95 protein-coding genes, 2 pseudogenes and 1 riboswitch (1 of these 98 only partly in view) are annotated in these 114747 nt (G+C 72.9%); of the genes and pseudogenes, 36 read left to right on the forward strand and 61 right to left on the reverse strand.

The window, feature by feature from the left end:
- Nucleotides 1-38 precede the first annotated feature (38 nt).
- Entirely contained in the window at nucleotides 39-692 is a 654-nt protein-coding gene (locus IF61_RS0124120) for a response regulator transcription factor (RefSeq protein ID WP_030368611.1), read from the reverse strand.
- Between the two features lie 360 nt (nucleotides 693-1052).
- Between IF61_RS0124120 and IF61_RS36360 the strand changes: the two genes are divergently transcribed.
- Entirely contained in the window at nucleotides 1053-1220 is a 168-nt protein-coding gene (locus IF61_RS36360) for a hypothetical protein (protein WP_169748842.1), read from the forward strand.
- Nucleotides 1221-1311: 91 nt separating this feature from the next.
- Here IF61_RS36360 and IF61_RS0124130 read toward each other — a convergent pair whose 3' ends face one another.
- Nucleotides 1312-2112, reverse strand: a complete 801-nt coding sequence (locus IF61_RS0124130; protein WP_030368612.1) for an inositol monophosphatase family protein — start codon at nucleotides 2110-2112, stop codon at nucleotides 1312-1314.
- 67 nt (nucleotides 2113-2179) lie between these two features.
- On the reverse strand, nucleotides 2180-3307 hold the full coding sequence (locus IF61_RS0124135) for a ferrochelatase (RefSeq protein WP_030368613.1): 1128 nt from the start codon (nucleotides 3305-3307) through the stop codon (nucleotides 2180-2182).
- Between the two features lie 142 nt (nucleotides 3308-3449).
- On the opposite strand from IF61_RS0124135, the gene IF61_RS0124140 reads away from it, so the two are divergent.
- Both IF61_RS0124140 and IF61_RS0124145 read left to right on the forward strand, forming a co-directional pair.
- On the forward strand, nucleotides 3450-4751 hold the full coding sequence (locus IF61_RS0124140) for an MFS transporter (protein ID WP_030368614.1): 1302 nt from the start codon (nucleotides 3450-3452) through the stop codon (nucleotides 4749-4751).
- Entirely contained in the window at nucleotides 4681-6057 is a 1377-nt protein-coding gene (locus tag IF61_RS0124145) for a D-arabinono-1,4-lactone oxidase (RefSeq protein WP_030368615.1), read from the forward strand. The genes IF61_RS0124140 and IF61_RS0124145 overlap by 71 nt, the downstream gene beginning before the upstream one ends.
- A 162-nt stretch (nucleotides 6058-6219) precedes the next feature.
- Here IF61_RS0124145 and IF61_RS32610 read toward each other — a convergent pair whose 3' ends face one another.
- Entirely contained in the window at nucleotides 6220-7350 is a 1131-nt protein-coding gene (locus IF61_RS32610; RefSeq protein ID WP_052392984.1) for a hypothetical protein, read from the reverse strand.
- Nucleotides 7351-7698: 348 nt separating this feature from the next.
- Between IF61_RS32610 and sepH the strand changes: the two genes are divergently transcribed.
- Entirely contained in the window at nucleotides 7699-8778 is a 1080-nt protein-coding gene (sepH, locus tag IF61_RS0124155) for a septation protein SepH (protein WP_030368617.1), read from the forward strand.
- A gap of 400 nt (nucleotides 8779-9178) precedes the next feature.
- Here the strand turns inward: sepH and IF61_RS0124160 are convergent.
- A pseudogene (locus IF61_RS0124160) lies at nucleotides 9179-9991 on the reverse strand (sulfurtransferase); the annotation flags it as partial.
- A gap of 293 nt (nucleotides 9992-10284) precedes the next feature.
- On the opposite strand from IF61_RS0124160, the gene IF61_RS0124165 reads away from it, so the two are divergent.
- Nucleotides 10285-11079 (forward strand): VOC family protein, encoded by a 795-nt coding sequence (locus IF61_RS0124165; RefSeq protein ID WP_030368619.1) that lies wholly within the window; start codon nucleotides 10285-10287, stop codon nucleotides 11077-11079.
- Here the strand turns inward: IF61_RS0124165 and IF61_RS0124170 are convergent.
- The 4 genes from IF61_RS0124170 to IF61_RS0124185 form a co-directional block, all read right to left on the reverse strand.
- Nucleotides 11054-11743, reverse strand: a complete 690-nt coding sequence (locus tag IF61_RS0124170; protein WP_030368620.1) for a thymidine kinase — start codon at nucleotides 11741-11743, stop codon at nucleotides 11054-11056. The genes IF61_RS0124165 and IF61_RS0124170 overlap by 26 nt on opposite strands.
- Nucleotides 11744-11804: 61 nt before the next feature.
- On the reverse strand, nucleotides 11805-12998 hold the full coding sequence (locus IF61_RS0124175; RefSeq protein ID WP_030368621.1) for an alkaline phosphatase family protein: 1194 nt from the start codon (nucleotides 12996-12998) through the stop codon (nucleotides 11805-11807).
- The gene (locus tag IF61_RS0124180; RefSeq protein ID WP_030368622.1) at nucleotides 12998-13594 is read right to left on the reverse strand and encodes a DUF5998 family protein; all 597 of its coding nucleotides are present in this window, start codon (nucleotides 13592-13594) and stop codon (nucleotides 12998-13000) included. The genes IF61_RS0124175 and IF61_RS0124180 overlap by 1 nt, the downstream gene beginning before the upstream one ends.
- A gap of 393 nt (nucleotides 13595-13987) precedes the next feature.
- Nucleotides 13988-16786 (reverse strand): bifunctional acetate--CoA ligase family protein/GNAT family N-acetyltransferase, encoded by a 2799-nt coding sequence (locus tag IF61_RS0124185; RefSeq protein ID WP_030368623.1) that lies wholly within the window; start codon nucleotides 16784-16786, stop codon nucleotides 13988-13990.
- A gap of 107 nt (nucleotides 16787-16893) precedes the next feature.
- Here IF61_RS0124185 and IF61_RS0124190 point away from each other — a divergent pair, with 107 nt between their 5' ends.
- A complete protein-coding gene (locus IF61_RS0124190) occupies nucleotides 16894-17175 on the forward strand; it encodes an HPr family phosphocarrier protein (RefSeq protein ID WP_030368624.1) in 282 nt (93 codons plus the stop codon).
- 204 nt (nucleotides 17176-17379) lie between these two features.
- Here the strand turns inward: IF61_RS0124190 and IF61_RS0124195 are convergent, their stop codons facing one another.
- The 4 genes from IF61_RS0124195 to IF61_RS0124210 form a co-directional block, all read right to left on the reverse strand.
- Nucleotides 17380-18108 (reverse strand): GntR family transcriptional regulator, encoded by a 729-nt coding sequence (locus tag IF61_RS0124195; RefSeq protein WP_052392985.1) that lies wholly within the window; start codon nucleotides 18106-18108, stop codon nucleotides 17380-17382.
- 250 nt (nucleotides 18109-18358) lie between these two features.
- Nucleotides 18359-19168: a M23 family metallopeptidase gene (locus IF61_RS0124200; protein WP_030368626.1), complete on the reverse strand. Its 810-nt coding sequence runs from the start codon at nucleotides 19166-19168 to the stop codon at nucleotides 18359-18361.
- A gap of 13 nt (nucleotides 19169-19181) precedes the next feature.
- Nucleotides 19182-19337: riboswitch (cyclic di-AMP (ydaO/yuaA leader) on the reverse strand.
- 215 nt (nucleotides 19338-19552) lie between these two features.
- Nucleotides 19553-20920 carry a M16 family metallopeptidase gene (locus tag IF61_RS0124205; RefSeq protein WP_043190514.1) on the reverse strand — a complete coding sequence of 456 codons (1368 nt, stop codon included), beginning with the start codon at nucleotides 20918-20920 and terminating at the stop codon, nucleotides 19553-19555.
- Between the two features lie 35 nt (nucleotides 20921-20955).
- Nucleotides 20956-22305 (reverse strand): M16 family metallopeptidase, encoded by a 1350-nt coding sequence (locus IF61_RS0124210; protein WP_043190482.1) that lies wholly within the window; start codon nucleotides 22303-22305, stop codon nucleotides 20956-20958.
- A gap of 237 nt (nucleotides 22306-22542) precedes the next feature.
- On the opposite strand from IF61_RS0124210, the gene IF61_RS0124215 reads away from it, so the two are divergent.
- Nucleotides 22543-24999 (forward strand): DNA gyrase/topoisomerase IV subunit A, encoded by a 2457-nt coding sequence (locus IF61_RS0124215; protein WP_030368629.1) that lies wholly within the window; start codon nucleotides 22543-22545, stop codon nucleotides 24997-24999.
- 82 nt (nucleotides 25000-25081) lie between these two features.
- Here IF61_RS0124215 and IF61_RS0124220 read toward each other — a convergent pair whose 3' ends face one another.
- Nucleotides 25082-26149, reverse strand: coding sequence for a CobW family GTP-binding protein (locus IF61_RS0124220; RefSeq protein ID WP_107043115.1), 1068 nt, complete (start codon nucleotides 26147-26149; stop codon nucleotides 25082-25084).
- A gap of 17 nt (nucleotides 26150-26166) precedes the next feature.
- The gene (locus tag IF61_RS0124225; protein WP_030368631.1) at nucleotides 26167-27315 is read right to left on the reverse strand and encodes a citrate synthase/methylcitrate synthase; all 1149 of its coding nucleotides are present in this window, start codon (nucleotides 27313-27315) and stop codon (nucleotides 26167-26169) included.
- 113 nt (nucleotides 27316-27428) lie between these two features.
- On the opposite strand from IF61_RS0124225, the gene IF61_RS0124230 reads away from it, so the two are divergent.
- Both IF61_RS0124230 and IF61_RS0124235 read left to right on the forward strand, forming a co-directional pair.
- The gene (locus tag IF61_RS0124230) at nucleotides 27429-28691 is read left to right on the forward strand and encodes a citrate synthase family protein (RefSeq protein WP_030368632.1); all 1263 of its coding nucleotides are present in this window, start codon (nucleotides 27429-27431) and stop codon (nucleotides 28689-28691) included.
- A 98-nt stretch (nucleotides 28692-28789) separates the two neighbouring features.
- Complete coding sequence (locus tag IF61_RS0124235) at nucleotides 28790-29761, forward strand: ferredoxin family protein (protein ID WP_078660450.1); 972 nt, start codon at nucleotides 28790-28792, stop codon at nucleotides 29759-29761.
- On the opposite strand, the gene IF61_RS0124240 is transcribed toward IF61_RS0124235, so the two are convergent.
- From IF61_RS0124240 to IF61_RS0124250, 3 genes are all read right to left on the reverse strand, one after another.
- Nucleotides 29745-30803, reverse strand: a complete 1059-nt coding sequence (locus IF61_RS0124240) for an ABC transporter substrate-binding protein (protein WP_030368634.1) — start codon at nucleotides 30801-30803, stop codon at nucleotides 29745-29747. The two genes, IF61_RS0124235 and IF61_RS0124240, sit on opposite strands and share 17 nt — an antisense overlap.
- Before the next feature lie 115 nt (nucleotides 30804-30918).
- On the reverse strand, nucleotides 30919-31797 hold the full coding sequence (locus IF61_RS0124245) for an ABC transporter permease (protein WP_030368635.1): 879 nt from the start codon (nucleotides 31795-31797) through the stop codon (nucleotides 30919-30921).
- A complete protein-coding gene (locus IF61_RS0124250; RefSeq protein ID WP_030368636.1) occupies nucleotides 31787-32626 on the reverse strand; it encodes an ABC transporter ATP-binding protein in 840 nt (279 codons plus the stop codon). The genes IF61_RS0124245 and IF61_RS0124250 overlap by 11 nt, the downstream gene beginning before the upstream one ends.
- 195 nt (nucleotides 32627-32821) lie before the next feature.
- On the opposite strand from IF61_RS0124250, the gene IF61_RS0124255 reads away from it, so the two are divergent.
- Both IF61_RS0124255 and IF61_RS0124260 read left to right on the forward strand, forming a co-directional pair.
- Complete coding sequence (locus IF61_RS0124255) at nucleotides 32822-34486, forward strand: sensor histidine kinase (protein WP_030368637.1); 1665 nt, start codon at nucleotides 32822-32824, stop codon at nucleotides 34484-34486.
- A complete protein-coding gene (locus IF61_RS0124260) occupies nucleotides 34483-35160 on the forward strand; it encodes a response regulator (RefSeq protein ID WP_030368638.1) in 678 nt (225 codons plus the stop codon). The genes IF61_RS0124255 and IF61_RS0124260 overlap by 4 nt, the downstream gene beginning before the upstream one ends.
- A 68-nt stretch (nucleotides 35161-35228) precedes the next feature.
- On the opposite strand, the gene IF61_RS0124265 is transcribed toward IF61_RS0124260, so the two are convergent.
- The 6 genes from IF61_RS0124265 to IF61_RS0124290 all read right to left on the reverse strand — a co-directional run bounded on the left by IF61_RS0124265 (nucleotide 35229) and on the right by IF61_RS0124290 (nucleotide 42182).
- On the reverse strand, nucleotides 35229-36821 hold the full coding sequence (locus tag IF61_RS0124265) for a solute symporter family protein (RefSeq protein ID WP_030368639.1): 1593 nt from the start codon (nucleotides 36819-36821) through the stop codon (nucleotides 35229-35231).
- Complete coding sequence (locus IF61_RS0124270; RefSeq protein WP_397945579.1) at nucleotides 36818-37345, reverse strand: DUF485 domain-containing protein; 528 nt, start codon at nucleotides 37343-37345, stop codon at nucleotides 36818-36820. The genes IF61_RS0124265 and IF61_RS0124270 overlap by 4 nt, the downstream gene beginning before the upstream one ends.
- 50 nt (nucleotides 37346-37395) lie before the next feature.
- Nucleotides 37396-38175 carry a response regulator transcription factor gene (locus IF61_RS0124275; protein ID WP_030368641.1) on the reverse strand — a complete coding sequence of 260 codons (780 nt, stop codon included), beginning with the start codon at nucleotides 38173-38175 and terminating at the stop codon, nucleotides 37396-37398.
- A 20-nt stretch (nucleotides 38176-38195) separates the two neighbouring features.
- The gene (locus IF61_RS0124280) at nucleotides 38196-39353 is read right to left on the reverse strand and encodes a sensor histidine kinase (RefSeq protein WP_030368642.1); all 1158 of its coding nucleotides are present in this window, start codon (nucleotides 39351-39353) and stop codon (nucleotides 38196-38198) included.
- 34 nt (nucleotides 39354-39387) lie between these two features.
- Nucleotides 39388-39876 carry a DUF1453 family protein gene (locus tag IF61_RS0124285; protein WP_030368643.1) on the reverse strand — a complete coding sequence of 163 codons (489 nt, stop codon included), beginning with the start codon at nucleotides 39874-39876 and terminating at the stop codon, nucleotides 39388-39390.
- Nucleotides 39877-40061: 185 nt separating this feature from the next.
- The gene (locus IF61_RS0124290) at nucleotides 40062-42182 is read right to left on the reverse strand and encodes a DNA gyrase/topoisomerase IV subunit B (protein ID WP_030368644.1); all 2121 of its coding nucleotides are present in this window, start codon (nucleotides 42180-42182) and stop codon (nucleotides 40062-40064) included.
- A gap of 441 nt (nucleotides 42183-42623) precedes the next feature.
- Here IF61_RS0124290 and IF61_RS0124295 point away from each other — a divergent pair, with 441 nt between their 5' ends.
- Nucleotides 42624-42854 carry a DUF7455 domain-containing protein gene (locus IF61_RS0124295; RefSeq protein ID WP_030368645.1) on the forward strand — a complete coding sequence of 77 codons (231 nt, stop codon included), beginning with the start codon at nucleotides 42624-42626 and terminating at the stop codon, nucleotides 42852-42854.
- Here IF61_RS0124295 and IF61_RS0124300 read toward each other — a convergent pair.
- The 7 genes from IF61_RS0124300 to IF61_RS35445 all read right to left on the reverse strand — a co-directional run bounded on the left by IF61_RS0124300 (nucleotide 42814) and on the right by IF61_RS35445 (nucleotide 53687).
- Nucleotides 42814-43914, reverse strand: a complete 1101-nt coding sequence (locus tag IF61_RS0124300) for a trypsin-like serine protease (RefSeq protein WP_078660452.1) — start codon at nucleotides 43912-43914, stop codon at nucleotides 42814-42816. The genes IF61_RS0124295 and IF61_RS0124300 overlap by 41 nt on opposite strands.
- Before the next feature lie 185 nt (nucleotides 43915-44099).
- Nucleotides 44100-45650, reverse strand: a complete 1551-nt coding sequence (locus IF61_RS0124305; protein WP_030368647.1) for an RNA polymerase sigma factor — start codon at nucleotides 45648-45650, stop codon at nucleotides 44100-44102.
- A gap of 434 nt (nucleotides 45651-46084) precedes the next feature.
- Nucleotides 46085-47023: a FadR/GntR family transcriptional regulator gene (locus tag IF61_RS0124310; RefSeq protein WP_078660453.1), complete on the reverse strand. Its 939-nt coding sequence runs from the start codon at nucleotides 47021-47023 to the stop codon at nucleotides 46085-46087.
- A 158-nt stretch (nucleotides 47024-47181) separates the two neighbouring features.
- Nucleotides 47182-48990 carry an ATP-binding cassette domain-containing protein gene (locus tag IF61_RS0124315; protein ID WP_030368649.1) on the reverse strand — a complete coding sequence of 603 codons (1809 nt, stop codon included), beginning with the start codon at nucleotides 48988-48990 and terminating at the stop codon, nucleotides 47182-47184.
- 247 nt (nucleotides 48991-49237) lie between these two features.
- Nucleotides 49238-49999 carry an NUDIX hydrolase gene (locus IF61_RS0124320; protein ID WP_030368650.1) on the reverse strand — a complete coding sequence of 254 codons (762 nt, stop codon included), beginning with the start codon at nucleotides 49997-49999 and terminating at the stop codon, nucleotides 49238-49240.
- 89 nt (nucleotides 50000-50088) lie between these two features.
- Entirely contained in the window at nucleotides 50089-51975 is a 1887-nt protein-coding gene (locus tag IF61_RS0124325; RefSeq protein WP_425428236.1) for a glycogen debranching N-terminal domain-containing protein, read from the reverse strand.
- 281 nt (nucleotides 51976-52256) lie between these two features.
- On the reverse strand, nucleotides 52257-53687 hold the full coding sequence (locus tag IF61_RS35445; RefSeq protein ID WP_030368652.1) for a DUF4192 domain-containing protein: 1431 nt from the start codon (nucleotides 53685-53687) through the stop codon (nucleotides 52257-52259).
- Nucleotides 53688-53834: 147 nt separating this feature from the next.
- Between IF61_RS35445 and IF61_RS0124335 the strand changes: the two genes are divergently transcribed.
- Entirely contained in the window at nucleotides 53835-56000 is a 2166-nt protein-coding gene (locus tag IF61_RS0124335) for a RecQ family ATP-dependent DNA helicase (protein ID WP_030368653.1), read from the forward strand.
- Nucleotides 56001-56218: 218 nt separating this feature from the next.
- A complete protein-coding gene (locus tag IF61_RS0124340; protein ID WP_030368654.1) occupies nucleotides 56219-56797 on the forward strand; it encodes a hypothetical protein in 579 nt (192 codons plus the stop codon).
- Nucleotides 56798-56903: 106 nt separating this feature from the next.
- On the opposite strand, the gene IF61_RS0124345 is transcribed toward IF61_RS0124340, so the two are convergent.
- The 5 genes from IF61_RS0124345 to abc-f all read right to left on the reverse strand — a co-directional run bounded on the left by IF61_RS0124345 (nucleotide 56904) and on the right by abc-f (nucleotide 61667).
- Nucleotides 56904-57485 (reverse strand): hypothetical protein, encoded by a 582-nt coding sequence (locus tag IF61_RS0124345; protein WP_030368655.1) that lies wholly within the window; start codon nucleotides 57483-57485, stop codon nucleotides 56904-56906.
- 59 nt (nucleotides 57486-57544) lie between these two features.
- Complete coding sequence (locus tag IF61_RS0124350) at nucleotides 57545-58246, reverse strand: ribonuclease HII (protein WP_030368656.1); 702 nt, start codon at nucleotides 58244-58246, stop codon at nucleotides 57545-57547.
- Nucleotides 58247-58396: 150 nt separating this feature from the next.
- Nucleotides 58397-59293 carry an ADP-ribosylglycohydrolase family protein gene (locus IF61_RS0124355; RefSeq protein WP_030368657.1) on the reverse strand — a complete coding sequence of 299 codons (897 nt, stop codon included), beginning with the start codon at nucleotides 59291-59293 and terminating at the stop codon, nucleotides 58397-58399.
- A 41-nt stretch (nucleotides 59294-59334) separates the two neighbouring features.
- Nucleotides 59335-59994 carry a histidine phosphatase family protein gene (locus IF61_RS0124360; protein ID WP_030368658.1) on the reverse strand — a complete coding sequence of 220 codons (660 nt, stop codon included), beginning with the start codon at nucleotides 59992-59994 and terminating at the stop codon, nucleotides 59335-59337.
- Nucleotides 59995-60032: 38 nt separating this feature from the next.
- Nucleotides 60033-61667, reverse strand: a complete 1635-nt coding sequence (gene abc-f, locus IF61_RS0124365) for a ribosomal protection-like ABC-F family protein (RefSeq protein ID WP_043190489.1) — start codon at nucleotides 61665-61667, stop codon at nucleotides 60033-60035.
- Between the two features lie 83 nt (nucleotides 61668-61750).
- Between abc-f and IF61_RS0124370 the strand changes: the two genes are divergently transcribed.
- The gene (locus IF61_RS0124370; protein WP_030368660.1) at nucleotides 61751-62431 is read left to right on the forward strand and encodes a TetR/AcrR family transcriptional regulator; all 681 of its coding nucleotides are present in this window, start codon (nucleotides 61751-61753) and stop codon (nucleotides 62429-62431) included.
- 50 nt (nucleotides 62432-62481) lie between these two features.
- Here the strand turns inward: IF61_RS0124370 and IF61_RS0124375 are convergent, their stop codons facing one another.
- The 3 genes from IF61_RS0124375 to IF61_RS0124385 form a co-directional block, all read right to left on the reverse strand.
- On the reverse strand, nucleotides 62482-63087 hold the full coding sequence (locus IF61_RS0124375; RefSeq protein ID WP_078660455.1) for a YdbC family protein: 606 nt from the start codon (nucleotides 63085-63087) through the stop codon (nucleotides 62482-62484).
- Between the two features lie 34 nt (nucleotides 63088-63121).
- Nucleotides 63122-63799 carry an arylamine N-acetyltransferase family protein gene (locus tag IF61_RS0124380; protein WP_052392988.1) on the reverse strand — a complete coding sequence of 226 codons (678 nt, stop codon included), beginning with the start codon at nucleotides 63797-63799 and terminating at the stop codon, nucleotides 63122-63124.
- A 67-nt stretch (nucleotides 63800-63866) separates the two neighbouring features.
- Nucleotides 63867-64433: a TetR/AcrR family transcriptional regulator gene (locus IF61_RS0124385; protein ID WP_030368663.1), complete on the reverse strand. Its 567-nt coding sequence runs from the start codon at nucleotides 64431-64433 to the stop codon at nucleotides 63867-63869.
- Nucleotides 64434-64535: 102 nt separating this feature from the next.
- On the opposite strand from IF61_RS0124385, the gene IF61_RS0124390 reads away from it, so the two are divergent.
- Nucleotides 64536-64958: a nuclear transport factor 2 family protein gene (locus IF61_RS0124390; RefSeq protein WP_030368664.1), complete on the forward strand. Its 423-nt coding sequence runs from the start codon at nucleotides 64536-64538 to the stop codon at nucleotides 64956-64958.
- A 101-nt stretch (nucleotides 64959-65059) separates the two neighbouring features.
- On the opposite strand, the gene IF61_RS0124395 is transcribed toward IF61_RS0124390, so the two are convergent.
- Together IF61_RS0124395 and nrdR are read right to left on the reverse strand one after the other, a co-directional pair.
- The gene (locus IF61_RS0124395; protein WP_030368665.1) at nucleotides 65060-67924 is read right to left on the reverse strand and encodes a vitamin B12-dependent ribonucleotide reductase; all 2865 of its coding nucleotides are present in this window, start codon (nucleotides 67922-67924) and stop codon (nucleotides 65060-65062) included.
- Between the two features lie 112 nt (nucleotides 67925-68036).
- Nucleotides 68037-68549, reverse strand: coding sequence for a transcriptional regulator NrdR (gene nrdR, locus IF61_RS0124400; protein ID WP_030368666.1), 513 nt, complete (start codon nucleotides 68547-68549; stop codon nucleotides 68037-68039).
- A gap of 536 nt (nucleotides 68550-69085) precedes the next feature.
- Between nrdR and lexA the strand changes: the two genes are divergently transcribed.
- On the forward strand, nucleotides 69086-69871 hold the full coding sequence (gene lexA, locus IF61_RS0124405) for a transcriptional repressor LexA (protein ID WP_030368667.1): 786 nt from the start codon (nucleotides 69086-69088) through the stop codon (nucleotides 69869-69871).
- A 161-nt stretch (nucleotides 69872-70032) separates the two neighbouring features.
- On the opposite strand, the gene IF61_RS0124410 is transcribed toward lexA, so the two are convergent.
- The 5 genes from IF61_RS0124410 to IF61_RS0124430 all read right to left on the reverse strand — a co-directional run bounded on the left by IF61_RS0124410 (nucleotide 70033) and on the right by IF61_RS0124430 (nucleotide 78673).
- A complete protein-coding gene (locus IF61_RS0124410; protein ID WP_030368668.1) occupies nucleotides 70033-72012 on the reverse strand; it encodes an ATP-dependent DNA helicase in 1980 nt (659 codons plus the stop codon).
- Nucleotides 72013-72055: 43 nt separating this feature from the next.
- Nucleotides 72056-73804, reverse strand: a complete 1749-nt coding sequence (locus IF61_RS0124415) for an IucA/IucC family protein (protein ID WP_043190528.1) — start codon at nucleotides 73802-73804, stop codon at nucleotides 72056-72058.
- Nucleotides 73805-74063: 259 nt separating this feature from the next.
- Complete coding sequence (locus IF61_RS0124420; protein WP_078660456.1) at nucleotides 74064-74921, reverse strand: GNAT family N-acetyltransferase; 858 nt, start codon at nucleotides 74919-74921, stop codon at nucleotides 74064-74066.
- A 107-nt stretch (nucleotides 74922-75028) separates the two neighbouring features.
- A complete protein-coding gene (locus IF61_RS0124425) occupies nucleotides 75029-77077 on the reverse strand; it encodes an IucA/IucC family protein (protein WP_107043117.1) in 2049 nt (682 codons plus the stop codon).
- Between the two features lie 27 nt (nucleotides 77078-77104).
- Nucleotides 77105-78673 carry a diaminobutyrate--2-oxoglutarate transaminase family protein gene (locus IF61_RS0124430; RefSeq protein ID WP_052392989.1) on the reverse strand — a complete coding sequence of 523 codons (1569 nt, stop codon included), beginning with the start codon at nucleotides 78671-78673 and terminating at the stop codon, nucleotides 77105-77107.
- Nucleotides 78674-78938: 265 nt separating this feature from the next.
- Here IF61_RS0124430 and IF61_RS0124435 point away from each other — a divergent pair, with 265 nt between their 5' ends.
- Entirely contained in the window at nucleotides 78939-80129 is a 1191-nt protein-coding gene (locus tag IF61_RS0124435) for a trypsin-like serine peptidase (protein ID WP_030368673.1), read from the forward strand.
- 110 nt (nucleotides 80130-80239) lie between these two features.
- Here the strand turns inward: IF61_RS0124435 and hflX are convergent, their stop codons facing one another.
- The 6 genes from hflX to miaA all read right to left on the reverse strand — a co-directional run bounded on the left by hflX (nucleotide 80240) and on the right by miaA (nucleotide 88275).
- Nucleotides 80240-81733: a GTPase HflX gene (gene hflX, locus IF61_RS0124440; RefSeq protein WP_030368674.1), complete on the reverse strand. Its 1494-nt coding sequence runs from the start codon at nucleotides 81731-81733 to the stop codon at nucleotides 80240-80242.
- A 133-nt stretch (nucleotides 81734-81866) separates the two neighbouring features.
- Nucleotides 81867-83339, reverse strand: a complete 1473-nt coding sequence (locus IF61_RS0124445) for a M1 family metallopeptidase (RefSeq protein ID WP_211264930.1) — start codon at nucleotides 83337-83339, stop codon at nucleotides 81867-81869.
- Between the two features lie 165 nt (nucleotides 83340-83504).
- The gene (locus IF61_RS0124450) at nucleotides 83505-85631 is read right to left on the reverse strand and encodes a RelA/SpoT family protein (protein ID WP_030368676.1); all 2127 of its coding nucleotides are present in this window, start codon (nucleotides 85629-85631) and stop codon (nucleotides 83505-83507) included.
- Nucleotides 85632-85812: 181 nt separating this feature from the next.
- Nucleotides 85813-86703 (reverse strand): diaminopimelate epimerase, encoded by an 891-nt coding sequence (gene dapF / locus IF61_RS0124455; protein WP_030368677.1) that lies wholly within the window; start codon nucleotides 86701-86703, stop codon nucleotides 85813-85815.
- Between the two features lie 74 nt (nucleotides 86704-86777).
- The gene (locus IF61_RS0124460; RefSeq protein WP_030368678.1) at nucleotides 86778-87230 is read right to left on the reverse strand and encodes a hypothetical protein; all 453 of its coding nucleotides are present in this window, start codon (nucleotides 87228-87230) and stop codon (nucleotides 86778-86780) included.
- Between the two features lie 106 nt (nucleotides 87231-87336).
- A complete protein-coding gene (miaA, locus tag IF61_RS0124465) occupies nucleotides 87337-88275 on the reverse strand; it encodes a tRNA (adenosine(37)-N6)-dimethylallyltransferase MiaA (protein ID WP_030368679.1) in 939 nt (312 codons plus the stop codon).
- 205 nt (nucleotides 88276-88480) lie between these two features.
- Between miaA and IF61_RS0124470 the strand changes: the two genes are divergently transcribed.
- Both IF61_RS0124470 and IF61_RS0124475 read left to right on the forward strand, forming a co-directional pair.
- On the forward strand, nucleotides 88481-88720 hold the full coding sequence (locus tag IF61_RS0124470; protein ID WP_030368680.1) for a hypothetical protein: 240 nt from the start codon (nucleotides 88481-88483) through the stop codon (nucleotides 88718-88720).
- 31 nt (nucleotides 88721-88751) lie between these two features.
- Nucleotides 88752-89003: an antitoxin gene (locus IF61_RS0124475; RefSeq protein ID WP_030368681.1), complete on the forward strand. Its 252-nt coding sequence runs from the start codon at nucleotides 88752-88754 to the stop codon at nucleotides 89001-89003.
- Between the two features lie 258 nt (nucleotides 89004-89261).
- Here the strand turns inward: IF61_RS0124475 and IF61_RS0124480 are convergent, their stop codons facing one another.
- The 4 genes from IF61_RS0124480 to IF61_RS0124495 form a co-directional block, all read right to left on the reverse strand.
- Complete coding sequence (locus IF61_RS0124480) at nucleotides 89262-89972, reverse strand: class III extradiol dioxygenase subunit B-like domain-containing protein (protein ID WP_030368682.1); 711 nt, start codon at nucleotides 89970-89972, stop codon at nucleotides 89262-89264.
- 79 nt (nucleotides 89973-90051) lie between these two features.
- Nucleotides 90052-91593: a tRNA (N6-isopentenyl adenosine(37)-C2)-methylthiotransferase MiaB gene (gene miaB / locus IF61_RS0124485; protein ID WP_211264931.1), complete on the reverse strand. Its 1542-nt coding sequence runs from the start codon at nucleotides 91591-91593 to the stop codon at nucleotides 90052-90054.
- Nucleotides 91594-91691: 98 nt separating this feature from the next.
- Nucleotides 91692-92672 carry a quinone oxidoreductase family protein gene (locus IF61_RS0124490; RefSeq protein WP_030368684.1) on the reverse strand — a complete coding sequence of 327 codons (981 nt, stop codon included), beginning with the start codon at nucleotides 92670-92672 and terminating at the stop codon, nucleotides 91692-91694.
- Between the two features lie 61 nt (nucleotides 92673-92733).
- Nucleotides 92734-94170, reverse strand: a complete 1437-nt coding sequence (locus IF61_RS0124495; RefSeq protein WP_052392990.1) for an MFS transporter — start codon at nucleotides 94168-94170, stop codon at nucleotides 92734-92736.
- A gap of 175 nt (nucleotides 94171-94345) precedes the next feature.
- On the opposite strand from IF61_RS0124495, the gene IF61_RS32620 reads away from it, so the two are divergent.
- The 6 genes from IF61_RS32620 (at nucleotide 94346) to IF61_RS0124520 (ending at nucleotide 100981) form a co-directional block, all read left to right on the forward strand.
- Nucleotides 94346-94639 carry an ArsR/SmtB family transcription factor gene (locus IF61_RS32620; protein WP_043190492.1) on the forward strand — a complete coding sequence of 98 codons (294 nt, stop codon included), beginning with the start codon at nucleotides 94346-94348 and terminating at the stop codon, nucleotides 94637-94639.
- Between the two features lie 605 nt (nucleotides 94640-95244).
- On the forward strand, nucleotides 95245-95538 hold the full coding sequence (locus tag IF61_RS34490) for a response regulator transcription factor (protein WP_157848655.1): 294 nt from the start codon (nucleotides 95245-95247) through the stop codon (nucleotides 95536-95538).
- Between the two features lie 255 nt (nucleotides 95539-95793).
- Nucleotides 95794-96939, forward strand: a complete 1146-nt coding sequence (locus tag IF61_RS0124505) for a fatty acid desaturase family protein (protein WP_078660466.1) — start codon at nucleotides 95794-95796, stop codon at nucleotides 96937-96939.
- Nucleotides 96940-97082: 143 nt separating this feature from the next.
- A complete protein-coding gene (locus IF61_RS0124510; RefSeq protein ID WP_030368688.1) occupies nucleotides 97083-97529 on the forward strand; it encodes a cobalamin-dependent protein in 447 nt (148 codons plus the stop codon).
- On the forward strand, nucleotides 97526-98941 hold the full coding sequence (locus IF61_RS0124515) for a methylaspartate mutase (protein WP_052392991.1): 1416 nt from the start codon (nucleotides 97526-97528) through the stop codon (nucleotides 98939-98941). The genes IF61_RS0124510 and IF61_RS0124515 overlap by 4 nt, the downstream gene beginning before the upstream one ends.
- 69 nt (nucleotides 98942-99010) lie before the next feature.
- A complete protein-coding gene (locus IF61_RS0124520; protein ID WP_245684597.1) occupies nucleotides 99011-100981 on the forward strand; it encodes an FAD/NAD(P)-binding protein in 1971 nt (656 codons plus the stop codon).
- Nucleotides 100982-101093: 112 nt separating this feature from the next.
- Here the strand turns inward: IF61_RS0124520 and IF61_RS0124525 are convergent, their stop codons facing one another.
- From IF61_RS0124525 to IF61_RS0124535, 3 genes are read right to left on the reverse strand one after another with little or no spacing between them, the layout of a single operon-like run.
- A complete protein-coding gene (locus IF61_RS0124525; RefSeq protein ID WP_078660461.1) occupies nucleotides 101094-101570 on the reverse strand; it encodes a carboxymuconolactone decarboxylase family protein in 477 nt (158 codons plus the stop codon).
- An 11-nt stretch (nucleotides 101571-101581) separates the two neighbouring features.
- Entirely contained in the window at nucleotides 101582-101812 is a 231-nt protein-coding gene (locus IF61_RS32625) for a tautomerase family protein (RefSeq protein ID WP_043190495.1), read from the reverse strand.
- Nucleotides 101813-101860: 48 nt separating this feature from the next.
- Nucleotides 101861-102916, reverse strand: a complete 1056-nt coding sequence (locus tag IF61_RS0124535; protein WP_052392993.1) for a GlxA family transcriptional regulator — start codon at nucleotides 102914-102916, stop codon at nucleotides 101861-101863.
- 144 nt (nucleotides 102917-103060) lie between these two features.
- Between IF61_RS0124535 and IF61_RS0124540 the strand changes: the two genes are divergently transcribed.
- Nucleotides 103061-104479, forward strand: a complete 1419-nt coding sequence (locus IF61_RS0124540) for an MFS transporter (protein WP_052392994.1) — start codon at nucleotides 103061-103063, stop codon at nucleotides 104477-104479.
- Between the two features lie 298 nt (nucleotides 104480-104777).
- The gene (locus IF61_RS0124545) at nucleotides 104778-105776 is read left to right on the forward strand and encodes a TAXI family TRAP transporter solute-binding subunit (protein ID WP_030368695.1); all 999 of its coding nucleotides are present in this window, start codon (nucleotides 104778-104780) and stop codon (nucleotides 105774-105776) included.
- A 36-nt stretch (nucleotides 105777-105812) separates the two neighbouring features.
- Here the strand turns inward: IF61_RS0124545 and IF61_RS0124550 are convergent, their stop codons facing one another.
- Entirely contained in the window at nucleotides 105813-107255 is a 1443-nt protein-coding gene (locus tag IF61_RS0124550; protein WP_030368696.1) for a sensor histidine kinase, read from the reverse strand.
- A gap of 15 nt (nucleotides 107256-107270) precedes the next feature.
- Nucleotides 107271-107978 carry a response regulator transcription factor gene (locus IF61_RS0124555; RefSeq protein ID WP_030368697.1) on the reverse strand — a complete coding sequence of 236 codons (708 nt, stop codon included), beginning with the start codon at nucleotides 107976-107978 and terminating at the stop codon, nucleotides 107271-107273.
- 270 nt (nucleotides 107979-108248) lie between these two features.
- On the opposite strand from IF61_RS0124555, the pseudogene IF61_RS0124560 reads away from it, so the two are divergent.
- The 8 genes and pseudogenes from IF61_RS0124560 to IF61_RS0124590 form a co-directional block, all read left to right on the forward strand.
- Nucleotides 108249-108872, forward strand: a pseudogene (locus IF61_RS0124560) (amino acid ABC transporter ATP-binding protein); the annotation flags it as partial.
- A 266-nt stretch (nucleotides 108873-109138) separates the two neighbouring features.
- A complete protein-coding gene (locus IF61_RS0124565; protein ID WP_030368699.1) occupies nucleotides 109139-110062 on the forward strand; it encodes a glutamate ABC transporter substrate-binding protein in 924 nt (307 codons plus the stop codon).
- 173 nt (nucleotides 110063-110235) lie between these two features.
- Nucleotides 110236-110886, forward strand: coding sequence for an amino acid ABC transporter permease (locus tag IF61_RS0124570; protein ID WP_030368700.1), 651 nt, complete (start codon nucleotides 110236-110238; stop codon nucleotides 110884-110886).
- Nucleotides 110883-111791, forward strand: coding sequence for an amino acid ABC transporter permease (locus tag IF61_RS0124575; RefSeq protein WP_030368701.1), 909 nt, complete (start codon nucleotides 110883-110885; stop codon nucleotides 111789-111791). The genes IF61_RS0124570 and IF61_RS0124575 overlap by 4 nt, the downstream gene beginning before the upstream one ends.
- Before the next feature lie 234 nt (nucleotides 111792-112025).
- Nucleotides 112026-113819, forward strand: a complete 1794-nt coding sequence (locus IF61_RS0124580; protein ID WP_078660462.1) for an FAD-dependent monooxygenase — start codon at nucleotides 112026-112028, stop codon at nucleotides 113817-113819.
- 32 nt (nucleotides 113820-113851) lie between these two features.
- The gene (locus tag IF61_RS37610; RefSeq protein ID WP_342668021.1) at nucleotides 113852-113938 is read left to right on the forward strand and encodes a putative leader peptide; all 87 of its coding nucleotides are present in this window, start codon (nucleotides 113852-113854) and stop codon (nucleotides 113936-113938) included.
- 96 nt (nucleotides 113939-114034) lie between these two features.
- Nucleotides 114035-114577 carry a cupin domain-containing protein gene (locus tag IF61_RS0124585; protein ID WP_030368703.1) on the forward strand — a complete coding sequence of 181 codons (543 nt, stop codon included), beginning with the start codon at nucleotides 114035-114037 and terminating at the stop codon, nucleotides 114575-114577.
- On the forward strand, nucleotides 114574-114747 hold the 5' portion of the coding sequence (locus IF61_RS0124590) for a rhodanese-like domain-containing protein (protein ID WP_052392995.1). It continues 222 nt past the right edge of the window; only the first 174 of its 396 coding nucleotides appear in the window; it begins with the start codon at nucleotides 114574-114576; its stop codon lies beyond the right edge, outside the window. Before IF61_RS0124585 ends, IF61_RS0124590 begins: the two co-directional genes overlap by 4 nt.

Below are 114747 nucleotides of genomic sequence, written 5' to 3' on the forward strand. Positions count from 1 at the left end.
GGGTGCGGGCGCGGGGGTGGGGGTGGGGGACATCAGGGTCAGATCCGGTATCCGGAGCCCGGCACGGTGACGATCACCGGGGGCTCGCCGAGCTTGCGGCGCAGGGTCATCACGGTGACCCGGACCACGTTGGTGAAGGGGTCGGTGTTCTCGTCCCAGGCCTTCTCCAGGAGCTGCTCGGCCGAGACGACCGCGCCCTCGCTGCGCATGAGGACCTCCAGGACGGCGAACTCCTTGGGGGCGAGCTGGACCTCCCGGCCGTCGCGGAAGACCTCGCGGCGGTTGGGGTCGAGCTTGATGCCGGCGCGCTCCAGGACGGGCGGCAGGGCCACGGTCGTGCGGCGGCCGAGGGCCCGCACGCGGGCGGTGAGCTCGCTGAAGGCGAAGGGCTTGGGCAGGTAGTCGTCGGCACCGATCTCCAGGCCCTCCACGCGGTCGCTGACGTCGCCGGAGGCGGTGAGCATCAGGACTCGGGTGGGGATGCCGAGCTCGACGACCTTGCGGCAGACGTCGTCGCCGTGGACGAGGGGCAGGTCCCGGTCGAGGACGATCACGTCGTAGTCGTTGACGGCGATGCGCTCGAGGGCGGCGGCACCGTCGTACACGACGTCGACCGCCATGGCCTCCCGGCGCAGTCCGGTGGCGACGGCATCGGCGAGCAGTTGCTCGTCCTCGACGACGAGTACGCGCACGGCGTTGATCCTTCCCTTTGAGCCCGGGCGGGCAGGCTGGAGATACCCCTTGTGGGTGCCTCCATGTTGCCTCGAACCTCGGTAAACCGGCTGTAAGGGGCGCCGGGGGCGACCGGCCGGCCGGTCGTTCCGGATCGACGCCGGGCAGCGGCCCTGAGCGGTTTCCGGTCCGGTCGGGGATTGGTTCCGGACGGGAGGTTTCCCCGCGGACGGGGCTGGGGAAGACGTCTGCACACCCGCGATCACGCCCAGTGGCGGCACGCCACTACGGCACGCCCGCCCGCGCCAGGGCAGGGGCGCGATCGATTCGCCGTCGGCACACCCCCGTGCCATCGACCCACGACGAGGGGGCGCAGCACCATGGACGCGTTCACCGCTGGCATTCTGCAGCGCATAGAGACCACCCGCAGCGACCGGGACCATGCCCGCAGGCTGGGCGACGAGTACACGGCCGAGGTGGAGCAGTCCGCCCTGGACGACCTCCACCGCCTGGCCGCCGAGCACGGCGTCAAGGTCTCCGCTGCCTGATCCGGACCCGGCGGCGACGCCCCGGCACCCGCGAGGGGCCGGGGCGTCGTCATGCCCGCAGGAAGGCCGCTGAGGGCCGCGGTGGCGGTGCTCAGCCCTGCCAGGCTCCCAGCTCCTCCAGCCGCCCCTGCAGCCCCTCGAAGAGGGCGGGCGGGGCCGCCACCGTGAGCTCCGTGGAGGCGGGCTCGCCCGGGCGGCCGCCCGTCAGCGCCCCGGCCTCGCGGGCGATCAGCGCGCCCGCCGCGTAGTCCCAGGGGTTGAGGCCGCGCTCGTAGTAGCCGTCGAGCCGGCCGCAGGCCACGTCGCACAGGTCGATCGCGGCCGACCCGCCGCGCCGGATGTCGCGCACCTGCGGCAGCAGGGAGCGCAGGACCTCCGCCTGGGCGGCGCGGCGCGAGGCGAGGTAGCCGAAGCCGGTGCCGATCAGGGCCTGGTCGAGGCCGGGCGCCGGCCGTACGGCCAGCCGCCGCTCGCCCAGGTACGCGCCCTCGCCGAGCACGGCGTGATAGGTCTCGCCGCGCATCGGGGCGGCCACGACGCCGACGACGGCCTCGCCGTCGAGCTCGGCCGCTATCGACACGCACCAGGACGGCAGGCCGTAGAGGTAGTTCACGGTGCCGTCGATCGGGTCGATGACCCACCGGACGCCGGTGCTGCCCTCGCTGCTGGCGCCCTCCTCCCCCAGCAGGCCGTCGCCGGGGCGGCGCTCGGCGAGGAAGCCGGTGATCAGCTTCTCGGCGGCGATGTCCATCTCGGTGACGACGTCGATCGGGCTGGTCTTCGTCGCGGCGACCCCCAGGTCCGCCGGGCGCCCGTCGCGGAGCAGCGCCCCGGCGCGGTCGGCGGCCTCGAGGGCCACGGCCAGGAGTTCTGCCTTCAGAGTGTCGCTCACGATGCTGGTGCTCCTTGGACGGAATAGGACGGAACAGGTCTGAACCGGAGGGATCAGGGTGGAAGGGTCAGGCGTACGGGCTGTCGGCTCCGGCGGCGGCGGGGCGCGGGGCCCTGGCCGGGCAGCAGCCGACGGGGCAGAGGTCGTGCGAGGGGCCGAGGGCGCCCAGGGCGCACCGCTCGGGGTGCTCGCCGCGCTCGGTCGCGGCGCGCTCCAGGACGAGCTCGCGGACGGCGGCGGCGAAGCGGGGGTCGGCGCCGACGGTCGCCGCGCGGGCGACCGGCAGGCCGAGCTCCGCGGCCTTGGCGGCGGCCTCGGTGTCGAGGTCGTACTTGACCTCCATGTGGTCCGAGACGAAGCCGATGGGGACCATGACGACGGCGGGGACGCCGGCGGCGTGGGCGGCCTCCAGGTGGTCGCAGATGTCGGGTTCGAGCCAGGGGATGTGCGGGGCGCCGCTGCGGGACTGGTAGACGAGCTGCCAGGGGTGCTCCCGGCCGGTCTCCTCGCGGACCGCCTCCGCGATCGTGCGCGCCACGTCGAGGTGCTGGGCGACGTAGGCGCCGCCGTCGCCGTGGCCGTCCGCCGGGCCGGAGGCGTCCGCGGCGGCCGTGGGGATGGAGTGGGTGGTGAAGGCGAGGCGGGCGCCGTCGCGGACGGCCTCGGGCAGCTCGGCGAGGGCCGCGAGGACGGCGTCGGCCATGGGGCGGACGAAGCCCGGGTGGTTGAAGTAGTGCCGCAGCTTGTCGACGCGGGGCGGGGTGACGCCCTCGGCCTCCAGGGCGGCGAGCGCGTCGGCCAGGTTCTCGCGGTACTGGCGGCAGCCCGAGTACGAGGCGTAGGCGCTGGTGGCGAGGGTGAGCACGCGGCGCCGGCCGTCGGCGGCGATCTCGCGCAGGGTGTCGGTCAGGTACGGCGCCCAGTTGCGGTTGCCCCAGTAGACCGGGAGGTCGGTGCCGTGCTCGGCGAACTCCTTGCGCAGGGCGCCGAGCAGCGCCCTGTTCTGGTCATTGATCGGGCTGACGCCGCCGAAGAGGAAGTAGTGCTGCCCGACCTCCTTGAGGCGCTCGCGGGGGATGCCGCGCCCGCGCGTGACGTTCTCCAGGAAGGGGACGACGTCGTCCGGGCCCTCGGGGCCGCCGAAGGAGAGCAACAGCAGGGCGTCGTAGGGGGCGTGCGCTGGCTGATCCGACATGGGTCCGATCCTGCCACTCGTCACTGACAGGCAGGAAATGGCGGTGCGTCGCACGAACGTGCCCACGTAAGCTGTATCGGCCACGTACGTCCCTTACGGCACCCTCGATCCGTCCCGCACCCGACCTCCCTGGGAGCCGTCCTTGCCCAGTCCGTACCGCGCGATCTTCGCCGCCCCCGGCACCAAGAGCTTCTCGGCCGCCGGCCTGCTGGGCCGCATGCCGCTGTCCATGTTCGGCATCGGCGTGGTCACGATGGTCTCCCAGATCACCGGTCGCTACGGCCTGGCGGGCGCCCTCTCGGCGACCCTGGCCATCTCGGCCGCCGTGCTCGGACCGCAGATATCCAGGCTCGTCGACCGGCACGGGCAGCGCCGGGTGCTGCGCCCGGCGACGCTCCTGACCCTGGTCGCCGCCGCGGGGCTGCTGCTGAGCGCGCAGCAGCGCTGGCCGGACTGGACGCTGTTCGTCTTCTCGGCGTGCGCCGGGTGCGTGCCGAACGTGGGCTCCATGGTCCGGGCCCGCTGGGCGGCCATCTACGGCGGCAGCCCGCAGCTCCACACCGCGTACGCCTTCGAGTCCGTCGTCGACGAGGTGTGCTTCATCTTCGGCCCGATCCTGTCGATCGGGCTCTGCACGCAGTGGTTCCCCGAGGCGGGTCCGCTGCTGGCCTCCTGCTTCCTGGCGGCCGGGGTGTTCTGGCTGACCGCGCAGCACGGCACCGAGCCCGAGCCGCACCCGCAGGAGCAGCGGGCGCGCGGCGGGGCGCTGCGCTCGCGCGGCCTGCAGGTCCTCGTGGCCACGTTCGTCGCGACGGGCATGATCTTCGGCACCTGTGACGTGGTGACCGTCGCCTTCGCCGAGGAGCAGGGCCACAAGAGCATGGCGAGCCTGGTGCTCGCGACGTACGCGCTGGGCTCCTGCGCGGCGGGAGTGGTTTTCGGACTCCTGCCGCTCAAGGGGGAGATGGCCCGCCGCTGGCTCGTGGGCGTGTGTGCGATGGCCGTGAGTATGATCCCCCTCCAACTGGTCGGGAGCCTGCCGTTCCTGGCCGTGGCGCTCTTTGTCTCGGGGCTGTCGATCGCGCCGACCATGGTGACGACGATGGCCCTGGTCGAACAGCACGTACCGCGCGCGCAGCTGACCGAGGGCATGACCTGGACGAGCACGGGTCTCGCGGTCGGCGTGGCGCTGGGGTCGTCGGCCGCCGGCTGGGTGGTCGACGCCCGCGGCGCCGCCGCGGGGTACGCGGTGTCCGGGGTGGCGGGGGCGCTCGCAGCGGCGGTCGCGCTCCTGGGGTACCGCCGGCTCCGCACGCAGGCAGAGCAGCGGCCGGGGGCACCTGTGCCGCAGGCAAGGGGAGGGTCTGACGCGCATGACGGAGACGACCGGAACGACGGGCGGCACGAAGAGCGGGGCGGGCGCAGCAAGGGCGTCGTCGCCTAGGGCGACCGGGTCACCCGCCTGGCGCAACTGGGCGGGGAACGTCACCGCCCGCCCCGCGCGCACCGTGGCCCCGGCGACCGCGGGAGAGGTCGCGGCGGCGGTCGCCCGGGCCGCGTCGGACGGCCTCAAGGTGAAGGCGGCCGGCACCGGCCACTCCTTCACCGCCGCGGCCGCCACCGACGGTCTGCTGCTGCGCCCCGAGCGCCTGGCGGGCCTGCGCGCGATCGACCGCGCGGCGGGCACCGTGACGGTGGGGGCCGGCACCACGCTCCGGCAGCTGAACGAGACGCTGTCCGCGCACGGCCTGTCGCTGGCCAACATGGGCGACATCATGGAGCAGACCGTCTCCGGCGCCGTCAGCACCGGCACCCACGGCACCGGCCGCGCCTCGGCCTCCCTCTCGGCCCAGGTCCGCGGCCTGGAGCTGGTCACCGCGGACGGCTCGGTGCTGTCCTGCTCCGCGGACGAGAATCCGGAGGTCTTCGCCGCCGCCCGGCTCGGGCTCGGCGCGCTCGGCGTGATCACCGCGCTCACCTTCGCCGTCGAACCGGAGTTCCTGCTCCGGGCCCGCGAGGAGCCGATGCCGCTCGACCGGGTCACGGCAGAGTTCGACCAGCTGGTCGCCGAGAACGAGCACTTCGAGTTCTATTGGTTCCCGCACACCACCCGCTGCGTCACCAAGCGCAACAACCGCAGCGCGGGCCCCGCCGCCCCGCCCGGCCGGATCGGCGCCTTCGTCGAGGACGAGCTGCTGTCGAACGGCCTCTTCGGCGCCCTGTGCGCCGTGGGCAGCGCCGTCCCCGCCGCGATACCGGGCATCGCCCGCATCGCCGGACGCGCCCTGTCCGCCCGCGCCTACACGGACGTCCCGTACAAGGTCTTCACCAGCCCGCGCCGGGTCCGCTTCCTGGAGATGGAGTACGCGCTGCCGCGGGAGGCCGCGATCCCGGCGCTGCGCGAGCTGCGGGCCGCGATCGAGCGCTCGCGGCTGCGCGTGGCCTTCCCGGTCGAGGTCCGCACGGCCCCGGCCGACGACATACCCCTGTCCACGGCCTACGGCCGGGACACCGCCTATATAGCCGTACACATGTACAGGGGTGTCCCCTATCAGGCGTACTTCCGGGCCGCCGAGCAGATCATGACGGCCCACGGCGGACGCCCCCACTGGGGCAAGCTGCACAGCCGCGACGCGGGGCACCTCGCGGCGGCGTACCCGCGGTTCGAGGAATTCACCGCGATACGGGACCGGCTGGACCCGCAGCGCGTCTTCGGCAACGACTATCTGCGGCGGGTGCTGGGGGCGTAGGGGCCTGCGGCCGGCACGGGGTGCGTACTGGTGCAGATGCCGGTGCCGGTGCGCACCACGCCCCGTAAGGGGCGCGGGGCGGTATCGACCTGCGGCTCCGCCGCGCGGGCGCGACCAGCCGCGCACGGCCTGCAGCCGGGGAGCACCCGGCCGGGCCGTGCCCTACGAGACCGTGCCGGCCGAGGCCGGGCCGGCCGCCGCGTTCTGGCCCTGAGCCGGCGGCTTGGGCGTCGTCTGACCACCAGTGGTCCCGGCCCCGCTCGTACTGCCACCCTTGCCGTCGCCACCCGTACCGCCGTCCGGGGACGTGGACGGATTCGGCGAGGGATCCGGCTTGGTGGACGGCGTGGAGCCGCCCGAGGACGGGGACGTCGACGGCTCCGGCGACTGCTTGCCCGTATCGCCGCCGCCCTCGCGGGACGCGTCCGGGTCCGGCGTGGAGCCGGTGTCCCCGCCGGTGCGGTGCCGCTCGCTGCTGTCGCCGTCGTGGGAACGGCCGGGACCCGGGTTCCGCTCGGGCGCCGGATCCTGCTTCTTCCGGGACTTCCCGCCGTCGAAAATCTGACCGACCGTGGTCGAGCCGCCGCCGTCCGCGCTCGAACCCTTGACCAGCTCGACCGCGGTGACCGTGCCCATGGCGAGCACGAAGACCGCGCCGGCCGCGATCAGAGGGCGCTTCCAGCCGCGCACCCGGGTGCCGTGGGTCGTGGCCGGGGTGTATGGGTCGGTGTACGGGCCCGTGTGCGCGTCGGCGTGCGCGTCGCCGTACGCAAAGGGGTGTTCGTCAGCGCGCGCCCCAGGATGCGCGCCCGCGTACGCGCCGCCGGGCTCCGGCGTCTGTCGCACCGTGTGCACCAGCCGTGTCGCCGCGTCGCCGTCCGCGGCGGGCAGCAGCTGCGTCGCGTCGGCCTGCGGGAGCGCGCGGGTCGCGTCGTCGTCCGCGGCGCCCCGGCCGGCGGGCCCGGTACCCTGCGCGGCCGCGGCCGAAGCCGCACGGCTGACCGCACGGCCCGCGTCCCGCACGGGCACCTGCCGCATTTTCGGCTTCGCCGACTGCGCGGTCGCCTCGCGGAGCTGCTCCCCGGTCCGCTTGAACAAGTGCTGGAAGATCGTGCCACCGGAGGTGGCCACGACGCTCACGACACCGGCGCCGATGACCGTGCCGTACACCCCGAGCTTGCCCGCGAGCAGTGCGGCCACCACCGCCGCGAGGGCGCTGCCGGCGACCTGCGCGAGGCTCAGGTCCAGACGCTTGTTCTTCGTTTTTGCCTCGCTTTCGCCTTTGTCGTCCATCTCCTGCCTCTGTGTAGCCCTTGGGTCCGTCTTGCAGGTAGAAGAGACATTCGAGCGTAACGAACAGTTCCGATTCCGGCGATTGTGTGAACCTCGACACCCGCGCAACCGGCGCCGCGCCCGATAGGTACGATCAACTCCCTTCTCTCGCGTGAACTTCGATGGCGCGCCATTCCACCCCCAGTGGCCCGAATGGAGTACTGTGGCGAGCCCTGGCCCCGGTGTCCCGTCCGGCTGCCCGGACCCAACGGGCGGGGCCCCAGCGGCTCTCACCCCCGTCAACTCGGCAATGTTGTGGCAGGCTGCACCCGGGCAGGCCACACTCGACTAGCGGAAGCAGCGACGCACGTGACGTCGGCAGGCACCACCCGGGAGGTCCCCATGCCCGAACTGCGTGTCGTGGCCGTCTCCAACGACGGCACACGGCTGGTGCTCAAGGCTGCGGACAGCACGGAGTACACCCTTCCCATCGACGAACGGCTGCGCGCCGCGGTGCGCAACGACCGTGCTCGCCTGGGGCAGATCGAGATCGAGGTGGAGAGCCATCTCCGCCCCCGCGACATCCAGGCGCGGATACGTGCAGGGGCCTCCGCGGAGGAGGTGGCGCAGCTCGCGGGGATCCCCGTCGAGCGGGTGCGCAGGTTCGAGGGCCCGGTGCTGGCCGAGCGCGCGTTCATGGCCGAGCGCGCCCGCAAGACGGCCGTGCGCCGCCCCGGCGAGAACACCGGCCCGCTCCTCGGCGAGACGGTGGCCGAGCGGCTCATGCTGCGCGGGGCCGAGAAGGACACCGCGCAGTGGGACTCCTGGCGCCGGGACGACGGCACGTGGGAGGTCCTGCTCGTCTACCGGGCGGCAGGTGAGCCCCACGCGGCGAGCTGGTCGTACGACCCGCCGAGGCGGATCGTTCAAGCGATGGACGACGAGGCCCGCGCGCTCATCGGCGAGACCGACGACACGCCCGAGCCGAGCTTCCCGTTCGTGCCCCGGATCGCGCGGCTGCCCCGGGACCGGCCCCTCGACCGGTCGCTGGACCGGCAGCAGGCGTCGTCCGGCCCGCCGGCCCCGCCGGAGCCGGAGGCCGAGCCCGCAGAGGAGCCCGGAAAAGAGCGGGATTCGCTGACGAGCCTGCTCGAAGCGGTGCCCAGTTTCCGCGGTGACATGGTCGTGCCCGAAACGGCCTCGGCCGCGCAGGCCGCTGACGAACCGTCCGAGGTGCCGGAGGCCGTCGAGCCGCCGGCACCGGCCGCGAGTGCGGGTGCCGCGTACGCGGACGTCCTCATGCCGCGGTCCGTGGCCGGTCACCGCGACCGGCTGGTCGGCACGACGGACCGTCAGGCCGAGGCGGACGGGGTCCGGCCGGGCCGGCGTGCGGCGGTCCCCAGCTGGGACGAGATCGTCTTCGGCACCCGCCGCAAGAAACAGGAGTAATCGCTACGGCAGTGACTCCCCGTCAGGCTCCCGGGCCCGCCCGGGGGCGCCGACGGCAGCGCGCCCGAGCCGGAGCCCGGCCGGAAGACCGTACGCGCGGCCGGCTAGGCACCGCCGGTCCGCGCCACGGGGGTTCCTCGCCGTCGCGGCGGAAGAAAATCCGGGCGCCCGGCACCATGTCCCCGCCGCAACGGCACCGGGCCGCGATGGCGCCTGCGGCGCGGCCTTCCCACGCCGCAGGCCCTCCGAGCCACAGCACAGGGCGGATGCGGATAGATTCCTCACCACCGCCGCGGAAGGAAACCCGTGCGCCCGGCACCACGTCCCCGCCGCAACGGCACCGGGCCGCGATGGCGCCTGCGGCGCGGCCTTCCCACGCCGCAGGCCCTCCGAGCCACAGCACAGGGCGGATGCGGATAGACGACCACTCGCTCCACGAGCCGACGTACAGCGCCGCCGGAACACCCGCCACGGCCAGCGCCAGCAGCTCCTGCGCCGCGGAGACGCCCGAGCCGCAGTAGACGCCCACCTCGGTGCCCTCCACGGCCCCCAGCGCGGTGAAGCGGGCCGCCAGTTCGGCGGCGGGGCGCAGCCGCCCGTCGGCGGCCACGTTCTCCGCGGTGGGGGCGGAGACCGCGCCCGGAATGTGGCCCGCGACGGCGTCGATCGGCTCCACCTCGCCCCGGTAGCGCTCCCCCGCCCGGGCGTCCAGCAGCAGCCCGCGGCGGGCCAGCGCCGCCGCGCCGTCCGCGTCGAGCAGCGGCAGCGCCCCCGGCGCCGGGACGAAGTCGCCCTCGCGGACGGCCGTCCGCTCGTCCGTGACCGGCCCGCCCCGCGCCCGCCAGGCGGCGAGTCCGCCGTCGAGGACCCGTACGGACGGGTGCCCGGCCCAGCGCAGCATCCACCACGCCCGCGCGGCCGCCCAGCCCTGGCCCCCGTCGTAGACGACGACGTCGCCGCCGGATCCGACGCCGGCCGCGCGCATCGCCGCGCCGAAGACCGCGAGGTCCGGCAGCGGGTGCCGGCCCTCCTTCCCCGCGGGCCCGGCGAGCTCGCCCTCCAGGTCCACGTAGACCGCGCCGGGGATATGCCCCGCCTCGTACTCCGGCCGCCCGGGCGGGCCCCCGAGCTGATAGCGGACGTCCAGCAGGACCGGCGGCTGCCCGCTCGCCGAGGCGTCCATGAGTTCGACTGCGCTGATGATGGCATTCATGGACCCCATCCTGACGTAGTCGGACGTGCGGTCAACGGGCCTCTGGCGAGGTCGCGTACACCTGATCGATACTGGGCGCGCCTGCCCGCCGCGGCCCGTGCGGGCGCCGGAACGGTACTGCCCCGCGATTGCGGGCATTCTCCTGCGGGAACCCGGGAATCCCGGCGCGGCCGGGGGGCGCGTGACGGCAGGTGGTGCAACCATCTGGTCGTGCCCCGTCCCGTACCACCCCCGCGCGCCGCGAGCCCGGCGCGGGACGCGCGGCCACCACGATGGTCCGAGGAGAGAGTGACATGACCGAGGTTTGGGGCTCCCCCCGGCCAGGAGCACGTGAGGGCCGGCGCGCGCCGGGCACCCCGTGCTGGACGAGTCTCCTGGCGCACGACCTGGAGTCGATCCAGGACTTCTACGGTGGTCTGTTCGGCTGGTCCTTCTACAGCCCCGGACCGCGCCAGCTGGGGCCCTACGTCCGCGCCACGGTCGACGGCCGGGACGTGGCCGGCCTCGGGGAGCTCGCGCCCGGCGTGCGGCTGGCGACCGCCTGGACCACGTACCTCGCCAGCGACGACGCCGACGAGGCCGCGGAGTGGATCCGCTGTCTCGGCGGCACGGTCGGGGTGGGCCCGCTGTCCGCGGAGGACGCGGGGCGGCTGGTGCTCGCCAGCGACCCGGCGGGGGCGCCGTTCGGCGTGTGGCAGGGCCAGGAGCTGACCGGCGCGCAGCTGACGGGCGTGCCGGGCACGCCCGCGTGGCACGAGCTGGTGACCCGCCGGGCATCCGCCGTCGTCGGCTTCTACCGGGCCCTGTTCGGGTACGACGTCAAGCCGGCGGACGCGGAGACCAGCGACTATCTGACGCTGCAGCTCGGCGACCGGCCGGTCGCGGCGATCCGCGGGGCCGGGCCCCGTCTGCAGGGCCCGCACTGGATGACGTACTTCGAGGTCGCGGACACCGACGCCGCGGCGCTGCGCGTGGTGGAGCTGGGGGGTCAGGTGCTGCGGCCGCCGCACGAGGGGCCGGCCGGGCAGGTGGCCACGGTCGCCGACCCGGAAGGGGCGGTCTTCACTCTGCTGCGGACAGTCCGCTGACGGGGTCGCCCACGGAGTCGGGGTCCACGGGCAGCACGTCGGGCGAGAGCGCCGCGGCGCGGGCCGCGGCGGCCGTCAGCCTGCGGCGGTGGTGGCGCCGGCACAGCACTTCGTAACCGACCACGGTCTCGGGCTGGTTGACGTCGCCGACGACCACCTGCGCGCCCTCGACCACCATCTGGCCGCCCACCGTGCGGGCGTTGTGCGTGGCCCGCGCGCCGCACCAGCACAGCGCCTCGACCTGCAGCACCTCGATGCGGTCGGCGAGTTCGACCAGGCGCTGGGAGCCGGGGAAGAGCTTGGTGCGGAAGTCGGTGGTGATGCCGAAGGCGAAGACGTCGAGTTCGAGGTCGTCGACGATCCTCGCGAGCTGGTCGACCTGGCCGGGGTCGAGGAACTGCGCCTCGTCGGCTATGACGTAGTCGGCGCGGCCGCCCGCGGAGAGGTGGGCGACGATGTGCGCGTAGAAGTCGAACCCCTCGCCCGCCTCGACGGAGTCGGTGACCAGACCGAGCCGCGAGGACAGCTTGCCCGTGCCGGCGCGGTCGTTGCGGGTGTAGATCATCCCTTGCAGGCCGCGGGCCGAGCGGTTGTGCTCGATCTGCAGAGCGAGGGTGCTCTTTCCGCAGTCCATCGTTCCGGAGAAGAACACCAGCTCGGGCATGGGGAAGCCAATGCCTTTCATAGGTCGGGGCGTTGTGGGGGGTGGTGGGGCGTACGGACGTTCAGGGTCGCACTTCGAGGAGCGGCACGAGCTGCTCCACGGGCGTCATGGAGCCGTGCAGCCCCACCATCGCGGACTCGTTCGGCTCGGTCTCGGTGGCGACGATCGCGATGTCGTCGCGGGCGGCGGCGACCACGTCACCGATCCGGCCGTAGACGCGGTCGTCGACGCCCTCGCCGGGCCGGCCGAACCAGCCGGCCTCGATCGCCTCGTCGCGGCTCGCGATCCACATCTGCTCGCCCAGCACCTCCCGCCACACGGCGAGGACGTCGGCGGCGGCGCCGGGCACGGCGTAGACGTGGCGGGCGCGCGCCTCGCCGCCGAGCAGGGCGACGCCCGCGCGGAGCTCCCAGTCCTCGTCGAAGTCGATGCGCGACTCCGGGTCGAACGGGATGTCGATCATGCCGTGGTCGGCGGTGACGTACAGGGCGGAGCGGGGCGGCAGCTGCTCGGCGAGGCGCTGGGCGAGGCGGTCGACGTACATCAACTGGCCGCGCCACTCGTCGGAGTCGACGCCGAAGCGGTGCCCCTTGCCGTCGACGTCGCTGTAGTACGTGTAGACGAGCGAGCGGTCCGCGGCGCCGAGCCGGTCGGCGGCGAGGTCCATCCGCTCCTCCCCGGAGAGCCGGCCGTGGAAGGTGCCGCCGCTCAGCGCGATCTTCGTCAGCGGGGTGTGCTGGAAGTCCGGGGCGGAGACCTGGCAGGTGTGCACGCCGGCCGCGTCCGCGAGCTGGAAGACCGTGGGGTACGGCTGCCAGGCGTGCGGATCGGTCCAGGGGCGCCAGCGCAGCTGGTTCATCAGCTGCCCCGTGGCCGGGTCGGCCACCGTGTAGCCGGGCAGGCCGTGGGCGCCCGGCGGCAGGCCCGTGCCCACCGAGGCCAGGGAGGTGGCCGTGGTGGACGGGAAGCCCGCGGTCAGCGGGTTCGAGCCGGTCGTCAGCGAGTGCAGGAACGGCGCCTCGTCGGGATGGGCGCGCAGCAGCTCCCAGCCGAGACCGTCGATCAGGAACACGCACACGCGGTCGGCCGGGGTGAGCTCCAGGCCCGTGGAGAAGCCCGGGACCCCCATGCCCGCCACGGCGGCCGGCAGCAGATCGGCCAGCGAGCCCGTGCCGTAGCGGGGCAGCGGGGCCGAGCGGGGGTCGAGAGGGGCGGGCTCGTGCCAGGCGGAGCCCGCCGTCATCGGATGGGACATCAGCGGGCGGTCGCCGCGGTCGCCGCAGTGGCTTCGGAGAGCGCCTGGGCGAAGGCCAGGGTCTGGCGGACGGTGTCCGGGCCGTCGCCGGCCTCGCTGACGCGCAGGCTCAGGTCGTCGGCCGTGGAGGAGCCGGTGTAGCCGTGGTCGGCGTCGCAGTTGGGGTCGCCGCAGGCCGCGGGCTCCAGGTCGATCCGGGACACCGCGCCCCAGCCGATGTTCAGCACGACCTCGCGGGGCAGGGTGCCCGGCGTGTACGACTCGGGGTTGGCGACGACGCGGCTCAGCACGACCGAGGAGATCCGCTCCAGCTTCACGGACTCCGTGGAGGTGGTGGCGTACGGGGACGGCGACGTGCCGTCGGCGGCCTGCTCGTCGGTGTGGCTGACGATGAAGCGGGTGCCGGTGAGGACGAGGACCGTGACGTGGCGGCGCACCTCGTTGGAGTCGAACGTCGTCTCCTGGTGCACCAGGTACGACACGACCGGCTCCCCGCCCACTGCGGCCTCCACCGCCTCGGCCACGAGGGCCGGGTAGTAGCCGCTGCGCTCGATCGCCGCGCGCAGCCCTTGGGTCGTCGTACCGGTCTTCGCCATAAGCCCATCCTAAGGGGCCCACGGGCCCCGGCCGCCCGATGCGCCCGCCCCGGCCCCGGCCGCGCACCCCCGATGGGACAGGCATCACACGGAGCCCTCCGTTCCGCCCCGACCGGTCGCCTGAGAGCCCCGCCTCTCCCTCCCGCCGCCACGGCGAGAAACCCCCGCGGCGCGGACCGGCGGGGCCGAACCGACCGCGAGCGGGGCCGGGCCACCACACCGGAGGCGGGACGGCACCGCCGAATCGCGCCGTCGTGGCTGAGCACCACTGCGGCGGGGACGAGCGCCGCGGCCACTACAGACGGGGCTCGCCCCCACTCCCGCCGCCACGGCGAGGAACCCCCGCGGTGCCGGGCGCCGGCACGCCGGGTGCAGCCCGGTGGTCTGTTGCTGTCAGACCACCGGCAGGCTGCGCGGCCCCAGATCCGTGCGCGCCGGCGCCGGCGAGAGGCGGATCGTGGCGCCGAGGACGTGGACGCCATGAGGCGCGACGATCACCGGTTCCAGGTCGGCGCCGACGACCTCCGGGTGGTCGTCGACCAGCCGGGAGACCCGTAGCAGGAGCTCCTCCAGCGCCCGCGTGTCCACCGGAGTCGCCCCGCGCCAGCCGAACAGCAGCGGCGCGGTGCGGATCGAGCGGATCTGCTCGGCGGCGTCCCGGTCGGTCACGGGGACGAGCCGGTGCGCGGTGTCGCCGAGCAGCAGCGACGGCGCCCCCGCGAGCCCGAAGGAGAGGACCGCGCCCGCCGCCGGATCGATCGCCGCCCGGACGACCGTGTCGACGCCGCGCGGCGCCATGGACTGGACGACGAGCCGGGTCTCCTCGGGCTTGCCGAGGAGCTCGGACAACTCGGCGTACGCGCGGCGCAGTTCCGTCTCGCCGCCGAGGTCGAGCCGGACGCCTCCGAGGTCGGCGCGGTGGCGCAGGTGCGGGGCGGTGGGCTTGAGGGCGACGGGGAAGCCGAGCCGCCCGGCCGCGCGGACCGCGCTGTCGGGGTCGGGCGCCGGCAGGGCGGGCATCACGGCGATCCCGTACCGGGCGAGGAGCCGCTGCGTGTCGGGCGCGGAGAGGGTGACCGCACGGGGCCCCTCGGGCGGCGGTGCCAGGACGGCCCCGTGGGCCTCCAGGAGGACCTCGATGTCCGCGGCGGCGCCCGCCTCGTCGATGTCGTCGTACTCCGGCACCCGCCCCGGCTCGGCCGCCAGCCGCCGCCAGCGTGCGTACCGCGCGGCCTCGGCGAGGGCCCGGACGGCCCGCTCGGCGGCGGGGTATGCGGGGATCCGCACCGCCGCTCCCCCGGCGTCCGCATCCGCATCCGCGCCCGGCGCCGCCGCGAGGGCCTCCGCGAGCCCGGGGATCTCCAGGTGCACGACGGTGACCGGCTTCGCGGCGGGCGAGGCCGCGACGGCCTCCCGGAGCGCCCCGGCGAGGTCCGCCGCGGAGGCGTCCCCGACCCACGGGATGGCGGTGACGACGACGGCGTCGCACTCCTCGTCCGCGAGGGCCCCGGCGAGCGCCCGGCGGAAGTCGGCGGGCTGGGCGCCGGTGGTCAGGTCGTACGGCGGCTGGGGCCGCAGCCCGTCCGTGAGGCAGGCGTCGTAGGTGAGCAGGGCGAGGGACTCGGAGTTGCCGAGGATGGCGACGCGCGGGCCCGCGGGCAGCGGCTGGGAGGCGAGGAGCAGCCCCGTATCGGCGAGCTCGGTGACCGTGTCGACGCGGATGACGCCGGCCTGCCGGAGCAGGTCGGAGACGGTGGCGTCGGGGATCCGGGTGCTGGGGACGGCGTGCCCGGTGGGCGCGGCGCCGCCGTGCCGGGCGCCTTTGACGACGACGACCGGCTTGCGGGCGGCCGTGCGCCGCGCGAGCCGTGTGAACTTGCGGGGATTGCCGATGGACTCCAGGTACATGAGCACGAGGTCGGTGTCGGGGTCGTCGTGCCAGTACTGCAGGAAGTCGTTGCCGGAGACGTCCGCGCGGTTGCCGGCGGAGACGAAGGAGGAGATGCCGACGAGCCCGGCGGCGCGCCGGTGCAGCCCGGACAGCAGGGCGATGCCGATGGCTCCGGACTGGCTGAAGAGCCCTATGCGCCCGGCGGCGGGCAGCTCGGGCGACAGGGAGGCGTTCAGGCGGACGCCGGCGGCGGTGTTGATGAGCCCGAAGGCGTTGGGCCCGATGATGCGCATCCCGTACGAGCGGGCCTGGCGCACCAGCTCGCGCTGCCGGTGGCGCCCGTCGGCGCCGCTCTCGCCGTACCCGGCGGAGAGGACGACGAGCCCCTGGACGCCGTGCTCACCGCACTCGGCGACGACGGAGGGCACCTGCTCGGCGGGCACGGCGACGACGGCGAGGTCGACGGGCCCGGGGATGCCGAGGACGGAGCGGTGGGCCGGCACGCCCTCGGGTTCGAGCCGGGCGGCCTCCTCGGGGAAGGCGTGGTTGACCGCGTGCACCCGCCCGGTGAAGCCGCCGGCCAGAAGGTTGCGCAGGACGGTGCGCCCCATGCCGCCGGGGGCCCGGCCGGTGCCGATGACGGCGACGGAGCCGGGCGCGATCAGCCGCTGGACCGAGCGGGCCTCGGCGCGCTGCTCGCGGGCCCGCTGGACGGCGAGGGAACGGTCGGTGGGCTCCAGATCCAGCTGGAGGCGGACGACGCCGTCCTCGAAGCTGCGCTTCTGGGTGTAGCCCGCGTCCGTGAACACCTTGATCATCTTGGTGTTGGCGGGCAGCACCTCGGCGGTGAAGCGCCGGATGCCGCGCTCGCGGGCCACGGCCGCGATGTGCTCCAGAAGGGCGGAGGCGACGCCGCGGCCCTGGTGGGCGTCCTGCACGAGGAAGGCGACCTCGGCCTCGTCGGCGGGCCCGGACGCCGGCAGGCCGCGGCCGTCGACGCGGTCGTAGCGGACGGTGGCGATGAACTCGCCGCCGACGGTGGCGGCGAGGCCGACCCGGTCCACGTAGTCGTGATGGGTGAAGCGGTGCACGTCCCGGTCGGAGAGGCGGGGGTAGGGGGCGAAGAAGCGGTAGTACTTCGACTCGTCCGAGACCTGCTCGTAGAAGCTCACCAGCCGCTGCGCGTCGTCCGGTGCGATGGGGCGCAGGTGGGCGGTGCCGCCGTCGCGCAGGACGACGTCGGCTTCCCAGTGGGCGGGGTACGCGTGCTCGTGCCCGGACTGCGCCGGCGTCGTCTGCATGGGGCCAGCGTAAGGCCGGGCACCGACAACGAGGGCGCGGCGCCGGAGCACTCCCGGCACCGTGCGACACTGGTCTAGACAACCCCTACGACCTGAAGGGCAACACCATGGCTGAGCGCCGCGTCACCGTCGGCTGGGCCGAGGGCCTGCACGCCCGTCCCGCGTCGATCTTCGTCCGTGCGGCGACTGCCGCCGGCGTCCCCATGACGATCGCCAAGGCCGACGGCACCCCGGTCAACGCCGGCTCCATGCTGGCCGTGCTGGGCCTGGGCGCCCAGGGTGGCGAGGAGATCGTTCTGGCGAGCGACGCCGAGGGTGCCGAGGCCGCTCTGGACCGCCTGGCGAAGCTGGTCGCCGAGGGTCTCGAGGAGCTCCCGGAGACCGTCTGATCCGACGGAATCCCGCGCGGCGGGGCCGCGGCGGCCGATGGAGGCCGCCGCGGCCCCGTTATCGTTCCCGAGTGAAATCCATGGCATTCCTGCCGCGCCGGCATGCCATTCCATAGGCACGAGTTCAGCTGAAGAACATTTCCTTCGGTAACTCCGGAACTCCGGGCGCAAAATGCGCGGGCGCACTTCAAGAGCGGGCGCACTTCAAGAACCGGCGATCACTGTTCTCCCGGCGGACTCCCTATTCCGGGCGGTCCCCGTCCGCGCCGCCGGCACGGAGCGCCGCAGCCGGAATTCCCCCGGCGCCCGGTCCGCACGGGCCGCGGCGATCGCCCGGGCCCGCTCGGCGTCGCCGCGGGCCACAGCGTCCACGAGGGCGCCGAGCAGCTCCCACGTGTCGACGGGCCGCACCGGCGGCTCCGCCGCGTACACCCAGGCGATCTTGAGCCGCAGCTGGGTGAGCAGCCCCGCGATGCTGGGGCTGCCGGAGGCCTGGGCGAGCGTCTCGTCGAACCAGTCGCCCAGCGGCCGCAGCTCGCCCGTACGGCCGCCGCGGGCCCGCTCCTGGCCCAGCCTGACCAGCCCGCGCAGCACCTTCAGGTGCGCCTCCGTGCGGCGCTGAGCGGCGCGCGCGGCGCCCAGCGGCTCCAGCAGGGCGCGCACCTCCAGCAGATCCGCGGCCTCCTGCTCGGTGGGCTCGGCGACGCACGCGCCGGCGTGCCGCCGGGTGGTCACGAAGCCCTCCGAGGCGAGGGTGCGCAGCGCCTCGCGCACGGGCACGCGGGAGACCCCGTAGCGGCGCGCGAGGACCTCCTCGGTGAGCCGGCTGCCGGGCGGAAACGTGCCGGAAACAATGTCGTCACGAATCGCCGTGCACACGGCATGCGCGGAAATGCGACGGCTCTCCTGAGCCGCTGTCCCCTCACCGTTCACGTACGGCCCCGCATGGGTGAACCTCCGGATAACCCCCGCGAAACGCGGCCGATTGACGTTTGTTCAGCGACTCTATTGCAGCGGCCCGCGATTTCCGACGGCGCGCGGGAAGTCATCGATATGTTTTGGCCAACACGGGGCGGGTGACAGCCACGGCGCGGGGCGGTCCGGGCACGGCGAAGGCCCCGGCCGGTGGGCCGGGGCCTTCGTCAGACGATCGGGCGCGCGGGGCGCCGCTGTCCGCGGTGCGTCAGACCGAGACGCCGTGCTCGGCGAGGTACGCGACGGGGTCGATGTCGGTGCCGTAGACGGCGCCCGTGCGGGCCTCGAAGTGCAGGTGCGGGCCGGTGACGTTGCCCGTGGCGCCGGAGAGGCCGATCTGCTGGCCGGCGGTGACGCTCTGGCCGACGGAGACGTCGATGGAGGACAGGTGGCCGTACTGCGTGTACGTGCCGTCGTTGTGCTTGATGACGACGTTGTTGCCGTACGCGCCGCCCCAGCCGGCCTCGACGATGGTGCCGGCGCCCACGGCCTGGACCGAGGTGCCGGACTCGGCGTGGAAGTCGACGCCGGTGTGGCTGCCGGAGGACCACAGGCCGCTGGAGGCCTTGTAGGACGTGGAGACGTACGAGCCGGCGATCGGCGAGACGAAGGTGTTGAGGCGCTTGCGCTCCTGCTCGCGGGCGATGCGCTCCTGCTCCTTGCGCTCGGCCTCGGCCTTGCGCTTGGCCTCGTCGTCCGCCTTCTTGACGTCGGCGGCCTGCTGCTTGGCGGCGGTCTCGGCCTCGCGGACGGCGGAGGACTCGGCCGCGGAGCTGCTCTGGACCTGGGCCTGCTCGCCGATGCGGCCCGCGGTGTCCTCGCCGATGACGACAGCCTGGGTCAGGCCGGTGTCCTCGGTGGGACGGTGGACGTCGTCGGGGGTGGCGGCCAGCGCCGGGGCGGCGAAGCCCGCGACGACACCAGTGGCGGCGAGGGTGGCTATGCCTGCCGCGTTCGCGCTGACGCGAACGGCGCGGCTCGGCTTGCGGTGCTTCCCGGTGGCACGAGTGAACGCCATAGGTGAGGCTGGTCCTTTCCTTCCCTCTCGCCTACCGGGTTAGCTGACGGGTTCGGAGCAGGAAGGTCTCCTACGGATCCCTCCGGAAAGGGGCCCGATTCACCCCAGGGACACTTGGGTCCCCGGCTCCCCTGGCTCGCGCCGTACGGGGACTCGGCGATGTCTGCCCGGGCCGCGGATGCGACGCACATCTGACGGACAGACGCTTCGACGCTAGACGCCGTCACTTTCGATCGGCAAACAGAAGCAGTGTTTTGTGTCCCACGCCACAGTGCAGACGTGCAACCACTCCACTAAACCGGACATTTGGCAGGCACGCGCGCCGCTGGGGCGCGCGTGCCTGCCGGTTGACGGCGGGTCGGCGGAGCGGCCCGCCGCCGGGGCTCAGCCCGTGATCACCGTCACGTCGCCGATGCCGAGGGCCCGGACGGGCTCCTCGATCTGCGCGGCGTCACCGACGAGCACCGTCACCAGCCGGTCGACCGGGAAGGCGTTGACGACGGCGGCCGTGGCCTCCACCGTGCCCGTCCCGGCGAGGCGCTCGTACAGCCGCGCCTGGAAGTCGTCCGGGAGGTGCTGCTCGACCTGGTCGGCCAGCGTCCCGGCGACGGCCGCCGCCGTCTCGTACTTGAGCGGGGCGACGCCGACGAGGTTCTGCACGGCGGAGTCGCGCTCCTCGTCCGTCAGGCCCTCGGCGGCAAGGGTGCGCAGCACCGTCCACAGGTCCTGCAGCGCGGGGCCGGTGGAGGCGGTGTCCACCGAGCCGCTGATGGCCAGCATGGCCGCGCCGGTGCCCTCCGGGGAGGACAGCAGCACCTGGCCGAAGGCCCGGACGCCGTAGGTGTAGCCCTTCTCCTCGCGCAGGACGCGGTCCAGGCGGGAGGTGAGGGTGCCGCCGAGGCAGTACGTGCCGACGGACTGGGCGGGCCACACCGCGTCGTGCCGGTCGGCGCCGGTGCGGCCGATGAGGAGCTGCGTCTGGACCGCGCCGGGGCGGTCCACGATGACGACGCGGCCGGTGTCGTCGGCGGTGACCGGCGGGAGCGGGTGCGGCTCGGCCGGGGAGCCCGTCCAGGCGCCGAGCGAGTCGGCGAGGGCCGTGTCGAGGTCGATGCCGGTGAAGTCGCCGACGACCACGGCGGTCGTGGTGGCGGGCCGGACGTGGGCCTCGTAGAAGGCGCGGACGGAGGCGGCGTCGATGCGGGCGACGGTCTCCTCGGTGCCCTGGCGGGGGCGGGACATCCGCGAGCCGGCCGGGAAGAGCTCCTTGGAGAGCGCCATGGCGGCCCGGCGGGAGGGGTTGGCCAGCTCGTGCGGGATCTCGTCCAGGCGGTTGCCCACGAGGCGCTCGACCTCGTTGTCCGGGAAGGCCGGGGCGCGCAGGGCGTCGGCGACGAGGCCGAGGGCCTTGGCGAGCCGGGAGGCCGGCACCTCCAGAGAGAGGCGCACGCCGGGGTGGTCGGCGTGGGCGTCGAGGGTGGCGCCGCAGCGCTCCAGCTCGGCCGTGAACTCCTCGGCGGTGTGCTTGTCGGTGCCCTCGGACAGGGCGCGCGCCATGATGGTGGCGACGCCGTCGAGGCCCTCGGGCTCGGCGGTCAGGGGGGCCACGACGTTGATGTCCACGGCGACGACCTGCTGGCCGGGGCGGTGGCAGCGCAGCACCGTCAGGCCGTTGGGGAGCGTGCCGCGCTCGGGGGCGGGGAAGGCCCAGGGGGCCGCGGGCCCGGCCTGGGGCCGCGGGTGGAAGTCCATGGAGGGGTGGGCGGGGTCAGCGGCCACGGCGTCGCTCACTTGGCCGTCTCCTCTTCTGCGTCGGCGTTCTCGTCGGCGGGGGCTGCGCTCTCGGTGGGCTCGTACACCAGCACGGCGCGGTTGTCGGGGCGCAGGCGGGCCTGGGCCACCCGCTGCACCTCTTCGGGAGTGATGTCCAGGACGCGCTGCACGGCGGTGAGGGCGAGCTGGGGGTCGCCGAACAGCACCGCGAAGCGGCACAGTTCGTCGGCGCGGCCGCTGACCGTGGAGAGCCGGTCCAGCCACTCGCGCTCCAGCTGGGCCTGGGCGCGCTCCATCTCCGCGGGGGTCGGGCCCTCGGCGGCGAAGCGGGCCAGCTCCTCGTCGACCGCGACCTCGATGTCGGGGATCTCGGCGCCGCCGGAGGCCTTGACGTCCAGCCAGCCCAGCGAGGGGGCACCGGCGAGCCGCAGCAGGCCGAAGCCGGCGGCGACGGCGGTGCGGTCGTGGCGGACGAGGCGGTTGTGGAGCCGGGAGGACTCGCCGCCGCCGAGGACGGTGACGGCCAGGTCGGCGGCGTCGGCCTCGCGGGAGCCGTCCTGCGGGAGGCGGTAGGCGGCCATCATGGCGCGCGCCGGGACCTCTTCGCGGACGACCTGGCGGAGCTGCTCGCCGATGGTGTCGGGGAGGCCGCCGTCGCGCGGGGGCTGCTTGCCGTCGTGCGCGGGGATGGAGCCGAAGTACTTCTCGATCCAGGCGAGCGTCTGCTCGGGGTCGATGTCGCCGACGACCGACAGGACGGCGTTGCCCGGCGCGTAGTACGTGCGGAAGAAGGCGCGGGCGTCCTCCAGGGAGGCCGCGTCCAGGTCGGCCATGGAGCCGATCGGGGTGTGGTGGTACGGGTGGCCGTCGGGGAAGACCATGGCCGTCAGCCGCTCGAAGGCGGTGCCGTAGGGGACGTTGTCGTAGCGCTGGCGGCGCTCGTTCTTGACGACGTCGCGCTGGTTCTCCATCGACTCGTCGTCGAGGGCGGTGAGCAGGGAGCCCATCCGGTCTGCCTCGAGCCACAGGGCCAGCTCCAGCTGGTGGGCCGGCATGGTCTCGAAGTAGTTGGTGCGCTCGAAGCTGGTGGTGCCGTTGAGGGAGCCGCCGGCGCCCTGCACCAGCTCGAAATGGCCGTTCCCCTTGACCTGGGCCGAGCCCTGGAACATAAGGTGCTCAAAGAGGTGGGCGAGGCCCGTGCGGCCCTTGACCTCGTGGCGCGAGCCGACGTCGTACCAGAGGCAGACGGCGGCGACCGGGGTCAGGTGGTCTTCGGAGAGCACCACCCGCAGGCCGTTGGCCAGGCGGTGCTCGGTCGCTGTGAGGCCGCCGGTACCGGCCTGTTGCGTGGCCGTGTGACCCATGGGCATGTACGTCCCTTCGATCGCTTGAGATCTCGCGCCCGTGCGCGACGACTCGTGCGCGTTGGCTCGCGTGATGAACAGTGCTGTCACTGTATGCAAGCGCGCTGACATCCGGCGAAGTTCCCGGCGCGGTGCCCCCTTACGGACGGGTCGTGTCCGGTGTTGTCAGTGGCGCGGTCCACAATGGTCCGCGTCAGCACCCTGCCTCGGCAATCGATCGAAGGAGCCGCAGCCGCGATGGCCCGCCGCAGCACGAAGACCCCGCCGCCGGAGAACTTCGAGGAGCGCATCCTCGACATCGACGTCGTCGACGAGATGCAGGGTTCCTTCCTCGAGTACGCCTACTCCGTCATCTACTCCCGGGCCCTGCCCGACGCGCGCGACGGCCTCAAGCCGGTCCAGCGCCGCATCCTCTTCCAGATGAACGAGATGGGCCTGCGGCCCGACCGGGGCCACGTGAAGTGCGCCCGGGTCGTCGGCGAGGTGATGGGAAAGCTGCACCCGCACGGCGACGCCTCGATCTACGACGCCCTGGTGCGCATGGCGCAGCCGTTCTCCATGCGGCTGCCCCTGGTGGACGGCCACGGCAACTTCGGCTCGCTCGGCAATGACGACCCGCCCGCGGCCATGCGCTACACCGAGGCCCGGATGGCGGCGCCGACATCGCTGATGACGGAGTCCATCGACGAGGACACGGTCGATTTCACGCCGAACTACGACGGCAGCGAGCGGGAGCCCGTCAGCCTGCCCGCCGCCTATCCGAACCTGCTGGTCAACGGCTCGTCCGGGATCGCGGTCGGCATGGCGACGAACATGCCGCCGCACAACCTGGGCGAGGTCGTCGCCGCCGCCCGGCACCTGATCAAGCACCCGGGCGCCGATCTCGACACGCTGATGAAGTTCATCCCCGGCCCGGACCTGCCCACGGGCGGCCGGATCGTCGGCCTGAGCGGCGTCCGCGACGCCTACGAGAACGGCCGCGGCACCTTCAAGATCCGCGCCACCGTCTCCGTGGAGAACGTGACGGCCCGCCGCAAGGGCCTGGTGGTCACCGAGCTGCCCTTCACGGTCGGCCCCGAGAAGGTCATCTCCAAGATCAAGGACCTGGTCGGCTCGAAGAAGCTCCAGGGCATCGCCGACGTCAAGGACCTCACCGACCGCGCCCACGGCCTGCGCCTGGTCATCGAGGTGAAGAACGGCTTCAACCCCGAGGCCGTCCTGGAGCAGCTCTACAAGCTCACGCCGATGGAGGAGTCCTTCGGCATCAACAACGTGGCGCTGGTCGACGGCCAGCCGCTGACCCTGGGGCTCAAGGAGCTCCTGGAGGTCTACGTCGACCACCGCTTCGAGGTGGTGCGGCGGCGCAGCGAGTTCCGGCGCGGCAAGCGGCGCGACCGGCTGCACCTGGTCGAGGGCCTGCTGGTGGCGCTGCTCGACATCGACGAGGTCATCAGGATCATTCGATCGAGTGAGAACGCGGCGCAGGCCAAGCAGGCCCTGATCGCCCACTTCTCCCTCTCCGAGGTGCAGACGCAGTACATCCTCGACACCCCGCTGCGCCGGCTGACGAAGTTCGACCGCATCGAGCTGGAGTCCGAGCGCGACCGGCTGAACGAGGAGATCGAGCAGCTGACGCGGATCCTGGAGTCCGACGCGGAGCTGCGCAAGCTGGTCTCCGGCGAACTGGCCGAGGTAGCGAAGAAGTTCGGCACCGACCGCCGTACGGTCCTGCTGGAGTCGGCGGGCGCCCCGGCGTCGGCGGTGCCCCTGCAGGTCGCCGACGACCCGTGCCGCGTCCTGATGTCCTCCACCGGCCTGCTGGCCCGTACGGCCACGGGCGAGCCGTTCCCGCCGGCCGCGGGCGAGGCCAAGCGCGTCAAGCACGACGTGATCGTCTCGGCGGTGCCGGCGACGGCCATGGGCGAGGTGGGGGCGGTGACCTCGGCCGGGCGGCTGCTGCGGCTGCGGGTGATCGACCTTCCGCAGCTTCCGGAGACGGCGGCGGCGCCCAGCCTGTCGGGCGGCGCGCCGGTGCCGGAGTTCCTGCCGCTGGCGGACGGCGAGACGGTCGTCTGCCTCACCACGCTGGACGAGTCCTCGCCGGGGCTCGCGATCGGTACGGAGCAGGGCGTCGTCAAGCGCGTGGTCCCTGACTATCCGGCCAACAAGGACGAGCTGGAGGTCATCTCCCTCAAGGACGGCGACCGGATCGTCGGCGCGGCCGAGCTGCGAACGGGCGAGGAGGACCTGGTCTTCGTCACGGACGACGCCCAGCTGCTGCGCTACCAGGCCTCGCAGGTGCGTCCGCAGGGCCGCCCGGCGGGCGGCATGGCGGGCATCAAGCTGTCCGCGGGCGCGAAGGTGATCTCCTTCACAGCCATCGACCCGGCGGCGGACGCGGTGGTCTTCACCCGGGCCGGGGCGCGGGGCGGCATGGGCGGTGCCACGGAGGGCTCGGCGAAGCTGACGCCGTTCGACCAGTACCCGCGCAAGGGGCGGGCGACGGGCGGCGTGCGCTGCCAGCGCTTCCTCAAGGGCGAGGACTGCCTGGTCATGGCCTGGGCGGGAGCGGCCCCGGCGCGCGCCGCGGACGCGAAGGGCGCTCCGGTGGAGCTGCCGGAGACCGACCCGCGCCGTGACGGCTCGGGCACGCCCCTGGCGAAGCCGGTGAGCGTGATCGCGGGCCCGGTGTAAAAGCCGGTGTGAAAGTGGGCTGACGGGGGCGCGAATGGCGCCCCCGTCAGGCCTGTGCGTACCGTCAGGCCTGCGCGTACCGTCAGGCCTGCGCGTACCGCAGGACTCCCCACATGGTGTGCTCCTCGGCGAGGGGCTCTCCCTCTGTCACGCGGCAGCGCTCCAGGCCGGCCCGCAGTGCCCCGGCGTCGACTCCCCTGCCGATCAGTACGAGCTGGGTGAGCCGTTCCTCGGCGCGGGCCCAGGAGGAGCGGTAGAAGCGCAGGAAGTCGCCCACGGCGTGCACGGCGAACTTGTGCTTGTGCCCGGCTATGCCGAAGTACACGAAGCCCTTGATGCGGTACAGGCCCCCCGGCCGGCTGTCGAGGAACTCCATCAGCCGCCGCGGGTCTACGGGCTCCGGGGAGACGAACTCGACGCTCTCGTAGGCGGCGTGCAGGTGCCCGCTGTGGTTGCAGCCGTCGTGGCAGTCGTGGCCGTGGCCGTCGTCCTCGTCGCCGGCGTGCAGGTCCTCGAAGGACAGCTGCCGCACCGCCGCCGTGTCCTCCTCGCGCGGCTTGCGGTCGAAGAGCAGCTCCGGGTCGATGCGCCCGTAGGAGGCCGGTACGACGGGCGTGCCGGGGCTGAGCTCCGCCAGGACGCCCAGGAGGTCCCGGCGGGCCTCGTCGCCGATCCTGTCGGCCTTGTTGAGGACGACGAGGTCGGCGATCGCGACGTGCCGGTCGAGCTCGGGGTGCCGGGCGCGGGTGGCGGCGAACTCCGCCGCGTCGACGACCTCGACGAGCCCTCCGTAGACGATGTCCTTGTTGTCGCTGGCGAGGATCATCCGGATGAGCTCCTGCGGCTCGGCCAGTCCGCTCGCCTCGATCACGATGACGTCGATGCGGGCCGCGGGGCGGGAGAGCTTCTCCAGGAATCCGTCGAGCTCGCTGGTGTCGACGGCGCAGCACAGGCAGCCGTTGCCCAGCGACACCATCGAGTCGACCTGGCCGGCGACGCTCATGGCGTCGATCTCGATGCTGCCGAAGTCGTTGACGACGGCCCCGATGCGGGTGCCCCCGCTCCTCCCCAGGAGGTGGTTGAGGAGGGTGGTCTTGCCCGATCCCAGGAATCCTGCCAGCACGATGACCGGGATCTGTCGCTTGGCCACGGGGGGCGCCTCCATCATCAGTCGAGCGCGGCGGGGACCGGCTGGGGCGGGGGCGGGCCCGTGTACCGGGCCGCCGGGCGGATGATCTTCGAGTCGTCCGCCTGCTCCAGGATATTGGCGCTCCAGCCGACCACGCGGGCCGCGCAGAAGGTGGGGGTGAACATCTCGCGCGGCAGCCCGCACAGCTCCATGACGACGCCGGCGTAGAACTCGACGTTGGTGTGGAGCTCCCGGCCGGGCTTCAGTTCGGCGAGGATCTCCTCCACGCGCGCCTCGACCTCGACGGCGAAGTCCACGAGGCTGCCGCCGAACTCCTGGGCGATGCCGCGGAGCATCCGGGAGCGGGGGTCCTCGGTGCGGTAGACGGGGTGCCCGAAGCCCATGATCCGTTCCCCGGCGAGGACGCGGGCGCGGATCCACCCGTCGATGCGGTCCGGCGTGCCGATGGCGTCGAGGGTGTCCAGGGCCCGGCTCGGGGCGCCGCCGTGCAGGGGGCCGGACAGGGCGCCGATCGCGCCGCACAGGCAGGCGGCGAGGTCCGCGCCGGTGGAGGCGATGACGCGGGCGGTGAACGTCGAGGCGTTGAAGCCGTGGTCGATGGTGGAGACGAGGTACTGCTCGACGGCGCGGGCCCGCCGGGCACCGGGCTCGGTCCCGGTCAGCATGTAGAGGTAGTTGGCCGCGTGGGGCAGGTCGTCGCGCGGCTCCACGGGCTCCAGGCCCTGCCCGAGCCGGTACAGGGCGGTGAGCAGGGTGGGCACGGCGGCGCAGGCGGCGAGCGCGTCGGCCTCGCGCCGGGCGGGGGCGGTGTCGTAGAGGGGCCGGAGGCCGGCGGAGGCGCCGAGCAGGGACAGTGCGGTGCGCAGCCCGGCGAGGGGGCCCGAGCGGGCGCCGGCGCGGGCGATGCCCGGCAGGGCCTCGCGCACGTCCTGCGGCAGGTGGCGCAGGGCGGCGGTCTCGGCGGCGAAGCGGGCGCGCTGCTGCGCGTCCGGCAGGGTCCCGCGGACCATCAGGTGCCAGACGTCCTCGAAGGAGCGCTTCTGCGCGAGTTCGACGGCCGAGTACTGGCGGTAGTGGTAGAAGCCCTCCTGGCCTCGGACGTCACCGAGAGCGGTGTCGGTGACGACGACGCCGGCCAGTCCACGGGGCACATCAGTGATCGGCATGGCTGCCTCCTCAGCAGGCGATCGATCAAATCTTGATGCGACTGTCCATGTTTAACTCAATACTTGTCAATGTTGATTCGAATCAATGTAGAGGGGTGGATAGCGTGTGCCCCATGGCGGACCACAGAACGGACGGCGGCGAGACGCACGCCGGAGCGGAAGACCGGCGGCTGACCACGCGCGAGGTCGCCGAGCGGCTCGGCGTGAAGCCGGAGACGGTCTACGCGTACGTCAGCCGCGGCCAGCTCAGCAGCCGCCGCGGCCCCGGCGGGCGCAGCAGCACCTTCGACGCGCGCGAGGTGGACGCCCTCCTGCGGCGCAGCAGGCGCGAGACGGCGTTCGGCGGCGAGACGGCGATCCGTACGGGCATCACCCTCATCGACAAGGACCGGTACTACTACCGGGGGGTGGACGCCACCGCCCTGGCGGAGCGGTACACGTACGAAGAGGTCGCGGACTGGCTGTGGACGGGCCGGCTGCGGCGCGGCACGCGGTTCACCGCCCCGCACGACGCGCTGATCGCGGCGCTCCGCGCCGTGGGCTCCCTGCCCGCGCACGGCGGGCCCGCCGACCGGCTGCGGGTGGCCGCGATCGCGGCGGCCGCCGCCGACCCGCTGCGCTTCGACCTCTCGCCGCAGGCCGTGCTCGGCACCGCGCGCGGCCTGATCCCCACGCTGGTCGACGCCCTGCCGGCCGCCGGGCCGCTGCCCCGGGAGGACGGCGGCGGGCCGCTGCCCCGCCGGCTGTGGTCACGGCTGACCGCGCAGGCACCCGACGAGGCGTCACTGCGCGCCCTGGAGGCGGCTCTCGTGCTGCTCATCGACCACGACCTGGCCGCGTCCACGCTCGCGGTGCGGGTCGCCGCCTCGGCCCGTTCCCACCCCTACGCGGTCGTCACGGCCGGCCTCGGCGTCGTGGAGAGCCCGCTGCACGGCGCCGCGAGCGGGCTGGCGCACCGGATGCTGACGGAGGTGCTGGAGCGGGGCAGCGCGGGCGCGGTCGTGGCCGACCACCTGCGCGGCGGGCGCCGCGTGCCCGGCCTCGGCCACCGGCTCTACAAGGGGCCCGACCCCCGCGCCACGGCCCTCTTCGCCCGCCTGGAGGCCGTGCCGGCCGCAGCCGGAGCCCTCGCGGCGGCACGGGAGGTCGAGGCGACGACGGCCCGGCACGTACCCCTGCACGCCAACGTGGACCTCGCCCTGGCCGTGCTGTCCGTCTCCTCGCAGATGCCGCCCGAGGCCGGGGAGACCGTCTTCGCGGTGGCCCGTACGGCCGGCTGGATCGCGCACGCCCTGGAGGAGTACGCGGAGCGCCCCATGCGGATGCGGCCTTCGGGCGAGTACGCCGGCCCCACGCCGCCCCAGCCCCTGCCCTGACGCCTCCCCAAGGAACTCTTTCAGGCCACCCCACGGACTTCAGCCGTCCCGGCCGTCCCGTCACACGAACACCGGAAACTCAGGTTAGGCTTACCTTCGTGAGTACGTGCGCGACCGCCTCCCGCCAGCTCGCCGAGCCCCTGGCCGGCACCGCCGCCACCGCGCGGACGTGGCTGCTCGTCGAGCAGCCCGGGCCCTGGGGTGCGGACGCACTGACCGCGAGCCACCTCGACCCCGCCGTCGGGCAGGCGCTGGACGCGGCCGCGGAAGGCACAGGCGTCCGCATCGCGCTGATCCGCCGCCCCGGCCGGCACGCCGACTGCCACCAGCCCGGCACCCACCGGGTGTTCGCCGCCCACACCGCCCCGGGCCGCTCCTGGATCCGCACCGCCGCGATCCCCGACCCCGCGGAGCTGACCCGGCTGGACCTCGCCGCACTCGGCGCGGGCGAGCACGGCGGCCTGTGGGAGGCCTACGACGGCGACCCGCTGGTGTTCGTGTGCACCAACGGCAAGCGCGACCGCTGCTGCGCCCTGCTGGGCCGTCCCCTCGCCGCCGAGCTGGCCGCGTCCGGGGCGGAGGCGTGGGAGGTCACCCACATCGGCGGCCACCGCTTCTCCCCGACGCTCTTCGTCCTCCCGTACGGCTACGCGTACGGCCGGGTCACCGCCCACGGCGTCAAGGACGTCCTGGAGGCGGTGCGCGACCGCCGGATCGTCACCGGCGACTGCCGCGGCCGCTCGGCCTGGGAGCGCCCGGCCCAGGCGGCCGAGCTGGCGGTGCGCGAACTGACCGGCGAGGAGGACGCGGACGCCTTCGACGTGACGCGCACCGAGGGCGCGGCGCCGCACTGGTCGGTGACCGTCGCCCACACCGACGGCCGGGCCTGGCGGGTGGCCGTCGAACAGGGCGCCGCGGAGCCCGCCCGGCCGGAGAGCTGCGGACGTGCTCCCGGCACGCCCGCACGGATGGACGTCATATCCGTCACTCCCCTCCGTACGGACGTCCCCGCGGAGGCGCTGATCGGTCCGCGCCCTTCCCGCCCGGGTACCTTCAGCCCGCGTTCTTGACGAACTCCGTGGTGTAGGTCTTCTGCAGGTCCACCTTGGCGCCCTTGAGGTCGGGGTTGAACGACTTGAGCACCTCGTGGACCGTCCGGGGCCCGTCCTCGGGCATCACTCCGTCCTTGGTGAACATCGGCAGGGTGTTCTTGATCGCCTGGACGTAGAGGTCCTTGCCGGCCTTCGCGTAGTCGTCGGGCATCTTGGCCGCGATCTCCTCCGGGGTGTGCTCGGACATCCATCCGAGGGTCTTCACGAAGGCGTTGGCGAGCTTCTGCACCACCTCCTTGTGGTCGTTGACCCAGCTGGTGTTCATGTAGAGGCTGGACGCCGGGTAGAGGCCGCCGAGCGCCGCCCGCGACCCCTCGGGGGTGCGCATGTCGACGAGCACCTTGCCGGCGTCCTTGGCGAGGATCTGCGCGACCGTCGGGTCGGTGGTCATCCCGCCGTCGATGGAGCCCTGCTGGAGTGCGGAGATGAAGGTCTGCCCCGCGCCGACGGCCACCGGCGTGAAGTCGCTGACCTTCACTCCGTTCTTCACCGCCAGGTACTTCGTCAGGAAGTCGGTGGAGGAGCCGAGCCCGGTGACGCCGAGCTTCTTCCCCTTGAAGTCCTTGGGCGAGGCCAGTTCGCCCGCGGCCTTCTTCGAGACGACCTCGACCTCCCCCGGCGTCTGTGCGAGCTGGACCACGGACTCCACCTGCTTGCCCTTCACCTGCAGGTCGAGCGTGTGGTCGTAGAAGCCGACCACACCCTGGACCTCACCGGAGACGAGGGCGGTGGTGGCCTGGACGCCCGCGGGCTCGGTGAGCAGGTCGACGGTGACGCCCTCCTCCTGGAAGTAGCCGAGCCGCTGGGTGAGGACCGCCGGCAGGTAGATGACCTTGTCCAGGCCGCCGACCATGATCTTGACGATGTCACCCTTCGCCGCTTCGAGCGCCGGGTTCGGCTTGTTCGTCGACGACTCGTCGGCACACCCGGCCAGGGTCAGGCACATCACCGCCGCGACGGCGCCCACGCGGGCTCCGGCGGTCTTGCTGAACGTACGCATCGCTGTTCCTTACGGTCGGTGGTTCGCGGGGGACGAACAGGACGTGCAGGACGTGCTGGGGGGTGTGGGGATGCGGTGGGGGGGCAGTGGGGCGGGACGGGGCGGCGGCGTGCCGCTACTCCCCCGACCCGGAATCGCCCGGCTTCCAGCGGAAGAGCCGCTTCTCGGCGAAGGTCAGCAGCCCCTCCGCGAGCAGCGCGACGACGGCGAGGATGACCATGGCGGCGTACACGCCCGCCGTGTTGAACGTGTTCTGCGACATGGAGACCAGCAACCCGATCCCCTTCGCCGCACCGAGGTACTCGCCGACGATCGCGCCGATGAGCGCGAAGCCGAAGCTCACGTGCAGGCTGGTGAAGATCCAGGAAGTCGCCGAGGGGATGACGACCTGCAGCGTCACCCGGCGGTTGCTCGCGCCCAGGATGCGGGCGTTGGCCACCAGATTGCGGTCGACCTCGCGGGCGCCCTGGAAAGCGTTGAAGAACACGGGGAAGAAGACCAGGACGACCGCCGACGCGACCTTGGAGGCAGGCCCCAGCCCGAAGAGGATCAGGAAGATCGGCACGAGGGCGATCCTCGGCAGCGCGTTGAGGACCTTGATGTACGGACTGAAGACGTCGGCCAGGAAGCGCACCCGGCCGAGCCCGATCCCGAGCACCACGCCGCCGGCCACGCCGAACACCCAGCCGAGCAGGGCCTCGTAGAGCGTGTACCAGATCTGCTCGCCGAGCGAGCCCTGCGGAGTGCCGTGGAGCGTCCACTGGACGATCTGGTCCCAGATCCTCGTCGGCATCGAGAAGTAGAACGGATCGATGACGCCGTTGCGGGCCATCAGCTCCCACGCGACCAGCACGACGACGAGCACGAGCACCCGCGCCGCGTACACGGTGAGCCTGCGCTGACGCGCGGCCTTCGCGCGGGCCGAAGCCCGGCCGACGGCCGGAGCCGTGGGGGCGATGGGGGCGCCGACGGATTCGACGGACTCAAGCGACACGGGAGGCACCCCTCTCACGGGTGATGCGGACCTCTTCGCCGAGGGAGGACCAGATCTCGCGGTAGATCTCCACGAACTCGGGCTCCAGGCGGATGGCTTCGACCTTGCGCGGGCGCGGCAGCCGTACGGGGAAGACCTGCTTGACGGTCGCCGGTCCGGCGGTCATCACGACGACCTTGTCGGCGAGGGCGATCGCCTCCTCGAGGTCGTGGGTGACGAAGACGACGGAAGCGGCCGGTCCACCGTGGGAGCCGCCCCACAGCTCCAGCAGCTCGTCCGACATCAGGGCCCGCGTCTGTACGTCGAGCGCCGAGAAGGGCTCGTCCATCAGGAGGATCGCCGGGTCGCACACGAAGGTCTGGGCGAGCGCGACGCGCTTGCGCTGGCCGCCGGAGAGCTGGTGCGGATAGCGGTCGGCGAAGGACGCGAGCCCTACCCGGCCGAGCCAGTCGCGCGCCCGCTCCCGCGCCTCGGCCCTGGGCACGCCGCGGAAGCGCGGCCCGGCCGTCACGTTGGACAGCACCGTCCGCCAGGGGAAGACGGCGTCCTGCTGGAAGACGAAGCCGACTTCCGGCCGGATTCCGGTCACCGGCTCGCCGCCGACCAGCACCTCGCCCTCGGTCGGCTCCTCCAGGCCGCTGACCAGGGTGAGCGTGGTGGACTTCCCGCAGCCGGTCGGGCCGACGACCGCCACGAACTCGCCCTGCTCCACGGTCAGGCCGAGATCCCGTACGGCGGTGTGCGAGGCGCCCGACGGCGTACGGAACACCTTGCTCGCGCCGCGCAGCTCGATCGCCGGTACGTGGCCCGGCGGGGTGCCACTGATCATGCTTGCCGTCTCCTCCTGTGCAGGTTTCCGGCCAAGGGGGTGGCCGGTGCTGGAGGCTAGATGTGACGTGTGGCGCACAGACAGCCTTGTGAGCGCTGTGCGGCTTGAGTGCACGAACCCTGTTCTGCTCGTTTTGCGCGCGGTAGAACAACAAAGAGCGACGAAGGCGCCACGGAAGATGACGCCGGAGGCGCAATGAAGACCACGACGACCGGCAGGAGGGGGACCCGCATGCGCCCCCGCTGGCCGCGCCGTGTCTTCGCCCAAGTGCTGCTCGTCCAGCTGCTGATCATCACCGGGGTCACCGGGCTCGCCGCCGGCCTCTTCCTCGCGCCCCTGGCAGCCCAGCTCGACGACCAGGCCGAGCACCGGGCCCTGACCATCGCCCGGGCCACCGCGGCCCAGCCCGGCATCGCGCACAGCCTGCTGGCCGGGCCGCCCTCCCCCGGCGGGCCCGTGCAGGCCGACGCCGAGCGCATCCGGCTGGCCACCGGCGCGAGTTACGTCGTGGTCGTCGACACCCGCGGCATCCGCTACTCCCACACCGTCCCGGAGCGGATCGGGGAGCGCGTCAGCACCGACCCCGGCAGCGTCCTCGGCGGCCGGGAGTGGACGGGCATCGAGCGCGGCACCCTCGGCCGCTCCGCGCGCGGCAAGGTGCCCCTGCGCGACGGCGAGGGAGCCGTCGTCGGCGCCGTCTCCGTCGGCATCGCCTATGACGACGTGCACGCCCTGCTGCTGCGGGCCGTGCCGGACATCGTCACGTATGCCGGTGCGGCCCTCGGCGTGGGCGCGATCGCCGCGATCGCCGCCTCCCGCCGGCTGCGCAAGCGCACCCATGGCATCGAACTCACCGAGATCTCCGCCCTCCTGGACGAGCGCGAGGCCATGCTGCACGGCATCCGCGAGGGCGTGGTCGCCCTCGACCGGAACGGCCGCGTCCGCCTGGTCAACGACGCGGCCGCGCGGCTGCTGGGCATCGGCCGGGACGCCATCGGCCACCCCCTGGACGGCGTGCTGCCGCCCGGCCGCACCACGGACGTGCTGGCCGGCCGGGTGTCGGGCGCCGACCTGCTGACCGTCCGCGACGGGCGGGTGCTGGTCGTCAACCGCAGGGACACGGCCGGCGGCGGCACCGTGGCGACGCTGCGCGACCGCACCGAGCTGGAGCAGCTCCGCCGCGAACTCGACGGCACCCGCGGCCTGACGGACGCCCTGCGCGCCCAGGACCACGAGCACGCCAACCGCCTGCACACCATCGCCGGGCTCCTGGAGCTCGGCCTGTACGAGGAGGCAGCCGACTTCGTCGCCGAGGTCACCGGCGCGCACCGGGCGACGGCCGAGGAGGTCACCGAGCGGGTCCGCGACCCGCTGGTGGGTGCCCTGCTGGTCGGCAAGAGCGCGGTCGCGGCGGAGCGCGGCGTGGCCCTGCGGGTGAGCCCGGCGACCCGGCTGCCCGACCGGGTCGTGGACCCGCGCGACCTGGTCACCGTGCTCGGCAACCTCGTGGACAACGCCCTGGACGCGGCGGGGTCCCACCACGCGGCCGGTCCCCCGTTCGTGGAGGTGGAGCTGCGGGCCGTCGGGGAGACGCTCGTCGTCCGCGTGGCGGACAACGGCCCCGGGGTGCCGGCCGCGGTCCGCGAACTGGTCTTCACCGACGGCTGGTCCACCAAGGAGGCCGCCCCGCACCGCCGCCGCGGGCTCGGCCTCTCGCTCGTACGGCGGCTGGCCGAGCGGTACGGCGGCTCCGTGCGGGTGGGCGAACGGAAGGGCGGCGGCGCGGTGTTCACCGTGGAACTGCCCGAAGCGCTGCGTTCACCGCAGCCCAAGCAGCTCACTCGAAGGGGTGAACGATGATCGATGTCCTGGTCGTGGACGACGACTTCCGCGTCGCCGAGATCAACGCCGCGTACGTGGCGCGGGTCCCCGGCTTCCGCGTCGGCGCCAAGGCCCACAACGCGGCTCAGGCCATGGCCGTGCTGGAGAAGGGCGGCATCGACCTGGTGCTGCTGGACCACTTCCTCCCGGACGAGACCGGCCTGTGGCTCGTCCGCCGCCTGCGGCAGCTCGGCGACCTCACCGACGTGATCATGGTGACGGCGTCGCGCGACATCGCGACCGTCCAGGCGGCCATGCGCTACGGGGCCCTGCAGTACCTCGTCAAGCCGTTCACCTTCCCCGGGCTGCGGGTGAAGCTGGAGGCGTACGCGCAGTTGCGCCGTACCCTCGACGACGCGCAGGAAGCGGGGCAGGACCAGGTCGACCGGATCTTCGGCACGCTGCGCACGGCCGCCACCAGCACCCCGCTGCCGAAGGGCCATTCGGCGCCCACGGCCGAGCTGATACGGCAGGTGCTCTCGGACGCCGCGTCCCCGCTGTCCGCGCACGAGGTCGCCGCCCGGTCGGGGCTGAGCCGCTCCACGGCACAGCGCTACCTCAAGCGGCTGGAGGAGTCCGGGCGGCTGAGCCTGACCCTCAAGTACGGGGAGACGGGCCGCCCTGAGCACCGGTACGCGTGGACGGGGCGGTAGCTCCACGACCCGGCGGACCGCGGTGCCGCGACGCGGCTCCGGTGCCCTCACCGCCTCCGCCTGAGGCGTCACGCCGCGCCGGCGCCGGTCAGCGAGCGCACCTCCGTCTCGGCGTGCCCGGCGGCGTCGGCCGGTTCGGGCGAGGTCACCGTGCCGAGCCGGCCGGCGAGGAAGCCCAGCGGGACGGAGACGAGGCCGGGGTTCTCCAGCGGGAAGAACGCGAAGTCCAGGCCGGGGAAGATCGCGCCGGGGCCGCCGGAGACGATCGGTGACAGGACGACGAGCGCCACGGCCGGGACGAGCCCGCCGTAGACCGACCAGACCGCGCCCCGGGTGGTGAACCGCCGCCAGAAGAGCGAGTAGAGCAGCACGGGGAGGTTCGCGGAGGCGGCGACGGCGAAGGCGAGCCCCACCAGGGAGGCGACGTTGAGGTCCTGGGCGAGCAGGCCGAGCCCGATGGCCACCGCCCCGGTGCCGGCGGCCGCGGCCCTCGCGACCGCCACTTCGCTGCGGGGCGTACGGGCACGGCGGCCGAGTGTCCGGTACAGGTCGTGGGCCACCGAGGCGGAGGAGGCCAGTGTGACCCCCGCGACGACAGCGAGGATCGTGGCGAAGGCGACGGCCGCGACCACGGCGAACAGCACCGTGCCGCCGGTGGACCCGGGGCCGCCGCCCAGGTCGAGCGCGAGCAGCGGCACCGCGTTGTTCCCGCCGGCTCCCTCGGCCCGCACGGCGCCGGAGCCGAGCACGGCGGCGGCGCCGAAGCCGAGCACGACGGTCATGAGGTAGAAGGCGCCGATGAGCCCGATGGACCAGATCACCGAGCGGCGGGCGGCGCGGGCCGTGGGCACGGTGTAGAAGCGCGAGAGGATGTGCGGCAGCCCCGCGGTGCCGAGGACGAGGGCGAGGCCCAGGCTCACGAAGTCCAGCCGGGAGGTCCAGTCGCCGCCGTACTTCAGGCCGGGGGCGAGGAAGGCCCGGCCGTGGCCGCTGCGGCCGGCCGCGGTGGTGAGCAGGGCGGAGAGGTCGCCGTGGAAGCGCAGCAGGACGAGGACGGTGAGGACGATCGTGCCGCCGAGCAGCAGGACGGCCTTGACGATCTGGATCCAGGTGGCGGCCCGCATGCCGCCCAGGGTGATGTAGACGACCATCAGCACCCCGACGCCGACGACCGTCCAGGCGCGGGCCCACTCGCTCGTGCCGCCCAGCAGCAGCGTCATGAGGCTGCCCGCGCCGACCATCTGGGCGACGAGGTAGACCACGGAGACGGTGACGGAGGAGACCCCGGTCGCGATCCTGACCGGCCGCTCGCGCAGCCGGGTCACCAGGACGTCGGCGAGGGTGAACCGGCCGCAGTTGCGGACGAGTTCGGCGACGAGGAAGAGCACGACGAGCCAGGCGACGAGGAAGCCGACGGTGTAGAGGACGCCGTCGTAGCCGTAGAGGGCGATGAGGCCGGTGACGCCGAGGAAGGAGGCGGCGGACATGTAGTCGCCCGCGATGGCGAAACCGTTCTCCATGGGGGAGAAGAGCCGGCCGCCCGCGTAGAACTCCTCCGGGGAGCCGCGGCGGCCGCGGCCGACCCAGGTGGTGATGGCCAGCGTGACGAGGACGAAGCCGCTGAACAGGGCAAGGGCCAGGGCGTGGTGGGCGCCGGTCACCGGTGCTCACCCCGCGCGTGGCGGGCGGGGACGTCGGCCCGGCGGGCGGATGGGAGGCCGGGGACGGGGAAGGGGGCGGGGTCCTGGTCCTGGCGGGTCTCCAGGGTGACCGCCCAGCGCAGCTCCAGCGCCGCCGGGTCCCGGTGCAGCCGGGCGTGGCGGGCGTAGGCCCAGGTGAGCAGGAACGTCGTGGCGAACTGGGCGAGGCCGGCGACCATCGCGACGTTGAGCGCGCCCGCCACCTGGCGGGCCATCAGGCCGGGTGCGGCGATCGCCGTCACCACGTAGGCCAGGTACCAGAGCAGGAACGCGGCCGCCGCGGGGAAGGCGAACCGGCGGTAGCGGCGGCGCACTTCCCGGAAGGCGGCGCCGCGCTGGACCTCGCTGTAGATGTCCAGGGCGGTCGGCTGAATCGTTCCGGCACCGCTTCCTCCGGAACCGCGTCTGTCGTGCTTCTCCACCGAACTCTCCTTGGGTCGCCGGGCCCGGCCGACCGGTGCACCCGCCGTCAGGGACCCAAGGATGGGCGGAACGCTGATGCCCGGGCCGGGCCGTTGGCCCGACGTTCACCCCATCAGGTGATGGATGAGCCGGGAGGCCGCGCGATGCCGTACTGGAAGGCGTAGCGCATGGCCTGGGCGCGGTCGCGCACGCCCGTCTTGGCGAAGAGATTGTTGATGTGCGTCTTCACCGTCGCCGTGCTCACGTGCAGCCGCCGGGCGATCTCGGCGTTGGACAGGCCCTCGGCGACCAGCGACAGCACCTCCGCCTCACGCGCGGTGAGCCCGTCGGGCAGCTCCCGGCGGACCGGGGACGCGGCGGCCGGGAACGGTGCCGGTGCCGCACCGGCACCCCTGCCGGAGCCCGTACCGGCGGGCACGGCACCGCCGGCCGCGGCGGGATCCGAGAGCCGCTCCAGGAGCCGCCGCTGTACGTTCGGCGACAGCCCGGCCTCCCCCGACATCACGTGCCGCACGGCCCGGACGATCTCCTCGCCGCCGGCGTCCTTGGTGAGATAGCCGCGCGCCCCCGCCCGGAGCGCCGGGAACAGCGAATCGTCGTCCGCGTAGGTGGTGAGGACGACGACGTGGGTGGCCGGGTGCTCGGCACGGATGCGCCGCGTGGCCTCCACTCCGTCGCAGCGGGGCATCCGCAGGTCCATCAGCACCACGTCCGGAGCGTGCTCGGCGACGAGCCGCACCGCCTCCTCCCCGTCGGCCGCCGCACCGACGACCTCAATGCCGGGCAGCAGCCCCAGCAGCATCACGATGCCCTCGCGCACCACGGTCTGGTCGTCCGCGACGACGACCCTCGCGTTCTCGCCGGCATCGCCCGTACCACCGCCGGTGCCCACGGCACCGCCCCCGCCACCCGTCACGCGGGCACCCGCAGACGCACCACGAACCCCTCCTCCCCGGACCCTGCCGGTCCGGCATCCAGCGTGCCGCCCAGCAGCTCGGCCCGCTCCCTCATCCCCAGCAGACCGTACCCGGCGCCGGCGGCCCCCAGCTCTCCCGACGCTCCGCGCGCCCCCCGGTCACGGACCCACAGCTCGACCCACCCCTCCAGATAGGTGAACCGCATCTCCACCGGCGCACCCGGGGCGTGCTTGCGCACATTGGTCAGCGCCTCCTGCGCGACCCTGCGCACCGCCAGCCCGGCCTCGGCCGGCAGGGCCCGCCGCTCCCCCGTCACCTCCAGCCGCGCCCCCTCCCCCGCCGCGGACTCCCGCAGGAACTCCTCCACGGGGGTCAGCTCCCCGCGCAGCGCGGACAGGGCCTGCCGGGTCTCGGCCAGGCCCTCGCGCGCCATGCCCCGGGCCGCCACCACCCGCTCCAGCACCCGCTGCGGGTCCTCACCGCGCTCGATCAGCAGCCGGGCCGCCTCCAGGTGCACCATCTGCGCGGACAGACTGTGCGCGAGCACGTCATGGATCTCCCGGGCGATCCGGGCCCGCTCGGCCAGCGCCGCCGACTCCGCCTCCGCGCGCCGCGCCGCCCGCTCCTGGGCCAGCAGCCGGAACCCGGCCCCCCGCGCCTCCTCGTCCAGCCGGAGCGCGTAGCCGATGAAGGGCAGCGCCACCACCGTGCCCACGATCACCAGCGGCCGCTCGGTGCTCGCCAGGGCATAGACCCCCATGGCGACGGCCGAGACGCCCAGCGCGTGGAGGAGGGGCAGCCGCTCCACGGCGATCACGACGGTGCCGCCCCAGAGCACGGCGGCCGAGGTGTGCTCCCCCGCCAGCTGGGCGGCCGCCCCCACTCCCATCAGCACCCCGAGGAGCGCCAGGGAGAGCCCCGGCCGCCGCGCCAGGGTGGTGAGGAAATAGCCCCGCACCGCGGCGGCGCAGGCCAGGAAGCCCGCGGCGAGGGCCGCGTACCCCCAGCCGTGGAAGGAGCCGTTGCGCAGCGCCCCCCAGAGCACCAGGGCCGCCAGGACTCCCCTGACCCCCCACGTCATCACCTGCCGGCGCCTGGGCACCCCGACCCCGGAGAGGGCCTCGCGAGCGGGCCAGGCCGTCCAGTTCTCCATCGGCACGCGCGATCCTTCCACCCTGCAGCCGCTGTCAGCCGCCGGCCGTGACACGGTACGCCGGGCGTATGCCGTGGACGCGGTGGAGGACCACGGCGCTACGGGCCAGCAGCACGGCGGCGACGGTCACCATCGTCGCGGAGCTGCCCTGGTGGACGCCCGCCAGCGCGCCCAGGCCGTGCAGCCCCAGCCTCAGGGCGGCCCCGCCGAGCCATATCGCGGCCGTCGCCCTGCTGCCCTGCGCCCAGGTCTCGCCGGACTCGTCCGCCCAGACGCGGCTGCTCCACGCCCAGGCGGCCCCCGTGGCGAGCCCGGCCAGGACCCCGCCCGCCAGCAGTCCGGCGGACACGGCCCGGTGCGCGGGATCGATGAGCCCGGGCTCGCGCACGGCCAGGAAGACCAGCACGGCCGGCAGGGCCCACCAGCTTCTGGCGTCCGTGCTCACCCGCTGCGGCCGGACCTGCCGGACCAGCGTGAGCACGACAACGGCGATGATCACCAGACCATTGGCCATACCCGGCATGAGGAGCCTCCGCGGATCCCGGAAAAGCGCTGACGACGAACGCTTCCGAAACTACGGATCCGGCTCCGGGCGCGGATCGGAGCACGGGTGGGTGCCGGGTGGAGATGCACGACGGTGCTCTCTCCACCCAGGGGTGGAGAGAGCACCGAGGAGCTACCTGGGCGAGGAAGCCCGGGAGGGACGGGTCAGGCGTCGATGCGCGAGCGGTCGAGGGTGGCCGCGGAGTTGGTGATGAACTCCTTGCGCGGTGCCACCTCGTTGCCCATCAGCAGGTCGAAGGTGCGCTCCGCCGCTTCCAGGTCGCTGATGTTGATCCGCCGCAGGGTGCGGTGGCGCGGGTCCATCGTGGTCTCCGCGAGCTGGTCGGCATCCATCTCGCCGAGGCCCTTGTAACGCTGGATGGAGTCCTTGTAGCGCACGTTCTTCCGCTCCAGCTCCAGCAGCGTCTGCCGCAGCTCGTTGTCGGAGTACGTGTAGATGTACTTGTCCTGCCCCTTCTTGGGCTGGATGAGCTCCACCCGGTGCAGCGGGGGGACCGCGGAGAAGACCCGGCCCTCTTCGACCATGGGCCGCATGTAGCGCTGGAAGAGGGTCAGCAGCAGGATCCGGATGTGCGCGCCGTCCACATCGGCGTCGGCCAGGAAGATGACCTTGCCGTAGCGGGCCGCGTCGATGTCGAAGGTCCGGCCGGACCCGGCTCCTATCACCTGGATGATCGCGCCGCACTCGGCGTTCTTCAGCATGTCGGAGACCGACGCCTTCTGAACGTTGAGGATCTTGCCGCGGATCGGCAGCAGCGCCTGGAACTCGGAGTTCCGGGCCAGCTTCGCCGTACCGAGCGCCGAGTCGCCCTCGACGATGAACAACTCGCTGCGCTCGACGTCGTCGCTGCGGCAGTCGGCGAGCTTGGCCGGCAGCGAGGAGGACTCCAGGGCCGTCTTCCGGCGCTGGGCCTCCTTGTGCTGCCGGGCCGCGATACGGGTGCGGGCCGCGGCGACGACCTTCTCCAGCACGGCTCTGGCCTGCTGCTTGGCGTCGCGCTTGGTGGAGGTCAGGAACGTCTTGAGCTCCTTCGCGACCACATTGGCCACGATCCGGTTCGCGGCGGAGGTGCCGAGCACCTCCTTGGTCTGCCCCTCGAACTGCGGCTCGGCGAGGCGCACCGTCACGACGGCCGTGAGCCCCTCCATGGCGTCGTCCTTGACGACGTCGTCCTCGGCGACGCGCAGGAGCTTGGAGGAGCGCAGCACCTCGTTGACGGTCTTGGTGATCGAGCGCTCGAAGCCCGTCACGTGCGTGCCGCCCTTGGGCGTGGCGATGATGTTGACGAACGACCTGACCGTGCTGTCGTAGCCCGTGCCCCAGCGCAGGGCGATGTCCACGCCCAGCTCGCGGGTGACCTCGGTGGGAGTCATGTGGCCGCGGTCGTCCAGGACGGGCACGGTCTCCTTGAAGGTGCCCTGCCCGCTCAGCCGCAGCACGTCGCAGACGGCCTTGTCCTGCGCCAGGTACTCGCAGAACTCGCTGATGCCCCCGTCGTAGCGGAAGACCTCCTCGGTGCTGCCCGCGCCGTCGAGGCCGCGCTCGTCGCGGACGACGATCGTGAGGCCGGGCACCAGGAAGGCCGTCTGCCGGGCGCGCCCGTAGAGGGTCTCCAGGGAGAGCTTGGCGTCCTTGAGGAAGATCTGGCGGTCCGCCCAGTAGCGGACGCGGGTGCCGGTGCGCGCCTTGGGGATCTTCTTCCCCTTGAGCAGGCCGTTGGCCGGGTCGAAGGGGGCGTCCGGTCCGGACTCGGTGAAGATGCCGGGGACGCCGCGGCGGAAGCTGATGGAGTGGGTCCGGCTGTTGCGGTCGACCTCGACGTCCAGGCGGGCGGAGAGCGCGTTGACCACCGACGCGCCGACGCCGTGCAGACCGCCGGACGCCGCGTAGGAGCCGCCGCCGAACTTGCCGCCCGCGTGCAGCTTGGTCATGACGACCTCGACGCCGGACAGCCCGGTCTTGGGCTCGACGTCCACGGGGATGCCGCGGCCGTTGTCGCGCACCTCCACGGAGCCGTCGTCGTGGAGGACCACATCGATGCGGTCGCAGTAGCCGCCGAGGGCCTCGTCGACGGAATTGTCGATGATCTCCCAGAGGCAGTGCATCAGACCACGGCTGTCCGTCGAGCCGATATACATACCGGGTCGCTTGCGGACGGCTTCCAGGCCTTCGAGGACGAGCAGGTGCCGCGCGGTGTAGTTGGACCCGTCCCGGTCTGCCCCGGTGAGCAGCGCAGTGGACGGCACAGACGTTTCGGCGGTCACGCGGGTTCGCTCCTCGCTGAATTTCTTTTCGGCCCCGGTCGGGCGGACCGGCGGCCCGGTTGCCGTTCAGAGGGTACCGATGCCTGGTAGAGCCTTTGTGCAGCCACCCGTGGGAACGACCATGCTAGTCCAGCCGTCGATCACACGTTCGATGACACGATGGAGTGACGTGCACATCACGTTCCCTTGGAGGCATGAACCATTTAGGCTCCGGGCACGTCCTCAAGAACACCGGCAAGCCGGCCGGGAGGACGAAAGCCCCCAGCGATGTGAAACCGTAGGCCCAAGCAATACGGCTCATTCGCCGCCAACCGTCAAGATCTGGCCGATCGGAAGCGACTCGGAAGGAACTTTCGAGGAAAAGCCGTGAGCGGGAACGTTTTCGGCCTGGTTGGATGTTGACCCTGGTACGACAGCTCGTCGAGCTAGAGAAGAGGCGACGTGACTACTGTTCTGACCCCCGCGAGCCCGCTGACGGCCGCTGACCGCTGCGACCGGTGCGGCGCTCAGGCCTACCTGCGCGTCGTTCTCATGAGCGGCGGTGAACTGCTCTTCTGCGCCCACCATGGACGCAAGTTCGAGCCAGAACTCAAGAAGATCGCCGCGGAAATACAGGACGAGACGGAGCGGCTCACCGCCCCCCCGGCGTCTGCGCCCGACGAGGACCGCTGAGTCCGTAGCGGAACGCTGACACATCGCATCCGACGACGAGCGAGGTCCGGCCACCCTGTGCCGGACAGCCGCGGGCGGCTGCCCCCACTGCGGGGGAGGCCGCCCGCTCTCGTACGCCCTTGGGCCTGGGCTCGGCCTTGACTCCCTTGCCGCCCGGCTGCCTGTGCGGCTGCGCCGCGGGCGGCTGCCCGGGCGTCACGGCAGGCTGGGCAGCGGGCTGCTGGGCCGGAGCCTCCGGCGGCCGGGCCCCATCGGGGCTGTGCGCCGCCACGAGGCTCGTGTAGGCCGAGATCCGGGTGTACACGCCCGGATACAGGGGCTGGCCGCAGCCGGCCCCCCAGGACACCACGCCCACCACCTTGCCCTTGGCGACCAGCGGACCGCCGCTGTCGCCCTGACAGGCGTCCCGCCCGCCCAGCGGCACCCCGGCGCACAGCATGGACGCCCGGCGGTAGACCCCCTCCGCACTGCCCGGGTAGGCCCGCTCACACGCCGCGTCCTGCAGGACCCGCACCCGCGCCCCGCGCAGGATGTCCGAGTAGGTGCCGTTGCCCACGACGTCGCCCCAGCCGTAGACGGTCGCCTGCCCGCCCACCTGGTAGGCCGGGTCGCCCTGCTGCGCCATCGGGATCACGTAGCTCTCCGGCACCGCGTTCTTCAGAGCGAGGACGGCGATGTCCCCGGCGTTGCTGCCGGGGTCGAAGCCCGGATTGACCCAGGTCTCCTGCGGCTGCACCTCCGAGCCGCCGATGCCCCGCAGGTCGTCCCGGCCGATGATGACGCGCAGGTCGTCCGCGTCGGCCACGTCGACGCCGAGCACCTCGTGGCTCAGGCAGTGCGCGGCCGTGACGACCGTCCTGCGGCCCACGACGACGCCGCCGCAGAACTGCCCGGCCCTGGCGGCCCCGAACCGCTGCCGGCTCCCCAGAGCGACCGCCCAGGGCGCCTCGGAGCTCCTGACGGCCTGCCCTCCGACGACCGCACGGTCCGCCACCGCCGGAGCGGGGACCGCGACCAGTAGCGCGATCGTCCCGGCCAGCAGGCAACCCAGCGAACGCATACAGTCTCCTGACTCTGCGGAGTTCCTCGTACACCAAGAGTCAACCCGCAGGGCCTGCGGCGCATCCGGAACCTGGACGGCATGCCTCCGGATCCGTCGCACTGTCACCCGTACAGCCCGCAGGGCCCGGCGCCTCTTCACGAGGTGCCGGGCCCTGCGGGGACTGCTGCGTTCCGCTCGGGGGTCTAGTCCAGGTAGTCGCGGAGGACCTGGGAACGGGACGGGTGGCGCAGCTTGGACATCGTCTTCGACTCGATCTGACGGATGCGCTCGCGCGTCACCCCGTAGACCTTGCCGATCTCGTCGAGCGTCTTCGGCTGGCCGTCGGTGAGGCCGAAGCGCATGGAGACCACGCCTGCCTCACGCTCGCTGAGCGTGTCCAGGACGGAGTGCAGCTGCTCCTGGAGCAGGGTGAAGCTGACGGCGTCGGCCGGCACGACCGCCTCGGAGTCCTCGATGAGGTCACCGAACTCGCTGTCGCCGTCCTCACCCAGGGGGGTGTGGAGGGAGATCGGCTCGCGGCCGTACTTCTGGACCTCGATGACCTTCTCCGGGGTCATGTCGAGCTCCTTGGCCAGCTCCTCCGGGGTGGGCTCGCGGCCCAGGTCCTGGAGCATCTGGCGCTGGACGCGCGCGAGCTTGTTGATGACCTCGACCATGTGCACCGGAATGCGGATGGTGCGGGCCTGGTCGGCCATCGCGCGCGTGATGGCCTGGCGGATCCACCAGGTCGCGTACGTGGAGAACTTGTAGCCCTTGGTGTAGTCGAACTTCTCGACCGCACGGATCAGACCGAGGTTGCCCTCCTGGATCAGGTCCAGGAAGAGCATGCCGCGGCCGGTGTAGCGCTTGGCCAGGGAGACCACCAGGCGGAGGTTGGCCTCCAGGAGGTGGTTCTTGGCGCGGCGCCCGTCCTCGGCGATGATCTCCAGCTCGCGCTTGAGCTTGGGGGCGAGCTTGTCGGAGTTCGCCAGCTTGTCCTCGGCGAACAGGCCCGCCTCGATGCGCTTGGCGAGCTCCACCTCCTGCTCGGCATTGAGGAGGGGGACCTTGCCGATCTGCTTCAGGTAGTCCTTGACCGGGTCGGCGGTGGCACCGGCGACGGCGACCTGCTGCGCGGGAGCGTCGTCCTCGTCGTCGTCGGAGAGGACGAAGCCCTTGTTCTCGCCGGTCTCGTCCTCCTCCTCGCCCTTGCCCGGGGTCGGGGTCTCCTCGACGAGGTCCTCGTCGAGGAGCTCGTCGGCGTCCTTCTTCGCGGCGGTCTTCTTGGCCGCCGTCTTCTTGACGGCGGTCTTCTTCGCCACCGTCTTCTTCGCCGCCGCCTTCTTGGCGGCGGTCTTCTTGGCGGGCGCCTCCGCGCTCTCGTCGTCGCCGTACGCCGCGGAGGCGGACGTGGCGGACGCCGAGGACGCGGTCTGCCTGGCCGTGACCGTCTTGGAGGCGACGGCCTTGGTGGCGGTGCGCTTCGCCGGGCTCTTCGCTGCGACGCTCTTGCGGGTGCGCTTGGGCGCCTCTGCGGCACTGACCATCAGCGTCACACCCTCCTCGTCGAGGACCTGGTTGAGGCTGCGCAGAACGTTCTTCCACTGGGTTGGCGGAATCTGGTCAGCCTCGAAGGCCCGACGCACGTCGTCGCCGGCGATCTGCCCCTCGGCCTTTCCCTGCTCGATGAGCGCCATCAGAGACTCGGATTCGGCGATCTCCGGCGGGAGCGTACGGGATGTGCTGGCCGACACGAACAACCTCTCGGAACGATGGAAACGGCTTCCGGCCCCGGCCCGCCCTGATCGGGGAACCGGTTCCGACGACCGCCGGCTAAGGATGAACCGACGGCGCGCGGGTGATGGGATGCAGACGGAGACAGCGCCCCGGACGAGGCCGGTATTCCCTCCGCGTCCACCACCTCTTTAGTCATCGCACTGCCTCAAGGAGCGTTACGCCCAATCCTCGTGGCCCGAGTCACACCCCAAAACGGAATGAATGCCTGCTCAACTGGACAGAACACTCCACTTCCTGGCTTCCCGGTCCGAGTTCCGGGAGGGGCGCCGGCGCCACCGGACGGCTCACACGTGCGGCCGCGCATCCGGCCGCACGCGTGGACCCTGGCCCGGCCCTGCGCGTGCGGCCCTTCCGTACGACCCCACTCGTACCGTCCCGCTCCTCTTTGCGGTCAGTGCTCGCGCGGCGCGGGCACCACGCGCTCGACGTCCGGGTGGGCGATGAGCAGCTGCCGCATGGCGGCCTCGGCCCCGGCCCCGTCGCCCGAACCGACGGCGTCGACGATGCGGAGATGGTGCCCCACGCCGGCCTCGGTGGGGCGGTCGCAGCCGCCGGAGGGTGCGCCCGAGACGTGCAGGGCGGAGGAGACGATGCCGGCGAGGTGCTCCAGCATGCGGTTGCCGGCGACCTGCAGGAGCAGGGAGTGGAACTCGGCGTCGGCGCGGGTGAAGGTGAGCGAGTCACCCTGGGCCAGGGCATGGCCCATGATCTCGGCCATGTCGGCCAGGCGCTGCTGGACGTCCTCGCGGCCGTGCCCGGCGGCGAGGCGGGCGGCCAGCGGCTCGATGGTCCAGCGCAGCTCGCACAGCTCGCGGCGCTGGTCCTCCCGCTGCGGGCCGAAGGCCCGCCACTCGATGATGTCGGGGTCGAGGAGGTTCCAGTCGCTGACGGGGCGGACGCGCGTGCCGACGTTGGGGCGCGCGCTGACGAGGCCCTTGGCCTCCAGGACGCGCAGGGATTCGCGGACGACGGTCCTGGAGACCTCGAAGCGCTGCCCGATCTCCTCGGGGACGAGCGGGCGGTCCGCGCCCAGGTCGCCCGAGACGATCATCTGGCCGAGCTGCTGCACGAGCTGGCCGTGCAGGCCCCGGCCCCGGCTGCCGGCGGCCCTGCGGCCGGCGCGGCTCAGCTCCGCCTCGCCGTCCCAGGCGGGCGGTGCCCCGCGGTCGGCCCCCGGGGCCTCCGCGTAGGAGTAACGGTCAAGCTCGCCCGGGCCTGCGAGGCCGGAGTCGGCGGGGCGAGCCGCGGTCATCATGGTGTGCGCAAGGGTACTCACGCCTCCTTTGTCGGCGACACCTCGAGGTCCCTTGAGGTCTTTGGTGAAAAGCACACGAAAGGGTGATCGCCCATTACCTCACAATTGACGGCCAAACGGACAGAATCGGGCACTCTCCGAGATGGCTCATATGCGGAGCGTGACGACTGTGGCCCGGGAACTCCGCACGTGGGAAGGGGTGCCGGGGCCCCCGGCCGGCGCGGCGGCGGCCCTCACCGCGGCCTCCCGCGGAACACGGCGAGGACGTAGGCCCCGAGTAGCGCCCCGAGCGACAACGCGAGCGCCCAGCCGACCGGTTGGGAGACCAGCCGCAGCGCTGTCGAGACGCCCCGGTCGACGCCGGAGGGCCACTGCACGACGGCGGCGGAACGCAGCCGCTCCGGCAGCCCGACGAGCGAGCGGGCCGCGGGCTCGGCGAGCACGCTGCCGAGGACCGGCACCACGAGCGTCGGCACGGCGAGCACCGCGACCACTCCCAGCGCCGTCGACCGGAACAGCCCGGCGGCCAGCAGCCCCGCCCAGGCGCAGCCGAGAGTCAGCGCCGTCCAGCCCGCCAGCAGCACGGCCCAGTCGTGCGGGAGGGAGACGACGTCGTTGCCGAAGAGCAGTCCGAGGGCGCCGGCGTCGAGGAAGAGGGAAGCGAGGGCGAGCAGCACGGCCGCCACGGCGGTGACGGTGAGCTTGGCGAAGAGCAGGCCGAGGCGGCGTGGGACGGTGCCTTGGTCCGGAGCGAGCGCGGGATAGCGGAACTCCTGGCCGAAGGCGAGGGCGCCGATGAGGCCGGCCCCGAAGACGGCGGGGGGCAGCGGCAGCAGGGCCGGCCAGCCGGTGAGCACGCGCTGCTCGGGGGCGGTGCCGGACCTGGCGAGGAGGACGGCGACGAGCAGGGAGGCGGCGAGGGCAGCGGCCGCCACGATCCAGCCGGTCCGCACGCCGGTGGCGCGGCGCAGTTCGTACCGCAGCGGCCAGGCCGGGTCGGGCGCCGGGAGGCGGGGCTGGAGGCGCGGGAGCTGGACGGGGCCGGAGGCCGCGGCGTCCGGCTCCTCCGCGCGCACCCCCTCGGGCACATCCGCCGGAGGCGGCGCGGAGGGGGTGGGTCTGCGGCCGTCGGCCCGCAGCAGTGGGGGTACGGGGCCGGTGTCGCCGATCTCCTCGGTCAGCCGGTGGAGGAGGATGCCGTGCCGGTAGGCGGTCTCGCCGACGACGGCGCAGGTGCTGCCGTAGACCGACAGCTTGCTGCCGCCTTCCTGCACGACCTCCACGGCCTGCCCGGCCTCGGCGGCCTCCGCCTCGTCGGCCTCGGCGCTGAGGGCGTGGGCGAGGCGGCCGGCCAGCGGCGACTGGACGGCGACGCGCGGCCGCAGGCGGGTGCGGGAGAACTCGGCGGCCTCCTGGTCGGCGACGAGACGGCCCTCGTCGATGGTGACGACCCGGTCGGCGATGCGGGCCGCTTCCCTGGGATCGGGCGAGGTGACGAGGACGGCGCCGCCGTGGTCCGCGTACGCCCGCAACATGCCGTGCAGCCAGGCCGTCTCGCGGGGCGAGAGCTCGTGGGCGGGCTCGTCCAGGACGAGGGTGTGGGGGTCGCCGAGGAGGGCGGAGGCGAGGCCGAGGCGGCGGTCCATGCCCAGCGAGAAGTCACCGAGGCGCTGACCGGCCAGGCCGGTCAGGCCGACGACCTCCAGGACGTCGTCGGCGCGCTCGGCGGGGACGCCCGCGGCGGCGCTGAGCATGCGCAGGTGCCCCCGGGCGGTGCGGGCGGGGTGGCCGGGGACGTCGCCGAGGACGACGCCGATCTCGCGGGTGGGGTGCGGGACGCGGTCCAGGGGGCGGCCGCGGAAGAGGGCGACGCCGCGCCCGGGGTCGAGGCGCAGCAGGAGGCGCAGGGCACTGGTCTTGCCCGCGCCGGGGGCACCGAGCAGAACGGTGACCCGGCCGGGGCGGGCCTCGAAGGTGAGGTCGTCGACGGCGGGGAACCTGTTGCGCTGGGGGGCGCTGGTGAGTCCGATGGCCTGGATCATGGCTTCTCTCGCGGGGCGTGAGACGGCTCGGCGGCACCCCTCGGCCCGCTCGGTGACCGAGGCGGCCGAGGGCGCAGGGAATCGCTTGGACGTACGGCAGCACCGTAACCCGGTATGTCCGAATTGCCATGCAATGTAGGCAGTTGTAAGCGTGTCCCCTCATGGGCATGCGTTCCCGCGCATACCCGACCGCCGGGCGGCGCGCGGCTCTCCCGGCAGGGACGGTGAGCGCGAGGGCCGCTGAGACCTACGCCTCGGGGCGCAGCATGGGCGGGTTGAGGAGCGTGGCCCCGCCGGCCCGGAAGAGCTGGGCCGGACGGCCGCCCTGTCGCGTCGTCGTCCCGCCGGTAGGCACCAGGAAGCCGGGGGTGCCCGTCACCTTCCGGTGGAAGTTGCGGGGGTCGAGGGCTACGCCCCACACCGCCTCGTAGACCCGGCGCAACTCGCCGACCGTGAACTCCTGGGGGCAGAAGGCCGTGGCCAGCGAGGAATACTCGATCTTGGACCGGGCGCGCTCGACGCCGTCGGCGAGGATCTGCGCGTGGTCGAAGGCGAGGGGCGTCACCTGCTCGCCGTCGCGGCCGTAGCCGGCCTCCTGGTCCAGCAGCTCCTCCACCGGCGCCCAGCGCACGCTGCGCGCGTCTCCCCCGGGGCGCGGAGCGGGCAGGTCGGGCGCGAGCGCCAGGTGTGCGACGCTCACCACCCGCATGCGCGGGTCTCGCTTCGGATCGCCGTACGTGGCGAGCTGCTCCAGGTGAGCGGCGTTGGGCAGGACGGGGCCCGCGGGGTCGTGGGCGTTCAGCCCGGTCTCCTCGGCCAGCTCCCGCGCGGCGGCGGTCGTCAGGTCCTCGTCGCCCCGCACGAACCCGCCCGGCAACGCCCAGCGGCCCTGGTACGGCGGCTCGCCACGGCGCACGGCCAGCGCGCACAGCGCGTGCCTGCGCACGGTGAGCACGACCAGGTCGACGGTGACTGCGAAGGGCGGAAAGGCCGACGGGTCGTAGGGCATGACGCGATCATAGTCGTCTTCCTGACGATAAACAGGGTCTTGCGGAGGGCCGGGGAGCGACCCCTCCGCGAGCCTCGGAAGCACCCCGCTCACACCCCCAGCTGCAGGCCGTCGGCGGCTTCCTCGACCATGCCGAGGCCGAGCCTGCTGATCCGCATCGCGAAGGGCTGCTCGGCGATGCGCAGCCCCGTGAACCTGAGCGCCCCGAGCGGCGCGGTGTGCAGCGGCCGCACCGCGACACAGCCTGCCGGGGCGTCGGGCCGCAGACCGGCGAGCGCGGTCAGCAGGTGCACCGCGCCCGCGGCGGCAACGGCCGCGGGCCGGCAGGCGGCCGGGTGCGGCAGCGGCGCGCTCCCGGCCGTGCGCTGCTCTCCCGCATACATCTCCGGCAGCCGGTGCCCGAAGGCGGCCGCCGCGTCCAGGGTGCCGCGCAGCAGCGCGCCGGCCTCCTTCTCATATCCGGCGGAGGCCAGGCCCGCCACGGCCACGGCCGTCTCGTGGACCCTGACCGCGCCGCTGCGGTGGCCGAAGGGGTTGTGCCCCGGCTCCTTCGCCCCGAGGCTGCGCAGACCCCAGCCGGAGTCGAGCGCGGGCCCGCCGAGCAGCCGGGCGAGCTGTTCGGTCTGCACCTTGTCGAGCAGGCCCGGCGCCGGCATCCCCCCTCCCAGCAGGCCGGTGTCGAGGAGGTGGGCGGCGGCGCCGCCCAGGTGCGGTATCCGGCGTCCTTCGGGCGTACGGGCGGCGGCGGGGCGCCCGCCCCCCGGGTCCTCCACCCAGAACTCCTCGCGGAACCGCCCGCGCAGGCCGGCCGCCCAACTCCGCCAGTGCTCGGCCCCGGGGCGGCCGAAGGCTTCCAGGAGATCGGCCCCGAGCAGAGCCGCGCGGTGGGCGTGCGCCTGCGTCTCGCACCGGTACGGCCCGCCGGGCACCGGATCCGGGAGATAGCCGTCCTCACCCGTGGCGGTCTGCAACCAGGAGAGGCAGCGCTCGACGGCGGGCAGCAGCGCTTCCGTCTCCCGTTCCGGAAGCCCCCACCGGCGAGCCTCCGCCAGGACGACGGGGAACAGCAGTGTGGCCTCGATGCCGGTGCAGCCGGGCGGCAGGTGCGCCCCGGCGTGGCGCAGTGCGCCGGGGATCCGCCCGCCGTCGGGGCCCGGTCCCGCAAGCTGCGTACGGGCCAGGGTGCGCAGCGTCCCGGCGGCCAGCCGGACGCCGAGGGGCAGCGTCATCCGCGCCGCCCAGAGGGCCTCGGCGGGGGCGAGACCGCAGCGCCAGGGGACGCCGGCCGCCAGATGGACGTCCCCGGGGCTGCCCGGGTCTCGCACGAGCAGCGCACGGAGATCGTCGAGGGCGGCGGAGAGCAGGGCGCCGGCCCGCGGGTCGTCGCCCTCCGCCTGCGGGTCGCCCCAGGGCACGCTCGCCGCGCGGCCCGGGGGGACGGCCGCCTCGGGCTGCCGGACCCTGCCGGGCTGCTCGGGCAGGACGCGGAGCTCGATGCTGCGCGTGCCTCCCGGCGGCAGCTCGATCTCCCAGCACAGCAGCCCCGCCGAGGCCAGGGCGTCCCCCGGCGGGGGGTCAGCGGTGACCGCCGCCTGCGCCTCCGTCGTGGACCACCGCAGGCCGGAGGCGTGCACCCCGGCGGGGACCTCGGGCCCGGCCGCCCCCGTCGCGACCGCGCCCAGCTCCGCGAGGTCGGTGCCCAGCGACACCTCGACGGGCAGCCGCAGGGCACGGGCCGCGGTGCTGCGCAGGGCGATCCGCTCGACTCCCTCGGCCGAGCGCAGCCGCTCGACCGTGACGGCGGGGTCGGGCCCCGAATCCGCGGCCGTCCTCACGGCGCCGACGAAGCGGGCGCGGTCGGCGCCGAGCATCCGCCCCTGCACGGGCAACGGCTCGGCGCCGCCGACCTTCAGGCTGCAGCGGGCCAGCAGCCGGCGCCCACCGCGGTAGAAGCCGTCGAGCCCCTGCCCGGTCATCTGCCCGTGCTCCCCGGAGATCGCCAGGGCCGGCAGGGCGACGCAAATCATGGCCGTGTGCACGGACTGCGGAGCGGGCGGGCGCCCCGGGACGGGGCGCTGGGGCGGCGTATGACGGGGCCGGGGCGGCTGGCCATGGGGGACGATGCCTTGCACTTGACTGCGCTCCCCTGTGGGTGTCACGGACCGGGACGACGGACAACATTTGCGGGCCACACGGATGAACGGCGGCGGGCCCGCCGAGGTCACGGTGTGGAGGGCTGCCTGTGTGGGCCATGGGTTCACTGCGGCCGCTCCTCCCGGCTGCAGTCCCCCTTCCGGGGGCTCCTGCGCCGCGCGCGGGGCTTGCCGGCGGGCCCGGCCGGACCCCCGGGGCCGGTGCTGCCCGCGGGGCCTCCGGGCCGCGTCCGCCAGCGGGTGCTCCGTGTGCCGCCGGTGCCTTGCGCCTCCGGGACCGCCGACGTCGCCGAGGCTGCCAGTGCCGCTGCTTCCAGGCGCTCCACCTCGGCCCGGACCGCGTCCTGAAGGGCCCGGTCGGCCCGTTCCTGCCGCAGGCACTGGCGGAGCGGCTCCGGGTCCAGTCCTTCGTTGCAGGCGCGGTAGAGCAGCTGGGCGAAGACGTACTCGGGGTCGGCGGCGAGCGCCCGGCTCAGCGCGACCCGGGCCTCCGGCTGGTCGTCGGCGGCCCAGGACACCCAGCCGGCGAGGGTGACGGGAGCCGCCGCGTACTCCGCGTACGGATGCACGCAGCGGCGGGCCAGGGCGCGCCACACCCGCAGCACGGCAGCGGCCCGCGGGCCCTCCATCCATTCCGCGGCCCGGTCGCGTGTGAGGCGGTCCTGCAGACCCACGATGACCGTGGCGGCCTCCTCGTCGGTGAGGAGGGAGTCGTCGCCCGCGTCGGCCGCCGGCCGGCCGGGGAGCGGCGGCGTCCCGTCGAAGCGGTCGATCAGGGTCCGCGCGAGGGCGAGTGTCTCCTGCCGCACGGGCTCACAGCCGGCGCCGCCAAGGATGCGGGGCACCATCGCGAAGGCCGCGGCGTCGAGCGCCTTGCGCTGTTCCTCCGCCCGCTCCCCGGTGAGGGGTGCGTACCGGTCCTCCATCTCCCGCAGGGTGCCGCGCACCTCGATGCCGGCGTAGGTGGCGGCGGCCGCCATGACCGACGTGCCGGGCAGGGAGAGAGGGGTGCCCTCGGGCGGGCAGCAGCGAGGGTCCGGGCAGCAGTACGACCAGAACCGGCCGTCGGAGATGCACAGGGCCTCGTGCACGGGCATGTCCAGGCGGCCGCAGGCGCGGCGCAGGCTCTGGGCGAACGGGCGCAGCCGCTCCATGACCTGCTGCGGTGTCTGGCCACTGGCGGTGTCGGGGTCCTGGCAGAAGAAGATGACCACGCCCTCGGGGCGGTTGCCGCGCTTGCTGCTGCCGGTCAGGAGGGTCTCGGCGAGCTGGTCGCAGACCTCAGGCCATTCCTCGCCGCTGCGCGGGATGCCGAGCCGGAGCCGGCCCCCGAAGCGGCCCCGGTCACCGTGCAGCGCGACGAGGATCACGCTGTCCGTCGGATGGAAGCCGAGGAGGTACGGGAGGGCGTCGGCCAGCTCGGCCGGGGAGCGGAGGGTGACCTGCTGCCCGGGGCCCGCGCCCGGCGTGCCGGGCACGCCGGCGGACGGGGAGGAGGGGATGGAGGGACGGGAGGATTCGTTGTGCTGCGTCATGGCCCGAGAGTCCCGCGGGCCCGCCGGAGCCCGCCAGACCTGTGGATAACTCCGGGAATATGGTCCTACTAATGCTGTGGACAGTGGTTTTCCACAGCCGGCCGGGCCCATTCGCGCATTGTCAGTGCACTCGTGTTGCATGGGGGCATGACGAACGAAGACCTCCGCGCCTCGGCCGACACAGTCCTGGCCCGCCTCGTCGGTGACACCACGGGCAAGGCGAGACTGCGCGAGGACCAGTGGCTGGCGATCGAGGCGCTGGTCGCCCACCACCGCCGCGCCCTGGTCGTGCAGCGGACGGGCTGGGGCAAGTCGGCGGTGTACTTCGTCGCGACCGCCCTGCTGCGGGCCCGCGGCAGCGGACCCACGGTGATCGTCTCGCCTCTGCTGGCGCTGATGCGCAATCAGGTGGACGCCGCGGCGCGGGCGGGCATCCACGCGCGCACGATCAATTCCGCCAACGTCGAGGAGTGGGACACCGTCCAGGCCGAGGTGGCGGCGGGCGAGGTCGACGTGCTGCTCGTGTCGCCGGAGCGGCTGAACAACCCCGACTTCCGCGATCAGGTCCTGCCCAAGCTCGCCGCCGCGACCGGTCTTCTGGTCGTCGACGAGGCCCACTGCATCTCCGACTGGGGCCACGACTTCCGGCCCGACTACCGCCGGCTGCGCACCATGCTGGCCGACCTGCCGCCGGGCGTGCCCGTCCTCGCCACGACCGCCACCGCCAACGCCCGCGTCACCGCCGACGTCGCCGAGCAGCTGGGCACGGGCGAGGAGTCGACCCGGGCGCTGGTGCTGCGCGGCCCGCTGGACCGGGAGAGCCTGAGCCTCGGGGTGCTGCAGCTGCCCGACGCCGCGCACCGGCTGGCCTGGCTCGCCGACCACCTCGCCGAGCTCCCCGGTTCGGGCATCATCTACACCCTCACCGTCGCGGCCGCCGAGGAGGTCACCGCGTTCCTGCGCCGGTGCGGCCACACCGTCGCCCCGTACACGGGCAAGACGGAGAACGCGGACCGGCAGCAGGCCGAGGAGGATCTGCTCGCCAACCGCGTCAAAGCGCTCGTCGCCACCTCGGCGCTGGGCATGGGCTTCGACAAGCCCGACCTGGGCTTCGTGGTCCACCTGGGCTCCCCCTCCTCCCCCATCGCCTACTACCAGCAGGTCGGCCGCGCCGGCCGCGGCGTCGAGCACGCCGAGGTCCTCCTGCTCCCGGGCCGGGAGGACGAGGCGATCTGGAAGTACTTCGCGTCCCTCGCCTTCCCTCCGGAGGACCAGGTCCGCCGCACGCTGGAGGTGCTCGCCGCCTCGGACCGCCCCGTCTCCCTGCCGGCCCTCGAACCCCAGGTGGAGCTGCGGCGCTCCCGCCTGGAGACCATGCTCAAGGTCCTCGACGTCGACGGCGCGGTGCACCGGGTGAAGGGCGGCTGGACGGCGACGGGACGCCCCTGGGCGTACGACGCCGAGCGCTACGCCTGGGTCGAGCGGCAGCGCGGCGCGGAGCAGCAGGCGATGCGCGACTACGCCACCACGACGCAGTGCCGGATGGAGTTCCTGCGCCGCCAGCTGGACGACGAGCAGGCAGCGCCGTGCGGGCGCTGCGACAACTGCGCGGGCCCGCGCTTCACCGCGGACGTCTCCGCCGCGGCGCTCGACGCCTCGCGGGGCGAGCTGGGCCGGCCGGGCGTGGAGGTCGAGCCGCGCCGGATGTGGCCGACCGGCATGCCCTCGGTCGGTGTCGACCTCAAGGGCCGCATCCCGGCGGGCGAGCAGGCCGCGACCGGCCGCGCCCTGGGGCGGCTGTCCGATATCGGCTGGGGCAACCGGCTGCGTCCCCTCCTCGCCCCGCAGACACCCGACGGGCCTGTTCCGGATGATGTGGCGGACGCGGTGGTGACCGTGCTGGCCGACTGGGCCCGCGGTCCCGGCGGTTGGGCCTCCGGCGCCCCGGACGCCCCCGCACGCCCCGTGGGTGTCGTCGCCCTCGCCTCACGGACGCGGCCGCGCCTGATCCGGTCGCTCGGCGAGCGCATCGCCTCGGTCGGCCGGATGCCCCTGCTCGGCACGGTCGAGTACGGCGGCGCGGGCACCGACACCCGGGTGCCGCGCACCAACAGCGCCCAGCGGTTGCGGGCGCTGGACGGTGCGCTGACCGTACCGCCGGAGCTCGCGGCGGCGCTGGCCTCCGCAGGCGGGCCCGTCCTGCTCGTCGACGACTTCACCGACACCGGTTGGACGCTGGCCGTGGCCGCCCGGCTGCTGCGGCGGGCCGGGGCACCGGAGGTGTTCCCGATGGTGCTGGCGGTGCAAGGCTAGCCTCGCCCGGCCGGCGGGCCTGCGGGGGCGGCCAGGGCGCCAAGAGCCGCGCGCCGCCGGCCAATGGCGCCAATTGATCGTTGCCGCATGCTCCCGGCGCGGCGAGAATTGGACGCGATCCCGCTCTCGTCCGTCCACGGCCCGCCGGGACGGCCGTCGTGGCGCGCTCTCCTGCCCGCGGCCGCCCGGCCCGTGGCCACGCAGCCGAAGGGAGGGTCATGGCCTTCGACTTCGCAACGCCCCCGCCCGCCGAGCCCGGTCACCGGCTGAGCCGGATGCTCGAGCCCTCCGAGTGGGCCGCGGCCGGAATTCCCTTGCTGCGCAACCCGCGCGAGGTGATCAACGGTCTGCACGCCCGCCATCTGCCGGCGCCGTCGACCGCCGTCGTCGCCGTCCTCGACCACGACGAACGGCTCGCGGCAAGCGCCTCGTTCGTCCGCCGGCCCACCCCGCCCGACGGCTGGGAGCTGCGCAACGCGCTCCTCGCGCAGTTGCGCCGGGTGATCCCGCACGACCTGCGGCGGCGCACCCCGGTCCGGACGGCCGTACTGCTCTACTGCCGTTCGGGCGAGGCCCATTGGACCGAGGAGGACGGGGCGTGGATGTGGGGCCTGCGTGACGCCTGCACGCTGCACGGGCTGCGCTGCGGGGCGTACATCACGCTGACCGCGGGCGGCTGGCAGATTCTCGGCGAAGGCCGCAGCGGACGCCGGCCGCGTTCGCCGGAGCACCCGCCGGCGCCCGTGACATCAGGCGGCGGCGCGCCCAAGGCGGACCGCCACACGGCAGCCCGCTGACGGCCGCGGGGCCCCGGCGTCACACGCCCGGGGCATCACACGCCCGCATGCAGGACCGGACCGTGGCGGCCACCCCCGCGGAGGGAGTGGCCGCCACGGTCCGTCCTCAGACGCCCGCGGAGATCAGAGCGTTGACGCGCTGCGGGTCGCCGCAGACGATCAGCAGCGCACCGGCGCGGGCCATCGCCGCGGGCAGCGCGCCGGCGACCGCTTCGTCCGCGCCGCCGTTGACGGCGACGACCACGACGGGCCGGGCGCCGGCGCGGTCCGCGTCGGCGGTCGCGTAGAAGACGTCGTCACGGGCATCGTGCTGCGCCCAGTAGGACGCCTCACCGAAGGACAGCTCGTGCGCCGCCCAGGGGTGCGGGTCGCCGGTCGTGAGCACCAGGATCTCGCCGGGCGCGCGGCCGGTGTCGAGCAGCAGGTCGACGGCCTCGTCCGCGGCGTCCAGGGCACCCTGCACGGAGGCGGGGATCAGCTGGATCTGCGGACCGGCGGCGGCAGCGGCCGGCTGCGCCGCGGCGGGCCGGGCCGGCACCGGACCGCGCTGGGCGGCGGGGCCGGGCCGCGGGGCCGGGCGGGGGCCAGGGACAGGGCGGGGGGTCGGCGTCGTACGGCCGGGGGCCGGCACGGCGCGGGGACCCGGGACACTCTCGTGAATCTGAGGCTCCTCGGGGATGAGAGGCATGAGTTGATGTTTATCAAACGCCGGTGCGAGTCGCGTCGGCGGGTGGCGGTCAGGGCCGCTCAGAAGTCGAAACCGAGCTGGCCACCGGCCTCCAGTGAAGCTGTGTCGGGGACGCTGCGAACCCGCTTGAGGTGCTGCCACCTGGGCAGCGCGTCCAGATAGGACCAGGACAGCCGGTGGTGCGGGGTGGGGCCCAGCGCCTCGAGGGCGGCGCGGTGCACCGGCGAGGGATATCCGGCGTTGTCGCAGAAGCCGAAGTCTTCGTAGCCGGCGCCCAGTTCCGCCATCATCGCGTCGCGCCGGACCTTGGCGAGCACGGACGCCGCCGCGACGACCACGCAGGACTGGTCGCCCTTGATGACCGTACGGACCCGCCAGGGATCGCCGAGGTAGTCGTGCTTGCCGTCGAGGATCACCACCTCGGGCCGGACGGGCAGTGCCTCCAGGGCACGGTTCGCAGCCAGCCGAAGCGCCGCCGTCATACCCAGCTCGTCGATCTCCTGTGGGGAGGAGTGGCCGAGCGCATGGGCGGTGACCCAGCTCTCCAGCTGCCCGGCGAGGGTGGACCGCCGCTTGGGCGTCAGCAGCTTGGAGTCGGTGAGGCCTTCGGGAGCGCGGCGCAGCCCTGTGACGGCCGCACACACGGTGACCGGGCCGGCCCAGGCGCCCCGGCCGACCTCGTCGAGCCCGGCGACGACCTTGGCTCCGGTCGTTGCGCGCAAGGAGCGCTCGACGGTGTGGGTAGGCGGTTCGTACGGCATGGCGCCAGCAAGCGTACGCCCCTGCGGGTGGGCCGAATAGCCCCGCCCCCTCCCCTTTCTTTCGGCCGGTTCCATTCCGGTTCCCGGCGGGTACCCCGGCCGCCCGGTCACCCGGCCGCCGGGGCCGCCCCTTCGCCCCGGCCGGTGCGCCTAGCGGTGGCCCGCGCCAGCGGGAAGCCAGGCCGGCAGCTGCTCGGTGCGCCGCAGCCAGTCGGCGGGCGGCGTGCCCCGCTCGCCCGCGGCGACCACTCCGCCGACGATGGCGCAGTTGGTGTCCACGTCACCGCCGACCTGCGCGGTGGTCCAGAACGCGGACTCGTAGGACGTGAGGTTGCGCGCCGCGGACCACAGGGCGAAGGGCACGGTGTCGTGCGCGCTGGTGCGGCGGCCGCAGCCGAGGACGGCGGCGACGGTGGTCGGGTCTCCGTAGTCGAGCATGTCCCGCGCGCGGCGCAGCCCCGCCTGGACGGCACTGCGCGGCACGAGGGCGATGACGCCCTCCAGGAGGGCGTCCGGGGCGACGGGCCCCCGCCCCGCGGCGATGGCCGCTGCGGCGGCCACGGCCATGGTCCCGGCCACCGCCTCGCGGTGCTGGTGGGTGGTGTACGCGGAGATCTCGGCCTGGTGCGTGGCCTGTTCCGGGTCGTCCGCGTACCAGGCGCCGAGCGGGGCGATGCGCATGGCCGCGCCGTTGCCCCAGGAACCCTGCCCGTTGAAGAGGGCCGAGGCCAGCTCGCGCCAGTCGCCACCCTCCCTGACCAGGCGCAGCATGCGGCCCACGGCCGGCCCGTATCCCCGGTCGAAGTCGTGGTGCTCCGCGAAGGAGCGGGCGAGCGCGTCCTGGTCGATGCGCCCGTGGCCGGCGAGGACGGCCAGCACGGAGCAGGCCATCTCGGTGTCGTCGGTCCACTGCCAGGGGGACGGGGGCAGCTCGCGGCGCTTGAGGGACGGGTAGTTGCCGGGGACGAAGAACTGGGAGCCGAGGGCGTCGCCGAGGGCCAGCCCGCGCAGGCTCGCCAGTGCGCGGTGGAATCGGTCAGCGGTCATCGCAGCGAACTCTAATTCCTTTCCGGCGGCCACGGCGGTGTCTAGCCGGTGAAGCCGTACGGTTCAGGGGTGCACCAGCGCTCGAAGGGCCGGTCGAGGTGGTAGCGGCCGTCGGGCCCGAGGAGCAGTGCGCGGGTCTCGGCGTTGCCCGGGTTCGACAGGCACTCGAACTCGGCGACCGTCCAGTGGAACCAGCGCATGCAGAAGAGCCGCATGGTCAGGCCGTGGGTGACCAGCAGGACGTTCGGCGGGTGGCCGGGGTCTTCAAAGCTGCGCCACAGGCTCTCCAGGAAGGCGCCGACGCGGTCGTAGACGTCCGCCCCGGACTCGCCCTGGGCGAAGCGGTAGAAGAAGTGGCCGTAGGCGTCCCGGTACGCCTTCTGCTTGCGCACGTCGACCGGGTCCTGCCAGTTCCCCCAGTCCTGCTCGCGCAGCCGCGGCTCCTCGCGGACGCGCACGCGGCCCGGGTCGAGCCCCAGCGCGTGGAACGTCTGGTGGGTGCGCCGGTAGGGCGAGACGTAGGCCGAGACCCGCTCGTCGCCGAAGAGCTCGCGGAGCGGTCCTCCGGCGTCCCTGGCCTGCTTGCGGCCCTGTTCCGTCAGGCTGAGGGCGTGGTCGGGCTCCCGTTCGTAGACCGTGTCGTCGACGTTGCCCACCGACTCTCCGTGCCGGATGAGAACGATGCGCCGGGGCCGTGCCATGCCGCCCACCCTAGATCGGGTGCCGGCCGCCCGCCTCGTCAGCCCCCGATCAGCGCCCGGCCGCCCCGTATCTCGCACCTGCGGCCCTCGAAGCGGTCCCGCAGCAGCCGGTCGTGGGTGACCACGACCAGGGCGCCGGACCACTCGGCGAGCGCCTCTTCCAGCTGCTCCACCAGGCCGAGCGCGAGGTGGTTGGTCGGCTCGTCCAGCAGGAGGAGGTCGGCGGGCCGGGCGAGGAGGCGGGCGAGCCCCAGACGGCGGCGCTGCCCGGCCGAGAGCGCTCCGACGGGGACGTGGAGGTCGCGCTCCCGGAAGAGCCCGTAGGACAGCAGCAGGGCCCGACGCTCCTCCTCCGTGCCCGGCAGGCCGCGGGAGAAGGCGGCGAAGAGCCGCTCGGCGGGGCGGGTCAGGGGGATCTCCTGGGCGAGGTAGCCGGTGCGCCCTCGCCTGGTCACGGTGCCGGCGTCCGGTTCGGTGACGCCCGCGAGGAGGCGCAGCAGGGTGCTCTTGCCCGCTCCGTTGGCCCCGTGGACCAGCAGGCGCTCGCCCGCGCGGATCTCCATGCGGCCGACCGCCAGCCGCTCACCGGCCCGTACGCCGTCCAGGGCGACGAGGACGCCTTCGGTGGTGCCCGCGGCCGGGCGGGCGGCGAAGCGCAGCGGCTCCGGCGGGCGGGGCACCGGGTTCTCCCGGAGCCGGCGCAGCCGCTCCTGGGCGTTGCGCACCCTGCTGGAGACCGAGGCCTGGACGCGGCCCTTGTCGCGGTCGTAGGCCATCTTGTTGCCGTCCTTGGCGGCCCGGCCCGGGGCCACCCGCCGGGCGGCACCGGCGGCGGTCCCCTCCAGCGCCGCCGTCTCGGCCGTCCACTCCTCGTAGGCCTGCTCCCAGCGGCGGCGGGCCGCGGCCTGCTCCTCGACGAACCCCGCGTATCCCCCGCCGTAGCGGACGACGGTCCGGCGGTAGGCGTCGAGCTCCACCACCGTGGTGGCGACGCGCTCGAGGAAGACGCGGTCGTGGGAGACGGCGAGGACGGTGCCGGGGTGCGCCCGCAGGGTGTCCTCGAGCCAGGTCAGGGCTGAGCCGTCGAGGTGGTTGGTGGGCTCGTCGAGGAGCATGACCTCGGGGGCCGCCGCGATGAGGCAGGCGAGTCCGAGCCGTGCCTGCTCGCCGCCGGAGAGGCTGCCCAGCAGCCGCTCGCGTCCTATCCGGGCGAGACCCAGGGCGTGCAGGGCCTTGTCCACCCTGGCGTCGGCCTCGTAGCCGCCGCGCGCCTCGAAGGCGGTGAGCAGCTCGCCGTACTCCGCCAGGGCCTCGGGCCGGGCCTCCCCCAGAGAGGCCTCCAGCTCCCGCAGCCTGCGCTCCATGGAGCGCAGGTCGGCGAGGGCGTGGTCCACGGCGTCGCCCACCGTGCGGTCCGGCGGCAGTTCGGGCGTCTGCCCGAGCCGGCCGACGCCGCCTTCGGCGTCGGAGACGACGACTCCGTCGTCGGGAGCCTCGGCGCCGGAGAGGAGCCTGAGCAGCGTGGACTTCCCCGCGCCGTTCTCGCCGACGATGCCGATCCGCTCGCCCGGCCGTACCGAGAACGTGACGTCGTCGAGGAGCGGCCGGTCACCCCGGGACATGGACACACCACGCAAAGAAAGCTGGGTGGGCAAGCGAACCTCCGTCGGCATCAGCAGCGGGGCGGCACCAGGCCCCCGCGGTCAGGCATCGGACCGCGCACACCAAATGCGACCCGAGTTGCGTTACGCTCAGCATGACACGACCTGCCCAGCTAACACAACAGGAGTTGCATTTGCCTCCGAACTCTTCCCGGACCCCCTCCCCCGGCCCCCCGGCACCCGGCACGGCGCGCCCCGGCGGCCGGACCGCCCGCACGCGCGCCGCCGTACGCGACGCCGTCCTCTCCGGGCTGGTCGAGCACGGCTATCCGGGCCTCACCGTGGAGTACGTCGCCGAGCACTCCGGCGTCCACAAGACGACGCTCTACCGGCGCTGGAGCAGCGTCGAGGGGCTCATCGCCGACGCGCTGGACCTGGCCGGGGAAGACAGCTGGACTCCGCCCGACACCGGGACCCTCGGCGGCGATCTGCACGCCCTGGCACAGGAGGTCGCCGACACCTTCGGCGATCCGGCCGCCGGAGCGGCCCCCGCCGCCTTCATCGCCGCCGCGTTCCAGTCGGAGCAGGCGGCGGAGGCCCTGCGGGGCTTCTACGCCGAACGCTTCGGACGCTGCGCGCCGCTGGTCGAACGGGCCGTCGCCCGCGGCGAAGTGCCCGCCGGCACGGACCCCGGCGCCCTCGCCCGTGCCGTCTCGGCGCCGCTGTTCTTCCGGCTGTTCATCACCCGCGAGCCGCTCGACAGGGCGGTCGCCGGGCAGGCCGCGGACGCCGCCCTGGCGGCAGCCCGCGCCGGAGTCTTCGCGTCAACCGCCTGACCGGCGGGCGCCCGGCCGGCGGGCGCCCGGCCGGCGGGCGCCCCGGCGCGTCACACGGTCCAGGAGGGCTCCAGGGCGACGATGTCGCCGCCGATCTCCGCCACGTCGGCTTCGAGCTGCGTCCGCAGGGCGAGCCTCTCGACCCGCTCCGCGCGGTACTTCCCGTGCTCGGCCTCGGAGTTCCACACGGAGAGGACGATGAACTCCCGGCCGGGAGCCTCCCCGAAGACGCCGCGCAGCATTCCGGGGGACCCGGCCATGGCCGGGTTCCACACCTTCTCCTGCATCAGGGTGAAGTGCTCCACGCGGTCCGCCCGGACCCGGCAGTGGGCGATCCGCACCACGTCCGCATCCGCGAACTGCGGGCTGAAGCCCACCTTCACGTCGAGGCGGTGCTCGAACAGCCGCACTTGGAGGTTCTTGAAGGTCCCGGCCTGCGCGGCCGCCAGTCTGTCGTGGGACCGCGCCATGAAGGAGTCGTAGAACGCCCGGCTCTCCCAGAAGCCGAACAGGTGCACCACATGCGGGCGCCCTCTGCTCCAGCCCCCGCCCTGCCCCCGGAATCCGGGCTCGCCGGGCAGGCCCGCCCATTTGCGTTGCCCGCGTTCGAAGCCGCGGCGGTCGACCACGGTGCAGCGAGTCCACTTGACCAGCACCGCGCCATCGTACGGCCCGTACAGCGGACCGCAGTCACGTACCGGAGGACTGCACCCGTCCGAGGACCGCCGCGTCCGTCTCGGCGAGCTCGATCCGGAACTCTCGCGCCAGCAACTGCACCAACTCCGCCGCGCGCACCTCCCGTTGCCCCTCCGGGCCGTCCGGACGGGCGGTGACGAGCATGGAACCCACCAGACCCCGCCGTATGCCGGGCTCCGTCTGCTGTACCACCACGCGCGAGACGAAGGGTGAGTGCGGGTGCGTGGAGATGTAGTGGTTCATGACGGCGTAATCGACCGGGACGCGTTCCTCCGGGCCGAACGCATACAGGTCGAACCAGCCCTCCGGATGGAGCGAACGGAGCACCTGCACGCCCTCCGGCTCCCGCTCGATGCCGAACGTCCAGCCGCCCTGCTGCACCTGCACCCCGTCACGGAACGGCAGGGGCTCCAGCAGCCCCTCTCCGCCGAACCCGACGTCGCACAGCCACTGTTCGCCGCCGACTTCGGCCTTCAGCGCCATGTGGGTGACCGGGCGCAGCTTGTCGCTGTCCATCCTGATCCGCGCACCGATACCCGTGAAGGAGAATCCGATGCGCTCCAGGACCGCCGCGAAGAGCAGGTTCTGCTCGTAGCAGTAACCTCCGCGGCGCTGCGCCACCATCTTGTCCTGAAGTGCCTTGACGTCCAGGAGAATCGGCCAGCCCAGCAAGCCCTCTCCCCTCGGCCTGTCACCCGACAGTATTCACTCCCCGCGCGGGGCGGCCCGCCGGCTGCCGTCATGCGAAACCGGCCGCCTCCAGCACTGCCGAGGCGGCTTGCCGTGCGCTGCGCGCGGGTGCCGGAGTTCCGGTGATCGCCGACGTGGTGATCGCGCCGTCGGCCAGGACCGCCAGCTGTTCCGCCACGGGCCCGGGCTCCGCGGCTCCTGCGTCGCGCACCAGTCCGTGCAGATAGCGCAGCACTTCGGCTTTGTGGTCCCTCACGGCTTCGGCCACGGCCGGGGAGGCCGTACCGAGTTCGCCGTAGGCATTGATGAACGCACAGCCCCGGAAATCCGGTTGGCCGAACCATTCCTCCAGCCAGTCGAACACCGCGAGGGGGCGCTCCGCCGCCGACGGACGCGCGGCGACGTACTCGGCGAGCGCGCCGCGCCAGCGCCCGTCACGCCGCCGCAGATAGGCCTCCACCAGCACGTCCTTCGAGGGGAAGCGCTGGTAGAGGCGTTTGAGCGAGACCCCGGAGGCCGCCCGGATCCGGTCCATCCCGACCGTCTGGATGCCGTGCTCATAAAACAAGGCCTCCGCGGCGTCGAGCAGGCGTCCGTCGGCTTCGGTGATGTCCATTGCCCCTCCCGGGCTGGCGCGGAGAACGATCGTTCTCTAGGCTACACACGAAACAAGAGAACGACCGTTCTCCCCCATTCCTTATGCGCGGAAGGGCTCGCCATGACTCAGCGCCCACCCCTGCCCCCGTTCGACGAATCCTCCGCCCGCACCAAAGTGCAGGCCGCCGAGGACGCCTGGAACAGCCGCGATCCCGAACGGGTCGCCCTCGCCTACACCGAGGACTGCGTCTGGCGGAACCGGCACGAATTCATCACCGGCCGCAACGAGATACGGGCCTTCCTGCAACGGAAATGGGAGAAGGAGCTCGACTACCGGCTGCGCAAAGAGCTCTGGTCGTGGTCCGGCAACCGGATCTCGGTGTGCTTCCGATACGAGTGGCACGACGCCGGCGGCCAGTGGTGGCGCAGCTACGGGAACGAGCAGTGGGAATTCGCCCCGGACGGCCTGATGCGGCGCCGCGAGGCCAGCATCAACGACGTGCCGATCACCGAGGCGGAAAGGGAACTGGCTCCCCGAGCATGAAACCCGGACGCGGAAGCCCGGACGCGAAAAGCGGGGACCCGGGCACGGAAAAGGGCGGCGCCCCGGAGGAATCCATCCTCCGGGGCGCCGCCCTCGTCACATCAGCTGCAGCCGCTGGTCGAGCCGCAGCCCTCGCAGAGGTAGCAGCTGCCCGCGCGGCGCATCTTCGTGCCGCAGGAGAAGCACAGCGGGGCGTCCGCGTTCAGTCCCAGCTGCATCTCCACCAGCTCGGTGGAGTTGTGGGCCTGCTTCGGGGCCGGGACCGCGGCGGCCGGCTGCGCCGGCTTCGGGGCCTCGGTCTGGCGCGGCGCGGACTGGGCGAGGCCCTCCACGTCGACGTCCTCGTCGGTCGGCTCGTACGAGCCGGTGTCCAGGTGACGCTGACGCTCCTCGGCGGAGTGGATGCCGAGGGCCGAGCGGGTCTCGAAGGGCAGGAAGTCCAGCGCCAGGCGGCGGAAGATGTAGTCGACGATCGACTGCGCCATCCGCACGTCCGGGTCGTCCGTCATGCCGGCCGGCTCGAAGCGCATGTTGGTGAACTTCGAGACGTACGTCTCCAGCGGCACGCCGTACTGCAGACCGACCGAGACGGCGATGGAGAAGGCGTCCATCATGCCCGCGAGGGTCGAACCCTGCTTGGACATCTTCAGGAAGACCTCGCCGAGACCGTCGTCCGGGTAGGAGTTGGCGGTCATGTAGCCCTCGGCGCCGCCCACCGTGAAGGAGGTGGTGATGCCCGGGCGGCCCTTGGGGAGGCGCTTGCGGACGGGACGGTACTCGACGACCTTCTCCGCGGCGGGGGCGGCGGCCTCGGGGGCCTTGGCCTCCTCCTTCTTCTTGGCGGAGAGCGGCTGGCCGACCTTGCAGTTGTCGCGGTAGATCGCGAGGGCCTTCAGGCCGAGCTTCCAGCCCTCGTAGTAGACCTCCTCGACCTCCTCGACGGTGGCCGACTCCGGCAGGTTCACCGTCTTGGAGATCGCACCGGAGAGGAACGGCTGCGCGGCGGCCATCATGCGCACGTGGCCCATGGCGGAGATCGCGCGCTCGCCCATGGCGCAGTCGAAGACCTCGTAGTGCTCGGGCTTGAGGCCCGGGGCGTCGATCACATTGCCGTGCTCGCCGATGTGGGCGACGATCGCCTCGATCTGCTCCGGCTGGTAGCCCAGGCGCTTGAGCGCCTTCGGCACCGTGTTGTTGACGATCTGCATCGAGCCGCCGCCGACGAGCTTCTTGAACTTGACCAGGGCCAGGTCCGGCTCGACGCCCGTGGTGTCGCAGTCCATCATCAGGCCGATGGTGCCGGTGGGCGCCAGGACGGACGCCTGGGCGTTGCGGAAGCCGTTCTTCTCGCCGAGGCGGACGACGTCCTGCCAGGCCTCGGTCGCCGCGGCCCACACCGGGGTGTCCAGGTCGTCCATGCGCCGGGCGGCACCGTTGGCGTCGGCGTGCTGCTTCATGACGCGCTTGTGGGCGTCGGCGTTGCGGGCGTAGCCGTCGTACGGGCCGACGACCGCGGCCAGCTCGGCGGAGCGCTTGTAGGAGGTGCCGGTCATCAGGGAGGTGATGGCACCGGCGAGCGCGCGGCCGCCGTCGCTGTCGTAGGCGTGGCCGGTGGCCATCAGCAAGGCGCCGAGGTTGGCGTAGCCGATGCCCAGCTGGCGGAAGGCGCGGGTGGTCTCGCCGATCTTCTCGGTCGGGAAGTCGGCGAAGCAGATGGAGATGTCCATCGCCGTGATGACCAGCTCGACGACCTTGGCGAAGCGCTCGGCGTCGAACGACTGGTTGCCCTGGTCGTCGTCGCGGAGGAACTTCATGAGGTTGAGGGAGGCGAGGTTGCACGAGGAGTTGTCCAGGTGCATGTACTCGCTGCACGGGTTGGACGCGGTGATCCGGCCCGACTCCGGCGAGGTGTGCCAGTGGTTGATCGTGTCGTCGTACTGGATGCCCGGGTCGGCGCAGGCCCACGCGGCCTCGGCCATCTTGCGGAAGAGGCCCTTGGCGTCGATCTCCTCGATGACCTCACCGGTCATCCGGGCGCGCAGCCCGAACTTCGAGCCGGTCTCGACGGCCTTCATGAACTCGTCGTTGACGCGGACGGAGTTGTTGGCGTTCTGGTACTGGACGGAGGTGATGTCGTCGCCGCCCAGGTCCATGTCGAAGCCGGCGTCGCGCAGGGCGCGGACCTTCTCCTCCTCCTTCACCTTGGTCTCGATGAAGGCCTCGACGTCGGGGTGGTCGACGTCGAGGACGACCATCTTGGCCGCACGGCGCGTGGCGCCGCCGGACTTGATCGTTCCTGCGGAGGCGTCGGCGCCGCGCATGAAGGAGACCGGGCCGGAGGCGTTGCCGCCGGAGGAGAGCAGCTCCTTGGAGGAGCGGATGCGGGAGAGGTTCAGGCCGGCGCCGGAGCCGCCCTTGAAGATCATCCCCTCTTCCTTGTACCAGTCGAGGATCGACTCCATGGAGTCGTCGACGGAGAGGATGAAGCAGGCGGAGACCTGCTGCGGCTGCTTGGTGCCGACGTTGAACCAGACCGGGGAGTTGAAGCTGAAGACCTGGTGCAGCAGGGCGTAGGCCAGCTCGTGTTCGAAGATCTCGGCGTCCGCCGGGGAGGCGAAGTAGCCGTGCTCCTCGCCCGCCTTGCGGTAGGTCAGCACGACGCGGTCGATGAGCTGGCGGAGGCTGGACTCGCGCTCGGGCGAACCCGTCGCGCCGCGGAAGTACTTGCTCGTGACGATGTTGACCGCGTTCACCGACCAGAAGTCGGGGAACTCCACGCCGCGCTGCTCGAAGTTGATCGAGCCGTCGCGCCAGTTGGTCATGACGACGTCACGACGCTCCCACACGACCTCGTCGTACGGGTGGACACCGGGGGTGGTGTGGATGCGTTCGATGCGCAGACCCTTGCCGCCCTTGTTCCCCTTGGAGCGGGAACCTCGTGCCGGGCCGCTCGTCGTCTCGGTCATGCCGCCTCCCTCTACGGGCAAAACGCCCTAATGCGCCTATTTCTTCCGTGGCGCGCTATGTCTGTCTTCGCCCGGGCGCGCGGCGCACCGGGCAGGTCTGTGATGGCCGCGGCTACTCGGCGGCCGTGCTGGGCGCGGGGACCCTGGAGTCCTCGTCGCCGTCGCCGGCGGTCGCGGCGGACCGCTGCTCGCGGAGCTCCGCGACGGCGGCCTCGAAGTCCTCGAGCGAGTCGAACGCCTGGTACACGGACGCGAACCGCAGATACGCGACGAGGTCGAGATCCCGGAGGGGGCCGAGTATGGCGAGACCCACGTCATGCGTGGAGAGCTCGGCGCTGCCCGTGGCGCGCACCGCCTCCTCGACCCGCTGGCCGAGCTGGGCCAGGGCGTCCTCGGTGACCGGGCGGCCCTGGCACGCCTTGCGCACTCCGGAGATGACCTTGGTGCGGCTGAAGGGCTCGGTGACCCCGCTCCGCTTGATCACCATCAGCGAAGCGGTCTCCACGGTCGTGAAACGACGGGAGCAGTCGGGGCACTGGCGCCGGCGCCGGATCGAGCAGCCGTCGTCGGTGGTCCGGCTGTCGACGACGCGGCTGTCGGGGTGCCTGCAGAAGGGGCAGTGCATGGCTCTCCACCCTCCTCACCCTCGTAGGACTGTGCACGATCTTCAGCCTCTGCGGACCCTCGAACGGGGGCCTTGCGAAGCAGCCCCCAGCATAGGCGATAACGGCGCCCGCAAATGACCGGCGACACCCCTCGACCACAACCTGTGGGCGGCTCTCGCCAATCAAACCACTAGATCTGGTGCTGTGCGGTGAACCGTGCCGGACGCGTGTCGCGGCCGCGAAGACCGCTCACGAGCCTACGCGAGCCGCCCCGGCCGCAGGAGCACGGGGGCTTTGATGACAGACTGGAGCCACTCGCGGAGGGCTCCGGTCCGATTCGGCCGATCCTGCGCGGGGCCCGCAGGACCCCGGAACCCGCCCGGTGCGCTTCGCACCGAAGGGTACCGCAATAGACCGAATTGATCTTCAGCCGTACACCCCCGACCTTGATCACGTCAGGCAAACTTCGATATTTCACTCGAACGTGTGTTTGGCGCAACCTTTCGAAAGCAACTACCGTTGTCCAGCTAGGGAGAACATCTCGAGAGGGGCCGACGTGACCACCACCGCAGACAGCGCCACAATCACCGCCCAGGACCGCTCCCAGAACCGACTCGACCAGGCACACCCGATGAATGACGCAGCCATGAGCTCCGAGGGGCAGAAGCCCGCTCGGGCCCTCCCGGGCCGACCTCCAGGCATCCGGGCCGACAGCTCGGGCCTCACCGACCGCCAGCGGCGGGTCATCGAAGTGATCCGGGATTCCGTCCAGCGCCGGGGCTACCCACCCTCCATGCGGGAGATCGGCCAGGCGGTCGGGCTGTCGAGCACCTCCTCGGTGGCGCACCAGCTCATGGCGCTGGAGCGCAAGGGCTTCCTGCGCCGGGATCCGCACCGCCCCCGCGCCTACGAGGTGCGCGGCTCGGACCAGCCCAGCTCGCAGCCCACGGACACCACCGGCAAGCCGGCCGCGTCCTACGTACCGCTGGTCGGCCGGATCGCCGCGGGCGGTCCGATCCTGGCCGAGGAGTCCGTCGAGGACGTCTTCCCGCTCCCCCGCCAACTGGTGGGCGACGGCGAGCTGTTCGTCCTGAAGGTCGTCGGCGACTCCATGATCGAGGCCGCCATCTGCGACGGCGACTGGGTGACGGTCCGCCGTCAGCCCGTCGCGGAGAACGGCGACATCGTGGCCGCCATGCTCGACGGGGAAGCCACGGTCAAGCGCTTCAAGCGCGAGGACGGCCATGTGTGGCTGCTGCCGCACAACGCCGCCTACCAGCCGATCCCGGGCGACGAGGCCACCATCCTCGGCAAGGTCGTGGCGGTGCTGCGCCGCGTCTGAAGGCGCAGGCCGCAAGGCCTGGCCCCGGAACCGCCCTGCGCCGGTTCCGGGGCTCTTTGCCGTCGTCTTTCTGTCGTAGAGCCTTTGTGCGTGTTTCTGTCGTAAGGCCTTTGTGCGCGCTGGGCCCGGCGGCACCAGGCCCGCAGCGTCCAGCGACCCGTCTAGCGGCCCTCCGCCTTCGCCACCCCGTCGATCGCAGCCAGCGAGCGCCGCACCTGGTTACGGTCCGTGGTGTACCAGAAGTCCGGCAGTGACGAGCGCAGGAAGCCGCCGTAGCGGGCCGTGGCCAGCCGGGGGTCGAGCACGGCGACCACACCACGATCCCCCGAGGCCCGGACGAGCCGGCCGGCACCCTGGGCCATCAGCAGCGCGGCGTGTGTCGCCGCCACCGCCATGAAGCCGTTGCCGCCCGCCTCCTCGACGGCCTTCTGCCGGGCGCTCATCAGCGGATCGTCCGGGCGCGGGAAGGGCACGCGGTCCATCACCACCAGCTGGCAGCTCGGCCCCGGCACATCGACGCCCTGCCACAGCGACAGCGTGCCGAACAGGCACGTACGGGCGTCGGCGGCGAAATTCCTGATCAGCTCGCCGAGCGTCTCCTCGCCCTGGAGGAGGATCGGCACGTCGAGCCTCCCGCGCAGCGCCTCGGCCGCGGCCTGGGCGGCGCGCATCGAGGAGAACAGACCCAGGGTCCGGCCGCCGGCGGCCTCCACCAGCTCGGCCAGCTCGTCGAGCATGTCCGTACGGCTGCCCTCCCGGCCGGGCTGGGACAGATGCCGCGCGACGTAGAGGATGCCCTGCTTGGGATAGTCGAACGGCGAGCCGACGTCGACCCCCTTCCACTCCGGGCTGTCCGTGCCGCCGGTGCCCTCGGGCGCCAGGCCCAGGGACGCGCCGACGCCGTTGAAGTCCCCGCCGAGCTTGAGCGTGGCCGAGGTGAGCACCACGGACCGCTCGCTGAAGAGCTTCTCGCGCAGCAGCCCGGACACCGAGAGCGGGGCCACTCGGAGCGAGGCCCCGAAGCGGTCGTGCCGCTCGTACCACACGACGTCGTACTCGGAGCCCTCCACGATGCGCTCGGCGACCGCGTGGATGTTCTCCACGGAGGCCAGGGCCTGCTTACGGACCGCGTCCTCGTCCTGGACGGACTTGTCGCGGGTGTTGCCGATCGAGGAGATGACCGTACGGGCGGCGTCGCGCAGCGCCATCAGGGCGTACTCGAGATCGTCGGGGAGCTCTTCCAGCCGGCCCGGGAGCGCGAGCTCCATCAGGCGCTCGAAGCTCTCCGCGGCGGTCTGCAGGGCGTCCGCGGCCTTCTCGTCGACCAGCTTGGCGGCACGCCGCACGGCACGGTTGACCTGGCCGGGGGTGAGCTCGCCGGTAGCAACGCCGGTGACCCTGGAGACCAGCTCATGGGCTTCGTCGACGATCAGGACCTCATGGCTCGGCAGCACCGGGGCGCCCTCGATGGCGTCGATGGCCAGCAGGGCGTGGTTGGTGACCACCACGTCGGCGAGCTTGGCCCGCTCCCGGGCCGCCTCGGCGAAGCACTCGGCGCCGTACGCGCACTTCGAGGCGCCGAGGCACTCGCGGGACGTGACCGACACCTGGGACCAGGCGCGGTCGGAGACGCCGGGGGTGAGGTCGTCGCGATCACCGGTCTCCGTCTCGTCGGACCAGTCGCGCAGGCGCAGCAGGTCCTTGCCGAGCTTGCTGGAGGGCGCCGCCGCCTCGAAGGGGTCGAAGAGCCCCTCCTCCTCGTCCTGGGGCACCCCCTCGTGCAGCCGGTGCAGGCACAGGTAATTGGACCGGCCCTTGAGCATGGCGAACTGGGGGCGGCGGCGCAGCAGCGGCTGCAGGGCGTCCACCGTCCGCGGAAGATCGCGCTCCACGAGCTGGCGCTGGAGCGCGAGCGTCGCCGTGGCTACCACCACGCGCTCGCCGTGGGCCAGGGCCGGCACCAGATAGCCGAGGGACTTGCCGGTGCCGGTGCCGGCCTGGACGAGCAGGTGGGAATTGCCGTCGACGGCTTCGGCGACGGATTCGGCCATGGTGACCTGGCCGGGCCGCTCTGTGCCGCCGACGGCGGTGACGGCGGCGTGCAGCAGGTCGGCGAGGGAGGGCGAGGAGGAGGCAGTCATAGCTCTTCCAGCCTAAAGGGCGGCACTGACATCGGCGGCGGCGTCACGCGATGTGCAGCGGATTGGGCACGGTGCCGTGGACGGCCGCGTGCGGGCGCTCCGGGCGGTCGCGGTAGCCGTCGAGATGCAGCCGGTTGCGGTTGAGGCAGAGGCGCTCGATCCGCGGGGTGAGCAGGTCGAAGGCCTCGTAGCGGTCCTTCATCCGCGGGAAGCGCTCGTGGTGCCGCACGATCTCCGCCCGGACGAGCGACCAGAAGGCCGCTCCGGGCACGCCGAGTTGTTCCTCGCACAGCGGCGCGAGGTAGCGGAAGACGCCGACGAAGAGGCCGGAGTGGATGAACTGGGTGAGGAATCCTGGTGGTTCGGTGAGCAGCACCTCCCGTACGTCGCCGGGCATGGAGGCGTGCTCGGGCAGCGGTACGGCGCTGATGTTGATGTCGTCGACGAAGTCCTTGACGGCGAGGCGGGTGGGGACGTCGTTGTCGTCGAAGACGACGATGGCGTTCTCGCCGTGCGGGGAGAAGACGGTTCCGTAACGGTAGAGGAAGCGCAGCAGCGGCGGGAGCAGCGCGGCGAAGAGCCGGCGCAGCCAGTCGGCCGGGGCCAGGCCGGAGCGGCGGACGAGCTCGGCGGTGAAGGAGCGGCCGGCGGGGTCGGTGTGCAGCAGGGCCGCGAGGGTGCGGGCGCGCTCGCCGGGGGCGAGGGCGGGGCCGAGGGGCTCGCGCCAGATGCAGCCGAGCAGTTCCTTGTACTGGTACGGGACGCCTGGCAGCCGGTCGTAGAGGGGGTGCTCGACGGTCACGGAGGCGGTCTCGCCGAGGAGGATCACCCGGGTCTCGTCCCGGAGGAAGTCGTCCTCGTCCCGGAGGGCCTGGACCCAGGCGGTGACGGCGGGGGCGGCGAGGGTGCGCTCGGTCGGCAGGCCGCGCCAGACGAGGGTGTTAAGGATCGACAGCGGGAGCTTCACGGTCCGGGCGTCCGGGCGGCTGATGTTGAGGAAGGTGCGGACGGACTGCTGCGGGAGCCGGAGGTCGTTGTCAGTGGGCAGGAGGATGATGGATCCGTCGGCGAGGCTGGGCGCGAAGAGGGGGGCCACGGTCTCGTCCCACTGCCAGGGGTGGACGGGGAGCCAGAGGTAGCCGGCGGGGTCGCGCCCGTGGTCGGCGACGGTGCGGGCGAAGGCGGCCCGGGTGCCGGGGGCGAGCTCTTCGGCGTAGAGGCGATCGGGGGTGGCGAGTGCGGGGACGGCCCGGTAGTGCGCGAGGTCGCGGTGGACGGCGATCCAGGGCAGTCGGCGCGGGATGCGGGCCTCCGGGGCCCACAGGGCGGCGTCGGAGGCGGAGAAGCCGAGCCGGCCCTTGTTGGCGATGAGCCAGGGGTGGCCGGTCTGGTGGCCTTCCAGCGCGGCGTAGTCGAGGTCGGCGAGGTCCGCCGCGCTGAGGGCGCCCGCCTGGAGGCGGGTGTCGGCGGCGAGGGTGGCGAGGAGTTCCCTGAGCAGGTGGCCGGTGGTGTCGCCGGACAGGCCGAGCACGGTGTCGTGGGCGAGGGCGAGGAAGCGGAGGGGATCCTGGAAGGGGGTGAGGGAATCAGGGTCGACGCGCCAGTGACCGTATGCGCCCCGCCGGGCGCGGAAGCGGCAGGTCACGTCGTCCGTTAACGGCAGGCGGTAGGCAGCGGCGGGCTCCGGGGACGCCGGGGTGCCGTCCGGCCCGGGCGGCGTGTCTGCCTGCTCGGGCATCGTGTCGTCCGGCTCGGGGGTGAGCACGCCCTCGTAGCTGAGCTCGCCGAGCATCTTGGCGAGCAGGCGGGCGCCCGCGAGCGACCAGTCCGAGCCGTCGGGGCGGGCGGGGCGCGTGGGGCGGTCGGTGGTGTCCTCGGGATGGGAGTGGGCCGGGGTGTCCGCGCTGCCGGCGCGGGCTGTGCCGTCCGGGCCGGAGCGGGTGCCGAGGTGTTCGGACCGGGGTGAAGGAGACAAGGGGGCTCCTCGGAAAGGCCGGTGGGATGGGGGGTGGAGTGGAGTGAGCCGGGGTGAGGGGCGAGGCGCGTACGTACTACAGGAGTGTGCGCAGGGCACGGTCGCGGACCACGAGTGCCGCCCGCTTGTCCGGAAGGTCGACTTCCGCCATCAGCCGGAAGCCCGCGCTCAGGAAGGCGGAGACGCACGGGGTGTTGCGCAGGTCGGGTTCGGCGACGACGCGGCCGCAGGAGGGCCGGTGCTCCAGGACGAGGTCGGCGACGGTCCGCAGCAGGCGGGTGCCGAGGCCGCGGCCCCGGTCGGCGACCTTGCCGATCAGGAGGTGGATGCCGGTGTCGTGCGGGCGGGCCGGGTAGTGGCGCGCGATGGGGTCGAGGTCGGCGCGGTAGATCTCCCAGTAGCTCATCGGCACGCCTTCGAGCACCCCGAGACAGGGGATGCTGCGCCCGTCGCCGCCGGTCTGGACGCGCAGGTGGGCCTCGGTGACGCTCTCGGGGCCGCCCAGTTTCCAGAAGGCCGCGACGGCCGGGTCGTTCATCCAGCGGGTGATGAGCCGCAGATCGCGCTCCACGCGGACCGGTACGAGCTGGAAGGTGCCGGCGCCGGTGTCGGCGGGCCCCCAGTCGGGGAGCGAGTCGAGGAGGTCGGAGCCCGGGCCGATGGCCGCGGCGGGCCCGCGGCCCGCGGTGATCGCGGCAGGCTCCGGCGGGCCGTGGTCGAGGAGCTCGATGAACTCTTCGGACAGCTTCAGTTCGAGGGTGGTTTCGTTGTCGGTCGGGGGGCCGGCGCCGTCGCCGGCGCTCGCGCAGGCTCTGTCGTCGAGCCTGCCGCCGGGGCCCGGGACGGCGAGGCCGTCGGAGCTCGGGCCGGGGCCCGGGACGGCGCCGAGGCCGGGCCCGGCGTCCGGGCTCGTACTGGGGTCGGTGGGCGGCACGGAGACGCACTCCTCTCGGAGGATCCCCTCGGTTCAGGGATCCCGTGGGCCCTGCCGGGCCCGTGTCCTCAAGGGCCCCGTTCGCCCGGGGCCGGAGCTCGCGCCGGTCATCGGGCCGACGTGACCAGGGGGTTGGCGATGGTGACGTAGACGGACTGGGTGTCGACCGGGCCGACGAGCTCGTCGATCCCTCTCAGCCTGGTCAGCATGTTGGCCTTGCAGCGCAGGGTGGGCGCTTCGAGGAGGCGGGCGGGCAGGGACGAGCGGGTGGCGGCCGGGCCGGCGGCGGCTTCCCTGAGGAAGCGGCGCAGCGCTGCCAGCAGGAGCTGTTCGTCGGCCAGGCGCTGCGCGCCGAACGCCCCGATCAGGCCGAGGATGTTGTTGATGCCGAGGTAGTAGGTGAGCCTCTCGTCGGTGACCTCGTCGGACACGAAGGTGTCGCTCCCGGTGCCGATCCCGGGCAGCCGCCGGTCGAGGGCGTCCCGGTGGGAGGCGCGGAAGTAGTAACCCTGGTTGTCGCGGTAGCGGCCGCCCGCGGGCCAGCCGTCCCGGTCGAGGAGGACGAGGGTGTTCTGCTGGTGGGCCTCCAGAGCGACGCCCGCCTCCCCGTCCAGCCAGAGCACGGGGCGCACGACCGCTTCCAGATAGCGCAGGAACCACTCCGCGGAGACGGCGCCCGCGGGGCGGCCGGTCAGATGGGCGAGGCGGGCCACGATCCGGGCGAGGCGGGAGCGCATGGGGAGGGCTTCGGCGGGCTCTCCGGGGTTGTCGTGCGCGGTGGCGGGCCAGGGGCGGGGCGATACGAGCCCGGCGAGGCAGACGGCGTCGTCGCCGGGGCCGAAGGGGTTGTGCCGGATGACGGTGTCGAGGCCGCTCAGCGGCGTGCCGTCCGGGGCGTCGGCCGCGAGCCAGGCGGGGTCGCGGACGACGTCGAAGCCGAGGCCGCCGGGGCAGGCCGCGCGCCACTGCTCGGCGAGGCCGCTGCGCAGCAGGCGGTGCACCTCGACGCCGCGGTGCAGTTCCTTGCGGAGGTTCTCCCGGCGGGAGTTGGTGATCCGCAGGCCGAGGGAGAGCTTCAGCATCGCGGGCGCACCGGGCCGGTGCACGGTCCGTACGGAGGAAGTGGCGTACCAGGGCGCGCCGAGGGGGCCGAGGTCGTGGAGCAGGCCCGCGTCCAGGAGCGCTCGGACGTCGGGGCGGCTGCGGACGTCGTGGGCCTGCCAGGGATGCAGCGGCAGCGCCACGGTGTCCTGGGGCAGGCGCAGCTCCGGGCCGGCGAGCCGGGCGGCGAGGGTGGCGGCGTCGACGGGCCGGCCTCGCTCGGTCCACGCCGAGTCGGTGGCGAGGAGGGAGCGGTGGACGGCCAGCCAGTGCAGCGGGAAGGACCCGCGCAGCTCCGGGGAGTAGGCGCGGGCCTCGGTGTCGGAGAGGCCCGCGCGGCTCTTGGGCGTGGGGTGGAGGGGGTGGCCGAGGAGCAGGGACTGCTCGGCGTAGAGGAAGAGCTCGCCCGCGCCGGGGTCGGCGGGGCGGGCGCGCCGGTCGGCGAGGAAGACGGCGGTGCGGCGTGCGGAGTCCGCCACGCGGGAGGCGAGTTCGGCGGTCTCGCCCGTGGCGGGGCAGCCCGCGCGGGCGGCGCGGTGCGCCGCTTCCCGGCCGAGGAGTACGGCCAGGGTGACGGCGTCGACTGCAGGGGCGTCGTCGGGGGCGTCCGCCAGGGCCGGCCGGCCGAGGCGGTGCCAGCCGGCGGCCGACCAGTAGGTCACGGGCACCTGCAGGGCTGTTCCGCTCGCGGTGAGCGGCAGGCGCAGCACGGGCCCGGCCGGCCGCGGAACGCCGGTCTCGCGGATCCAGCAGCGCAGCAGGTTCTCCGCGGCGGCGGCATCTGCGGCGACCGCCGGGTCTGGGTGCTCCAGCGGGTCGGAGGCGCGCGGGGGGCCGGGGTCCGGGATCTCGCCGCGCGGGGCGCCGCCCTGGCGGGGGACGGCGGAGGCCACAGGCTGGGCGTGAGCGGAAGGCTCAGGCTCCTGGGCGGGCTCGCGCTCCCGGGCGGCCTCATGCGGCTGGGCGGACGGGGACGTGCACGGCACGGAGCCCTGGGCGGACGGTTCGCGTTCCTGGCCGGTGGTGGAAGCACCGGTCCCGGTGGATGCGTTCATACGGTGTACGGCGTGCACGTCACGGCGTCAGGCCGGGGATGCGGCGCCTGCCTCCTTCGGCGTGCTCGGGGCGGGGATACCGGGAATGCGCGAACCGGGCCGGCAGACCGCGGCGACGGCGTCGGCGAGCCGGTCGAGGACCGCCTCGGCCTGCTCGTCGGTGATGTTCAGGGGCGGCAGGAGGCGGACGACGCAGGAGTGGCGGCCGCCCAGTTCGACGATGAGGCCGCGGCGGAGGCACTCCTGCTGGACGGCCACGGCCCGCGCGGGCGAGGCGGGCAGCGGGCCGTCGGCACCGGGGCCGCGCCCTGTGCCCGGCTGCGCGCCGTCTGCCGGGCCGACCCGCGTGCCGGGAGCCGGTCCTCCGCCGCCTTCCGGTCCGGCCGCCGGGCGGGCCGTCGAACCGGCCTCGTCACCGGCCTCCGCAGCATCCTCGGCACGGGCTACGGAGCCGGCACCGTCCTCCCGCTCGACGAACTCGATGCCGATCATGAGCCCGGCCCCGCGCACCTCACCGATGCAGTCGTATTCCTCCGCCAGCCGCCTCAGCCGGTCCAGCATGCGCCCGCCGAGCGCGGCGGCGCGCCCGGCCAGGCCGTTCTCCCTCACGTACCGCAGCGTCGCCGCTCCGGCGGCCATCGCGAGCTGGTTGCCGCGGAACGTGCCGGCGTGGTCGCCCGGCTGCCAGGCGTCGAGGGCCTCGCGGTAGACGATGACGGCGAGCGGGAGGCTGCCGCCGATCGCCTTGGACAGGACCATCACGTCGGGCTCGATGCCACTGTGCCCGACGGCCCAGAACGCCCCCGTGCGGCCCACTCCGGTCTGCACCTCGTCGGCGATGAGCGGGATGGAGCGCGCCGCGGTCAGCTCGCGCATCCGGCGCAGCCAGCCGTCCGGCGCGGGGAGCACGCCGCCTTCACCCTGCACGGGTTCGACGATCATCCCGGCCGGCCGGCGCACGCCGCTCTTCGGGTCGTCCAGGAGGCTCTCGGTCCAGCGGGCGGCGAGCCGCGCGCCGTTCTCCCCGCCGACGCCGAACGGGCAGCGATAGTCCTGGGGATAGGGCAGCCGGGTCACCCGGTCGCCCGGCGCCCCGCCCGATGCGGCGAGCGCCCCTTCCGTCATGCCGTGGTAGGCGCCGGTGAAGGCCATCAGGCCGTCGCGGCCCGTCGCGGTGCGGACGAGCTTGAAGGCGGCCTCCACGGCGTCGGTGCCGGCCGGGCTGCAGAACTGGATCCGGCCCGCTGCGGCCAGCCCCCGCGGCAGCGTGGCGAACAGCTCGTCCGTGAAGGCGTCCTTGACCGGAGTGGCCAGGTCGAGCACGTGGAGGGGGGCGCCGGAGTCAAGGACGGAGCGGATGGCCTCCAGCACGACCGGGTGGTTGTGGCCCAGCGCCAGCGAGCCGGCCCCGGAGAGGCAGTCGAGATAGCGGCGGCCGTCGGCTCCCTCGATCGTCAGCCCCCGGGCACGCACCGGCACGATGGGCAGCGACCGGGCATACGTGCGCGCGGCCGATTCGCGGGACGACTGCCGCCGCAGAATGCCTTCGTACGCTGCGGCCGGCGACGCCGTCGGCGGTAGCTGGGTCAAGGCCACGGGCTCCGGCTCCTCCTGCTGCTGAACTCTGGGCTGAACGCTGGTCGGCACTCCCCCGTACGTACCAACGACGCCGCGCGCCACGGATCACGGCCCACCGTCAAGATCCTTGCGGCGCGGAACCGAGGACCCGCCCGAGCCCGTCTTCCACCTCACCGGCATAGTGGGGCCCTGCCTCCCCCGCTGGGGCGGTGCATGACAACTCCACACCGTGGCCGCGCATTGCGGACACGTCCGAACAGATCGATCAGGGGGAACCCACTCCATGCCATCCATCCGCAGGCCTGCGCTGGCCGCGGCCGCTCTGACGGCCGCGCTGGCGCTGACCGCCACCGCGTGCGGCCCGTCCGACGACGAGGCGGCGGGGAGCGACAAGCCCAGTGCGGCCGCCTCGCAGAAGGGCGACGAGGGCCTCGAGCTGCCCAAGAACCTTCCCAGTTCTCTGAAGGACCTGGAGAAGTGGAAGAACGGCGCCTGGAAGAACTGGGACAAGGAGCAGTGGCTGCGCGAGGCCCGCGACTTCGTCAACCCCATCATCAAGGACCACTGGAAGCCGGACTCCATGAAGGATGCCCGGCCGAGCGACAAGACGCTCTCCACGCAGGGCGCTCCAGGCACGGCGCCGGGCGCCTCCGGTGACCAGGGCGTGACCGACCCCGAGCCGCGGCCGGTGCAGGCGAAGTCGGTCGCCGTGCCCTACCACAACAACGCGGCCCCGGTCGGCAAGGTGTTCTTCGACAGCCCCGAGGGCCACATGGTCTGCTCGGCGACGGTCGTCAAGGACCCGGCTCACCCGGGCAAGTCCAACATGGTGTGGACCGCGGGCCACTGCGTGCACGCCGGCAAGAAGGGCGGCTGGTACCGCAACATCGCCTTCGTGCCGTCGTACAACGACAAGGGCCTTCCGGGCGCCCAGGTCAACAGCGCGCCGGTGCAGGACGTCGCCCCGTACGGCGTGTGGTGGGCGGACTGGGCGCAGACCTCCTCCCAGTGGATCGCGCAGGGCGCCGAGACCGGTGGCGCGGGCGCCCCGTACGACTTCTCCGTGCTGCACGTGAAGCCCGAGGCGGGCTCCGGCAAGTCCCTGGAGGAGACGGTCGGCAACGCCCTCACGGTCGACTTCAACGCCCCGCAGGTGAAGTCCATCCAGTCCATGGGCGCCTGGGGCTACCCGGCGGCCGCGCCCTTCGACGGCCAGAAGATGTACGACTGCGTCGACCGGCCGAGCCGGCTGACGATCGAGTCGTCCCAGCCGACGATGTACCGCATCGGCTGCACGATGACCGGTGGTTCGTCCGGTGGCGGCTGGTTCGCCAAGGGCCCCGACGGCAAGGTGGTGCTGGTCTCCAACACCTCGATCGGCCCGGCCAACAGCACCTGGCTGGCCGGCCCGCACCTGGGCCCGGAGGCGCAGGGCGTCTACAACGCCATCAGCCAGAAGTTCGCCAAGCGGTGACGTCGCGGTAGCAGCGCCGCCGTCACGGCCGAAGGCCCCGCTCCCCGGGATTCCGGGGAGCGGGGCCTTCGCACTTCAAGGGTGCTCCCCTCAGCTCGGGGCCGCTGTCCTCAGCTGCGGGCCGCGGGCACGTACCGCTGGAGCTCTGCGGCGAGCTCCTCGTGCACCCGCGCCTTCAGCAGCGTGCCCTCCGGGGTGTGCTCCTCGGAGATCACCTCGCCTTCGGCGTGCGCCCGCGCGACCAGCGAGCCGTGGGTGTACGGCACGAGCGCCTCGATCTCCACGGCGGGGCGCGGCAGCTCGCGGTCGATCAGGGCCAGGAGCTCGTCGATGCCCTCGCCGCTGCGCGCCGACACCGCGATCGAGTGCTTCTCGATGCGCAGCAGCCGCTGCAGGACCAGCGGGTCCGCGGCATCCGCCTTGTTGATCACGACGATCTCGGGCACGTTCGTCGCGCCGACGTCGCGGATCACCTCGCGCACGGCGGCCAGCTGCTCCTCGGGCGTCGGGTGCGCGCCGTCCACCACGTGCAGGATGAGGTCGGAGTCGCCGACCTCCTCCATGGTGGAGCGGAACGCCTCGACGAGGTGGTGCGGCAGGTGCCGGACGAAGCCGACGGTGTCGGCGAGGGTGTACACGCGGCCGGTGGGCGTCTCGGCCCGGCGCACCGTCGGGTCCAGGGTGGCGAACAGGGCGTTCTCCACCAGGACGCCCGCGCCGGTGAGCCGGTTGAGCAGGGAGGACTTGCCGGCGTTGGTGTAGCCCGCGATGGCGACCGATGGGACCTTGTTCCGCCGGCGCTCCTGGCGCTTGACGTCGCGGCCGGTCTTCATCTCCGCGATCTCCCGGCGCATCTTCGCCATCTTCTCGCGGATCCGCCGGCGGTCGGTCTCGATCTTGGTCTCACCGGGACCGCGGGTGGCCATGCCGCCTCCGGAGGAGCCGGAGCCGCCACCGCCCATCTGCCGGGACAGCGACTGGCCCCAGCCGCGCAGCCGCGGCAGCATGTACTGCATCTGGGCGAGCGAGACCTGCGCCTTGCCCTCTCGGGACTTGGCGTGCTGGGCGAAGATGTCGAGGATCAGGGCGGTGCGGTCGACCACCTTGACCTTGACGACGTCCTCCAGCTGGATGAGCTGGCCGGGGCTGAGCTCACCGTCGCAGACGACAGTGTCGGCGCCGGACTCCAGGACGATGTCCCGCAGCTCCTGGGCCTTGCCGGAGCCGATGTACGTAGCCGGGTCCGGCTTGTCGCGGCGCTGGGTGACGCCGTCGAGCACCAGGGCGCCCGCGGTCTCAGCGAGGGCGGCGAGCTCCGCGAGGGAGTTGTCCGCGTCCTGCACCGTGCCGGACGTCCAGACGCCGACCAGCACCACGCGCTCCAGGCGCAGCTGCCGGTACTCGACCTCGGTGACGTCCTCCAGCTCGGTGGAGAGGCCGACGACGCGCCGCAGGGCGGCCCGCTCGGAGCGGTCGTACTGCTCGCCGTCGCGCTCCCCGTCGATCTCGTGGCTCCAGGCGACGTCCTCTTCCATCAGGGCGTCGGCCCGAAGGCTCTCCGGGAGGCTCTGCCGGTCCTGGGGAAGGGAAGAAGAGGAGGTCATTTGATCCTTTGCATCGTTGGGAGGTGGCGGCCGTGCAGCGGCCGCACCGTCGACAACGCGTGAGCGGCCCCGGGGATTCCCGCGGCCGGCGGCCCCGCCGACGCGTCGATGGTCCCACGCCGCCGCCGGAGCGTCACGCGGGTTTCGCCGCGGCCTTCCAGTCGGGGTGGCCGGGCATGGGCGGGGTCTTCGGGCCGTACAGCCAGTCGTGCAGGAAGTCCTTCAGGTCCTGGCCGGAGACCTGGGCGGCGATGGCGGTGAAGTCGGACGTGGTGGCGCTCTCGTCCCGGTGGGCGTTGATCCACTCGCGCTCCAGGCGGTCGAAGGCCGCCGCTCCGATCTTCTGCCGCAGCGCGTAGAGGACGAGCGCGCCCCCGTCGTAGACGACCGGCCGGAAGATACTGATCCGCCTGCCGGGGTCGGGCGGCTTCGGCAGGGCGGGCGGCCCGCCGTCGGTGCGCCAGGCGTCGGAGTGCTCGTAGGCGGCGCGCATCCGGGCGTCGAGCGTGCGGCCGCCCTTGTGCTCGGCGTACAGCGCCTCGTACCAGGTGGCGTGCGCCTCGTTGAGCCAGAGGTCGGACCAGCTCGCCGGGCTGACGCTGTCGCCGAACCACTGGTGGGCGAGCTCGTGGACCATGATGGACTCGAGGTACCAGGCGGGCAGGTCGTCCCGGACGAACAGGCCGCGCTCGAAGAGGGACAGGGTCTGCGTCTCCAGCTCGAAGCCGGTCGACGCGTCGGCGATCAGCACGCCGTAATTCTCGAACGGGTAGCGGCCGGTCTTCCCCTCCATCCAGGCGATCTGCTCGGGCGTCTTGGACGCCCACTTCTCCACGCGCTGCCGGTCGGCCGCCGGGACGACGTCCCGTACGGGCAGGCCGTGCGGCCCCGTGCGGTGCACGACGGCGGAGCGGCCGATGGCGACCTGGGCGAGCTCGGTGGCCATGGGGTGCTCGCTGCGGTACGTCCAGGCGGTGTTCGCGCCCCGGGCCGCGCGTCCCTCCGGCCGGCCGTTGGCGACGACCGTCAGGTCGCTGGGGGCGGTGACGTGGAAGGTGAAGCGGGCCTTGTCGGAGGGGTGGTCGTTGCAGGGGAAGACCCGGTGCCCCGCGTCAGCCTGATTGGCCATGACCAGCCCGTCCTTCGTACGGACCCAGCCGCCGTCCTTGGGGTTGCGCGGATCGCTGGTGTGCCGGACGACGACGGTGAAGAGACCCTCAGCCGGCAGGGCGACGGACGGGGTGACGACGAGGTCCTCCTTGGCGGAGGCGAACTGGGCGGGCAGGCCGTTGACGGTCACCGAGCGGACCGTGCCGCCCGAGAAGTCGAGGTTGAAGTGGTCCAGGCCGGTGGTGGCCCGTGCCGCGATGGTGGTGACGGCGTCGAGCGGCCGGCTGTTGGTGTGGTAGTCAAACTTGATGTCGTAAGCGGCCACGTCGTAGCCGGGATTGCCCAGGTCCGGGAAGAGCCGGTCGCCGACGCCCTGAGGGGTCGCGGAGGGTGGAGCGGCGGCACCGACGAGGAGGGCCGTGACGGTGGCGAGGGCGGCGCGGCGGCGCACGGTCCGCCAGGGGATCAGGGCGGGTTTCCCGGGTGACTGCGGCATGCGTCCATCGCTATCAGCGCGGGGGCCCCGCGCAGTGGCGGCACGGCGCCGCCCCACCCGTACGAGCGTGCCCGGAAGGCTGTACGAGCGGCTCCCCGCCCAGGGGGCGAAAGTCGTCACTCCGGTCCCGGCGGCGGCCTCCCCCTGCCGGCCGTCCCGCCCCGGCTAGAGGCGCGCCGTGGCCACCGGCCGGCCGGCCCGCGCCACGTCGTAGACCCCCGGCACCCGCCGCATGGCGCGCATCAGCTCCGGCAGCCGGTCGGCGTCCGGCAGTTGGAGGGTGTAGGTGTGGCGCACGCGCTGCTCGTGGGGCGGCTCGACGGCAGCCGAGATGACCGCCGCCCCTTCGGCCGCGATGGCCTCCGTGAGGTCGGCCAGGAGGTGCGGCCTGCTGAACGATTCGGCGCGCAGGGTGACGCGGTAGTCGCAGGCACCGCCTCCCTCGGGGCTGCTCCAGCGGACGCCGACGGGCTCCCGGCCGGAGGTGACCATGCGGTGCACCGCCGGGCACTGAGCCCGGTGCACCGTGACCGCGCCGCCGCGTACGGCGAAGCCGGTGACCTCGTCGGGCGGCACGGGCGTACAGCAGCGCGCCAGCCGGACGCTCGCGGCCGCCAGGTCCGCCCCGTCGGCCGTGACGGCGACGGGCCACCGAGCGGCCGGCGCAGTGGCCCGGGGCGGCGGGCAGGGGCGGCCCGTGGCGAGGGGCACGGGCGGGGCGGCCTCGGCCGCGGGATGGGTCGCCAGCCAGCGCTCGATGGCGATCCGCGCGGCGGGCGTACGGGCGTGCTCCAGCCAATCCGGGGAGGGCCCGGAGGCGCTGTCGCGGGACATCAGCAGCTGCAGGGTGTCGCCGTCGCGCAGCACGGTGCTGAGGGTGACGAGGCGGCCGTTGACGCGGGCGCCGATGCAGCTGTGCCCGCCGTCCCCGTGCTGGGCGTAGGCGGCGTCGACGCAGCTCGAACCGGCGGGCAGGCCGATGGTGCCGCCGTCGGCGCGGAAGACGGTGATCTCGCGGTCCAGGGCGAGCTCGTGGCGGAGCGAGGTCCAGAAGGTGTCGGGGTCGGGCGTGGCCTGCTGCCACTGCAGGAGCCGGGAGAGCCAGCCGGGCCGGGTGGGGTCGACGCGCTCGCCGTCCGTGGCGTCGGGCGTCTCCGGGGCCGCGTACGGATTCCCCAGGGCGACGACGCCGGCCTCGGCGACCCTGTGCATCTGGTGGGTGCGGATGAGGACTTGCGCGGCCTCCCCGCCGGGGCACGCCACCGCCGTGTGCAGCGACTGATAGAGGTTGAACTTCGGGGTGGCGATGAAGTCCTTGAACTCCGAGATGAACGGAGTGAAGCAGGTGTGCAGCTCGCCGAGGACCCCGTAGCAGTCGGCGTCCTCCGCGACCAGGACGAGCAGCCTGCCGAGATCCGAGCCCGTCACCTCGGCCCGCTTGAGGCGCACCCGGTGCACGGAGACGAAGTGGCGCTGCTTGACGAGGACGTCGGCCGCGATGTCCGCCTCGCGCAGGACCGCCCGCACCCGCTCCGCCGTCGCCTCCAGGGTCGCGAGGCCGTCGGCGTGCCCGCGGACGAACTCGCGGGTGCGGGCGTACTCCTCGGGGTGGAGGATCGCGAAGACGAGGTCCTCCAGCTCCGTCTTGAGCGCCTGGACGCCCAGCCGTTCGGCGAGCGGGATCAGGACGTCCCGGGTGACCTTGGCGATGCGGACCTGTTTGTCGGGGCGCATCACGCCGAGCGTGCGCATGTTGTGCAGCCGGTCGGCGAGCTTGATGGACATGACGCGGACGTCGTTGCCGGTGGCCACGAGCATCTTGCGGAAGGTCTCCGGCTCGGCGGCCGCGCCGTAGTCGACCTTCTCCAGCTTGGTGACGCCGTCGACCAGGAAGCGGACCTCCTCGCCGAACTGCCCGCGGACCTGGTCCAGCGTCACCTCGGTGTCCTCGACGGTGTCGTGGAGGAGGGAGGCGGTCAGGGTGGTCGTCTCGGCGCCGAGCTCGGCCAGGATGAGAGTGACGGCGAGCGGGTGGGTGATGTACGGCTCGCCGCTCTTGCGGGTCTGGCCGCGGTGGGAGGACTCCGCGAGCAGATAGGCCCGCCGCAGGATGTCGAGGTCCGCGCCCGGGTGGTGGGCGCGGTGCACCTTGGCGACGTGGTCGATGGCGTCCGGCAGCCTGCCGCGCGAGCCCGACCCGCCGAGGGCCGCCCGCCCCAGCCGTCTCAGGTCGAGGCGGGCGCGGCCGCGCCAGCGGCCTGGAACACCTTCGGGCGTGGCGTCCGTGCTCATGGGGCACCTCCGGCAGCGTCGACCGGCGGTCGGCTGCGCGCCTCCGTACCGGTGCTTGATGCTACCGAGCCCATCACGCGCTGCTCACCCGCTCTCGCCCAGAGTGAAACGGATCACCCATTCGAGCGAGCCACGCCGCACGGAGTCCGGCGGGCGGAGCGGAAAAGAGGTAGTGGCGTCCTCAGGCGAGCGCCGCGGCCAGCCAGGACGGGTCGAAGACGCCCTCCGCGACGATCACGGCGGGGCCGGTCATCTCGACGGTGCCGTCCGGCGCCTCGCTGATCACCAGGCGTCCGCCGGGGATGTCCACGGTGTACGTGACGGGGAGGCCGGTGACGGCGGGGTCGAGGCCGTCCCGGCGGGCGGTCGCGACCATCACCGCGCAGGCGCCCGTGCCGCAGGAGCGGGTCTCGCCGGAGCCGCGCTCGTGGACGCGCATGGCGACGTGCCGCGGGCCGCGGTCGGCCACGAACTCGACGTTGGTGCCGTCCGGGTAGGTCTCGGCCGGGGCGACGCCCGGGGCGGTGTACAGGTCACCGGCGTCGTCGAGGTGGTCGACGAAGGTGACGGCGTGCGGGTTGCCCATGTTCACGTTGCGGGCGGGGCGGGTGCGGCCGCCGACGGTGACGGTCACCTCGCCCTCGGGGAGCACGGCCCGCCCCATGCCGACGGTGATCCCGCCGGGCGTGCCGTCGGGGCCGTCCTTGGCGATGTGGGCCTGCCGGATGCCCGCGCGGGTCGCGACGGCCAGGTCGCCGGCCTCGACGAGGCCCGCGTGGCGGAGGTAGCGGGCGAAGACCCGGACGCCGTTGCCGCACATCTCGGCGATGCTGCCGTCGCTGTTGCGGTAGTCCATGAACCACTCGGCCTCGCCGGCCATGGCGCGCGCCTCGGGGTGGGCCGCGGACCGGACGACGCGGAGCACTCCGTCGGCGCCGATGCCCGCGCGGCGGTCGCACAGACGGGCGACGGCGGCCGGCGACAGCTCGATGCGGCCGTCGTAATCCGGGATGATCACGAAGTCGTTCTCGGTGCCGTGGCCCTTGAGGAAGGCGATCTGTGTGGTGCTCACGGTTCGATGGTACGGGGACGGGCCCGCGGTCTCCCCGGCGAGGCCCCCGGCCTGCCTCACTGCTGCGGGCCCGCTCAGCGCAGCCGTGCCACGCGCCATACGGCGAGGACGACGACGAGGACGACGACGAGGACGTACGTGGCGGCGTACCGCCAGTCCGGGCGGCCTCCGGAGCCGGGGGCCGGCATGCCGGGCCAGGTGTAGCCGACCCGGCGGGCGGCCATCACTCCCCAGCCGGCGGCGCAGCAGCTGATGAGCAGGCCGAGCATGGCGACGACCGGTCCGCCGTCACCGAACTCGAAGGCGAGCGGGAAGGCGAACATCAGGGAGCCGACGGCGGCGAGCCCGACGATCGGGGCCAGCTGCCAGATGCGCAGCCTGCGCTGCGGGCGCAGTTCCCGGAACGACGCGGGCGCGGCGCTGCCGGCCTCGACGGCTCCCTCGGTGTCCTCGGGACCGTCCGGAGTCAGAGCCTCCGGCTCGCCCCGCGGCGGCTGTTGCGGTCTGTCGCGAGGGCCGGCCTCCATCGCCACGCGCCCTCCTACCCGGACTTCACGGCTCGATCGAAGCTTGATGATGGCACGCCCGCACAGGCCGGAATGGCGTGCGTAGCGTCCCGATGCCATCACGTGATCAGGCTGTGACCGCCCGTTCGAGCAACGCCAGCGCGAGGCCGGGCAGTTCCGCCCTGCGGTCGGCCGCCCCGCTCAGCCAGTGGACCCGGCTGTCCTTGCGGAACCACGAGTCCTGGCGGCGCGCGAACCGCTTGGTGGCCCGTACGGTCTCGGCGCGCGCCTCGTCCTCGGTGCACTCCCCCGCCAGGAAGGCGAGCACCTGCTGGTAGCCGAGGGCGCGGGAGGCGGTGCGGCCCTCGCGCAGGCCCTGCCGCTCCAGGTCGCGCACCTCGTCGACGAGCCCCGCCTCCCACATGCGGTCCACGCGCAGGGTGATCCGCTCGTCCAGCTCGGGGCGCTCGACGTCGACGCCGATCTGCAGGGCGTCGTAGACGGGCTCCTCGCCCGGCAGGTTCGCGGTGAAGGGCCGGCCGGTGATCTCGATGACCTCCAGGGCGCGCACGATGCGGCGGCCGTTGCCGGGCAGGATGGCGCGGGCGGCGGCCGGGTCGGCGGCGGCGAGGCGGGCGTGCAGGGCGCCGGGGCCGTGCTCGGCCAGCTCCTCCTCCAGGCGGGCCCGGACGGCCGGGTCGGTGCCGGGGAAGTCCAAGGCGTCGATCGTGCCCTTGATGTAGAGCCCGGAGCCGCCGACGAGCACGGGGGTGCGTCCCTCGGCCAGGAGCCGGTCGATCTCCGCGCGGGCCAGCCGCTGGTACTCGGCGACGCTCGCGGCCACGGTCACGTCCCAGATGTCGAGCAAGTGGTGCGGCACGCCCTGCCGCTCCTCCTGGGTCAGCTTGGCGGTGCCGATGTCCATGCCCCGGTACAGCTGCATGGAGTCGGCGTTGACGACCTCCCCGCCCAGATGCTGGGCGAGGGCGACGCCGAGGTCGGACTTGCCGGCCGCCGTGGGACCCACGACGGCGATGACCCGCGGGGCGGGAACTGCGTTTTTCACCGGGTTTTTCACCGGATCAGTCTCGCAAACCCGGGCGGCACCCCACGAACGAGCGACGTGACGCGGCGCTGCCGGGTTCGTTGCCTGTTGCGAGGTCCCGGCGGCCGGTTTCACGGGCCGGAGGCAGCTGGTCCACGGATCGGCGCCCCGGCGCGGACCGGGCGGCGCGGGGTTTCGCTCACACCAGTAAGGTAATGGAGTAGATATGGGCGTGTTTTCAAGGTTTCGCCGCAAGTCGTCCGAGGCGTCAACCGAAGAGGCGGCAACGGCCACTCTGACGGCGGAATCGGCCGACGCCGCCGCGACGGAGGCCGAGGCGGCCGGGTCGGAGGAGGCCGGCGAGGCCGAGGCCGAGGCTCAGGCCGGCGAGGGGGTCGAGATCCCCAAGCAGCAGTCGGCGGAGAAGGCCGCGGACAGCGAGGCCGGTGAGGGCGCCCGTAAGTAGCTCTTGAACCAGGAAGACGAGGGAAGGCGCCATGGGCCTGTTGGACACTCTCAAGGCCAAGCTCGCCCCAGCGAAGGACAAGATCGGCGACCTCGCGCAGCAGCATGGGGACAAGATCGAGCAGGGGCTGGAGAAGGCCGCCAAGGTGGTCGACGAGAAGACCAAGGGCAAGTACCACAGCCAGATCCGGACGGGCACCGGCAAGGCCAAGGACGCCATCGAGCGGCTCGCCGAGAAGGAGGGCGGCAAGGAAGGCGGCTCCCCGGGCGGTCAGGCCTCCTGAGGACCGCCGGGTGGTCCCGGCCCACTGACCTCGTCGGCGACGGGGCGCGGAGCATCGGCTCCGCGCCCCGTCGCTGTGTCCGGGGTACTACGCCGGGGACGTCCGCTCACGGACCGGGGCTGTCTGCTCACGAGGAATCCCTGAAGGGCCTGTACGGCCCGCTCGCCGCCGTTCGGCGCGAAGAGACCCCTGGGGGCCCGGGCTCCCTCACGGGCCCGTCAGGGCGGCCTGAAGCCGCTCAGAGGTGGCGCGCCGGGCCTACGACCACGTCGCCACGAAGTACCCCACCCCGTAGGGCGCCTCGTCGTACAGCAGCTGTCCCTTGAGCCCCGCGTCCTCGCCGGCTCCGGCGAGCACCTGCCACGGGGCGCGGCCCGCGGCCTTCAGCTCCTGGGCGAGGGCGACGTCGAGCGCGGTCAGGGCCGCGGTGTCGGCGGCGCCCAGCGCCCGTGCCGCCTCCGCGTCGAAGTCCGCGGCCCGCTCGTCGAGGTAGCCCGGCGCCTTGAGCGTCCGGCAGGCGCTGCCGTCGCCCATCACCAGCAGGGCGGTCCGGCCGTCGCCCCCGGCCAGCTCGCGGCCGGCCGCGAGGCAGCGCTCGGGATCCAGCGGCTCCCCGACGCCCAGGCCCTCGACGGGCGCGACCGCCCAGCGCGTACGGTCCAGCAGCCAGGCGGCGACCGCCAGGGACTGCGGGAGCTCGCGCCCGTCCGCGGGCGCGCCCTGGCCCAGACGGACGTCGAGGTCCACCCCGAGGCCGCGGAACGAGCCGCGCGCACCCTGCGGGTGCGGTCCCCGGCCGTCCAGGGGCGCGGGGCCGAGGACGACGAGGCGGTCGGGCCGGGCGGCGGCGAGGACGCCCACCGCGTCGAGACATGCGGCCCGCAGGTCGTCCAGCTCGGGTGCGGCCCCGGCGGCGACCTCCGGGACGAGCAGCGGCGGGCAGGGGCATACGGCAGCGGCGACGAGCATGGCGGGAACGATACGCCCGCCGTGCCGCCCCCGCAGTCGCGGCCCGGGTCGCCCGGGCCGCGTTCTGCAGACGGGTGCGTCAGCCGCAGCTGTCGCCGCAGCCGGCGGCGGTCGGCACCGGGCTCGGTGCCGGGGCGCCGATGGCCGGGATGCCCAGCATCACGCCGGCCGGCTTGGCAGCGGCAGCGGTGTTGCGCTTCTCCCACGCGTCGCCCGCGCGCGTGCGGCGCACGGCCTTGGCGGCTCCCTCGGCGAGGAGGTGGTGCGGGGCGGCGTAGGTGATCTCGACGGTCACCACGTCGCCCGGGCGGACGTCCTCGTCCGGCTTGGTGAAGTGCACCAGGCGGTTGTCGGGGGCGCGGCCCGAGAGGCGCTGCGTGGCGTCGTCCTTGCGGCCCTCGCCCTCGGCGACCATGACGTCCAGGACGCGGCCGACCTGCTTCTTGTTCTCCTCCCAGGAGATCTCCTCCTGGAGGGCGACCAGGCGCTCGTAGCGCGCCTGCACGACCTCCTTGGGGATCTGCCCGTCCATGGTGGCCGCCGGGGTGCCGGGGCGCTTGGAGTACTGGAAGGTGAAGGCGTTCGCGAAGCGGGCCTCGCGGACCACGTGCATCGTCTGCTCGAAGTCCTCCTCGGTCTCGCCGGGGAAGCCCACGATGATGTCGGTGGAGATGGCGGCGTCCGGCATGGCGGCGCGCACCTTCTCGATGATGCCCAGGAAGCGCTCCTGGCGGTACGAGCGGCGCATCGCCTTGAGGACGGTGTCCGAGCCGGACTGCAGCGGCATGTGGAGCTGGTGCATCACGTTCGGCGTCTCGGCCATGGCGGCGATCACGTCGTCGGTGAAGTCGCGCGGGTGCGGCGAGGTGAAGCGGACGCGCTCCAGGCCCTCGATCTTGCCGCAGGCGCGCAGCAGCTTGGAGAACGCCTCGCGGTCGCCGATGTCGGAGCCGTACGCGTTGACGTTCTGGCCGAGCAGGGTGATCTCGCTGACGCCCTCGGCGACGAGCGCCTCGATCTCGGCGAGGATGTCGCCCGTGCGGCGGTCCTTCTCCTTGCCGCGCAGCGCCGGGACGATGCAGAACGTGCAGGTGTTGTTGCAGCCGACGGAGATGGACACCCACGCCGCGTAGGCGCTCTCGCGCCGCGTCGGCAGCGTCGAGGGGAACGCCTCCAGGGACTCGGCGATCTCGACCTGGGCCTCTTCCTGGACGCGGGCGCGTTCGAGCAGCACCGGCAGCTTGCCGATGTTGTGCGTGCCGAAGACGACGTCGACCCAGGGGGCCCGCTTCACGATGGTGTCGCGGTCCTTCTGGGCGAGACAGCCGCCGACGGCGATCTGCATGCCCGGCCGCTTCGTCTTCATGGGAGCCAGCCGGCCGAGGTTGCCGTAGAGCTTGTTGTCGGCGTTCTCCCGCACCGCGCAGGTGTTGAAGACGACGACGTCGGCGTCGCCCTCGGCGGTGCCTTCGGGAGCGCGGACGTAGCCCGCGTCCTCCAGCAGGCCGGACAGCCGCTCGGAGTCATGGACGTTCATCTGGCACCCGTAGGTGCGGATCTCGTAGCTTCGAGTAACGCCCACTTCGTCCACTGCCCCGGTCCGGTCACTGCTGCTGGTCATCCCTCAAGGGTAAAGGGGGCCCGGCGAAGCTCCGGACCACCGCCCGCGAGGGCGTCTCACGGGACGCGGCGCGGCGCTCCCCGGCGCGCCCGGGGGCTTCAGGAGTCCCCGGGGCTGAGGAGGAGCTTGCCCGTGGAGCGGCGCTGCTGGAGATCGCGGTGGGCTCGGGCCGCGTCCTCCAGCCGGTAGGTCCCGCCGACGCAGGCGTCGATCTCACCGTCGCGCAGCCAGGCGAACAGCTCCGCCGAGCGCTCCAGGAGTTCGGCCGGGTCGGTCGCGTGGTCGTTGAGTGTCGGACGGGTGAGGAAGAGCGAGCCGTGGGAGGCGAGGAGGCGCGGGTCGAACGCGGGCACGGGGCCCGAGGCTTCGCCGAAGAGGACGAACGTGCCCCGTGGGCGGAGCGCTTTCAGCCCCGCCTCGAAGGTGTCGCGGCCCACGCCGTCGTAGACGACGTCGGCACCGCGTCCGCCGGTCAGCTCGCGCACCTGCCCGGCGATGTCGGTGCCGCCGGCGGTCACCAGGGTCTGCCAGGCGCCCAGCGCCCGGGCGGCCGCGGCCTTCGCCGGCGTGGAGACGGTGGCGATGACCTTGACGCCGTTGCGGGTGAGCAGCTGGGTCAGGAGGCGGCCGACGCCTCCGGCGGCCGCGTGGACCAGGGCCGTCCCGCCTTCGCGCGCGGGGCGGGTGGAAGTCGTGAGGTAGTGGGCGGTCAGGCCCTGGAGCAGCAGGGCCGCCGCGTCCTGGTCCGCGATGTCCGCCGGCAGGGGGACGGCGGCCCGCACGGGCACCACGACCTGCTCGGCGTAGCCGGCGGGGGCCGTGCACCAGGCGATGCGGTCGCCCGGCACGAGGGAGGTCACTCCTTCGCCCACGGCCGTCACCGTGCCCGCGCCCTCGGAGCCGGGTGTGAAGGGAGGGGACGGCTTCCCACGGCCTTCGCGCTCGTAGATGTCCTTGAAGTTGACGCCGATGGCCGAGGGGCGGGCCAGCACTTCTCCGGGCCCGGGCGTCGGGGCGGGCAGTTCGGCGACGGTGAGGACCTCGGGGCCTCCGTACTGGGTGACGACGATGGCGCGCATGGTTCCTTCCCGGGCGGTGTGCAGGGGGTGTGGAGGTCGCGGTGTGCAGGGGGTGCGGAGGTCAGGGACGGGTGGTGTGCGGGGCGCGGGCGCGGGAGGGCAGAGCCGCGGGTACGGCCATGACGACGACCAGGAAGCCGAGGGCGACGAGGGCCAGGCAGATCCGTAGCCCTGCCGGCCCGGGGGAGCCGTCGAGCAGGACGCCGAAGAGGGCGATCGCCACTGCTCCGCCGATCTGGCGCAGGGCGTTGAGCGCGCCGGAAGCCAGGCCCGACCGGTCGGCGGGCACTGCGCTCAGGACCACGGCGGGCAGGCTCGGCCCCATCAGCCCCGCGCCGAGCCCGAGCAGGGCACTGCCGCAGAAGAAGATCCACCAGCCGGGGTGCCCGCCGAGCGGCAAGAGCGCGCAGGCGCCGGCCGCGGCGGCCAGTGCACCGCCGATCAGCAGCGGGCGCGGGCCGGTGCGGGTGACCGCCCGGGCCAGGACGAAGGAGGCGAAGGCCCACAGTGCGGCGAAGGGCACGAAGGACAGTCCCGCTCCGAGCGCGTCGAGGCCCCAGGCGCTCTGCAGGCGCAGCGAGAGGGCGAACTGTGCGCCGTAGGCGCCGAACTGGAACAGCGCGCCGATGGCCAGGCCGCAGGCGAACCGTGGCCGGGCGAGCAGGCCGAGGGGCAGTACGGGTGCCGCCGCACGGCGCTCGACGGCGACGAACGCCACGGCCGAGGCGAGGGTGACCGCCAGCAGCGCCCACGTCACGATGTCGGTCCAGCCTTGGGCCCCGCCCTCGATGAGCGCGCCGATGCCGCAGCCGACGACCATGACGGCCAGTGTCTGCCCGGCGGGGTCGAGGGTCGCTTCGCGGGTGGCGGAAGGCGGAACCTGGAGCCTGGTCAGCCACCAGGCCAGCAGTCCGACGGGCACGTTGATCAGGAAGATCGAGCGCCATCCGACGGCCGTGGTCAGCACTCCGCCGAGCACGGGGCCGAACACGAGGGCGAGGGAGCTGACCCCGCCCCAGACGGTGAGTGCCCTGGCCCGCCGGGCGGGGTCCGGGTACATGTGGGCGATCACTGCCAGGGAGGCGGGGAGCAGGCCGCCGGCGGTGACGCCCTGAAGCACCCGGGCGGTGACCAGGAAGCCCAGGCCGGGGCTCGCCGCGCAGGCCGCCGAGGTCACGACGAACCCCAGCAAGGAGACTTCGAACACCCGCCGCGCGCCCCAGCGGTCGCTGACGGCCCCGCCGCTGAGCAGGAAGGCGGCCAGGGTGATGGTGTAGCCGTTGATGAGCCACTCCAGGCCGGCCAGGCTTCCGGCGAGGTCCTCCCGGACGGCGGGCAGCGCGACGTTGAGGGCGCTGCTGTCCATGAGGACCATGAAGAAGCCGAGACAGACGGCGAAGAGGGCGAGCGGACCGGTGGGCCGGGAGGCCGCATCCGCCGCGCCCGGGGGCACACTCCCGGCGGCCGCGTCCTGGCGGGATGGCGAGCGGCCGGGCATGACACACCACCGTGCTTCCTGGGACGACTAAAGTGTTCGACGGAGGTCGATCACCATGAATGTAAGACCCGAGTCGAACACTTCGTCAACCCCCCCGCCCCATCTGCCGGATGAAGGACACACCCAGTCGCAGTCACAGCGGGCCCGGAACCTCTCGCACGTCCATCCCGCCGATGTGACGCTGAGCGACGCGCTCACGGCCCTCGCCGATCCCGTGCGGCGCACCATCGTGAAGGAGCTGGCGGGCGGGCCCGACTGGACCCGGGCCTGCGGCACATTCGACCTGCCGGTCACCAAGGCGACGCGCAGCCACCACTTCGCGGTGCTGCGCCAGGCCGGCGTGATCGAGCAGCGGGACGCCGGCTCGCGCCGCCTGAACAGGCTGCGCAGGCCGGAGTTCGACGCGGCCTTCCCCGGCCTGCTGGATCTGGTCCTGAGCGAGCGCCGAGCGGACCCCGGCGAGTCCTGAGCGATGGGTTCCGAAGGCGGGTACGGCGGCGGGAAAAACGGAAGGCGATCCTTTTATAACCCGGATACGGTCCGGCCGTAAACACCGTTCCGGTTTACGAAAAACCCGACCACAAAGGCGCCCAGGTAACACCTGGCGAATAACCTCCGCACCATCGGCGCAGAGCGCCTGGAAGCATTGAGAAATCCACCGCCCATCCTCCGCTCCGACGGGCGAAGAAATCCATCCTGACGGCGTGGCGCCGGTCCTGCACCGGCGCCACGCCACAACTCCGGATCCCCCGTTTCGCCGTTGCCCTGCGTGCACATGCGCCGACCTGTCGTGAGCGGCCGCAAAACCGGCCGCCGGGCCGGTTGCGAGTCGATTGCCGACCCGGCCGAAAAGATAGAACTAAGGGTTAGTTTCAAACTTCCGCACTGGGGGAATCCGTAGATTTTTCAAAATCATTATGCCCCTCTACGCCCATCAATCAAATGAAATGTCCATGCATGGGACACATATTTTACGGAGCCTTGATGGCGGCACCGAGCGACCGAAGTGCAAGCTTGTTGTTCTTACCGTCCATACGTTTCCGTGGCACTGCGCTTAATGGGGGTGTTGTTGCAGTGGAGGGCACCATCGGCACTGAAACTGCTGAGCGAGAAATATGGCACGAACAACGCCGGCGTATCGGCCTGCTGACCGAGCGGGAATGCCAGGTATTCCTTCTGCTGGGGGCCGGATATTCGAACCGCAGCATTTCCACACGACTTCAGGTGACCGAAGGAACGGTCAAGGCGCACGTGGCACAGATTCTCGGCAAGCTCCGTGTCGAGTCCCGGCTCCAGGCAGGCCTGGTCTCCCTCACGCACCAGCTCTTCAACAAAAGTCCAATGGTTGCCGGCCGTGAGGTCCGATAGAAATCTTCAGGGCGGCGGCCGGACGTTCCATCCCGGCTCCCATCGAGACCGGGGGCCGGGATCAACCATGCTCCGCGACGTCGGTTCCCGCGGCCGTCGCCCCTGTTCGCCCTCCGGAAGGCACCGGAGGGCCGTTCCAGGAAAGTCCAGGAATGACAGACCCGGATCGATCCAGGAGAGCACGTGTCCGTTACCGATGCCCATCCGCGGCAGGCGGGCCCGGCCGCCGACGCGGCCCCCGACCCGAGGGAGACCATGAGGAGTCTGCCAGGGCCCCTCCAGTACCCCCTCACCGTCTTCACGGGCAAGCCCCTGGCCGGACAGGCCCCGTTCGGCTGGTCACCCACCTACCACCTGGCCGCCGCGGTCGCCGCGATGACCGTGGGAGCCGCCATCGGTGCGACCGGATGGGCGCTGGGGTCCTGGTTCCTGTTCCTGCTGCTGCCCGGCTGGGCCGTCACCCTGCACGGCATGCGCAACCTGCGCATGATGGTCTACCACCAGTGCTCCCACAAGAACATGTACCGCAAGCGCAAGCTCGACGCCGTCATCGGCCGGGCGACCTCCAGCCTGCTGATCATCCAGAACTTCGAGCGGTACAGCCGCGAGCACGTCAGCGACCACCACGCCGCTCACCACATGACCCTTCGGGACCCCACAGTCCAGGCGTTCCTCGTCAGCCTCGGCCTGCACCCCGGCATGACACGCCGCCGGATGTGGCGCCGTGTGCTGGCGAAGCTCGGCTCGCCGCGCTTCCACCTCGCGTTCGCCTTCGCCCGGACCCGCTCCTTCTGGAACAAGTCGGCCACGAGCGAGAAGGTCACCTCCGTGGTGCTCTACGGTGCCGCGGCCGCCGCCACGATCGCGACGGGCACATGGGACGCCCTGCTCGTCGTCTGGTTCGTCCCGCTGATCCCGCTGTTCCAGGTCAGCAACACCCTGCGCCTGTGCGTCAAGCACACCTTCCCCCCGGTCGGCACCGAAGTCCGGCGCGGCCGCGAGTACTTCGCTTCCCTGACCAACGCCATATTCATCGGCGAGCCGGCGCCCGACCGGGCCCTCCCCGCCGGACGGCGCACGCTGGCCTGGGCCCGCTGGACCCTGCGCATGCTGTGCGTCCACGCCCCTTCCCGCTACCTGGTTCTCACCGGCGACACCGTCGTCCACGACTACCACCACCGCGCGCCCTCCAGCCGCACCTGGGCCGATTACCTCTTCGCCCGGCAGCAGGACGTCGACGCGGGGCACCCCGGCTGGCCCCCGTACCACGAGGTGTGGGGCCTGGTCCCGGCCATCAACTACGTCTTCGACTCCCTCGCGGCCGCCGATGCCCAGGAGTACGACGTCGCCCGGCTGCGCTCGGTCAGCAAGCGCGAGCTCTTCGCCGCCTTCGACGACTGATCCCCGCCCGGACCGTAGCGCCGTCACCCGTCCGGACCGTAGCGCCGTCACTCCCGTCCGGGCCACGACGCCGTCACCCGTCCCGGCCACGGCGCAACCATCCCCGCCCGGCATCGTCACCCACCCGAAGGAGCAGCCTTCCCATGTCGCACAGCGAACGCCGCCTCGTCATCCTCGGAGTCGCCGCCAGCGACAGCCACGCCGTCGCCAATCACCTCATCGCCCACGCCTTGCGGGGCCTCGGCTTCGAGGTCGAGAACCTCGGCACCTGCACGCCCGTCGAGGAGTTCGCCCAGGCGTGCGAGCAGTACCCCGACGCGGAAGCCGTCATCATCGGCAGCCTCAACGGCCACGTCCACGAGGACCTGCGCGACCTGCCCGCCGCGCGCGAAGCCGGCCGCATCACCTGCCCCGTCATCGTCGGGGGCAACCTCTCCGTCGGCAGCAAGAAGGACCCCAGGGACCTGGAGCGCCTCAAGGCCCTGGGCGTCGACCGCATCCTCCAGGACCCGGCCCAGCTCCTTCCCGCGCTCGACGAGCTGCGGGCGAGCCGGACGGCGGACCGGCAGCGCCTGCCCGTGGCGTCATGACGAAGATCAGCTATCTGCCGGGGCACTCCGGGAGTCCCGGCACGGACGCCCTGCCGCCCCTCGCGGAGTCCGTCGACTACATCGCCTCCCTCGGCAAGCCCACGGCCGCCCGCGTCCTCATGGACGCCCGCGACGCGGGCCGGGTGGCCATACAGCCGCGCTGCGGCGTCGGCGGCCACGAGGAGATGAAGGCCCTCCTGCGCGAACTCGAGAACCAGGCGGCCCCCGACATCCTCACCCTCACCATCGACTCGCACACCCGCCTCAAACGCTTCGAGCAGGCCCTGCGCTCCCTCAACCGGGCGCCCGCCGACCTCAACGGCTACCCACTGGTCAGCCACGGCTACCTCCGCGGCCGGGAAGTCAACGAGTCCGTCACCGCCCCGCTGGAGATACGCCACGGCTCACCCGACGCCCGCATCCTCTTCGACGTCGCCGTCGCCTCCGGCATCACCTCCTTCGAGGGCGGTGGCATCTCCTACAACCTTCCGTACTCCAAGGCGGTCCCGCTCGCGGAGTCCCTCGCCGCGTGGAACGCCGTCGACGCGGTGTGCGGCGAACTCGCCGGCCTCGGGCTGATCGTCGACCGCGAACTCTTCGGCACCCTGACCGCCGTGCTCGTCCCGCCCTCGATCAGCCTCGCGATCAGCGTCCTCGAAGCGGTGCTCGCCGCCCGCGCCGGAGTGCGCTGCATCTCCGTCTCGTACCCGCAGAGCGGCCACCTCGTCCAGGACGTCGCCGCACTGCGGGCGATCCCCGTCCTGGCCCGCACCTACCTGCCCCCCGAGGTGGACGTGCACGCCGTCCTCCACGAATTCATGGGCGTCTTCCCCAAGAAGCGCGGCAACGCCGAGGACCTGATCTTCTACGGGGCCCTCGTCGCCCGGCTCGGCGGGGCCTCCAAACTCATCACCAAGACCTACCAGGAAGCGTTCGGCATCCCCGACACCCGCGCGAACGTCGAAGGGCTGCGGCTGGCCGACCGCGCCAACTCGCCGCTCCTGGACTTCGTCAAAGCCGACGAGGAACGCGTCGCCGACGAACTCTCCTGGATCGTCGACGAGGTCGCCGACATCGTCGAACCCGTCCTCGCCGCGCCCGACACCATGACCGCCGTGGTCGACGCCTTCGCGGCAGGCCGCCTGGACATTCCCTTCAGCGCCAGCCGCTACGCCAAGTCCGAGATCATCCCCAAGCGCGACGCCGAGGGCGCCATCCGCTATCTGTCCACGGGCTCCCTCCCGTTCGGCGACCGCACCCGGCGGCACAACAGCGACCTCCTCAAAGGCGCCGACAGTACGGGCGGCCCTGTCATCGGTTCCCTGCTGACCGGCCTCACCGACGACATCAACTACTTCCCCGCCCTCTTCCGGGAAATCCGGAAGGAAACGCAGGAAGAGGACGCCGAGTGACCGCGAGCTGAGCCGCGCCGACTTTTCACGATTCGCTTCGCTTCAGCCAGGAGAACTGATATGTCGACTATGTCAACGGACGCAGAACCCATACGCATCTGCATTGTCGGTGCCGGTCCGAGGGGGACCGTGGCGCTGGAGCGCGTCTGCGCCAATGCCCCTGAAATCGCGGGGGACAAACGGGTGGAAGTGCATGTCGTCGATCCCTATCCAGCGGGAGGCGGGCGGGTGTGGCAGCTCGGCCAGTCGCGCCGGCTGCTGATGAACACCGTCGCCGGGGACGTGACCGTGTTCACGGACGACACCGTTACCTGTGAGGGCCCGCTGACGTCCGGGCCCACCCAGTACCAGTGGGCGCGCATGGTCGCCGCGGGCGAGGTCACCGAGGTGACCGAGGAGGCGAAGGCCGAGGCCGCGGTGATGGAACCGTGGTCGTACGCCTCACGGGCGTTTCAGGGGGAATACCTCGGCTGGGCCTTCGCCCGCATCGTGCACAACGCGCCGTCCGGGGTCCGGATCCAGGTGCACCGGACGCGGGCGACTTCGCTCACCGAGTCCGCGGGCGGCGTGCAGCAGGTGTCGCTGGAAGGACGGGACCTGCCGCTGGCGGTCGACGCGGTGATCCTCGCGCAGGGTCACTACGACGTCGAGCCCACGGACAGGCAGCGTGATCTCGCCGGTTTCGCCTCCCGCCACGGTCTGCACTACGTGCCGCCGAGCAGCCCGGCGGAGGCGGACCTGGCGCCGATCGGCGCGGGTCAGCCCGTCGCCCTGCGGGGGCTCGGACTGAATTTCTACGACTACATGGCCTTGCTCACCGAGGGCAGGGGCGGGCGCTTCGTCCCCGGTTCCGACGGCCGGCTGACCTATCTGCCGAGCGGCAACGAGCCCGTGCTCCACGCCGGTTCGGGACGCGGCGTGCCGTACCGTGCGCGGGCGGAGATCCGTCAGGAGATCGTGCCCCGCTACCAGGCGACGTTCCTGTCGGCCGGCGAGATCGCCCGGCTGAGGGGCCCGGCGGGCACCGGCCGCACCGACTTCATGCGCGACCTGTTCCCCCTCGTGGCGAAGGAGGTTGCCTGGAACTACTACAAGGTGCTGCTGCAGGCCGACGACCCGGCCGGGCACGCCCGGCTGCTGGCCGAGTACCCGCGGCACGCCTGGGGGTCCCCCGGGATGGAGGCGCTCCTGAGCGACCTGGTGCCCGATCCGGAGCTGCGCTGGAACTGGGAGGCGCTCGACCGTCCGGCGGAGCGGAGGGAGTTCACCGGCTCCGCCGATTACCGCGCGTGGATCCTCGGCGTCCTCGATGAGGATCTGCGGCACTCGGACCTGGGCCCGGCCGTCAGCGCCGTCAAGGCCGCCGCCGCGGTCATGCGCGACCTGCGCGACGAGGTGCGGCAGGTCATCTCCCACCGGGGCCTGAGCGGTGCCTCCTACCGTGACCACATCGACCACTGGTTCAGCGGCTTGAACAACTACGCCGCCAGCGGGCCGCCGGCCGCGCGCGTCCGGCAGCTCCGCGCCCTGGTCGAGGCGGGGGTTGTCCAGGTGCTCGGCCCGCGCATGAGGGTGACGGCGGACGAGGAGTCCGGCGCCTTCCTCGTCGGCTCGCCCCGGGTGCCGGGCGCGCCGCTTCGCGTGACGGCGCTGGTCGAGGCTCACCTGCCGACGACCGACGTGCGCCGGGCCACCGACCCGCTGCTGGAGTCGCTGCTCTCCGCGGGCGGATGCCGGGCCCACTTCATCCCCGACGCGGCGGGCTCCGGCTACGAGACGGGTGGCCTGGACGTCACGGACGTGACCTTCCAGGTCATCGACGGCCGGGGCGTACCCCACGCGGCCCGTTTCTCCTACGGTCCTCCGGTGGAGTCGGTGCAGTGGGTCACCGCGATCGGTGCCCGGCCGCACGTCAACTCCCGCACGCTGCTCCAGGGCGACTCCATCGCCCGGTCCTGCCTCAAGCAGGGCATGAGCCGGCTAGCCGGGGCCGCGGGCTCTGCCGGGCGGGACGCGGAGCTGACGGCGCCCGTACGCTGACGAGGCCGCCGGACGGGTGGGCAAGAGGCCGGGGGCGGGCCCGGGGGAAGGTTCCCCGGGCCCGCCCCCGTTGCCGGCCGGTCAGTTCTGTTCGGGCCCGCTTTCGTGGGTCTCAGTCGTGAGTCTCAAGGGCGTCGCGGGCCTCGTGGACTTCACGGGCCTCGTGGACTTCACGGGCCTCGTGGGCCTCACGGCCCTCGTGGGCCTCACGGCCCTCGTGGGCCTCACGGGCCTCGTGGACCTCGTGGATCGCCTTCATTAGCGCGATGCCGGCCGGAGCACCGGCGTAAGCGGCGCATTGCAGGGCCACTTCGGCCATTTCCTCGACGGAACACCCGTTGCGCAGGGCGCCGTGGATATTGAGGCGCAGCTCTTCGGGCCGGTTCAAGGCGGTGAGAAGGGCGAGGTTGAGGAGGCTGCGTGTCCGGCGGTCCAGACCCTCGCGCGCCCAGACCGAGCCCCAGGGGTACGTCGTGATCAGGTCGAGCAGGGGTTTCGCCGGAGGCCAGTCGCTCAGCAGGGAGTTGACGTGCTCGTCGCCGAGCACTTCCCTGCGGATACGGTCGCCTTCCGCGTACCGTTCGGACATGGACGACCCGGTCAATCCGCTGCCGAAGGCGCGGGCTCGAGTGCGGGGGCGGGGGCGGGAAGGTTCGTGCACATCTCGCCGCCGATCGCCCAGTGCTCCTCAGGGACTTCACGGATGATGACGTAGATGCGTTCACGCTTGCTCCCGCAGGTGCGCTGGAAGGCGTCGGTGAGCTCACGCGCCAGGGCGGCCTTGGCCGCATCGGACCGGCCGTGCAATATGTCGACAGAGATGACGGGCATGCAAATCCCTTCCCAGGGAGGTTCTGACGAAGGCAATCACCTCCGTTTCTACCCTCGGGGCAGGGGGGCCGGATATCCGACTTTGGTGCAAGAACCGGCAGCAGAACCGGCGGAGCCATGTGCCCCGCTGTCCGCGGCACGGTACGCGCGGCGGTATTCGCTGGGGGGAATGCCGACGCTGCGGGCGAAGTGGAGCCGGAGGTTGCCGGCGCCGCCCAGGCCGCACTGCTCGGCGATCTTGTCCATCGGCTGGTCGGTGGTCTCCAGCAGCTCCTTGGCGCGCGAGATGCGCTGGGCCTGGAGCCACTGGAGGGGTGTGGTGCCCGTCGCCTGGTGGAAGCGCCGCACCAGCGTCCGTACGCTCGTGCCGGCCTCCCGGGCCAGCTGGGGAGCGGTGAGGGGCTGGTGGAGGCGCTCGGCGGCCCAGTGCAGCAACGGGGCCAGCCCGCTGTCGGTCTCCGTCGGCGGCACGGGCGTCTCGATGTACTGGGCCTGCCCGCCGGGCCGGTGGGCGGGGACGACCAGATGGCGGGCGACCGAGCCGGCCACCCGGGACCCCAGGTCCTTGCGCAGCACGTGCAGGCACAGATCGATGCCGGCGGTACTGCCGGCGCTGGTGAGGATGTCTCCGTCGTCGATGTAGAGGACGGTGGGGTCGACGTCCACCCCGGGGTAGCGCTCGGCCAGGAGCGGAGCGTGCTGCCAGTGTGTGGCGGCACGGCGCCCGTCGAGCAGCCCGGCCGCCGCCAGGACGAAGGCCCCCGAGCACAGGGAGACGATGCGCGCGCCGCGGTCGTGGGCTTCCGTGACGGCCTCCAGGAGCCGCGTCGGCGGGTCTCCGCGGACGTCCGCGCTGGCGGGGACGATGACGGTGTCCGCTTCGACCAGTTCGCGGTAGCCGTGCGGGGTGTGCGTGGTGAACCACTGCCGGGCTGGTACGGCTTCGCCCTCCGTGAGGTTGCAGAGCCGGAAGTCGTACCAGGGGACGCCGGGATCGGGATACGGCGTACCGAACACGTGGCAGGGAACTGCTAGTTCGAGGATCGGCATGCCGTCAGTGACCGCCACGGCCACGGAACCAGGACTGCCGGGCTGCTGAGTCATGGCAGCAATCTAACGACTCATGGCAGATCTGCCACTCGATGGGGCGGTCGTGGGCTCCGATAGTGGAAAGCACCTCAGTGGAAAGCGCCTCCTTTTCGCGCAACGGAGAGACGTTCACACAACGGAGAGACGACGGATACGTCCATGACCTCAACTCCCGAAACCAAGCCGGTGGGTGCGGCACCCGCCGCCGGTGCCGCACCGGCGGATCCCCGGCGCTGGCTGGTGCTGACCGTCGCCTCGGCCGCCCAGTTCCTCGCGATCCTCGACCTGTTCGCCGTCACCGTCGCCTTCCCCGCCCTGGAGAAGTCCTTCCCGCAGGCCTCGCTCGCCTCCATGTCGTGGGTGCTGAACGGCTACACGATCGTCCTCGCGGCGCTGCTCATCCCCGCCGGGCGCCTCGCGGACGAGACGAGCCGCAAGGGCAGCTTCCTGATCGGCATGGTCCTCTTCGGCCTCTCCTCGGTCGGCTGTGCCCTCGCCCCCGGCCTCACCGTGCTGATCATCGCCCGGGTGGTGCAGGCGGTGGCCGCCGCCGTCCTCGTGCCCACGTCTCTGGGGCTGACCCTGCCGGCCTTCCCCGAGCACGAGCGCTCCACGGCCATCGGCATCTGGACTGCGGTCGCGGCCGTCGCCGCGGGCAGCGGCCCGGTGCTGGGCGGCCTGCTGGTGGAGCTCAGCTGGCGGTGGATCTTCCTGATCAATATCCCCATCTGCGCCGTGGCCGTCCTGGCCGGCGCACGCCTGCTGCCCCGGGTGCCCCGCAAGGCGTCACAGGGTCTGGACCTCCTCGGATCGGCGCTCATCCTGCTCGCCTCCGGCGCGCTGACCATGGCCTTCGTCGAAGCGCCCGACTGGGGCTACACGTCGCCCGGCACCCTGGGCTGCTTCCTCGCGGCCGTGGTCCTGGTCCTCGCCTGCCTGCGCCACATCCGCCGCGCCTCCGACCCGATCATCAGCCCGACGCTGTTCGCGAGCCGGCTGTTCCGGGTCGGCACCATCGGGATCTTCCTCTACTACCTGGCGTTCGCCTCGATGCTCTTCGAGGCCGCCCTCTTCCTGACCGGCCAGTGGAACTACTCGGTCCTGCGCGCCGGCCTGGGCATCGCGCCCACTCCGGTCACCGTCATGATCCTCTCCGCTCTCTCGGGGAAGATCATCCGCCGTACCGGCGCCCGGGCCTCCGCGGTGAGCGGAGGCGTGGTGTTCGCCGTGGGCTGCGCCTGGTGGTTCGCCGCGGCCGGCCCCATGCCGCACTACGCGGCCGCCTACCTGCCCGGTGCGATTCTCGTCGGCGCGGGCAACGCCCTGATCCAGCCGGCCCTGTTCGGTGCGGCGAGCGGGCTGCCCGCCGAGCAGCTGTCGGTGGGCTCGGGCACGCTGATGATGTCCCGCCAGATCGGCTCCGCCCTGGGCGTCGCCCTGCTCACCGCGATCCTCGGCAGCTCGGAACACCCCACGATGGGCGCCTTCCGGCACGGCTGGATCTACATGATCGTCACCGCTCTGCTGGCCGCACTGGCCGGCCTGCGCTACCGCGCGAGCGTTCCCGCCAAGGCCTGAGCGCCTTCCCCGGACCCCGCCCGGCCTACCTGACTCCCCCGACAGGAAGGCCGGGCGGTTCTCTGCTTCATAAGCGCGTTCCGCATGAGGGCGTTCCGCCGCTCACGCCGTCGCCGCAGCCTCTCCGACCGGCGCGGACGACCGTGATCGGGACAGCGCAAGTGCCGGGCCCGGATGCGCACCTCGTACGTCTTCACGCTCGTCTCAACCGACCGGGGGTACGTGTCGCCCAGACGGCCCGCTCCCCCGTTTCGCCGCCCCTCTCCCGCAGCCCGCCCGGGCCTGGCAGGATCCGCCCATGCTTCCCCGATCCCTGCGCCCCGGCGGACGCCGTGCCGCCCGTGCCGCCGCTCTGAGCGCCGCGGTGCTCGCCCTGCTGGTGTGGTGGCTGGTGTCCGTGCACGGCGATACGTCGTCGGCCGGGCGGATGACGTTCGCGACCGGGGTGCCGACCGGCGTGTACGCGAAGTACGGGGACCTCCTGAAGGAGGACCTGGCGCAGGAGATGCCCTCTCTGGACGTACGGCTGCGACGCAGCCAGGGGTCGATCGACAACCTGCGGCAGCTCACGTCCGGCGAGGCGGACTTCACCCTGGCCACCGCCGACTCGGTGGCGACCTACCGCGACGAGGGGAAGCCGGGCGCCGGGAGCCTGCGCGCCTGCGCGCGGCTGTACGACGACTACATCCAGCTGGTGGTGGAGAAGGGCTCGCCCGTGCAGTCGGCCCGGGATCTGCGGGGCCTGCGGGTGGGGGTGGGCTCGGACGACTCGGGGGTGCAGCTGATCACTCGGCGGCTGCTGAAGGCGGCGGGGCTGGACTTCGACAAGGACATCACGCCGGTGCGGGTCGGGATCGACAAGATGCCGGGGCTGCTGGAGCGGGGGCGGCTGGACGCGTTCTTCTGGTCCGGCGGGCTGCCCACGAACGCCGTCCAGTCGCTCGGTCTGCGGCTGTCGATCCGCCTGGTGCAGCTGGGCGACCTGATCGAGCCGCTGCACGCGCAGGGGCCTCAGACGCGCTACTACAGGGCGGCGGTGATGCCCGTGGACGCGTACCCGGAGCTGCGCGCGTCCCAGGCGGTGAAGACGCTGGCGGTCGCGAACCTGCTCGTCACCATGGACGACGCGGACACGGAGCTGGCGGAGAGCGTCACGCGGTCGGTGATGAACAGCAGGGACCGCATAGGGAAGCAGGTGCACGCCGCGCAGAAGGTGGACCTCCGTACGGCGATCTTCACCGACCCCCTGCAGCTGCACGCGGGCGCGCGCCGCTACTACGCGTCGGTGAAGCCCTGAGGGCCGGTTGCGTGCCGGCGAGGCGCGAGGGGCGGTCTACGGGTGCGCCTCCACCGCCTGTGTGCGCCCCGTCCCGGCGTCCCCGCCGTGGCGCGGCACCTTGATCACGGCGCGCAGGCCGCGGGGCTCGTTCGGCGCGTAGGTGAGCGTGGCGCCGCCGGCCGCGAGGAGGGCCCGGGAGATGGACAGCCCCAGGCCCGAACCGGAGACGTTCTGGTGGCGGCTGCTGCGCCAGAAGCGGTCGCCGATGCGGGTGAGCTCCTCGTCCGTGAGGCCGGGGCCGCCGTCGGCGACCGTGATGCCCACGCAGTCGCCCTCCACCTCGACGCTGACGTGCACCGGGGAGCCCTCCGGCGTGAACTTGAGGGCGTTGTCCACCACGGCGTCCAGGGCGCTGGAGAGGGCGACCGGGTCGGCCCAGCCGGTCACCGCGGTCGGGCCGCTGTAGGAGAGCTCGACCCGCTCGCGGTCGGCGACCGGCGACCAGGCACCCACCCGGTCGATGACGATCTCCGCTATGTCGGTCAGCTGGAGGTCGGCCTCCGCGTGCTCGGCGAGCGCGAGGTCGAGGAGGTCGTCGAGCACGCGCGCGAGGCGCTTGCCCTCCGTCCGGACGGAGGAGACCTCCGCGTGCCCCGAGGGGAGGTCCAGCGCGAGCAGGTCGATGCGCAGCAGGAGCGCGGCGAGCGGGTTGCGCAGCTGGTGGGAGGCGTCGGCGACGAAGGCGCGCTGCTGCTCCAGGACGGACTCCACGTTGTCGGCCATCTCGTTGAAGGAGCGCGCCAGGCGGCGCAGTTCGGGCGGCCCGCTGTCGGCCGCGACGCGGGAGTTCAGCCGCCCCGTGGCGATGCCGTGCGCGGCGGCGTCGAGGGTCCGCACGGGGCGCATCACCCACCCCGTGAGGCGGAACGCGGCGGCGACGGCGACAAGCATGGCGGCGGTCTCGCCCGCCCCGAGCAGCAGCCAGGAGTGCAGGATGCGGGAGCGCAGCTGCCCCGTGGGCGAGTCGGTGACGACGACGGCGACGACGTCTCCGTCGCGGATGACCGGGGAGGCCACCGCGAGCCGGCTGTGCTGCAGCGGCCAGACCTGCCCCGGGTCGTGGCTGCGGCGCCCCGCCAGGGCCTCCTGGAAGGCCCGCTGGCCCTCGCCGTCGGCCGGCACCGTCCAGCGCCTGGGAGCGACCGCCATGGCCTGTCCGTCGCGGTAGAAGATGCCGACCCGGATGTCGTACAGCTCCTCGTAGCGCAGGAGCTCGGAGCGCAGGGTGTTGAGCCGTTCGTCGGTCCCCGCCTCCGGGTCGAACGGGCGGGTGGTGACGAACTGGGCGAGGGCGGCGAAGCGGGCCGTGTCGTCGATGCGGTCGACGACCACGCGCTGCTGCTCGGCCGCGGCGATGCTGCCGGCCAGCGGGAAGCCGAGGGCCAGCAGCACGCCCGCGAGCAGGACGATGAGGAGCGGGAGGAGTCGGGTGCGCACGGGTCAGGCCGGCCCTCACCGGGCCGGGACGACGATTTTGTAGCCGACCCCGCGGACCGTCTCGATGAGGGCGGGCAGGCGCAGCTTGGACCGCAGGGAGGCGATGTGCACCTCCAGGGTGCGGCCCGTACCCTCCCAACTGGTCTGCCACACCTCACTGATGATCTGTTCGCGGCGGAAGACGACGCCGGGCCGCTGGGCGAGCAGGGCCAGCAGGTCGAACTCCTTGCGGGTGAGGGCGACGGCCTGCCCCGCCACGGACACCTCGCGGTTGGGGAGTTCGATGACGAGGCTGCCCAGCCGCAGCGAGTGCGGGCCGGACGCCTCCTGCGCCTCCTCCGGGCCACCGCCCCCCGGGGGGTTGCGGCGGGCGACCGCGTGGATGCGGGCGAGGAGCTCGCCGGTGTCGTAGGGCTTGACCACGTAGTCGTCGGCGCCGAGGTTGAGGCCGTGGATCTTGGACCGGGTGTCGGAGCGGGCGGTGACCATGATGACGGGCGTCCCCGTGCGCTTGCGGATCCTGCCGCAGACCTCGAAGCCGTCCTGATCGGGCAGGCCGAGGTCGAGCAGGACGACGGCGAACGGCACGCCGGTGTCGGGCAGCAGGGCCCGCAGCGCCTCCTCGCCGCTCCGGGCGTGCGTGACGTCGAAGCCGTGCCGTGACAGCACCGCCACCAGGGCCGCGGCGACGTGGTCGTCGTCCTCCACGAGCAGCAGCCTCATCCAGGCCCCCTCCCTGTGACCGCAGCGTGGACACCCCCGCATCCACGCTGATGGACGCCCGGTCCGTCAAGGGGGTTGCGGGAGCGAAGGAGCTTCCGTTATCCACCCGGTACGCCCGCGCGACCGGCGTGCGCGCCGCGCGCCCCCTTCACGCGGAGTGTCCCTTTGCGGCCGGATCGTTATGCTCAATTTCAGCTCAGATGTAATGACGCTTGTCGTACCCGCTCATTAGGGTCCTCCCAATCGAGGAGGATGGAGCGAGGAACGCCGATGAGCGAAGAATCGGTGGCCGAAGAGGCCACGGCCGCCGCGGTCCCACTGGTCGTCCTGAAGAGCGTCAACAAGCACTTCGGCGCGCTGCATGTCCTCCAGGACATCGACCTGACCATCGCGCGCGGTGAAGTCGTCGTCGTGATCGGCCCGTCGGGGTCCGGCAAGTCGACGCTGTGCCGGACGATCAACCGCCTGGAGACCACGGACTCCGGATCGATCACCATCGACGGCAGGCCGCTGCCCCAGGAGGGCAAGGAGCTGGCGAAGCTGCGCGCCGACGTGGGCATGGTCTTCCAGTCGTTCAACCTCTTCGCGCACAAGACCGTCCTGGAGAACGTGACGCTCGGTCAGATCAAGGTGCGCAGGACGGACCGCCGCGAGGCCGAGCAGAAGGCCCGCGGCCTGCTCGACCGGGTCGGGGTCGGAGCCCAGGCGGACAAGTACCCGGCCCAGCTCTCCGGCGGCCAGCAGCAGCGCGTGGCCATCGCCCGCGCCCTGGCCATGGACCCCAAGGTGATGCTGTTCGACGAGCCGACGTCCGCGCTCGACCCGGAGATGATCAACGAGGTGCTGGAGGTCATGCAGCAGCTCGCGCGGGACGGCATGACGATGGTCGTCGTCAGATCCTGCACCACTGATCCGCACGACCGACCCGCATGATCCGCACAACTGATCCGCACAACTGATCCGCATCGCTGACCCGCATCGCTGACCCGCATTCCCGATGTGCATAACCGGGCCGCTCTCGTCCGGCCCACGGGTCCCGATCCGTACGCCGGAGCCCGCGCCGCCGGCCGCACCGGCCCCCTGCGCCCTTCTCGCCGCCCCTCCCACGTCACGGCGCCCCGACCGCTCCGCAACACCTGCTGACGCAAAGGATGTTCACCATGAAGCTCCGCAAGACCGTCGCAGCTGCCTCCGTGGCGCTGGCGCTCACCACGGCCGCCACCGCCTGCGGGAAGTCGGGCAGCCCCGACGACGACAAGGCCGGCAAGCCCAGCGACGGCAAGTCCGCGCCGGCCGTGCCGACCTACAAGGTGAACACCGCGGCCGATGTCAAGGGCTCGCCCGTCTTCGACCGGATCAAGGGCAAGACGATCACCATCGGCACCAAGGCCGACCAGCCGGGCATGGGCTACGAGAACCCCACCTCCAAGAAGCGCTCCGGCTACGACGTGGAGATCGCCCGGATGATCGCGGCCGACCTCGGCTTCGACGAGGCGCACATCAAGTTCAAGACGGTGCCGTCCGAGGCCCGCGAGACGCAGATCGCCAGTGGCGGGGTCGACCTCTACGTCGGCACGTACACGATCAACGACGAGCGCAAGAAGCAGATCGGCTTCGCCGGCCCGTACTACGTCGCCGGCCAGGACCTCCTGGTGAAGTCCGACAGCAGCATCAAGGGCCCGGACGACGTCAAGGGCAAGAAGGTCTGCTCGGCCACCGGCTCCACGCCGCTCAAGCGCATCAAGGAGCCCAAGTACGGAGTGGGCGAGGCCAAGGCCCAGCAGGGCTACCAGCTGTGCGTGCAGGAGCTCGTGTCCGGCACGGTCGACGCCGTGACGACCGACGACACGATCCTCAAGGGCTACGCAGCGGAGAACAAGGGCGCCCTGAAGGTCGTCGGGAACCCGTTCTCCGAGGAGCCGTACGGCGTCGGCCTGAAGAAGGACGACAAGGCGCTGCGGGAGGCCGTCAACGACGCCATCGAGGCGCACGAGAAGAACGGCGACTGGAAGAAGGCGTACGACGCCACCATCGGCCTCGCCGGCAACCCCGCGCCGAACCCGCCGGCGGTCGACCGCTACTGACGGCCGCGGCCGCCCCAAGCCCCGCGGCCCCAAGCCCCGCGGCCCCGAGCCCCGCCGCCGCGCCGCCGCAGCCGCCTCAAACCCGCGGCCCCGAGCCCCGCTGCTCACGCCGCCCCCGCACGCCCCACGCCCCGTCCGCCGCCGATCCGTAACGACCCGCCGGGAGAGCCTCCTTGAACGTTCTGTCGGACCACTTCGCGGAGTTCCGCGAAGGTTTCCTGGGCACCGTCGAGCTCACCGGGCTCAGCGGTCTGCTCGCCCTGGTGCTGGGCATACTGATGGCGGCGTTCCGGGTCTCCCCGGTGCCCGCCCTGCGAATATTCGGCACCGCCTGGGTGACCCTGCTGCGCAACACCCCCCTCGTGCTCCTGTTCCTCGCCGTCACCCTGGGGCTGCCCGCCCTCGGCCTCAAGGGCTGGGACTCCTTCTGGCTCGCCGTGCTGACGCTCGGGTGTTACACCTCGGCGTTCATCTGCGAGGCCGTCCGGTCCGGCATCAACTCCGTGCCGGTGGGCCAGGCGGAGGCGGCCCGCTCCATCGGGATGACCTTCAACCAGACCCTGGGGCAGGTCGTCCTGCCCCAGGCCACCCGCACCGCCGTGCCGCCGATCGGCAGCCTGATGATCGCCCTCACCAAGAACACGGCGATCGCCTCGGGGTTCAACGTGACCCAGCTCGGCTCGGTGCAGAAGTCCCTCAACGCCGACACCGGCTACAACATCTACGTGATCTTCCTGTGGATCGCGGTCTGCTACATCATCATCACTCTCGCGATCAGCGGTCTGTTCCGGCTGCTGGAGAACCGGCTGGCGGTGGCCCGATGAGCGCGAACGTCCTCTACGACGCCCCCGGCCCCCGCGCGCGGGCCCGCAACCGCCTCTACGGGGCGCTCTCCACCGTCGCGATCCTCGGCCTGGCGGCCTTCGTCTTCTACAAGCTGGACGACACCGGCCAGTTCCAGCCGGGCCTGTGGGACGACTACGAGTACACCGACACCCACCAGCGGATCGTCGACGGGCTGCTCACGACCCTCAAGACGTTCGCCATCGCGGCGGTCCTCTCGGTCGCGCTCGGCGCGGTGCTCGCGTCCGCCCGGCTGTCCGACCACCGGCCGGTGCGCTGGGCGGCCACGGTGGTGGTCGAGTTCTTCCGCGCCATGCCGCTGGTGATCATGATCTTCCTGCTGTTCGCAGGGGTGTTCACCTCCGACCCGATGTGGGCGCTGGTCCTGGGCCTCACGCTCTACAACGGCTCCGTGCAGGCGGAGATCTTCCGCTCCGGGGTCAACGCGGTGCCCCGCGGGCAGAGCGAGGCGGCCTACGCGCTCGGGCTGCGCAAGACGCAGGTGATGTCGAGCGTCCTGATCCCCCAGGCCGTGCGGACGATGCTGCCGTCGATCATCAGCCAGCTCGTGGTGACCCTCAAGGACACCTCGCTCGGATTCATCATCCTCTACGAGGAACTGCTGTTCGTCGGCAAGGCCTTCGCCGAGCAGACCAGGCCGGTGAACGGCGTCTACGCCTTCATCCCGATGGTGATCGTCTTCGGTTCGATCTACATCGTGCTCTGCCTCGCGCTGTCCTCGGTGGCCACCTGGGTCGAACGGCGCACGCAGCGCTCGCGCAAGGGAGCCCCGCCCGCGATGGCGATGGTCGGAGCCGCCGTCACGACCGACTCCACGACCGGCGTGGACGGCGCCTCCGGCGCAGACGGCTCCCACGCCGGCTGAGCAACCCCGCAGGTGGCGCCCCGTCGGCCCCTCCGGGCGGCGGGGCGCGCCCCGTGCGGCGCGCCGCGGCGAGCGCCCTGATCACTTGACGCACGCACCCGCAGTGGGTTGCATACGTTCTGTGATCGAGCACCGCGTTCCCCCCGTCGGACCCCATACATCCCGTACGCCCCGTACGTACCGTGGAGCCCCGGGCAGGGATCTCGGCCGCAGCGGATGCCCGGGAGCCGTGTCGTGGACCCGGTGATCGTCGTCGGGGCCGGCCCGGTCGGCCTCACCCTCGCTCTCTGCCTGGCCCGCCACGAGGTGCGCGTCGTCCTCCTCGACGAGACCCCGGCCGACGGCCCCGCGCCCGACGAGAAACGGCTGGCCCGGACGGCCGTGCTCGGCCCGGACACCGCCGCCCTGCTGGAGCGGCTGGGGTGCGCCACGGAGGAGGGCGCCCGGTGGACGGGCTGGCGCACCATGCGGCGCCGCTCGGCGGTCACCCGGTTGTCGTTCACGGCTCCCGGGGCGGCCCCGGCGAACGGCAAGGCTGAGGGCGCGGAGGAGGCCGGGCCGTCGCCGCTGCATCTGCCGCAGCACGTCCTGACGCGGGAGCTGCGGGCCGCGCTCGCCCTCGAGGACAAGGTGCGCGTCGTCCGTGCCGGCCGCCTGGAGACGCTCCGGCAGGACGCCTACGGCGTCACCGCGCAGCTCCGCGGTGACAACGGTCCGACCTGGCGGGGAAGTTACCTCGTCGGCTGCGACGGCGCCCGGTCGACCGTGCGCAAGCTGCTCGGCGCGCGCTTCCCGGGGCGGACGGCCGTCGAGCGGTACGCGGTCGCCGCGCTCCGGGCCGAGCTGCCGTGGCCCGGCGAGGCCGTGCTGCACCGGTCGCCCGCACGGGGCGGCGAAGTGACGGCCCGCCCCCTGCCGGACGGCGTCTGGCGGCTGGACTGGCCCCTGCCGCCCGGCGGCGAGCTCGTCACCCCCGAGGCGCTCCTCACCCGCGTGCGCGACTCACTGGCCGGCTGGTGCGGCGACGTGCCGGAGTACGAGCTCCTGGACACCGGCGTGCACACCGTCCACCACCGCCTCACGCGCCGGATGCGCACCGGCCGCGCCTTCCTCGCCGGGGACGCCGCCCACCTGCTGGGCGCGCTCGGCACGCAGGGCCTCGACGAGGGGCTGCGCGACGCCGAGAACCTGTCCTGGAAGCTGGCCCTCGCCTGGCACCACGGTGCCTCCGAGACGCTGCTGGACAGCTACCAGGCCGAGCGGCGCGGGGCGGTGGGGGCGCGGCTGCGCGCCGCCGACCGGGCTCTGCCGGCGGTACGGGGCGCAGGGGGGTGGAACAACGTGCGCCGCGCGCTGCTGCCGGGCGCCCTGCGCGGGCACGACGAGTTGCTCACCGACGGCCACGTCGGGCGCGGGCAGCTGGGCGCGCCCCCCTCGTACACCGGGACGCCCCTGGCACCCGCGGCACCGCCCGCCGGGTCCGTCGTGGTGGCCACACCCCTGGGGGCCCCGGCCGAGAACGTGCGGGTGACCGCCCCGGACGGCTCGCGCGTACCGCTGCGGGAACGGCTGGGCGGCGACCTCCTGGTGCTCCTGACCGCACCGGGCAGCGGCGTGTGGGAGCGCCGGCATTGGGCGGACGCCGGCCTCATGCCGCAGCTGGAAGCCGCCGTCAGCGCCCTCCCCGTGCGCGCCGAACTGCTGGTCACCGACGAGTACCCGGGCGCTCCCGCCCACACGGTGCTGGTGGTGCGCCCGGACGGGCACCTGGTGGCGGCGCTGGCAGGGGTGCGGCCCGCAGAGCTGTACGCGTGCGCGGACGCCGTACGGGGCAGGGCCGTGGACGAGGACCGGGCCGGCGACGCCGTACGGGCCGACCGCGGACGAGCAGACGGCATGCAGTCCGGCGGAACTCAGGCCGGCGGCTCCGAGGCCTCGGCAGCGGGAGCGGCTCCGGGCGGCAGTGGGGGCCCAGGGGGCGCGCATGCGCCGGAGGAAGCCCCCAGCGAAGCCACGGCCAACCGTTGACCCGCACCGACCGCCATGATTGACTACTGAACGTGACTGACAGCGGCGCGCACTTCTGGCGGAGGGTCCATCTGGACCTGCTCCGCTACGCGGGCTGCGTCTGTCGTCCGTCCTGCTGATCCGCATTCCCTTCGCGCGGCCTGCGTGTGCGCTCTGTGCGCCGGCCGCCGCGCGCTCCTTCGCGATCACTCAGGACGGTCCTTGTGTTCCTTCCCCTGCCCACACCCGTGCCCGGTTCCTCCCCGGTCTCCTCCGGCGCCCCGGGCGCGCCCTCCGAGGCGGACCTCCTCGCCTTCGCCCGGCGCGCGGCCTCCGACACGCAGCTGGTCTCCTCCCTCCCGCTGGATCCCGTGGGCCGCACCTGGATGCGGCTCAATGGACCGGGTGACAGCGAGGCATGGCTGATCGGCTGGCCGCCGGGCAGCGGCACCGGCTGGCACGACCACGGCGGTTCGCACGGCGCGCTGGCCGTCGCGGGCGGCGTGCTGACGGAGCACTCGCTGGCGGCCCCGATGCCCACGGACGGCTGGAAGACCCTGGAGCTGACGGACGGCATCGACCGCGAACGGCGGCTCTCCGAGGGGCAGGGCCGGGCCTTCGGCGCCCACCACCTGCACCAGGTGCTCAACGCCTCGGCGGAGCAGCACGCGGTGTCCGTGCACGCGTACTACCCGCCGCTGCCCCTGATGCGGCGGTACGGCCGCAGCGGGCAGGTGCTGCGGCTGGAGCAGGTCGAGTGGCCGCAGGAGTGGGCGTGAGGGTCGAGGAGCTGCTGGCGGCCGCCCGCGAGGGCCTGGACCGGCTCGGCCCCGCCGGGGCCGCGGCCGCTCAGGCCGGGGGCGGGCTGCTGGTCGACATACGCTACGCGGCCCTGCGGGAGCGCGACGGGACCATCCCGGGAGCGCTCGTGGTGGAGCGCAACGAGCTG

The sequence above is a fragment of the Streptomyces roseoverticillatus genome, from assembly GCF_000719265.1.
Classification (GTDB): Bacteria; Actinomycetota; Actinomycetes; order Streptomycetales; family Streptomycetaceae; genus Streptomyces; species Streptomyces roseoverticillatus.

Bases quoted from the DNA above. Each gene is read 5' to 3' on its own strand.
- IF61_RS36360 (WP_169748842.1), top strand. From the start codon at position 1,053: ATGGACGCGTTCACCGCTGGCATTCTGCAGCGCATAGAGACCACCCGC.
- IF61_RS0124135 (WP_030368613.1), bottom strand. From the start codon at position 3,307: ATGTCGGATCAGCCAGCGCACGCCCCCTACGACGCCCTGCTGTTGCTC.
- IF61_RS0124145 (WP_030368615.1), top strand. From the start codon at position 4,681: ATGACGGAGACGACCGGAACGACGGGCGGCACGAAGAGCGGGGCGGGC.
- IF61_RS32610 (WP_052392984.1), bottom strand. From the start codon at position 7,350: ATGGACGACAAAGGCGAAAGCGAGGCAAAAACGAAGAACAAGCGTCTG.
- IF61_RS0124165 (WP_030368619.1), top strand. From the start codon at position 10,285: ATGACCGAGGTTTGGGGCTCCCCCCGGCCAGGAGCACGTGAGGGCCGG.
- IF61_RS0124170 (WP_030368620.1), bottom strand. From the start codon at position 11,743: ATGCCCGAGCTGGTGTTCTTCTCCGGAACGATGGACTGCGGAAAGAGC.
- IF61_RS0124175 (WP_030368621.1), bottom strand. From the start codon at position 12,998: ATGTCCCATCCGATGACGGCGGGCTCCGCCTGGCACGAGCCCGCCCCT.
- IF61_RS0124180 (WP_030368622.1), bottom strand. From the start codon at position 13,594: ATGGCGAAGACCGGTACGACGACCCAAGGGCTGCGCGCGGCGATCGAG.
- IF61_RS0124185 (WP_030368623.1), bottom strand. From the start codon at position 16,786: ATGCAGACGACGCCGGCGCAGTCCGGGCACGAGCACGCGTACCCCGCC.
- IF61_RS0124190 (WP_030368624.1), top strand. From the start codon at position 16,894: ATGGCTGAGCGCCGCGTCACCGTCGGCTGGGCCGAGGGCCTGCACGCC.
- IF61_RS0124200 (WP_030368626.1), bottom strand. From the start codon at position 19,168: ATGGCGTTCACTCGTGCCACCGGGAAGCACCGCAAGCCGAGCCGCGCC.
- IF61_RS0124205 (WP_043190514.1), bottom strand. From the start codon at position 20,920: ATGGACTTCCACCCGCGGCCCCAGGCCGGGCCCGCGGCCCCCTGGGCC.
- IF61_RS0124210 (WP_043190482.1), bottom strand. From the start codon at position 22,305: ATGGGTCACACGGCCACGCAACAGGCCGGTACCGGCGGCCTCACAGCG.
- IF61_RS0124215 (WP_030368629.1), top strand. From the start codon at position 22,543: ATGGCCCGCCGCAGCACGAAGACCCCGCCGCCGGAGAACTTCGAGGAG.
- IF61_RS0124225 (WP_030368631.1), bottom strand. From the start codon at position 27,315: ATGCCGATCACTGATGTGCCCCGTGGACTGGCCGGCGTCGTCGTCACC.
- IF61_RS0124230 (WP_030368632.1), top strand. From the start codon at position 27,429: ATGGCGGACCACAGAACGGACGGCGGCGAGACGCACGCCGGAGCGGAA.
- IF61_RS0124240 (WP_030368634.1), bottom strand. From the start codon at position 30,803: ATGCGTACGTTCAGCAAGACCGCCGGAGCCCGCGTGGGCGCCGTCGCG.
- IF61_RS0124250 (WP_030368636.1), bottom strand. From the start codon at position 32,626: ATGATCAGTGGCACCCCGCCGGGCCACGTACCGGCGATCGAGCTGCGC.
- IF61_RS0124255 (WP_030368637.1), top strand. From the start codon at position 32,822: ATGAAGACCACGACGACCGGCAGGAGGGGGACCCGCATGCGCCCCCGC.
- IF61_RS0124260 (WP_030368638.1), top strand. From the start codon at position 34,483: ATGATCGATGTCCTGGTCGTGGACGACGACTTCCGCGTCGCCGAGATC.
- IF61_RS0124280 (WP_030368642.1), bottom strand. From the start codon at position 39,353: ATGGAGAACTGGACGGCCTGGCCCGCTCGCGAGGCCCTCTCCGGGGTC.
- IF61_RS0124285 (WP_030368643.1), bottom strand. From the start codon at position 39,876: ATGCCGGGTATGGCCAATGGTCTGGTGATCATCGCCGTTGTCGTGCTC.
- IF61_RS0124300 (WP_078660452.1), bottom strand. From the start codon at position 43,914: ATGCGTTCGCTGGGTTGCCTGCTGGCCGGGACGATCGCGCTACTGGTC.
- IF61_RS0124315 (WP_030368649.1), bottom strand. From the start codon at position 48,990: ATGATCCAGGCCATCGGACTCACCAGCGCCCCCCAGCGCAACAGGTTC.
- IF61_RS0124320 (WP_030368650.1), bottom strand. From the start codon at position 49,999: ATGCCCTACGACCCGTCGGCCTTTCCGCCCTTCGCAGTCACCGTCGAC.
- IF61_RS0124325 (WP_425428236.1), bottom strand. From the start codon at position 51,975: ATGACCGGGCAGGGGCTCGACGGCTTCTACCGCGGTGGGCGCCGGCTG.
- IF61_RS35445 (WP_030368652.1), bottom strand. From the start codon at position 53,687: ATGACGCAGCACAACGAATCCTCCCGTCCCTCCATCCCCTCCTCCCCG.
- IF61_RS0124335 (WP_030368653.1), top strand. From the start codon at position 53,835: ATGACGAACGAAGACCTCCGCGCCTCGGCCGACACAGTCCTGGCCCGC.
- IF61_RS0124340 (WP_030368654.1), top strand. From the start codon at position 56,219: ATGGCCTTCGACTTCGCAACGCCCCCGCCCGCCGAGCCCGGTCACCGG.
- IF61_RS0124345 (WP_030368655.1), bottom strand. From the start codon at position 57,485: ATGCCTCTCATCCCCGAGGAGCCTCAGATTCACGAGAGTGTCCCGGGT.
- IF61_RS0124350 (WP_030368656.1), bottom strand. From the start codon at position 58,246: ATGCCGTACGAACCGCCTACCCACACCGTCGAGCGCTCCTTGCGCGCA.
- IF61_RS0124355 (WP_030368657.1), bottom strand. From the start codon at position 59,293: ATGACCGCTGACCGATTCCACCGCGCACTGGCGAGCCTGCGCGGGCTG.
- IF61_RS0124360 (WP_030368658.1), bottom strand. From the start codon at position 59,994: ATGGCACGGCCCCGGCGCATCGTTCTCATCCGGCACGGAGAGTCGGTG.
- abc-f (WP_043190489.1), bottom strand. From the start codon at position 61,667: ATGCCGACGGAGGTTCGCTTGCCCACCCAGCTTTCTTTGCGTGGTGTG.
- IF61_RS0124370 (WP_030368660.1), top strand. From the start codon at position 61,751: ATGACACGACCTGCCCAGCTAACACAACAGGAGTTGCATTTGCCTCCG.
- IF61_RS0124385 (WP_030368663.1), bottom strand. From the start codon at position 64,433: ATGGACATCACCGAAGCCGACGGACGCCTGCTCGACGCCGCGGAGGCC.
- IF61_RS0124390 (WP_030368664.1), top strand. From the start codon at position 64,536: ATGACTCAGCGCCCACCCCTGCCCCCGTTCGACGAATCCTCCGCCCGC.
- IF61_RS0124395 (WP_030368665.1), bottom strand. From the start codon at position 67,924: ATGACCGAGACGACGAGCGGCCCGGCACGAGGTTCCCGCTCCAAGGGG.
- nrdR (WP_030368666.1), bottom strand. From the start codon at position 68,549: ATGCACTGCCCCTTCTGCAGGCACCCCGACAGCCGCGTCGTCGACAGC.
- IF61_RS0124410 (WP_030368668.1), bottom strand. From the start codon at position 72,012: ATGACTGCCTCCTCCTCGCCCTCCCTCGCCGACCTGCTGCACGCCGCC.
- IF61_RS0124415 (WP_043190528.1), bottom strand. From the start codon at position 73,804: ATGCTCGGCGAGCTCAGCTACGAGGGCGTGCTCACCCCCGAGCCGGAC.
- IF61_RS0124425 (WP_107043117.1), bottom strand. From the start codon at position 77,077: ATGAACGCATCCACCGGGACCGGTGCTTCCACCACCGGCCAGGAACGC.
- IF61_RS0124435 (WP_030368673.1), top strand. From the start codon at position 78,939: ATGCCATCCATCCGCAGGCCTGCGCTGGCCGCGGCCGCTCTGACGGCC.
- hflX (WP_030368674.1), bottom strand. From the start codon at position 81,733: ATGACCTCCTCTTCTTCCCTTCCCCAGGACCGGCAGAGCCTCCCGGAG.
- IF61_RS0124445 (WP_211264930.1), bottom strand. From the start codon at position 83,339: ATGCCGCAGTCACCCGGGAAACCCGCCCTGATCCCCTGGCGGACCGTG.
- IF61_RS0124450 (WP_030368676.1), bottom strand. From the start codon at position 85,631: ATGAGCACGGACGCCACGCCCGAAGGTGTTCCAGGCCGCTGGCGCGGC.
- IF61_RS0124460 (WP_030368678.1), bottom strand. From the start codon at position 87,230: ATGGAGGCCGGCCCTCGCGACAGACCGCAACAGCCGCCGCGGGGCGAG.
- IF61_RS0124470 (WP_030368680.1), top strand. From the start codon at position 88,481: ATGGGCGTGTTTTCAAGGTTTCGCCGCAAGTCGTCCGAGGCGTCAACC.
- IF61_RS0124475 (WP_030368681.1), top strand. From the start codon at position 88,752: ATGGGCCTGTTGGACACTCTCAAGGCCAAGCTCGCCCCAGCGAAGGAC.
- IF61_RS0124480 (WP_030368682.1), bottom strand. From the start codon at position 89,972: ATGCTCGTCGCCGCTGCCGTATGCCCCTGCCCGCCGCTGCTCGTCCCG.
- miaB (WP_211264931.1), bottom strand. From the start codon at position 91,593: ATGACCAGCAGCAGTGACCGGACCGGGGCAGTGGACGAAGTGGGCGTT.
- IF61_RS0124490 (WP_030368684.1), bottom strand. From the start codon at position 92,672: ATGCGCGCCATCGTCGTCACCCAGTACGGAGGCCCCGAGGTCCTCACC.
- IF61_RS0124495 (WP_052392990.1), bottom strand. From the start codon at position 94,170: ATGCCCGGCCGCTCGCCATCCCGCCAGGACGCGGCCGCCGGGAGTGTG.
- IF61_RS0124505 (WP_078660466.1), top strand. From the start codon at position 95,794: ATGAGGAGTCTGCCAGGGCCCCTCCAGTACCCCCTCACCGTCTTCACG.
- IF61_RS0124510 (WP_030368688.1), top strand. From the start codon at position 97,083: ATGTCGCACAGCGAACGCCGCCTCGTCATCCTCGGAGTCGCCGCCAGC.
- IF61_RS0124515 (WP_052392991.1), top strand. From the start codon at position 97,526: ATGACGAAGATCAGCTATCTGCCGGGGCACTCCGGGAGTCCCGGCACG.
- IF61_RS0124520 (WP_245684597.1), top strand. From the start codon at position 99,011: ATGTCAACGGACGCAGAACCCATACGCATCTGCATTGTCGGTGCCGGT.
- IF61_RS0124525 (WP_078660461.1), bottom strand. From the start codon at position 101,570: ATGTCCGAACGGTACGCGGAAGGCGACCGTATCCGCAGGGAAGTGCTC.
- IF61_RS32625 (WP_043190495.1), bottom strand. From the start codon at position 101,812: ATGCCCGTCATCTCTGTCGACATATTGCACGGCCGGTCCGATGCGGCC.
- IF61_RS0124535 (WP_052392993.1), bottom strand. From the start codon at position 102,916: ATGACTCAGCAGCCCGGCAGTCCTGGTTCCGTGGCCGTGGCGGTCACT.
- IF61_RS0124540 (WP_052392994.1), top strand. From the start codon at position 103,061: ATGACCTCAACTCCCGAAACCAAGCCGGTGGGTGCGGCACCCGCCGCC.
- IF61_RS0124545 (WP_030368695.1), top strand. From the start codon at position 104,778: ATGCTTCCCCGATCCCTGCGCCCCGGCGGACGCCGTGCCGCCCGTGCC.
- IF61_RS0124555 (WP_030368697.1), bottom strand. From the start codon at position 107,978: ATGAGGCTGCTGCTCGTGGAGGACGACGACCACGTCGCCGCGGCCCTG.
- IF61_RS0124565 (WP_030368699.1), top strand. From the start codon at position 109,139: ATGAAGCTCCGCAAGACCGTCGCAGCTGCCTCCGTGGCGCTGGCGCTC.
- IF61_RS0124575 (WP_030368701.1), top strand. From the start codon at position 110,883: ATGAGCGCGAACGTCCTCTACGACGCCCCCGGCCCCCGCGCGCGGGCC.